The sequence below is a fragment of the Bacteroides sp. AF20-13LB genome (assembly GCF_003603065.1).
Classification (GTDB): domain Bacteria; phylum Bacteroidota; class Bacteroidia; order Bacteroidales; family Bacteroidaceae; genus Bacteroides; species Bacteroides uniformis.
Window position 1 is genome coordinate 346,029 of the sequence record NZ_QTMH01000001.1, and the last position, 115,343, is coordinate 461,371.

The window sequence follows — 115,343 nt, forward strand, 5'->3', positions numbered from 1 at the left end:
GCGGGAGATGAAGAGCCGGAACTACAACATTCTTCCCAACCGCAACCGGCGCATCTCTTACATTCAGTATAAGGAAGCCAAGCGGTTACCCGTATTCAAGATGAACAAGTACAGAGGCGGGTTCCACGAACAGATATACAACCAGCGTAAAAAGCCGTTCGGTTCTTTGGCAGCCCAAACCCTGGGCCGTCTCTATGCCGATACAGCCATGGGAGCCCGTAACGGCATTGAACTGGCCTTCGACACCCTGCTGAAAGGACGGAACGGTATTACCCACCGTCAGAAGGTGATGAATAAATACCTGAATATCGTAGACCTTCCCCCGGTAGACGGTTGTGACATCATATCCACCCTCGACGTAGGCATGCAGGACATCTGCGAAAAAGCCCTGGTAGACAAGTTGAAGGAAATCAATGCCAATGTCGGGGTAGCCGTACTGATGGAAGTGGCTACCGGAGAAGTAAAGGCCATTGTCAACATGATGAAAGCCGGAGACGGCAATTACTACGAAATGAACAGTAATGCCATCAGCGATATGTTGGAACCGGGCTCCACCTTCAAGACAGCCTCCATTATGGTGGCACTGGAAGATGGCAAGATAACCCCGGATACCGAGGTAGACACGGGCAACGGTATTATGAATATGTACGGCAGCAAGATGAGAGACCACAACTGGCACCGGGGAGGTTATGGAAAGATAGATGTGACACGTATTCTGGAAGTTTCTTCCAATGTGGGCGTCTCCTACCTCATCGACAAGCACTACAAGGATAATCCGCAGAAGTTCGTGGACGGTTTGAAGCGCATGAGCATCGACCAGCCGCTTCATCTGCAAATACCCGGTGAAGGGAAGCCCAACATCAAAGGACCCAAAGAGCGTTATTTTGCCAAAACGACTTTGCCGTGGATGAGTATCGGCTACGAGACTCAGGTACCTCCTATGAACATACTGACCTTCTACAATGCCATAGCCAACAACGGGGTCATGGTACGCCCCAAGTTTGTGAAAGCAGCGGTAAAGGACGGTGAGGTAGTGAAAGAATATCCTACGGAAGTAATCAATCCCAAGATATGTTCCGACCATACCCTGACACAGATCCGCGAAATCCTTCGGAAAGTGGTATCGCAAGGTCTGGCAAAACCCGCCGGCAGCAAGCAATTCTCCGTATCGGGCAAGACGGGTACGGCACAGATTTCACAAGGAGCCGCCGGATATAAGTCGGGACGGGTGAATTACCTTGTAAGTTTCTGCGGATATTTCCCCTCGGAAGCACCCAAATACAGTTGCATCGTTTCCATTCAGAAGCCTGGGTTACCAGCTTCAGGCGGTCTGATGGCAGGTAGTGTCTTTGGGAAAATAGCAGAAAGAGTTTATGCCAAAGACCTGCGTTTTGACATACGCAGTGCCATAGACAGTACCACCAATGTGATTCCTCCCGTGAAAGCCGGAGAGATGAACGAAGCACTCCTTGTACTGAATGATTTGAAAGTGCCCGTTCAGAAACAGTTCGCCGGACAAAAGAAAAAGGAACAGTGGGGGCATACACAAGCAGCTCCGTCGGCAGTCATCCTGCAAGACCAGGAACCGGCCTCGGGCACCGTGCCCAGCGTGGTAGGTATGGGAGCGAAAGATGCTGTCTACCTTTTAGAGAGTAAAGGACTGAAAGTAAGGCTAAACGGCGTAGGACGGGTGAGGAACCAGTCCATAGCAAGCGGTAGCCGGATAGTGAAAGGACAAACCATAGCCCTGACACTACGTTAACATGAGAATAAACAAGATTTGGATATACACTATATATAATAAGGTATGAGATTAAGTGATTTGTTGCAAACAATACAGCCGGTCCGGATTACCGGAAGTACAAGCATGGAGATAACGGGGGTGAATATAGATTCCCGCCTGATAGGAACCGGACATCTGTTCATGGCCATGCGTGGTACGCAGACCGACGGGCATGCCTATATTCCGGCTGCCATCGATAAAGGGGCTGTTGCAGTATTGTGTGAAGAATTGCCGGAAGAGCTTAAGGCCGGCATCACCTACATTCAGGTGAAAGACAGTGAAGATGCCGTAGGGAAAGTGGCTACCACTTTCTATGGCGACCCTACATCCAAGATGGAACTCATCGGCGTGACCGGAACCAACGGAAAAACAACCGTTGCCACCTTATTATATAATACTTTCCGCTATTTCGGCTACAAGGTCGGACTGGTTTCCACTGTATGCAATTACATCGACGACCAGCCCGTACCGACCGAACACACCACCCCGGACCCGATAACCCTGAACCGCCTGCTCGGAGAAATGGCAGATTCCGGCTGCAAGTATGCCTTCATGGAAGTCAGTTCCCATTCCATTGCCCAAAAGCGCATCAGCGGTCTGAAATTTGCCGGCGGTATTTTCACTAATCTGACCCGCGACCATCTGGATTATCATAAAACGGTGGAGAACTACCTCAAAGCCAAGAAAAAGTTCTTCGACGAACTGCCAAAAGGAGCTTTCAGCCTGACCAACCTGGATGACAAGAACGGACTTGTGATGACGCAGAATACCCGTTCGAAGGTATACACCTACTCTTTGCGTAGTCTTAGCGACTTCAAAGGCAAAGTCTTGGAGTCTCATTTCGAGGGAATGTTGCTCGACTTCAACAATCACGAACTGGCAGTACGTTTCATCGGAAAGTTCAATGCCTACAACCTGCTGGCGGTATTCGGTACTGCCGTATTGCTTGGCAAGAAAGAAGAGGATGTACTGGTTGCCCTCAGCACGCTGCATCCGGTAACCGGCCGCTTCGATGCCATCCGTTCACCGAAAGGCTACACCGCCATTGTGGACTATGCGCATACTCCAGACGCCCTGGTCAATGTATTGAACGCCATTCACGGAGTGCTGGAAGGAAAAGGGAAAGTGATTACCGTTGTGGGCGCCGGCGGCAACCGCGACAAAGGCAAGCGTCCCATCATGGCCAAAGAATCCGCCCGCTTGAGCGACCGGGTCATCATCACCTCCGATAACCCGCGCTTTGAAGAGCCGCAGGACATCATCAACGACATGCTGGCGGGACTGGATAAAGACGACATGCAGAAAACCATCAGCATCACCGACCGCCGCGAAGCCATCAAGACAGCCTGCATGCTGGCACAGCCGGGAGACGTGATTCTCGTTGCAGGCAAGGGGCATGAGAATTATCAGGAGATTAAAGGCGTGAAACACCATTTTGACGACAAAGAGATATTAAATGAGATAATGTGCTAATATGCCAATGTGCTAATCGCCATGCGTCATGTAGGATATTCATTCCTTTACCAGCAGATATACCAGACTATCAATTAGCATATTGGCACATTAGCACATTAAACAATTAAATAATTAACATCATGTTATACTATTTATTTCAATGGTTAGACAAATATGACTTCCCCGGTGCGGGCATGTTTGGCTATACATCCTTCCGTTCGTTGATGGCAATCATTCTGGCATTGCTCATTTCGAGTATCTGGGGAGATAAGTTCATCAATCTACTGAAACGCAAGCAGATTACTGAAACGCAACGTGATGCCAGCATCGACCCGTTCGGCGTAAACAAGGTGGGAGTACCCAGCATGGGCGGTGTCATCATTATTTTTGCCATACTCATTCCTTGCCTACTACTGGGCAAATTGAGCAATATTTATATGATATTGATGCTGATTACCACAATCTGGCTGGGGTCGCTGGGCTTTGCCGACGACTACATCAAGATATTCAAGAAGGACAAGGAAGGCCTGCACGGTAAGTTCAAAATCATCGGTCAGGTAGGCTTGGGACTTATCGTCGGACTGACTCTCTACCTCAGTCCGCAGGTGGTTATCCGCGAGAACATAGAAATAGAGAAACCGGACGGACAGATAGAAGTGGTGCATGCCGCCAAGGAAATCAAGGCAACACAGACCACCATCCCATTCTTCAAGAGCAACAACTTCGACTATGCCGACCTAGTGGGCTTCATGGGTGAACATGCCCAGACAGCAGGTTGGATACTGTTTGTGATTATCACGATTTTCGTAGTTACCGCCGTCAGCAACGGAGCCAACCTAAATGACGGAATGGACGGAATGGCGGCAGGGAACTCTGCCATTATCGGACTGACCTTGGGAATACTCGCCTACGTATCGAGCCACATTGAATATGCCGGCTACCTGAATATCATGTACATTCCCGGCTCGGAAGAACTGGTAATCTTTATCTGTGCCTTCATCGGTGCACTTATCGGCTTCTTGTGGTACAATGCCTATCCGGCCCAGGTATTCATGGGCGATACGGGCAGTCTGACCATTGGAGGAATCATCGCAGTATACGCCATCATTATTCACAAGGAACTGCTGATACCCATCCTTTGCGGTATCTTCCTGGTGGAGAACCTTTCGGTCATCCTGCAACGCCTCTACTACAAGGCAGGCAAGCGGAAAGGCGTGAAACAACGTCTCTTCAAAAGAACACCGATACACGACCACTTCCGCACTTCCATGAGCCTGATAGAGCCGGGATGCAGCGTAGTATTCACCAAACCGGACAAGCTGTTCCACGAATCCAAAATCACCATCCGCTTCTGGATTGTGACGATTGTATTGGCAGCGATAACGATTATAACATTAAAGATTAGATAATAATTATTCAATATGCTAATGTGCCAATGTGCTAATTGCCATGCGGCACGACAGCGCAGCTCATTAGCACATTGGCACATTAATCATATTAGTACATTATGAGAATTGTAGTATTAGGAGCTGGCGAAAGCGGCGCAGGCGCTGCCGTACTGGCCAAAGTGAAAGGATTCGACACGTTCGTCTCCGACATGTCCGCCATCAAAGACAAATACAAGGAACTGCTGGATAAATACGGCATTGCCTGGGAAGAGGGACACCACACAGAAGAGTTGATTCTGAATGCTGACGAAGTGGTGAAAAGTCCCGGTATCCCCAACGACGCTCCGCTCATTATGAAATTAAAGGAAAAAGGTACGCCCATCATCTCTGAGATAGAGTTTGCGGGACGGTACACTGACGCAAAGATGGTCTGTATCACCGGCTCGAACGGAAAGACTACAACCACCTCGCTCATTTATCACATCTTCAAGAGTGCAGGCCTGAACGTCGGCCTCGCCGGCAACATCGGCAACAGCCTGGCCTTGCAGGTAGCCACGGAGCAGCATGATTACTACGTCATTGAGCTGAGTTCCTTCCAGCTGGACAATATGTATAACTTCCGTGCCAACATTGCCGTACTGATGAACATCACACCAGACCACTTGGACCGTTACGACCACTGTATGCAGAAATATGTGGACGCCAAATTCCGCATCACCCAAAACCAGACACCGGAAGACGCTTTTATCTTCTGGAACGACGACCCCATCATCAAGCGCGAGCTGGACAAGCATGGCCTGCGCGCCCATCTCTACCCGTTCGCTGCCGTGAAGGAAGACGGGGCCATCGCATACGTGGAAGACGGTGAAGTGGAAATCAACGAACCGATAGCCTTCAATATGGAGCAAGAGGAGCTGGCGCTGCACGGCACACACAACCTATACAATTCGTTAGCCGCCGGCATCTCGGCCAATTTGGCCGGCATCCGGAAAGAATATATCCGCAAAGCCTTGTCCGACTTCAAGGGAGTGGAACACCGGTTGGAGAAAGTAGCCACCGTACGCGGCGTGAGCTTCATCAACGATTCCAAGGCTACGAACGTAAACTCCTGCTGGTATGCCCTGCAAAGCATGACCGGCAAAACCGTACTTATCCTCGGCGGTAAAGACAAAGGAAACGATTACACGGAAATCGAAGACCTCGTACGCGAAAAGTGCTCTGCCCTGGTCTATTTGGGATTGCACAACGAAAAGCTGCACGCCTTCTTCGACCGTCTGGGACTGCCCGTAGCCGACGTGCAGACCGGCATGCAGGATGCCGTAGAAGCAGCCTTCAAGCTGGCAAAGAAAGGTGAAACCGTGTTGCTCAGTCCTTGCTGTGCCTCCTTCGACCTCTTCAAGAGCTATGAGGACCGCGGCAATCAGTTCAAAGCATGTGTCAGAGCACTATAAGATACGGATGCCGCAACAGTCCTATTACGCATCCCGTAACAAGAACGGCAACTTTTAATTCTTTAATTATTAATTTTTAATTTGCGAAGCATTGGATTTATTAAAGAGCATATTCAAAGGCGATAAAGTGATTTGGATTATTTTCCTTTTCCTTTGCCTCATCTCCATCACAGAGGTATTCAGTGCTGCCAGTACGCTGACCTACAAGAGTGGCGACCACTGGGGACCGATTACGCAGCACAGCATCCTCCTGATGGTAGGCGCCGTCATTGTAGTACTGGTACACAACATCCCCTATAAATGGTTTCAGGTGTTCCCGGTATTCCTGCTTCCGATATCCATCGGACTGCTGGCTTTTGTGATGCTGATGGGATTCATTACCGGCGACCGCGTAAACGGCGCAGCCCGCTGGATGACCTTCATGGGCATTCAGTTCCAGCCGTCAGAAATAGCGAAGATGGCCGTTGTCATCGTTACCGCCTTTATCCTCTCGAAAGGGCAGGATGAAGACGGTGCAAGTCCGAAAGCCTTTAAGCGCATCATGATTATTACCTGCATTGTCTGTGGCCTTATCCTGCCAGAAAACTACTCGACGGGAATGCTGCTCTTCGGAACGGTCTACCTGATGATGTTCATCGGGCGGGTATCTGCCAGGAAACTGCTGATACTGGGAGGAGGAATTGTGGCATTCGTAACAGTCTTTGTCGCCTTCCTGCTGGCCACGCCAGACAAGACATTGGAAAATATACCGATGGGGCACCGCTTCACCACTGTAAAATCCCGTATTGCAGACTTTACCAACAAGGAGGAAGTTCCTGCCGCCAAATTCGACATCGACGGCGACGGGCAAGTGGCACATGCCCGTATTGCCGTAGCTACGAGCAACGTTGTAGGCAAGGGTCCGGGAAACTCCGTACAGCGTGACTTTCTGAGCCAGGCATTCTCCGATTTCATCTATGCCATCATCATCGAGGAACTGGGACTGGTAGGCGGAATAGTCGTTGTGTTCCTTTATGTCTGCCTATTGGTGCGAGTGGGCCGTATCGCCAAAAAATGCGACCGCACTTTCCCCGCTTTCCTCATTACCGGAATAGCCTTGCTGCTCGTCACGCAGGCGCTGTTCAACATGATGGTTGCCGTAGGTCTGGCACCCGTCACGGGACAACCGCTTCCACTCATCAGCAAGGGTGGTACATCCACTTTCATCAACTGTGCCTACATCGGCATGATACTGAGTGTCAGCCGCTATACAGCCAAGCTGGAGGAACAGCGGATGCATGATGCGCAAGTGCCGATGCTGATAGATGCCGGAAATGCCGAGCACCCGGAACAACCGGCCGATAGCGAAGCACAGACAGCCGCCGAGCCGACAGCAAAGGTACTGAACAGTGATGCGGAGTTTGAATAACAGCCTCTCCCCCAACTCCTCCCCCGTAGGGAGGGGAGAAAAGAATAATAGAGTAATGGAGAGCATGCCAATAATACAAAAATAAAAAAGAACAAGAATATGAGTAAAGAGGCGAACAACTATACAACCCAAAGTAACTCTACCCCTCTCCCTACGGGGAAGGGGGTGAGGCTTATCATCAGCGGCGGCGGTACCGGAGGACATATCTTTCCGGCCATCTCCATCGCTAACGCCATAAAAGAGTTGTGTCCCGACGCGGAGATTCTCTTCGTAGGTGCCGAAGGAAGAATGGAAATGCAGCGTGTTCCAGATGCCGGTTACCGGATTATAGGCTTACCCGTTGCCGGATTCGACCGTAAACATCTGTGGAAGAACTTCTCCGTACTGCTGAAACTGATACGAAGCCAGTGGAAAGCACGGAGCATCATCAAGGAGTTCCGCCCGCAAGTAGCCGTCGGTGTAGGTGGCTATGCCAGTGGTCCTACGCTGAAAATGGCGGGCATGATGGGTATTCCCACGCTGATACAAGAACAGAATTCCTACGCCGGTGTCACCAACAAGCTGCTGGCACAGAAGGCATGCAAGATTTGCGTGGCCTACGAAGGTATGGAAAAATTCTTCCCGGCAGAAAAGATAATCATGACAGGTAATCCGGTGCGCCAGAACTTGCTCGGACATTCCATCCTGCACGCAGACGCCGTAAAGTACTTCGGATTGAACCCGGAAAAGAAGACTATCCTCATTCTGGGCGGCAGCCTGGGAGCCCGCACCATCAACCAGACACTGACCGCCGGCCTGGATATCATTCGTACCCACCCCGACGTACAGTTTATCTGGCAGACTGGCAAGATATACATTGACCAAGTCAGAGAAGCCATTACAGCCACTACGGGAGAAGCCGTACGTAACCCGCATATCAGTGCCATTCCGAATCTGTATGTGACGGACTTCATTAAGGATATAGCAAACGCCTATGCCGCTGCCGATCTGGTGATTTCACGTGCCGGAGCCGGTTCCATCTCCGAGTTCTGCCTGCTGCACAAGCCGGTCATCCTGGTTCCCTCACCCAATGTGGCCGAAGACCATCAGACCAAGAATGCGCTGGCGCTGGTGGATAAGGATGCAGCTATCTATGTGAAGGATGTGGAAGCGAAAGAGAAGCTGCTGCCGGTGGCGTTGGAGACAATCGCTAACCCCGAGAAGCTGCAAGACTTGAGCAAGAATATCGCCAAGCTAGCGTTGCCGGACTCGGCGACAATTATTGCGAAGGAGGTATTGAAGAGCCTCTCCCCTTGTCCCTCCCCCGTAGGGAGGGGGGAATAGATAGTACTGCTATCGTTCTTTTTATAATATCATACTTTTGGAAGAAGAGTTTGAAGAAAAAATTTGAATATGAATAAAAATATAAGCAATAGTAACTCATCTCCCCTCCCTACGGGGGAGGGGCAGGGGGTGAGGCTTGAAGCCATTCGCTCCGTTTATTTCGTCGGTGCCGGCGGCATCGGCATGAGCGCTCTGATACGCTATTTCCTCTCTAAAGGAAAGACAGTAGCGGGCTACGACCGTACGTCGAGCGAACTGACAGAACGTCTGATTACGGAAGGAGCACAGATACACTACGAAGAGGATATCAACCTTATTCCGGAGGAGTGCAAAGACAAGGCAAGCACGCTCGTGGTCTATACCCCCGCCGTGCCGCAAGAGCATGCAGAACTGACCTATTTCCGTGAAAACGGTTTCGACATACATAAGCGCTCCCAAGTATTAGGCATTATAACCCGCAGCAGCAAAGGCCTGTGCGTGGCAGGTACGCATGGCAAGACTACCACCAGCACCATGGCTGCCCACCTGCTGCACCAGTCACACGTGGGCTGCATCGCCTTCCTCGGAGGTATTTCGAAGAACTACGGTACGAATCTGCTGCTTTCCGCCACCAGCCCTTATACCGTTATCGAAGCGGATGAGTTCGACCGCTCCTTCCACTGGCTATCGCCCTGGATGAGTGTCATTACTGCCACCGACCCCGACCACCTGGATATATACGGCACCAAAGAAGCCTATCTCGAAAGCTTCCGCCACTACACCACGCTTATCCAGCCGGGCGGCGCCTTGATTCTACACAAAGGACTGGAAATGCAAGCCGACGTACAACCGGGCGTCGCCACCTATACCTACTCGCGCAACGAAGGCGACTTCCATGCCGAGAATATCCGCATCGGAAACGGTGAAATCTTCATCGACTTCGTGGCGCCTGACACCCGCATCAACGATATTCAGTTGGGTGTTCCCGTCAGCATCAACATCGAGAATGGTGTTGCCGCCATGGCACTCGCCCATCTCAGCGGTGCCACCGACGAAGAAATCAAGCAAGGCATGGCAAGCTTCCGCGGAGTGGACCGCCGTTTCGACTTCAAGCTGAAGAATGACCGGATTGTATTTCTCAGCGACTATGCCCACCACCCGGCGGAAATAGCCCAAAGCGTGAAGTCCGTCCGCGAGTTGTACCAAGACAAGAAGATAACCGTCATCTTCCAGCCCCACTTGTACACCCGCACCCGCGACTTCTATCGTGACTTTGCAGACAGCCTTTCCCTATCCGACGAGGTGATTCTGACAGAGATATACCCTGCCCGCGAGCAACCGATTCCCGGCGTGACGAGTCAGCTGATTTATGACAACCTCCGCCCCGGCATCGAGAAATGCATCTGTAGGAAAGAAGACGTCCTCAGCCTCCTCACCCAAAAGCACACCGAAGTATTGGTAGTGCTGGGAGCCGGAGACCTGGACAACTATGCGCCTCAAATCACCCAACTATTATCAGAAAAATATCATGGTTAAAAGGATTCTACTTTCTATCGTTCTGTTGCTTGTCATTGCCTACCTGGTAGTGGCTGTCACAGCTTTCAACCGCAAGCCCACCTCGCAGGTGTGCCAAGACGTGGAGCTGGTGATAAAAGACACGGTATATGCCGGCTTCATCACGAAGAAGGAAGTAGCTACCCTGCTGGAAAAGAAAGGCATCAGCCCCATTGGGAAAGACCTGGAACGCGTGCGTACCAAGACCTTGGAGCGCGAACTTGCCAAGCATCCCCTCATCGACCAGGTGGAGTGCTACAAAACCCCGAGCGGCAAGCTCTGCATCGAAGTGACCCAGCGCACCCCCATCCTGCGCGTGATGAGCGCCAACGGCGAAAACTACTATCTGGACAACAAAGGTACCGTGATGCCCCCCGATGCAAAGTGCGTTGCACACCTCGCCGTTGTAACCGGAAATGTAGAAAAGTCGTTTGCCATGAGGGATTTATATAAGTTTGGTGTATTTTTGCAAAAGAATTCTTTTTGGAATGCACAGATAGAGCAAATTCATGTATTGCCCGGCAAGAACATCGAGTTAGTGCCCCGTGTCGGCGACCATCTTATCTATTTAGGCAAGATTGCCGGATTCGAGAAGAAGCTGAAACGTGTAAAGGCATTCTACGAAAGAGGATTGAACCAGGTGGGTTGGAACAAATACTCCCGTATCAGCGTTGAATTTGATAATCAAATCATCTGCACAAAGAGAGAGTAGAGAAAGGGATTTACTAATAGTCCTTCTTTATCAAAGCGCAGCAAATAGTAAATTGTAAATAGTAAAATAGTAAATAAATAGATATGGCAACAACAGATTTCATCGCCGCTATCGAGTTGAGTTCTTCCAAGATTTCCGGTATCGCAGGAAAGAAGAGCAGTGACGGAAGTATCCAGGTGTTGGCTTATGCACGCGAAGATGCATCCCCGTTTATACACAAAGGGGCCATCTACAACATTGACAAGGCCGCACAAGCGCTGACTTCCATCATCAACAAGCTGGAAGGCCAGCTGAACAACTCCATCGCCAAAGTATATGTAGGCATCGGCGGACAATCATTGCGCACGGTGAGGAATGCGGTAAGCCGTACGCTGGAGGAAGAGAGCATCATTTCGCAAGAACTGGTAGACGAGATTTGCGACGAGAACCGTGATGTACCCTTGGTAGACATGAGTGTGCTGGATGTAGCCCCGCAAGAATACAAGATAGACAACACGCTGCATGTGGAGCCCGTAGGAGTTGCCGGAAGATACATCACCGGGCAGTTCCTCAACATCGTGGCGCGTGCCTCGCTGAAGAAGAACCTCGAACACAGCTTCGAGCAAGCCAAAGTGGAAATTGCCGACGACCTGCTCGTGGCTCCCACTGCGTTGGCCAAAGCCGTGCTGACCGAAAACGAGATGCGTTCAGGCTGTGCACTGGTGGACTTCGGTGCCGACACCACCACCGTGCTGGTCTATAAGAACAATATCCTGCGCTACCTCAGCGTACTGCCGCTGGGTGGAAACAACATTACCCACGACATCACTTCCCTGCAAATGGAAGAGGAAGATGCCGAGAAGCTGAAACTGCAATACGGTGATGCCCTCTACGAGGAGGAAGAAGACGCCGAGACCCCTGCCGTATGCACGTCGGAAGACGGCCGTACCTTCGAACTGGCCCTGCTGAACAATATTATCGGAGCACGTGCAGAAGAAATTCTTGCCAACGTATGGAACCAGTTGCAACTTTCCGGCTACGAGGACAAACTTTTCTCCGGTGTTGTATTCACCGGTGGAGGAGCCAATCTGAAGAATCTTGAGAAAGCCTTCCATAGAGTGAGCAAGATTGAAAAGGTAAAGACCGCCAAGTTCGTACAGACCACCGTCCACACACGCAGCGACGAGCCCAAGAAGGACGGCATGCACAACACACTGCTGGGCCTGCTGGCTGCCGGTAACGAGAATTGCTGCCTGCAAGAGGTGAAGCCGGTGCAGCAGCCTGCCTCCAATGTTCCTCCCAAACCGGTCGACATATTCGTTGACGACGAAGCGCTGAAAGAGCAGGAAGCCGCCGCACGCGCCGCCAAGGCACAGCGCGAGAAGGAAGAGAAAGAACGCAAGGAGCGTGAGCGAAAAGAAAGGGAGCTGCGCGAAAAGGAAGAAAAGAAGAAGAAAAAGAAAGAAGGCCCCAGCTGGTTCGAAAAGACTTTCAACAAGCTTTCCAACGAAATCTTCTCGGACGACGATATGAAGTAATAATGTGATAATGTGCCAGAAAATTAAGTTATTATGGAAGATATAGTACAATTCGATTTCCCGACCGATTCACCGAAAATCATTAAAGTAATCGGTGTAGGTGGAGGTGGCGGCAATGCCGTGAACCATATGTACCGGGAAGGTATACACGACGTGACGTTCGTACTGTGCAACACAGACAACCAAGCGTTGAAGGACTCTCCCGTGCCCGTGAAGTTACAGCTTGGAAAAGAAGGCCTGGGAGCCGGAAACCGCCCTGCCCGTGCCCGCAAGGCAGCAGAAGAGAGCATCGAAGACATCAAGAATATGCTGAACGACGGCACCAAGATGGTATTCATCACTGCCGGAATGGGCGGTGGTACCGGTACGGGTGCCGCACCCATCATTGCACAAACCGCCAAGGAAATGGACATCCTGACCATCGGCATCGTCACCATCCCTTTCCGCTGGGAGGGCGACAAGAAGATAGACCAGGCACTGGATGGCGTAGAGGAAATCAGCAAGCACGTAGATGCCCTGCTGGTCATCAACAATGAAAAGCTGAGCGAGATATACAGCGAGCTATCCGTAGACGACGCGTTTGACAAGGCCGACGACACCCTTTCGGTAGCCGCCAAGAGTATTGCCGAAATCATCACCCTGCATGGAAAGGTGAACCTCGACTTCAACGACGTGAAAACAGTGCTGAAGGACGGCGGCGTAGCCATCATGAGTACCGGCTACGGCGAAGGTGACAACCGTGTCAGCGAAGCCATCAAGAACGCGCAGCACTCGCCGTTGCTGAACAACAACGACATCTTCAACTCCAAGAAAGTACTCCTCAACATCTCTTACAGTGCACAATACAAGCTGATGATGAGCGAAATGGACGAGGTGAAGGAGTTCATGAACCGTTTCAGCCGCGACTTCGAAACCAAATTCGGTATGGCCATTGACGACAAGCTGGAACAGAAAGTGAAAATCACCCTGCTTGCCACCGGTTTCGGTATCCAGGACATCCACATGAAGGAAATGGACGACCGCATCACCCAGCGCACCGCCGAAGAACAGCAACGCCTTGCCGAGCTGGAGGAGGAAGAGGAACAGAGACGCAACCGCCGCGAAGTGTACTATGGCAAGGATGCCAATGCCCGTTCCCAGCGCAGCCGCCGTCGCCATATCTATCTCTTCAATCCCGAAGACATGGACAACGCCGACATCATCAGCATGGTAGAGAATTCTCCGACCTATCTGCGTGACAAAAGCACGCTGAACAGCATCAAGATGAAGGCAGAGCAGGAAGGGCAGCTCGCCACCGAAGCCGCGCAAGAGGCAGAAGGCGGTGCAGGGGGAGTCATCACCTTCTGATTTTTCCGTTCCCGATATGTAAAACCATCCTCCTCCCCTTCGGGGGAACAGGAGTAAACCTATAACAATATGGATTTATTTGAAAAAGTCAGCGAAGACATTAAAACAGCCATGAAAGCCAAAGACAAAGTGGCTCTCGAAACATTGAGAAACGTAAAGAAAGTATTCCTTGAAGCCAAAACCGCTCCCGGAGCCAACGATACCCTGAGCGATGCAGATGCTTTGAAGATTATCCAAAAACTGACCAAGCAAGGCAAAGACGCCGCTGAAATCTATGTACAGCAAGGTCGCCAGGACTTGGCAGACGATGAGCTGGCACAAGTAAAGGTGCTTGAAACCTATCTGCCCAAGCAGATGAGCGCCGAAGAACTGGAGGCAGCCTTGAAGGAAATCATAGCCGAAGTCGGCGCCACCAGCGGCAAGGACATGGGCAAGGTAATGGGTGTAGCCAGCAAGAAACTTGCCGGACTTGCCGAAGGCCGCGCCATCTCAGCCAAAGTAAAAGAGTTGCTGGGATAAAGAAATACACTTCCCCTATCATATAAGCCGTGCTTCAACAGAGGGACTCAGCGTCCAAAGTCTGTTGAACACGGCTTTTTACATACCAATCCATATCCTCCCCCACAAGAGATTATACGCTATCTATCAACGCATTATATTTACCGACCGTTTACCATAAGATGTAAAAGCCGTTACCTAATGATGTAACGACGGTTACCCTATATTGAAACGGTCGTTACCCTATATTGTAACGACCGTTACAGCTTATCGTAACGACCCTTACAGCAGTAAGTAAAACTCCCTACTCCTATAATAAAGGCAGCGCACACTTATTGGGCCGTTACATCGACGATAATCAATCAAAAAGCTCCTTCAATACCTCAAGTGATTTCAATACCGGGAAATCCGGCAGATGCAGACGATAATATTCATTCACAATGTTCAGGCAGCGGGTACGCTCCAACCGGTTCATGGTGAAAAGATGCATCGTTTCATAATTCATGCGCATCAGCTGTGTCAGGCGGGCCGCCTCCTCGGGAGCGATGTAATTGGAATGGAGCTGCGGACGCAAGGGAGTGAAACAAGCATTCTGCAAATCGAAGTAATCTCCGGCATGATAATCCTCCAGGTTGGGATACAAACCGAGAAAACGGGAAAGGCGCATCAGGAAGACCAGATGGAAATTGGCAAACCCCTCCCTGCATTCATCCAGCCAGATGACGGAATGATACAGATAAGCAAACAGCGGACGGTTCTCTGCCTCCTCCCGGACGGCGCGATAAAGGAATTCCGAAAGAAACAAAGCGATGGCAGATTTGTAGGGATCGTAGGGAAGCGTGGCGAAAGGATAAAGAGACTTCGCCTCCTTCACCTTATATATAGTGGCATTAGGACGGAAATCGGCTTCAAGTTCCACCAATGCCAGCGGCTGGAAGAGTACCGGCTTCACCGCCGCCTTGCGCGAACGGGGTATGGACACCATGAAGGAAGCCCTGCCAGCCACCTCCGTATAGATGTCTGCAATGAGAGATGTATCCTTATATTTCAAGGTATGCAGCACAATTCCCAGTGTTTTCTGTAACATTCCCGATTTCTTTATCTGGTTTCAATCTGATAACAAAGCTACAAAAAAAGCCCGAAAGAAGAGAAACAAAAGGAGAAGAATAAAAAAATAAGGTAAGGAGTGTAAAAAAATAAAAGCACATACCACACTGATTTTCAGCAGATAAAATTCCACCCTAAGACAAAAAGCAACAAAAAGTTATATTTTTTTCTTGCGAATGTTTTGGTAATTCAAAAATAGTTTCTACCTTTGCATCCGCAAACGAGAAATAAAGGCTCTTTGCAAGAGCGGAAACGCTCACCAAAGGATGGCCCGTTCGTCTATCGGTTAGGACGCAAGATTTTCATTCTTGAAAGGGGGGTTCGATTCCCCCACGGGCTACAAAATAAAAAAATAAACGAATTAAAAAAGATTAGTCGAGATGGCAAATCATAAATCATCACTGAAGAGAATCAGACAAGAAGAAACAAGAAGACTTCACAACAGATATTATGGCAAGACCATGAGAAACGCTGTTCGTAAGCTTCGTGCTACTACAGACAAAGCTGCAGCAACAGCGATGTATCCGGGTATCACAAAACTGTTGGATAAATTGGCTAAGACTAATGTAATCCACAAGAACAAGGCTAACAACCTGAAGTCAAAATTGGCTATCTATATCAACAAGCTGGTTTAAGTTGACTGTTACACAAAAGATATTACAAGGCTGGACTTTTTAGTCCGGCCTTTCTCATTTATACCTCTCTATTTACCTGCTTCCACACAAGTTTCTTTTCTGTGCTAAAAAGCTGTAAACTACCCGAATTTATCCGTTTGTTTAGCACCATATCCCGAGGATTTTCACTATATTTGCTCTGTTATTACAATAAGGAAAAAAGATTATGACTGAAGAACAGATTCACTCCAATAACGGGAGCTATTCTGCCGAAAACATCCAGGTACTGGAAGGTTTGGAAGCAGTGAGAAAGCGTCCCGCGATGTATATTGGCGACATTAGCAGCAAAGGACTTCACCACCTGGTGTACGAGGTTGTGGACAACTCCATCGACGAGGCACTTGCCGGCTATTGCGACCACATCGAAGTCACCATTAACGAGGACAACTCCATCACCGTACAAGACAACGGACGTGGTATCCCGGTAGACTATCACGAAAAGGAAAAGAAATCCGCACTGGAAGTTGTAATGACCGTACTGCATGCCGGAGGTAAGTTCGACAAAGGTTCCTATAAGGTATCGGGAGGTCTGCATGGTGTAGGTGTATCTTGCGTAAACGCCTTGTCTACACACATGACTACCCAGGTTTTCCGTAACGGAAAAATCTATCAGCAGGAATATTCCTGCGGACATCCGCTCTACTCCGTCAAAGAAGTGGGCACAACAGACATTACCGGTACACGCCAACAGTTCTGGCCGGACGGTACCATCTTTACGGAGACAGTCTACAACTATGATATTCTTGCCACCCGCATGCGCGAGCTGGCGTATCTGAACGCAGGCATCAAGATTTCACTGACCGACCTTCGCGTAAAGGACGAAGAAGGAAATGCCAAGAAGGAAATCTTCTACTCGGAAGAAGGCCTGAAGGAATTTGTGCGCTACGTGGACTCCTCACGCGAGCACTTCATGAACGATGTAATCTACATCAATACCGAGAAGCAAGGCACACCGGTGGAAGTAGCCATCATGTACAACACTTCTTATAACGAAAATGTGCACTCTTACGTAAACAACATCAATACCATTGAAGGGGGTACCCACTTGGCAGGTTTCCGCCGTGCACTGACCCGTACGTTGAAAAAATACGCCGAAGACAACAAGATGCTGGAGAAAGCCAAGGTAGAGATTGCAGGAGACGACTTCCGCGAAGGATTAACTGCCGTTATCTCCATCAAGGTGGCAGAGCCTCAGTTCGAAGGACAGACCAAGACAAAGCTGGGTAACAACGAAGTGATGGGCGCCGTAGACCAGGCTGTGGGCGAGGCCCTCACCTACTACTTGGAGGAACACCCGAAGGAAGCCAAGCTGATTGTAGACAAGGTGATTCTTGCCGCCCAGGCACGTATCGCCGCACGTAAGGCACGCGAATCCGTACAACGCAAATCGCCGATGTCCGGCGGTGGCATGCCCGGTAAGTTGGCCGACTGCTCCAGCAAGGACCCGGAAGAATGCGAATTGTTCCTCGTCGAGGGTGACTCGGCAGGCGGTTCAGCAAAGCAAGGCCGTAACCGTGCGTTCCAAGCTATCCTGCCGCTTCGCGGTAAGATTCTGAATGTGGAAAAGGCCATGTGGCACAAGGCATTCGAGAGCGACGAAGTAAACAATATCATCCAGGCGCTGGGCATCCGTTTCGGCGTGGACGGTGAAGACAGCAAAGAAGCGAACATTGACAAGTTGCGTTACAAGAAGATTATCATCATGACCGATGCCGACGTCGATGGTTCTCACATCGACACGCTGATTATGACGCTTTTCTTCCGTTACTTCCCACAAGTCATCCAGCAGGGTTGCTTGTACATCGCCACTCCTCCCCTTTACCTTTGCACCAAAGGCAAGGCGAAAGAGTATTGCTGGACAGACCAGCAGCGCCAGAAGTTCATCGACACTTACGGCGGCGGTTCGGAAAACGCAGTACACACCCAACGCTACAAAGGTTTGGGTGAAATGAACCCGGAACAGTTGTGGGAAACCACCATGAATCCGGAAAACCGCATGCTGAAGCAGGTGCATCTTGAAAATGCAGCCGAAGCCGACTATATCTTCTCCATGCTGATGGGCGAAGACGTGGGCCCTCGCCGCGATTTCATCGAAAAGAATGCAACGTATGCAAATATTGACGCTTAATTAATTTAATAACCAACCTCACATCTTACAACGAGGAAGCCCCGGACGGGCAGGATAATCCTGCTGACCGGGGCTTTTCCTTTATTCCTCTTCTCTTCCAAAGAAGAGACCCGTCTCCATACAGAAGAACTATAGGATTCCTTGTTTCTTCATCTCTTCCACTACCAATTCCAACTCTGCATACCAGTCCTCACCAAACTTACGGATAAGCGGCTCTTTCAGGAACTTGTACACGGGCAGATTTTCCTTTTGTCCCAACAACATAGCGGCTTTGCAGACATCCCAATGATGATAGTTCACTGCCTTATAGAGTCCGTAGTTCCCCACCCTTATCGGATAGAGATGGCAGGATATAGGTTTGTAGAAGTTGGTCCTACCCTCACGGTAAGCCTTTTCGATGGCACAATAGCAACAGCCTTTATCATCATAGCAGGTAAAGACGCAATCCTTGTTGTTCACAATAGAAGTCACCAGGTCACCTTCACAATCGGTATAGACCACACCTTGCTCCTCTATCACGGTACGGGCTTCGGGAGAAAGCTCGTCCCAAATCAGCGGAAGCACCTCTTCCAGTTTCTCCACCTCGTCCAGCTCTACGGGAGCACCGGCATCGCCCTCAATGCAGCAAATCCCCTGGCAGGCATCCAAGTCACACAAGAACTTCTCGCGCAAAACATCGAAAGAAACCACAACATCACCAATCTGTATCATAATCGTTCTATTGAAAAAAGACGCGGATTATCCGGATTGCACAGACTCAACTTTAAGAGCATCCGTGGAATCCGTATAATCCGCGTCTAAATATTGTTACGGCTTTGACGCCTTACTTAATCAAATCCTTACCAGTCATTTCAGCCGGCTGCTCCATACCCAAGATATGCAGGATAGAAGGAGCTACGTCAGCCAATACACCGTTCTCAACCTTGGCGTCCTTGTTTGCAGTAACGTAAACGAAAGGAACGGGGTTCAGAGAGTGGGCAGTATTCGGAGTACCATCCTCATTCAGAGCATGGTCGGCATTACCGTGGTCGGCGATGATGATTACTTCATAATCGTTTGCCTTGGCAGCCTCAACGGTGTCTTTCACACATTCGTCGATGGCTTTCACTGCCTTCTCGATAGCTTCGTAGATACCGGTATGTCCCACCATATCACCATTGGCGTAGTTCACCACGATGAAATCGAACTTCTGGGTCTTGATAGCTTCAACCAACTTGTCCTTCACCTCGTACGCACTCATTTCAGGCTTCAAGTCGTAAGTGGCAACCTTCGGAGAAGGAACCAGGATGCGCTCTTCAGCATCGTAGGGAGTCTCGCGGCCACCGTTGAAGAAGAAAGTCACGTGTGCATACTTCTCTGTTTCGGCAATGTGCAGCTGGGTCTTGCCATTGGCAGCAAGATATTCGCCCAATGTGTTCTGTACATTCTCCTTATCAAAAAGGATATGTACACCCTTGAAGCTGGCGTCATACGGAGTCATGCAGTAGAACTGCAGGCCCGGAATGGTTTGCATGCCTTGTTCGGGCATATCTTGCTGGGTGAGGACAACGGTCAATTCCTTGGCACGGTCGTTACGGTAGTTGAAGAAGATTACAACATCACCTTCCTTGATGGTACCGTCGAAGCCACCGTTCACAATCGGCTTGATGAATTCATCCGTAACGCCTTCGTCGTAGGACTCCTGCATAGCCTGGACCATATCCGTAGCGACCTTCCCTTCACCGTTTACCAACAAATCGTAGGCAACCTTCACACGTTCCCAACGTTTGTCACGGTCCATGGCATAGAAACGTCCCACGATGGAAGCAATCTTGCCGGCAGACTTCTCGCAATGGGCAGTCAGCTGCTCAATGAAGCCTTTACCGCTCTTCGGGTCGGTATCACGACCGTCCATAAAGCAGTGGATGAAGGTATTCTCGATGCCGTATTCCTTGGAAATATCGCAGAGTTTGAACAAATGGTCAAAAGAGCTGTGCACGCCACCGTTGCTGGTCAGTCCCATAAAGTGGATATTCTTGCCGTTTTCCTTTGCATATGAGAAAGCAGAAACAATTTCCTTGTTCTTCAGGATGCTGCCATCGGCACAAGCACGGTTAATCTTCACCAAGTCCTGGTAAACGATGCGTCCGGCACCGATATTGAGGTGACCTACTTCAGAATTACCCATCTGTCCGTCGGGCAAACCAACGTTTTCACCGCTTGCCTGAAGCTCGGAATGCGGATAAGTTGCCAACAGACTGTCCCAATACGGAGTAGGTGTATTGAAAATCACATCATCTTTGCCTTGATCGCCGATGCCCCAGCCATCAAGAATCATTAAAAGGGCTTTCTTACTCATAATATTAATCGAATTTAATTGTATAATCTTTTTGTATGATACAAACGTTCTTTATAGTAGGAACCTATTTTTTGCGTTGCAAAGGTACAAAAAACAGCCGTTAAAGCGTACTGTTTCAAATGATTTATGTACTTTTGCCACGCTTAAAAAATAAAAAAACAAGAAATATGGACGATTCAAACCCACGAACGTGCAATAGTATTCACCAATAAAACGAACGGAGACGTTGACTGCAATGCCTCTGTTCCAACTAGAAAGGAGGCAAACAATGAGAAAGTATCTCTACAGTGAAAACGGCTTCACTGAAAAGGCCGAATGGCAACCCAACTGCTGGGTCAACGTAGAATGCCCGGACAACGATGATTTCAAATTCCTAACCGAAGAGCTGAAAGTTCCCGAATCATTCCTGGAAGACATAGCCGACGTGGACGAGCGCCCGCGTACGGAAACAGAAGACAACTGGCTGCTGACCATCCTCCGCATCCCGATGCAGAGCAACCAACGCGGCGTGCCGTTCATCACCGTGCCCATCGGCATTATCACCAATGACGGAATCATCGTTTCTGTCTGCTATCACCACACGGAGCTGATACCGGACTTCATCCAGCACACACGCCGGAAGAACATAGTCGTCAACAATAAACTGGATTTGATTCTGCGAATCATCTACTCTTCCGCCGTCTGGTTCCTGAAGTATCTGAAACAGATAAACAACGATGTGGCCACCGCCGAAAAAGAGCTGGAGAAAAGCATCCGCAACGAAGACCTCCTGCAACTGATGAAGCTGCAGAAGACGCTGGTCTACTTCAACACTTCCATCCGTGGCAATGAAGTGATGATAGGACGGCTGAAAAACATCTTTCAGGACACCAATTATCTGGATTTGGAATTATTGGAAGACGTGGTCATCGAGTTGAAGCAGGCATACAATACCGTGAACATCTACAGTGATATTCTGACGGGAACCATGGATGCCTTCGCCTCCATCATCTCCAACAATGTGAATGCCATCATGAAACGTATGACAAGCCTCAGCATTACACTGATGATTCCCACGTTGATAGCCAGTTTCTACGGCATGAATGTGGACATCCACCTGGAGAGTTTTCCGCACGCGTTTATTTTCATCATACTTTTGTCGGCAATATTATCAGCAGTGACATTCGTATGGTTCAGAAGGATTAAGTGGTTCTAAACAGCATCATTGTCCGAAGTTCAGCGACAACTGCCCATCCCCCAAGAGATTAAACGTCAAGCGATGATAGGGTGTAGTACCCCGCTCAGCAATGGCGGCACGATGTTTCTTGGTGGGATACCCCTTGTTACGATTCCAGTCATAATACGGATATTCCTCGTGAAGGCGGTTCATGTAGTCATCACGATAGGTCTTTGCCAAAATGGAGGCGGCAGCGATGGAAAGGTACTTCCCGTCTCCTTTCACTACGGTAGTATGCGGCAAGTCCCGATATTTTTTAAAGCGGTTGCCGTCTATCAGCAGATGTTGCGGACGGACATTCAGTTGGTCAACAGCACGGTGCATGGCAAGAAAGGAGGCATTGAGAATATTGATTTTGTCAATTTCTTCGGGAGAGACGACGCCCACCGCCCATGCCAGAGCCTCTTTTTCAATCACTTCACGCAAGGTATAGCGTTGTTTTTCCGTCAGCTGCTTGGAGTCGTTCAAAAGTTCATTCTTAAAGTCCGTTGGCAGAATAACAGCAGCGGCATAGACCGCACCGGCCAGACAGCCGCGACCGGCCTCATCGCATCCTGCCTCTATCAAATCTTTATTCAAATAAGGTAATAACATATATATCGCTATCTTTGAGGCACAAAGATAAATCTTTTTGGAGGGAAACCGGACTTCTAAGAAGAATTAATTAAATTTGCAGAAACAAGACGATGCCATGAAGAAAAACCTATGTCTACTACTCGTATGTCTTCTGTCAGCAGCTGCCCCACTGCAAGCTCAAGACATGCAGCAAGCACAGAAATTGATTGACCAAGCACAGAAATACCTGTACAACAACCCCAAACAAGCTTCCTACTATGCAGCTCAGGCTTCTGCCTTGTTTCCCGAAGATGAGCCCAGTGAGGTCCGCGCACAAGCTATGATTCTCTACTGTCAAGCCGAACAATTGTTGGGGAACTTCGACCTAAGTATCAAGAATCTTTATGACACCCAAAAATATATCCATCCCACCAACAAAAAACAAATGGCACAACTCTGCTCCTTGATGGGGCGTGTATACAGCAAACTAGGCGATTACAACAAAGCCATTGAACTGAACGACAAAGCAACCTCCATCTTCAAATCCATCGGCGATTCCACCTCTGTGGCCGGATGCTATAACGAACGTGGAGTAATGCACCACTTCATGAGTGAATTTACCGTTGCCGAGCGTTTCTTCCAGCGTGCGCTGGCCATCAACCGTGCCCAACGAAACCTGAAAGAGATTGCAACCAACCTGAACAACCTCTGTCTGTACCGGGGAAATACGGAAGAGAAACTTTCTTTCATCCAGGAAGCCATCACCATCAACAAGAATCTGGATGCCCAATGGTCTCTTGGCGAAAACTACAACAACATGGGGAAACAGTATTACTATGACAAGCAATACTCCAAAGCCTTGGAAGCCTTGCATAAAGCCTACGAGTATGCCCACAACATCGGAGCCCGCGAACTGATTTGCGACAATTACGAATATTCGTCCATGGTATATGCAGCTATAGGTGACTATGCCCAAGCCTATAAATACCTGGAGAAAATGCAGCACCTGAGCAAAGAGCTACAAAGCAGTAACAAGCTGCGTAACATTGAGCTGGAAATCTCCTATAAAAGATATCAAGACCAGAAGCATGCCACTGAAATGCAGGAACAAATCTATGAAATAGAACTGCTGAAACGCAATCTATGGCTCTTGGGCAGCATACTTATTCTCGGTTTGGCTGTCAGTATCTTCTTATATAAATGGTATAAACGCAGAAAAGACCTGCAACTGATTGAAACCCGCTATCAGCTGGAACTCTCCGAACGCGAAGTATCCGAACTGAAACTACAACAGCAAGAAATGGAACTGAAAAACGTGCAGAGTGCTTTGGATGACAGCCGCCAGGAGGTTACCAGCTTTGCCGTGTTCCTAAGAAGCCGCAATGAGCTACTCGACAAGATACGTGGAATGATTAAAGAGGGTTATAAAATGGATAACCAAACACTCATTCCCCACCTGAAGAAAGTGAATGCCTTCATCAGCCAATATCAAAGCGGAGATAAGACAAACAGTAGCTTATTGCTGAATATAGAAGAAAAGAACAAGGAATTCCTGGACCGGCTCGCACTAAAGCATCCTAATCTGACGCAAGGTGAAAAATACCTAGCAACTCTATTACGCGTCAATCTGTCAACCAAAGAAATCTCCATGATAACCGGTACCATTCCCAAAACAATCAATATGAACCGGTATCGTTTACGCAAATCTTTGAACTTATCCACAGAAGAAGACTTGGTTGAATACCTTCAGAGTTTCTAAAAACGAAGCCAAAGAGAAAAGCTCTCTTGTAGATAGATTATATTAGAATATAATACTATTATTCAACGATTTAGCAATCGGATTGTAGATTAAATAACAGTACTTTCAACCCCCTTTGTAGATATTTTATAGATAAAGGTCATAGCTAACCTTTTAATTATATCACTTCCTTTGCCCTTGTGAAAAACAAAGTATTAACCTTAAAAAACTTTATCACACATGGGTAAAATTAAACAGTATTTCTCAATGCAAAGAGTATTACTACTTGCCTTACTCTTTGTATGTCTAGCGCCGCTAAGTGCATTAGCGCAAACCATCCAGCTAACCGGTACCGTAACCGATACCAAAGGAGAATCTCTTATCGGTGCCAGTGTCCTGGAAAAAGGAACCAGTAATGGTTGCATCACCGACGTTGACGGCAACTTTACGTTGACAGTCTCTCCCAAAACAACTATGGTAATCTCTTATGTGGGTTATGTAACCCAGGAAATTCCCCTCAACGGGCAGAAGAACATCAAAATAGCATTGAAAGATGATTCTGAAATGCTGGATGAAGTCGTAGTCGTAGGTTACGGTACGATGAAGAAGAGTGATATGACCGGTGCCATTTCTTCGGTGAAAGCGGAAGATTTGATGAAGCGTGCCACTACCAGCGCAACCGAAGCACTGCAAGGTAAAATTGCCGGTGTAAGCGTTTTGAAATCGGGAGGTAATGCAGGTGCAAGCATTTCTGTAAAAATCCGTGGTATCAAGACTATGGGTGACAATGAGCCGCTTTACATCATCGACGGGTATCCTGGTGACATCAACACCATCAATCCGCAGGATATCGAATCCATGGAAATCCTGAAAGATGGTGCCGCCGCTGCCATTTACGGTTCTGTGGCCGCCAATGGTGTAGTCATCGTTTCTACCAAGAACGGAAAGGAAGGAGAGCTGAAAGTTTCCTTTAATACGTATATGACGGTCAACTCGGTAGCCAAGAAGTTCGACATGCTCAATGCAGACGGCTACTTGAAAGTGCACAACATGATGTACGAGAATGCAGGAACAAACAAGCCCGCTTATCTTACGTACAAGAATGGACAGAACCCTACCGGTGCCGATACAAACTGGCAGGATGAAATGCTCCGTACCGGTATCGCACAGAACTATTATGTAAACCTCATCGGAGGTTCTGAAGTTGCCAAATATTCACTTTCTTATGGGCATGCCGACGAGAAGGGTATCTTTAAGGGTAACTCTTACATCCAGGATAATGCCCGCCTGAAACTGAATGCGCACAAATATATCTTTGATTTCGATGCGAGCTTGAACTTCAAGGTCACACAAAGCAAACAGCCCCAGTATTCCTTGAAAGAAATGTACTCCATTTCGCCACTGGTGCCCGTTTACGACGAAAACCAGACATACGGATACGGTCTGACCGACATGTCGGTAGACGGTACCAAGATGGAATTCCCAACCAACCGTAATGTCATGGCAGACGACCATTACAAAGACAGAAAATATACGGGCTACGACATTACCGGCAATATCGGTCTGACCATGAAGCTCGCCCCGTGGCTTACATTCAAAACAAGCTATACGTACGACGGTTACTACTACAACGACCGTTATCATCGTGCCAAATACGAAGCCAATGCACAAGAGCCGAGCCTCTATCCTTATAACTACGAGTACAACTCATACTATCGTAAGCAAACATTCGAGAATGTATTGACCTTCATGAAAGACTTCGGCAAGCACTCCGTTACTGCCATGGTAGGTAACTCCATCATTTCCGCCCATCAGGATAAAAGTTCTGTCAACGTGGAAGGCAAGAAAACCGAATATGATGTAGTAGGCGGCAGTCTGAGTTCCAGCGAGGTTCCCGGCGGATTCTTCGACCCGACATCTCCCACAATCGATGCAGGTATCGGCGGTACATTTGCCGGCACAGGTACTTTCTACGATTACAACCGCGCTTCTTTCTTCGGACGCTTCAACTATTCATACGCCAGCCGTTACTTGCTGCAAGTGACTGTACGTTCCGACGGCTCTTCCAAGTTCGGTAAAAACAACCGTTGGGGTACCTTCCCTTCCGTAGCAGTGGGATGGAGAATCAGCGAGGAAGATTTCTTCCCCAAAAATACCCCTATCAGCAACTTGAAGTTCCGCGCCAGCTGGGGACGCCTGGGTAGCGAGAGTGCACTGGGCTACTATTATGCGCCAACAATGAGTAACAGCAACACCCAATGGATGAGCTACATACAAGGTGGTAATCCTTGGGCCGGCATGTCCAACCTCTATCTGGTAAACGACGATTTGCGTTGGGAAACTACCGATACCAAAAACATCGGTTTCGACTTCGGTCTTTTCAACAATAAGTTGAGCGGTAGCCTTAACTACTATTACAACACAACGGAAGACTTACTGATTGAAAAAGTCATGCCGCCTTCTGCAGGTATCTACAATCCTACTGTCAACGTAGGAAAGATGGTAAACAAAGGTTTCGAGCTTGAATTGAACTATGGAGACAACATCAACGGTTTCGACTATAATATCGGTTTCAACCTTTCTACCATCCACAACGAAATGTTGAAGGCAGACCCGAACCAGGTACTTTATGGTTCTGCCTGGAAGGGTGACGGCCACTTCGTAACCCAAACACTGAAAGGTTATCCGGTAGCCAGCTTCTGGCTGTATCAGACTGACGGCATATTCCAGACTGATGCAGAAGCTGCTGCTTACGTAAACAGTGCAGGCGAACGTCTCCAGCCGAGTGCCAAAGCCGGTGATATCCGCTTCAAGGATGTAGACGGCAATGGAAGCATCGACTCCGGCGACAAGGTATATTCCGGTTCCGGTATTCCCAAGGTGGAAGCCAACTTGTCATTCAGCGGTTCCTATAAGAACTTTGACCTTTCCTTCCAGTTTGGCAGTGCATGGGGGCACAAACTCTACAACGTAAACCGTCTGTATTATGAAGGAATGGACGCCGGTAGAAACTACTTCACAAGCACCATGAATGCATGGACACCGCAAAACGCAGGAACAAGTATGCCAAGAGCTGTACTGGGTGACCCGAATGAAAATACCCGTGAATCCGATCGCTTCCTCGAAAACGGTAACTTCGTCCGCCTTCGCCAGTTGCAGTTAGGATACAGCTTGTCCAGAGCTTTAGCTAAGAAAATGTATCTTGAAAAATGCCGCCTCTATGTCAGTGGAGAGAATCTCTTTACCATCACTAAATATTCCGGTATCGACCCTGAATTCTCTTCAAGCATTCTGGACACCGGTGTAGACTCCTTTGTATACCCGTTCACCCGCTCATTTGTAGTAGGTCTGCAAGTTACATTCTAATCACCATTAAAAACAAGAAGACAATGAAAAAAATTATATATATAGCCTCTTTCTTATGCGCCGCCTTACTGGCAGGATGCGATGATTTCCTGACGACAGAGTCTCCCGACTTTTCTACAGACAAATACTGGAGAGATAAAGCCGATGTAGAGGCAGGTCTATCAGCGGTATATGGCCAGCTGGATAACCGCACCGGCTCTTACACGGTTGCAGAAGTCAAGTTTGTTGTGGAAACCTTCCGTAGCGATGAGATGGTAAAAGGCCAGGACGTCAACAACTATCCGGAATGGGCTGCATTGTACGGATTCACCTACAACAATGAGAACTCCAGCATCAAAGAATACTGGATGAACAATTACAATGGCATCAACTACGCCAACAACGTATTATACGGTATTGACAAAGTACAGACCAGCGGTGAGAAGATGAGTGCCGATGACGAGAACCATCTTACGGGCGAAGCTCTGTTCCTGCGTGCCTACTATCATTTCAAACTGATTATGAGCTGGGAGAAAATCATTATCCGCAATGAATATCTGACCGGAGAATCCCAGACTCACAAAGCATTGTCTACCAGAACGGAAGCATGGGACTTTATCTGTACTGAACTGGACAAAGCAGGCAGCATGCTGCCACAAGACCGCCCTTCTTCCGAAGCGGGACGTGTAACCAAAGGAGCAGCCTACTCTTACCTGGGATGGGCTTACTTGACCCGTGCTTATGAAGAAAGTGACAAAAAGGCCGAATACCTGGGGCTGGCAGAAGCCGCTTTCAACAAAGTGACCGGCTACGAACTGGAGTCCGACTACGGAAGCATGTTCGACGGAACCAACAAAAATTGCAAAGAGTCCATTCTGGAACTTCAGTTTACCAACAGTACGGCCGACGGTACTTTCCACAAGCACGTACTCCACTTCTGGGTGGCTCCGGGCAGCATGTCCGGTTGGGACGAAATCCGTGTCAGCGACATGATGTACAACGAATTTCTGAAAGAAGGACGCATTGCCGAAGGTAACATGTACGATGCCCGTGCCTATGGTTCCATGATGTTTGATGATCCGTATTACTACGAAGGCGGGCACATCCTGGGGTACAATTACGATGACATCTATGATGAGAATTCCGCCACCCGATATAATTACCGTAAATACATGCCTTCAACTTGGAGCGACTACGCACAAAACTACGTAGGTACCAACATGCCACTGATGCGTTATGCCAATGTATTGCTGATGAAGGCTGAAGTCTACAATGAACAAGGTCATCCAGAAAAAGCCATTCCATTGATTAACGAAGTACGTAGCGTGCACGGCAAGCTGCCTGCCATGACCGGAAGTGACCAAGCTGCTGTTAAAGCGCAAATTGAGCATGAACGTCTGGTGGAATTCACACTGGAAAACTCACGCTTCTACGACCTCCGTCGTTGGGGCAAACTGGACGAAGCCATGAAGGCTGACGGCAGAACCGGATTCAGTGCATCTACCCACTCCTTCCTGCCCATTCCTCTGATGGAGATTCAGACCAACAATGAAATAAACGAATAATCCTTTTCTCCAAATAGTATATCGAGGCGGCATTCGCCCCGGCAATGCCGCCTCGTTTACTTTGAAAGCTTTATCTTTGCACCTGCAAAAATAGACCATACTATCTTTGCCACTAAAAAACGACATAGATATGTTTACAATCATCGGACTAATGCTCACGGGAATGCTGTTGGGCTATCTCTTACGGAAACGGGACTTAAAGAAAATCCACCAAATCATCACCCTGCTCATCTGGCTGCTGCTGTTTATCCTCGGCATCGAGGTCGGAAGCAACGAGCAAATCATCAAGGGGCTCCATACCATAGGTCTTGAAGCTGTGATACTCACCCTGGGAGGGACCTTGGGAAGTGTTATCGCTGCTTGGGCACTCTGGAGAGCCTTGTATAAAAGGAAAGGAGGCAGGGCATGAAAGGAAGTCTTATCATTGTGGGCTTTTTTGTATTGGGTACGATTTGTGGTGTGTGCCATCTGCTGCCTTTTGATATTGCAGAAACCAATATCAGCTATTACGCGCTTTGCGCGCTGATGTTCAGTGTAGGGTTGAGCGTAGGCAACGACCCGCAGACCCTGAAGAACTTCCGTTCACTCAATCCGCGACTGGTATTCCTGCCCATCATGACGATACTGGGAACACTGGCAGGTTCGGCAGCCGTCAGTCTGATTCTGACACACCGTTCTATAACGGACTGTCTGGCCGTAGGCTCGGGATTCGGCTATTACTCGCTCTCCAGTATCTTCATTACCGAATACAAGGGAGCCGAGCTGGGCACCATCGCCCTGCTTGCCAATATCAGCCGGGAGATTCTGACACTGCTGGCCGCCCCGTTGCTGGTACGATGGTTCGGAAACCTTGCCCCCATCTCTGCCGGAGGAGCCACGACGATGGACACCACACTGCCGATCATCACACGGACAGCCGGACAGCAGTTTGTCGTAGTTTCCATCTTCCACGGGTTTGTGGTCGATTTCAGCGTTCCGTTCCTGGTGACATTGTTCTGCTCGATATAGGGCTTTTACCCTCTTTTGACAGACACCGGTCTCTGACAAGAGCCATTTTTATATCACTAAATCCTATTAATAATGAAAACCAAACTTTATACCTTTCTCCTTTCTTCGCTGCTTTGCACCGGTGCCCTGGCCGACAACGAGCCGTGGCAGAACCCGCAAGTCAACGAAATGAACAGAGAACCGATGCACGCCCACTTCACCCCGTTTACGAATGAAGCCAACGCATTGAAACAACGTGCCTTGCCCGCCGACGTACGGTTCGACGTTAATCCTGCAACGGAACGCCGTATCACTCTGGACGGCACCTGGAAATTTCTTTTTTCAAAGAACAATGACCTCTGCCCCAAAGACTTTCACAAGCCCGGATTCAGTACCCGCAAGTGGAGTAAAATTGAAGTTCCGGGAAGCTGGGAACTGCAAGGCTTCGATGCACCTATCTATACAGATACCCGTTATCCGTTCCCCCCCAATCCGCCCTACGTGCCTACCGACTACAATCCCGTAGGTGCTTATATCCGCGAGTTCACCGTCCCGGCAGGTTGGGAAGGCATGGACGTTTTCCTCGATTTCGAAGGAGTGGAGTCTGCCTACTATGTATGGGTAAACGGCGAATTGGCGGGTTATGCCGAGGACAGCCGCCTGCCGTCGCACTTCAACATCACCAAGCTGCTGAAGAAGGGCAACAACAGACTGGCTGTAAAAGTATTCCGTTATAGCGACGGTTCCTACTTGGAAGGCCAGGACTACTGGAAATACAGCGGCATCGAACGGAGTGTTTATCTCTACGCCCGCCCCCAGAGCCGCGTCAAGGACTTCCGGATGACAGCGGAACTGATAAACAACTACAAGGATGGCGAACTAAAGCTGGATGTATTCCTCCATCGGCCTAAAGCCGGAGAAACGGTGGAAGTGAAGGTAATGGACAGGGATAAGGTTATCTATGACCGGAAGAAGTCCATAGCCTCTGCCACGGACACCTTGTTTACCCAGCAGCAAGTCTTCCCGAATGCACGCACCTGGAATGCCGAAACACCGAACACCTACACGCTGGTAGTCAGCACCTTTGACGCACAAGGGAAACCTCTGGAATCCTTTACACACCTTTTCGGCTTCCGTACCGTGGAAATGATGAACGGCATGCAGATGATTAACGGCCAGGCCGTCCTCTTCAAGGGGGTGAACCGTCACGAGCACGACCCGCACAAGGGACGTACCATCACCGTGGGGTCCATGATACACGACATCCAGCTGATGAAGCAGTTCAACCTGAACGGTGTACGCAACTGCCACTACCCGAACAACTATGCGTGGTACGAGCTTTGCACGGAATTCGGACTCTATATGGTAGACGAAGCCAACATCGAGAGCCATGGCATGATGTTCCACAAAGATGAGACCCTTGCCAACTATCCCGACTGGGAGGTGTCTTTCATGCAGCGGATGAGCCGTATGATTGCACGCGACCGCAACTACTCCGCCATCGTGACTTGGTCTATGGGCAACGAGTCGGGCTACGGCAAGCACTTCGAAACTCTGTATGACTATACCAAAAAGATAGACCCCACCCGTCCCGCACAATACGAAGGGGGTGGCTACAACTCCAAGAGCGACATCTATTGCCCCATGTACGCACGCATCTGGAGGTTGCGCCAACACGTGAACCAGCGTGATGCCCGCCCCATGATTCTCTGCGAATATGCCCATGCCATGGGTAACAGTGTAGGTAACTTCCAGGACTACTGGGACTTGATTTACAAGTACGACCAACTGCAAGGCGGTTTCATTTGGGACTGGGTGGACCAGACGTTTGCCATCAAGGACGAGAACCAGCGCGACATCTGGGCTTTTGGCGGCGACATGGGATTTGTAGGCGTCGTCAACGACTCCAACTTCTGTGCCAACGGCCTGGTTGCTGCCGACCGTACCCCGCACCCGCACATCTACGAAGTGAAGAAGGTATTGCAATACATCCACTTCGAACCGCTTGCCTTCACCCCGAACAAGATAAAGGTCACCAACTGGCACGATTTCATCGGATTGGAAGGATATACCCTCCGCTGGGCAGTGGAATGCGACGGCAAGACCGTTCAGAACGGTGAGATGGATTTCCCCAAGATTGCTCCCAGAAACTCTGCCAACATAGAATTGCCACTGAAAGCGCTGCCTGCCGACGGCAAGGAGTATTTCCTCACACTGCGTGCATTCACCAAGCACGAAGCGCCATTAGTACCGAAAGGACACGAGGTTGCCATCGAACAATGGGAATTGCCTTCTGCACCGTCAGCCAAAACCGTTCAGCCGGTGGAAGGAACGCTGACCGTAGACCGCAACAACGAAACACTGACCGTGAAAGGCAACAACTTCCAGGTAGCTTTCTCTACCCGAAACGGTGAAATGACAGAGTTGAACTACACCGGAAAGAATCTGATTAAAGAAGGGCTACAACCCAACTTCTGGCGCCCGTTGACCGATAATGATATTCCAAATGGGCACCTGATACGCTGCGGCACCTGGAGAAACGCCGGACGCGATGCCAAACTGCAGAACATCGAAGTTGCAGAAGCCGGACAAACGGCTACTGTCACTGCGACCTACCGCATGGAAGAACAAGATGCTGATTTGCAGACTCTCTACAAAATCACTCCCGACGGCAAGGTTCAGGTAACCATGCACTTCACCCCCGGCAAGAAGCCATTGAGCGAGATGCCTCGTCTGGGCATGCGCATGATACTCCCTGCCGAATATGAAATGATGACCTGGCTGGGCCGTGGTCCGCAAGAGACGTATGCCGACCGCAAGACGGGAGCCTTGATAGGCCTATACAACGCAACAGTCTGGGAACAGTACCATCCGTATGTACGAGCCCAAGAGACGGCCAATCATTGTGACGTACGCTGGGTGGCCCTACGTAATGCAACCGGCGAAGGCCTGCTGGTAGTGGGCGAAGAACCGTTGAGCGTAAGTGCTTGGAACTTCCCGATGGAAGACATTGAATACCGTCCCTCACAGATGGAGCGCCGCCACGGTGGAAGCATCCAGAAGAAAGATATGGTATGGCTCAACATCGACCACAAGCAGATGGGCGTAGGCGGTGACAATACCTGGGGAGCACAAGTTCATCCCGAGTACACCATCACTCCGCACGAATGGAAATACAGCTTCACGCTCGCCCCTCTCGCACCGGAGGATGATGCAGCGGAACAAGCGCACAAATAACCGTTAAATACCTCATTCATATGAAATACAAATTTATACGCATACTCTGCTTCACATTGTTGGCCGCAGGCATCGCAGCCTGCACCCCCGGCATGAAAAGCACTACGGAGAAACGGTATGCCTTCGCCGACATACTGGACATCTCCTACACTCCCGACACCCTGCACCGCTGCTATGGTTGGTTCACCGACGCCGGCTCGTGGATGGGCTTCACGCTGCCCGAACGGCAACAATGGGTCAACGGCTTCTGCGGCCCCTTCAGCCTCGATATGTTCCGCCGCCAATGGATGGCACAGTCAGCCGCCGTCGTAAGCTTTGCCAAAGATACACAAGAGATTTTTGTTCCGGATTCCACTTGCTATTACCCCGGCGAGCTCTATATGTCGGCACATTCCACCCACGGGAGCATCACGCAACGGCTCAACTTCACAAGTGCCTCGACCGCCTTGCTGCGCATCGAAGCCGACACGGCTGAAGACCTGCTGCTCTCCGGTAGCCAATGGGGCAAAGACATCACCGTCAGCGTAGAACAGAACTCCGTCATCGCCCGTCATCCCAGTGGCGAAACCGTAACCGTGACCTTCACTCCTAATGTAGAGCTGGCCAAGACCGACAATAACTATACAGCCCTCGTCCGCTCTCCGCGCTACCCTGTCAACGTAGCCATCTCTTTCTTCACTTCCGAAAAAGAGATGACTGCCAACCTGCAAAACCTGCCGAGCCTGCTCAACAATCCCGCCCCCGCCCTGCAAGCCAATGCCGAACGTTGGGAAGGTTACCTCACCAAGATACTGCGCAAGGACATGAAGCCCGAATATGACCGTATCGCCGTGAAAGCCGTCACCACGCTCATCTCCAATTGGCGGACACACCGCGGTGGATTGCTTCACGAAGGTATCATCCCGAGCCATGCCGTAGGCTATTTCGTCGGCTTTTGGGCATGGGATAGCTGGCGCTTCAGTGCCGGAACCGCCAAATTCGACCCCGAACTGGCCAAGAACAACATCCGAGCCATGTTCGACTACCAGCAACCGGACGGCATGATTATCGACTGTATCTACACCGACCCCTCCGAGAACAATGCCCGTGACAGCAAGCCTCCCTTGGTATGCTGGGCTGTCGATGAAATATTTACCCATACGGGTGACACCGCCTTCGTTGCCGAGATGTATCCGCAACTGCTCTCCTATTATAGATGGTGGTACGAGAAGCGCGACCACAACCGCAATGGCATGTGCGAGTACGGTGCTACCGACGGAACACTGGAAGCTGCCGCCTGGGAAAGCGGCATGGACAACGCCATCCGTTTTGACGGCGCCGTGATGCTGAAAAACGAAGGCTACGAGGATGCCTGGAGTATGGATCAGGAGAGTGTGGACTTGAACGCTTATCTGGCACTGGAATGCAAACTGCTGAAGAAATTCTCCAGCCTGCTGAAGATACCTTTCGACGCACCGGACTACAGTAGCCAGGTAGCCGACTATTTCTTTGACAAGAACATCAACTTCTTCTGCGATCGCCGCCTGAAGGACGGTTCATTCATCGAAGAGCCGGGCTGCGAAGCCTACACTCCGTTGTGGACCCGGATTGCCACACAAGCGCAAGTGGACAGCATGCTGCCCATGCTTCAAGATACGGCAAAGTTCTCCACGTATATCCCCTTCCCGACCATTGCCGCCGACAATCCCAAATACAATCCGCGCGGCTACTGGCGTGGCCCCATCTGGCTGGACCAAACCTACTTTGCCATCCGCGGACTGCGCAACTACGGCTACAACCGGCTGGCAGATGAATATACGCTGCAAGTCTTCGACCGCCTGAGTGGGCTGAAAGAGGGTGCTCCCATCCACGAGAACTACGGAACCCATACCGGCGAACGCCTGAAAGCTCCCCATTTCAGCTGGAGCTCCTCACATCTGTTGATGATGTACGACGATTACGGTAAGTAAACCGGGATTCCATATATGTCATAACTCACCACAGATTACACAGATTCACGCAGATTTTTTTAGTTTATTGATATCTGACATATTTATCTGTGTGAATCTGTGTAATCTGTGGTGAGTTATGACACTTTCATGAAGAACAAAAGCGATATGATTATTATCGGTAAACCTGCACCGGAAGCTCTCCACGCAAAGCTCCCAGCGCATTCATTACCAATGCTTCCAATTCGTCTTCTCCGGGATAGACGTGGACGGGAGCAAGGAAAGACACGCGCTCCTGCAACCGCGAAGTGATGTACTCGGAATGTGCCATACCTCCCGTAAGCAGAATGGCGTCCACCTTGCCATAAAGCACAACAGCAGCACCGCCTATCTCCTTGGCAATGCGGTAAATCATGGCATCAAGCACCAAAGCGGCATGGGTGTCTCCCTCAGCGATGCGCCTCTCTATGGCGGGAATGTCGGTAGTACCCAAATGGGCGGCAAGTCCCGCCTTGCCGGAAATACGTTTCTTCAGTTCTTCGGTAGTGTAACGCCCCGAGTGACAAAGGTCTATCAGTTGCCCGGCGGGCAGGGTACCTGCACGTTCGGGCGAAAAAGGACCGAAACCGTCGAGGGCATTGGGCACGTCCACCGCACGGCCGTGGCGGTGGACTCCTACGGAAACGCCTCCACCCAAGTGACAGACAATCAGATTGAGGTCTTCGTAATGCACGGGAGCTTCGGGCTGCAGGGCACTACGCTCGGCAGCATAGCGCCGGGCGATGGCTCGCTGGTTCAAGGCGTGCCAGATGGTGATGCTGGGCATCAGAGGCGAACCGGTGATGCGTGCCACATCGTCCAGCTCGTCCACCACGCCGGGATCGGCTATGAAAGAGGGGCAGCCGGGCAGCATGGCGGCAAGTTCGTGGGCTATCAGACAACCTAAGTTGCAGGCGTGGGTACGCATGGCGTGGAGCATATCGTCCAACATGGCATCGTTCACGGCATACACACCGCCAGGAATGGGTTTCAACAATCCCCCACGGCCGACGATGGCATCGAACTTAAAGGGAATGTCATTGGCCTCCAGCGCTTCCAGCACCAAGTGCTTGCGGAATTCGAACTGGTCGATGATGCGGGGAAATTGGGAAAGCTCCTCCACCGAATGCCGGATGTTGAGTACCAGACGGGGAGTTTCATCCTCATAGACAGCAATTTTTGTCGAGGTGGAACCGGGATTTACTGCCAGTATTTTCATTGATTACGATTTACAAATTACGAACTACAAATTACTAATTACAATCAAGGTTCTTTCACCCCGCTGGTCAGGCAAGCCATGGCAATGCTGTAATATTTGGACAAACCGGAATCGCTACGCGACGGTAATACCACCGGACATGAGGGTCCTTGCAGCAACCCGGCCATATCGGCATGAGAAAACAGAGATACAGCCTTATAAAAAGCATTACCCGATTCGATGTTTGGGAATATCAACACATCCGCCTCCCCGTCAATCGGTGATACAATGCCTTTGATGTTGCCGCTCGTCTTCTCACAAGAAGTCTTCACGTCCAGCGGGCCGTCGATGATGACATTGCCGAACTCTCCGGCTTCCGCCAGTTCTACAATATTCACATAGTCCAATGAATGGGGGAATTTGGCGCTAACCTTCTCCGTGCAATGAATCAGCGCGATGCGTGGCTGCTCTATCCCGAAATGGCGGCAAGTATGGATGGCATACCAAATCATTTCAATGCGCTGTTGCAGTGTCGGGCGGGGAATGACCGCAGCATCGGAGAAAAAGAGCAGTTTATCGTAAGTAGGTATCTGCATCACGGCCAGATGGGTCAGAATCTTTCCTTTAGGCAACAAACCATGTTCCTTGTCCAGAATGGCACGTAGCAAATTGTCGGTATTGATGATGCCTTTCATCAGGATGTCCGCTCCACCCTCGCGTACGATACGCACCGCCTCACGTGCAGCCTCATCGGAATCTTCTATATGCAAGGTACTGACATATTGAGGATATTTCTTCAAGGTGGGATATTTTTCCAATATGGCAGAATCGCCAATCATCAGAAATTCCGCAATCCCCTCCTCCAAGGCACGGGATATGGCATATTCTGTATTAGGGTCATTGGCACAGACTACCGCAATACGTTTCCTCTTATTCAAGGTTTTCAGGTGGGCTGTTAACTGGGCAAAGTTCCGTATCGGTTCCATAACGTTAGATTTTTAGCAAATATCTAAAAAAATGTCGAGAAATACGGCATTTGCCCCATTGAAATTTTATATGTTTAATATCATTTTGATATGTTCACCACAGATTACACAGATTGACACGGATTTGAACAGAATTTGAGTTACTCTGTTGATTATATATCATATATGACCTCCCTCTCTTCTGTTAAAAATCCGTGTTAATCTGTGATATCTGTGGTGAATTGTGTACTTTTGCCCAAAATAGATTGATAATATAATATGGGTAGTCTTATTTTCCCTCCGTATCTGCAGGAAGGTGATCGTGTCATTGTTCTCTCCCCTTCCAGCAAGATTGACAAATCTTTCCTGAAAGGCGCCTACAAACGTTTGAAGTCCTGGGGGCTGGAAGTCGTATTCGCAAAGCACGCGGGGAGTTCCAACGGAACGTATGCAGGAAATATCCGGCAACGCCTCGAGGACCTGCAGGAAGCCATGGACGATGAAGAAGCCAAAGTCATATTCTGTAGTCGGGGCGGTTACGGAGCCGTGCATCTGATAGGCAAACTGGATTTTACCAAGTTCAGGCAGCATCCCAAATGGCTCATCGGATTCAGTGACATCACCGCCCTCCATAATCTGTTCCAGCAGAATGGCTTCGCGTCGTTGCACGCCCCCATGGCGCGCCATCTCACAGTAGAACCGGAAGACGACTTCTGCACACAAGCACTGAAGGATATACTATTCGGGCAGGCATTGGGAGGAACCGAAGCATTCAGTTATGTCTGCCCGGGGCACAAACTAAATCATAAGGGAGAGGGAAAAGGCGTGTTGCGCGGCGGCAATTTGTCTGTGTTCTACGGGCTGCGTGGTACTCCTTACGATATTCCCGCCGAAGGCACCATCCTCTTCATCGAAGATGTGGGAGAACGCCCGCATGCGGTGGAACGCATGATGTACAATCTCAAACTGGGAGGTGTCCTCGACAAGCTTTCCGGCCTCATCATCGGACAATTCACCGAATACGAGGAGAACAAGTCCCTGGGAAAAGACCTATATGGCGCATTGGCCGATTTGGTGAAGGAATACGATTACCCGATATGTTTCGATTTTCCCGTCGGACATGTCAGCATGAATGTACCGCTGATAAACGGCGCTGCGGTAACACTGAAAGTTGGAAAGAAAGAAGTGAAACTAAGTTTTAATACAGAAAGAGAATGAAACGGAATTATACATTCATCCCGTTGCTGCTGTTGCTGATTGTAGCGATAGTGGCATGCAGCAACAACAGCAGCAAGTCTGCAGCCGATAATGACAGTGAGGGCGATGCGACCAAAGCGACTGTCCAAGTGCCTCAGTTCAGTGCAGACAGTGCATATCAATACATACAGACCCAAGCGGATTTTGGTCCGCGCGTGCCCAACACCGCCGCCCACAAAGCCTGTGGAGAATTCCTTGCCAAGAAGCTGGAAGAATTCGGCGCCAAAGTATACAACCAGCATGCCGACCTGGTGGCTTACGACAACACCATCCTGAAAGCGCGCAATGTTATCGGCGCCTATAATCCGGAAAGCAAAAGGCGTGTACTGCTCTGTGCCCATTGGGACAGCCGTCCTTATGCCGACCAGGATGCCGATAAGACGAAGCATCACAGCCCCATCCTGGGTGTGAACGATGGAGCCAGCGGTGTGGGCGTATTGCTCGAAGTGGCCCGCCAACTACAGCAGCAGGCTCCAGCCATAGGCATCGACATCATCTTCTTTGACGCCGAAGACTATGGCATCCCCTACTTCTATCAAGGTGCATACAAGAACGACACTTGGTGCCTGGGCTCGCAATATTGGGGACGAGTACCTCATGTAGACGGCTATAATGCCCGCTACGGCATCCTGCTCGACATGGTGGGTGGAAAGAACGCCACCTTCTACAAGGAACAGTTCTCTCAAAGAACCGCCGGTAAGTACGTGAACAAGATATGGAACACAGCCCACCGCCTGGGCTTCGGCAACTTCTTCCCCAAAGAAAAAGGCACCGAAGTGACAGACGACCATATGTATGTATACAACCTGCGGCAGATTCCCTGCGTAGACATCATCAACTATGACCCGAACTGCGACACCGGCTTCGGTGACTTCTGGCACACGATAGACGACACCATGGACATCATCGACAAGGGCACTCTCAACGCAGTGGGACAGACCTTGCTCGAAGTCATCTACAATGAGAAATAGACAATCAAATAGTAAATCGTAAATAGTAAATTCCATGATAAGTATCAACGAAGTACAAGATGAAGTAATTGCCGAATTCAATGATTTCGACGATTGGATGGACCGGTACCAACTTCTTATTGATTTAGGAAACGAGCAGGAACCGCTCGACGAAAAATACAAGACGGAACAAAACCTGATTGAAGGTTGCCAGAGCCGCGTATGGCTGCAGGCAGACGAAGTGGACGGAAAAATTATTTTCCAGGCCGAAAGCGACGCACTGATTGTGAAAGGAATCATTTCACTGCTTATCAAAGTACTCTCCGGGCACACACCGGATGAGATACTGAACGCCGACCTCTATTTCATTGATAAAATAGGACTGAAGGAACACTTGTCGCCCACCCGTAGCAACGGACTGCTGTCTATGGTAAAGCAGATGCGAATGTATGCGCTGGCCTTCAAAGCGAAAGACATCTAAAGGTTACGACCGACAATATATAAGCTAATAATCAGCAGATTATATTTACCGGATGTTTACCCTATAATGTAAAAGCCGTTACTCCAGAATGTAACGGTTTTTATGTCTTATCCTGATATAGGTAGACACATTTACAAACTAATAAATGTGTCTACCTATATCAGGATAAGACAAACCTCTACTTGCGCCTTCTTCTCCCTATTTATCCCTCCTTAAACTCCAGTATATCCCCCGGCTGGCAATCAAGTTCCTTACAGATTGCTTCCAGTGTAGAGAAACGGATGGCCTTAGCCTTTCCGGTTTTGAGAATAGAGAGATTGGCAGGCGTAATATCAATCTTCTCCGCCAGTTCGCCCAAAGATATCTTTCTTCGGGCCATCATTATGTCAAGGTTTACTATAATCATATAATTGTGTTCTATTTATCAATTATTCTTTTCCCACTCACACCACCAGTCAGTGTACCGTTTCGTCAACCGGTAATAACCATATATGCACAGATACATCCACGGCATTACAATATAGACTTTCCACTTCCCGTCAAAGGCCGGAAACAAGAGGAGAAAATAGACAATACTTGCCAACAATAAAACCGCCACAAGTCCGACAACGAAATACAGACCATATTTCACACTTTTCTTCATATCGCGCTCTTCACTTTTATTTAAATCGTCAACTCTTGTTCCTCACGCATACGAACTCCCATCTTAAAAAGATAGCCCATAAAGATGATGAAAACTCCCAATAACACGAATATCCGATAAGAAGTATCAGTCGGTACTCCTTCGGGAGTAAACCAGGAGAGAGTTACCTGAAAAAGCCCATTCAATGCTATCAGCACCCCAATGGTTTGTATCAAAGATGAATTCTGATAAACAAACACTTCCTCTTTCTTCACATTGCGGAGAATGAGAAAAATACACAAGCCACATATTGTCATCACCAGCATTGTTACTGATTCGGGTAATATGTGCCAGATAAAATTAGCAGTATCATCCTTTCCCAACTCATAGCACAATGTCAGATTACGAACAATGCCGCCACCAATACATAGTCCACAGAAATAAAACAGCACATTCATAATAAGCGCTATCCGTCTCTTTGGTTCCTTTGGTTCCTTTTGTTTCATAAGTGTCATAATCCCTCCTCTCACTTTTAAATAGTCAAGTCCTGTTCTTCCTTTATCTTCACCCCGGCGGCAAATATCTCGGTGAAAAGAATTATAATAACCAGGGATGTGAAATCCGTATCATGCGATGCAACCACTTCATAGCCCAGCAGAGCCACTTGCTTCACTGCTTCAAGATGATTCAGCCAATCGTGCAAAGTCATCAAGCCGTACAATGCAGCAAACGAATAAGTAAAGAAACGCAACCGGGCTACATTATCCGAAGTAAACACTTCCCGCTTTGAGATGGATACCAGCAAACGTATCAGACAATAGATTCCTACAAAGAAAGGAATGATGGCAAACATGGCAAAGAAGTTCACTATGGAACTCCAGACAGTGGGGACAATCACAGTGCCTATTCTCTTTACCTGATAAGGTACTGACTTATCGGCAAAACGATTCGTCAAGGAATCGACTGCTGTCGTTTCCAAAGGTCTTACATCCACATATACCTTATCAAATAAACCGGAATACTCCGGCTGTGGAGTTCCCGAATGCACATTTACACTATTGTAACCCTCAAGAAAACTATTCTTCATATCCACCCAGCCCGCTATCATCGCATAGGTAAACTCTGCAACAATGACCAATATAGCCAGGATACCCAATATACTTATCTTTTTCATAATCCTCCCCCCACATTAAACCGTTAAATCCTGCTCTTCCTTTATCTTCACGCCGATGGCGAATATCTCGGTGAACAATGCCAACAGCATATAATTGAACCAAGCATACTTGAAAGAATAAGGCAACACCTCGTATCCCTCCAGCCGCACTTGAGAAGCCAAGTCATGATAGATGCCCCATTGCTGCAACTCGAATAAAAGACTCACCGAAATCAGCGCATAGACAAAGATGCGCATCCGACGCACATTCTTGTGCACAAACACCTCGCCTTTCGTGGCAGTAAGCACCAGCCGCGCCACACTATAGAACCCGTAAAGCGCAAACAGTCCCGCAGGAAACAGCAAGAACGATACCCACCGCCACTTCGTACTACGGAAACCTTGCACCGATACCTCACTTGTATTGCAATACATGGGCGTATCCTGTGCCGCACTAATCAAAGTATCAGCAGGCAGCGTATCATCTGCCCGCACCAAAAGTGACACAGAGGGTAAGGCATGAAAATCCTTCTGGTCGCCCGCCTCATTCCAGCCGTCCATAAATCCACTAAACATATCCGTTACAACACTACCAATAAACACTACCAAAGCCAGGAAGGCACATACTCTGATTTTATTCATATCTCTGTCCGTTCTTCTTATTATTAAATCGTCAAATCCTGCTCTTCCTTCATTTTCAATCCAATGGCAAACACTTCACCTACAATCAGCGAACAAAGCCCAAGTACCAGCGTGGTAGTGCTCACCAATTCTGAGAGGCTCAGCTCGTAACCATGCAGCGAGAATACGGTATCGATACCTATAAAATCAAGATATGATGACGCAAAGGTACAGCAGAAGCTGACAACCAGTGCCATTCCCAATCGACGCAGCCGACGTACATTCCGCCAGTTGAAGATGTCGGACTTGTTGATAGAGATTATCAAGCGGATAAACAATACTACCGCCCAAAGGGAAAAGCCCAAATGCAGATATATCAGCAAATACTTTGCCACCACTTTCCCGACAGAATCATGAGAATCTACGCTGACCATCAACGAAGAGTAGGCTGCAGGCACATAACTCCTGCTTTTCTCATTGTAGACGGAATCCCTGAAGAAATCAAACGACTCCATGGAAGAAGGTATCAGGTTGACAACCTTTAGGTTCATCAGTTCCTTGTAGGCAGCAATGTCACTCCCTTTCTTTCCCAGCTCCAGTCCGGTCTGCGCCCCCATCTTGGCTCCCAGAAAGATATAGTACCCCTGCTCCAATACCGAGTAACTCAGTACAAGCATTACCACCAGGCAGAGAATGTTCAATCTTCTTTTCATAATTCAGTTGTTGTATTAGTATCAGATATATTATATTTATTCAGTTGTTTCAAGGAGAGTAGAAGCAACAATATGAAAACCACTGCCCAAACCAGTACATACGGGTTACTCAGCAGATGTGTCACATCCTCCATTTCAGGATGTTTCAGGCTCAGATAGACAGACAAGCCGTTATTCATGATATGTATCAGAATACATGCCATAAGACTCCGTGTCTTATAATAAAGCCAGGCAAGCAAGAAACCGATGAGGCAAGCACCTATTATCTGAACCGGATTCAGATGAAAGATACCAAATATCAACCCGGAAAACAAGATAGCCTTTGCCGGGCTATATCTGCGAAGCAGCTCCTTGGTAATGGCACCACGGAAAAGCAGTTCTTCCAGTACGGGTCCCAAAACAGAAATACAGAGAATACCCAGCCAACCGGATTGCAGTATATCAAATGTCTGGTCCAACAAATTGGGCAAAAAAGTAAGTTCGGACATCAGAAGACCTATTATACATATGGAAGTCATTCCGGCAAGCAGGCTCCATGCCAGATAAGGGACTGACACCGGAGAATACAGATGCTTGTCTCCCGTCAGGTAGTTCTTGCGCCACAAGTACAGTCCCATGAAAACAAAGCCCAGCAGCATGGTAGGCGCCACAGCAATCTGACCAGCCTTGTCCATGTCGAAAGTTCCATAAGCGAAATACGTATACAGCAGACAGAAAGGTCCTGCAAACAGTGCTCCTACAATCTGCATCAAAAAGTAAATCAATACTAGTTTTATTGCCGTTTTCATTGTTCTATTCGTCTAAAAGTTCGCAAAGATAGGAATTTTCTCTGTCAATCCGTCAAGCTGTGGCAACAAGTCCCATCAGCAGCACCATCACTGTAGAAAGTGACAATACCAATAGTGTAATACTCATGAATGCTCTTCTCATAACCTAAACCCCTCCCTCATTTCTATATTGTTCTTCATTTATTTTACTGCCAGGAGCAATACGTCTTCCTCCGCAGTGGCATGTTCCACCAACAGATTCCAGTCGTTGTCCTTCTTACTCCATTTGTAACTCAAGTAGTTGATGTCATCTCCCGCCTGCAGATAAACAGCTTTTTCCTTCACATCGGAGTAGGCATTCGTCTTGTTGTCCCACAAGGCATATTCCACATCCGTACCGGCTTCCGTATAATTGTAGTTCAAGCAATAGAAGCGTTCAAACGCCTGCTCAATCTCGTTCCATCTCAACGCCTCCTTCTGTATCGTACGCCCTTGGGCATCATAGGTGAAATTGTATTTCAAATGGTTCTGCAGAAACTTACCGTTCTCTACTTTATATACAATTTGGGACTCCACCTGATTTCCGTTCATCACTTCATTATAGGCAAAGTTTTCCTGGATATTACCACCAAAAGCATTTATCACTACTGTCACTACAAAAATTGTTGTCATTACTAAAGTTTTCATACCGTTATTGTTTTATTAGTTCTTTATTTTGTTTTTCGATAATCATTTATCGTTTTTCGATATGCAAATAAAAGGCCTTTTTTTGATATGACAAAGAAAAACAGAAAATATTTATCGAAAAACAATAAAAAAAACGCGTTTTACGATAAATATACAGAAAACAAACACTTCAAACGGGAAAATACATAGAACTGCAAGGGGATAAATGACCTCGCCTTATGTTTATAAAGAAAGAATGGATTTAATCTCCACCTCGTCACGGTGAAGCTGGGCAATAAGTTCTTCTATACTGTCGAATTTCAGTTCAGGACGGGTGCGGCGCACAAAGGAAAGACGCATCGGCTGCTGATAAATATCAGCATCAAACCGGAATATATGGACCTCAATACTGCGATCGGGTCCGTTCTCCAACGTAGGCCGGTAGCCAATGCTTAGCATACCGCCGTACTCCTTGCCTTCAACACAGACACGGACGGCATACACACCATCGCAGGGAATCAGCTTGTCAGGATCGGAAACACGGAGATTAGCCGTAGGGAAACCTATCTTACGCCCCACCTGATAGCCACCGACAACCGTACCGTCCAAAAAGAAATCATATCCCAGATACTCGGCAGCTTCCGAAACGTTTCCCTCCAGCAACAGACCGCGAATAGCCGAGGAGCTGACAGTAACCTCCGTTACCGATGTCTCCTTACTATAAGAATACGCGCGCGCAAGAAGCACCTCCATACCCAATTCGCGACCATAGTGCACATAGTCTTCAAAACCCTCGCTGCGGTTATGCCCGAAACGATGGTCGTACCCCACTACCAAAGCTTGTATCTGATAGCGATCCTTCAGTATGGACATGAATTCCCGTGCCGAAAGCCGGGCTATTTCAGGAGTAAAATCAAGCATCATGCAATAATCCACCCCAGTCTTGGCAAGCAGGGAAACTTTCTCATCACAAGTGGTCAATAACTTCGGATGATAATCGGCCTGCATCACTTTACGCGGATGTACCGGAAAAGTCACGACCGACGAAGCAAGCCCACGCCCGGCAGCTACCGCACACACTTGCTCTATCAGGTAGCGGTGTCCCCGATGTACTCCGTCAAAGAAACCGATAGTGGCTACACTTGGACGGGAACCAATGTCCGATGTTTCACAAAACAACTGCATGTCTCCAATCCTCGTGGGCCTTTGGCGTATAGGTAGAAATACCCAACGCCTCCGCTGTCCGGCAATTGGCCTCAGAATCGTCAATGAAAAGAGTCTCGTTGGGAAGAATACCGGTCTCATCCAGTACTTTCTGAAATATATCGGCATCCGGTTTTGCCATCTTCATCTCATAAGAGAGATAGATATGCTCAAAAAAGTCCTCCGCACGGAAAGCCTTGTAGCGAAACGCGTGCAGACACGACCATTGCCAATGGATTTCATTGGTGTTGCTCAGCAGATAGACCACATATTTTTTGCGCAGTTCCAACAGTAAATCCAATTTAAAAGTAGGAATACTCACTAGGAAACTGTTCCAGGCGTCATCTATCTGGGCATCAGTCACCGGTTTCCCTATCTTTCCACGAATCACTTCCCGGAACTCCGCACTGGTAATCAACCCTTTTTCATATTTCTGGAAGAAATCCTGCTGGTGATAGAGGTCCAACATGACTTCCACGTCCGGCAATCCCAGCTTTCTGAAATTCTCTAAACAGCGCTGGCGGTCCAAATCAATCAGAACTCCGCCAAAATCAATAATAAGGTTCTTGATTCCTCTTCTTTTCATCACTATTTCTGTGTTAAACGTCGGATAAGGCGAACCAGTTCACCTATCCACAAAACAAACGAAGTAGAAACGACAATCGTCATCCAAGTCATAAAATCGAGCGGCACTGTGCGGAATACAGCTCCACCAAACTGTACAATCAGTATCTGTCCGCCCAAAATGGCAAGTATAATCAGCTCCATGCCATAAGATTTGGAAATGCCCTTGAACGCCGAGTCCGAAGTGCCGAACACACGCGCATTGAACAAGTTCCAGAACTGAAGCATAACAAAGAATGTGAAGAACACAGTCAGCCGATAGGTAGTCATCCCTCCCTCCTCACTGTTAAACCAGAAGAGCATTCCCATAAGTAACACCAGGAAGGCAGTCCCCATTCCCAGAATGTAATACCTCATGGACTTGGTTATAATGAAATCCGTACTCTTACGCGGCTTTTCCTTCATCACGCTCTCACTGGGTGGAATGGACGCCAGGGCCAGGGCCGCAAACGTATCCATAATCAGGTTCACCCACAACATCTGCGTGACGGTCAAAGGAAGCGTCGTACCCACCAGTGAGCCCAGAAGAACGATAAACAAAGCCACAAAATTGATAGTCAGCTGAAAAACAATGAAACGCTGTATATTTTTATATAAAGAACGTCCCCACATCACGGCCGTGCCTATACTGTTGAAGGAGTCATCCAGCAGCGTGATGTCGCTGGCCTCCTTGGCAACGGAGGTTCCAGTACCCATCGAAAGTCCCACTTGCGCATGGTTCAACGCAGGAGCATCATTCGTGCCGTCACCCGTCACAGCCACTACCGCACCTTTCTGCTGCAACAGTTGCACCAGACGCTGTTTGTCTGTGGGGCGTGCACGCGACATTATCTTCAAGTCCATCACACGGTCCAATGCCTCCTCATCCGTCAATTCGGCAAATGCAGCTCCCGTAATGCGGTTCTTTTCCGTATCCTCCGGTTTCCACAGACCAATCTGACGTGCTATCTCGGTAGCTGTACCCGGTGTATCTCCCGTCACAATCTTCACTCCGATACCTGCCGACTGGCATTTGGCAACGGCCGCAGGCACATCCGGACGGATAGGGTCACTGATGGCAACCACACCGAGGAACGACAAGTCATTTTCAGCAACCAATGACACACAATCAGACGCTTCCGCATCATCCACAATCTTGAATGCAAAGCCAAGTGTACGCATAGCCATATTCTGGTAGTTGAGCAACTGAGCCTCCACTGTAGAACGGTATTCCACCGCATCCACACGCTTGCCGTCCAACATGACATCCTTGCATTTACCCAAAACAATCTCGGGAGCTCCCTTCACATACAGCACCTTCTTCCCAATCAGGGGGGATTGCACCAGGGTAGCCATGAATTTCCTTTCCGTAGAGAAAGTCAGCTGGTCGATAACCGTAGCTTTCTCACGCAGCGCCAGATAGTCGCATCCTTGGCTGTTCAGCCAAAGCAGCAGTGCCACCTCCGTGGGGTTACCCACCCCTTTCGGCTTCTCGCCAGTCACCTCTTCTTCCAGAAAAGCAGTGGAGTTAGCACTGATACCTTCCATTACCAGCTTGCTGAGGTCATCATTCCCCAGCTGCCCGTTATTCTTCAAACCATAGAAATTGGGTTCATGCACCTGCATCAGATTTTGGGTCAATGTACCGGTCTTGTCGGTACAAATCACTGTAATGGCTCCCATCGTCTCGCATGCATGCATCTTGCGCACCAGGTTGTTGGTGGAGAGCATGCGGCGCATATTCAACGCCAGACTGAGTGTCACGCTCATCGGCAAGCCTTCGGGCACAGCCACCACAATCAGGGTAACCGCCATCATAAAGTATTGCAAAGTAGCCTGCAAGGCCGGCAGCCAATCACGGAAGGTATGAAATGAAGAAAAGTCATAGACCAGTACCACATCCTTTACAAAAAAAATGAGAAAAGCCAGACCCGCTACGGAAAAGCCAATCTTTCCAATCAGATTGGCCAATTTGGTCAGCTGGATATTCAGCGGAGTAGGTTCCGTATTCTGTTCGGTACTTTGACGTGCCACTTTACCGATTTCCGTAGCATCGCCCACAGCCTCCACACGCATGGTGCCATGTCCGTCCACCACCGTTGTACCGCGTAAAATGCGGTTGGAAGCATACGTAGCCTCTTCGTCAAAGTCGGCTTCTACGGTAGTTTTCGTCACTACCGGCTCACCGGTCAGATTCGATTCGTTCACTTGCAGGGAAATGGCTTCCAGCAATTCACCGTCCGCCGGAACCTCTTCACCGGTTTCCAGCACCACGATATCACCCACCACTACATCTTTACGGGGAATCTCCTGCACATGTCCGTTACGAATTACTTTCACCAAAGTTTCTTCGTTCACTGCGTTCAGCAGGTCAAACTTCTTACCGGCATCATACTCAAAGAAGAAACCGATACCGGTAGCCAGCAAAATGGCTACTATAATGCCGATAGTCTCGGCATATTCATTCTCTACAATGGAAATAATCAAAGAAAACAGAGCGGCAACCAGCAATACCCTTACTACGGGGTCCTCAAACTTCTCCAGATACAATTTCCATAAGGAAGGCCGTTTAGGAGGCGTCAATAAATTTACTCCATGTTCCTCGCGGCTCTTCCGCACTTGTTCGTCGGTCAGCCCGACATGATAATAATCATCCTTTATTGCAGCCATGCAAGTCTTTAGGTTTAATTTTGGAACGCAAAAATACAATAATAATCCGGGAAAACAATACCTATATAATGATTAGTGATTAATTGACTGTCATCGATTCTCTTTTTCCCTTACCAGTTTCGGTCCGGTTGCAAGCTCCCACGGCAATGTGAACCAGAAAGTCGAACCTGCCCCCTCTTCCGATTCCACGCCTATTTCGCCTCCCTCAATTTGCGGACAATAGTCTGGCAAATGGAGAGCCCCAGTCCGGTACCTTCCTTTCCCTGCTTCAGCTTGACGAAACGTTCAAAAACATGTGGCAACTTCTCCTAAGGAATACCGGTTCCCGTGTCTTTTACGTAGAAATAACTTTGCACAATTTCCAGTAACAGTATCTCCTCCTCGCCCGTCGATGCAGAGGCCAGCAATTCCGAGAATCCGACAATTACGTTCAACGGAGTACGGACTTCATGGCTCATATTCGCCAGAAACACCGATTTGGAACAGTCGGCATTTTCTATGGCATCCCGCATAATCGCCCAGAACAGCTTGTCGGCCATTTTCATAAAATGTTGTTTTAATAAGAAACAGAAATAGACTATTTTGTTCAACAATAGAACAAAAAGGGCTTTTAAACGTTATTATAGGAGAATAAACCTAAAAAAAGAAATTTATGGAAAAGTACATTTGCACTGTATGCGATTATGTCTATGACCCTGAATTGGGCGACCCTGAAAATGGAATAGAACCGGGAACATCTTTCGAAGACCTTCCCGAAGATTGGGTTTGCCCCTTGTGTGGAGTAGGCAAAGAAGAATTTGAGAAAGCGTCCTAAGACGCTTTCTTTTCTTTTATATCGCTGCTGGCTTCCACTACATTCACCACATAATCGCCCAGCTTTTCACATTCCGCAATGATGTCCATATAGTAAACACCCATCTGGTAATCATATTCCTTGTTGTTCACATCCAAGATATTCTGGTTCTTCAGCTGATTGCGGTAATTATTGATTTCGTTCTCCAAATTAAAGGACTTGTTCACATCCGCGCCTGCATGCTCCGGATGTTCCACCACGACAATCATCTGCTCCAAGGCATCATCCGTCAGCTTCATCATGAAATGGATATGCTCGTACTGCTTCTCGGTGAAATCCTGGTTGGTCTGGCGCTTGCGGTTGATGGTACGTGCCAGATTATAGCAACTGTCGCCGATGCTCTCTATCTCCGTCACTTCACGCAGCATGGCACGTATCTGCAACTTACTTTCCGAACTCAGGCGCCCTTCGGACACTTGATTCAGATAATTGGCAATCTCCAGCTCCATGCTGTCACTGATATTCTCGTACTTCTCCACACGGCTGAACACTTTGTTGAAATCATCATCCTTCTCCGTATGCAGCAAGTCCTGCACCATTCCGAACATACGGCGGGTACGTTCGGCAAAAAGATGTATTTCCTTGCTTGCCTGCAGGATGGACAGCTCTGCCGTAGAAAGCATACCGCCCGAGATAAAACGCAAGCGATATTCCTCGTCCTGCTCCTTCATTGGAATAATGGCACAGACCGTACGTTCGATAAACTTCACGAACCATATCAATATCAGCACGTTGCAGATATTGAAGCAAGTATGGAATGCCGAAAGCTTGAAGGATACGGCCACAGCCGGATCTTTAGTACCCATCACGTTCTCTACGAACCATGACACAGCCTCGGTAAAGGGGGTGAAAAGACACAACACCCATATCACACCAAACACATTGAATACCAAATGAGCCAAAGCAGCCCTCCTCGCCTGCGTATTACCGGTCAGCGCCGCAAGGTTTGCCGTGATGGTTGTACCGATATTCTCTCCCAAAACCAGTGCTGCCCCCAATTCGAAACTAATCCAGCCGTTGGCGCACATAATAAGCGTAATGGCCATAGTTGCCGCAGATGCCTGCACAATCATGGTCAACACCGTACCGATACCCACAAAAAGGAGTATGGAGATAAAGCCCATGTCGGTATAGTCCTGCACAAATGACAGCATATCAGGATTTTGGCTCAAGTCAGGAGCATTGTTTTTCAAATAGGAAAGCCCCATGAACAAGAATGAGAAACCGAAAATAAATTCACCGACAGACTTGCGGTTACTTTTTTGAGAGAAGAGGAGAGGAATGCCGAAAGCAAGAAGAGGAAGAGCAAAGGCGGCAATGTCCACCTTGAAACCTAAAGCTGAAATAATCCATGCCGTAACAGTCGTACCGATATTAGCACCCATTATGACACCTATGGACTGTGAAAGCGTTAACAACCCCGCATTGACAAAACTTACAACCATCACCGTGGTTGCAGAGGAAGATTGTACAAGTGCTGTAATCAGCACGCCCGTCAACACACCGGTCACTCTGTTGGTTGTCATTGCGGTCAATATCTTCCGCAGTCTGTCACCGGCAAATTTTTGAAGCCCCTCACTCATAATCTTCATTCCGTAAAGAAACAGTGCCAATGAGCCGAGTAGCTTTAAAAAATCATAAAAAGAATATTCCATCTTTAATTATTTAAGGTGTTTCATTCCTTCACGTGTTATAATGTCCTATATTTAACGTGTCAACCCACTAAAAACGAGACATCATGAAACACATGTTACAAATTTGTTGCAAAAATAATAATATTTCTAAAGAATTCCCTATAGGGAGCTCACTTTTGGATATTTATTACGGTTTTAATCTAAATTTCCCCTATCAGGTAGTCAGTGCAAAGGTCAACAACCGTTCCGAAGGGCTGAATTTCCGTGTATACAACAATAAGGATGTAGAATTTCTCGACATACGCGACTCCTCAGGTATGCGCACCTATGTCCGTTCCCTCTGCTTCATTCTTTACAAAGCTGTCAGCGAGCTGTTTCCGGAAGGAAAACTGTTCGTAGAGCATCCGGTATCCAAAGGTTACTTCTGCAACCTGCGCATCGGCCGCCCCATAGAGCTGGAAGATGTGGCAGCCATCAAGAAGCGGATGCAGGAAATCATTGCCGAGAACATCCCCTACCACCGTGTAGAATGCCACACCACCGAGGCTGTACGCATCTTCAACGAACGGGGCATGAACGACAAAGTGAAGCTGCTGGAAACTTCCGGCTCGCTATATACCTATTACTACACACTGGGCGACACCGTAGACTACTACTACGGCAACCTGTTGCCCAGTACCGGATACATCTGGCTGTTCGATATCGTGAAGTATTACGACGGCCTGCTGCTACGCATCCCCAACCGGGCAAACCCCGATGTCCTGGAAGAAGTGGTGAAACAAGAGAAAATGCTTGACGTATTCAAGGAACACCTGCGCTGGAACTACATTATGGGACTGGGCAACGTAGGGGACTTCAACATGGCTTGCGAGGAAGGCCATGCCACCGACCTCATCAACGTGGCCGAAGCCCTGCAGGAAAAAAAGATAGCCCAGATTGCCGATGACATCTACCACCGCGGCGAAAACGGAAACCGGGTGAAGCTCGTGCTCATCTCCGGCCCCTCGTCTTCCGGAAAAACCACTTTCAGCAAACGCCTCAGCGTGCAGCTGATGACCAACGGCCTGCGTCCTTACCCCATCTCGCTGGACAACTACTTCGTAGACCGTGAAGACACCCCGCGCGATGAGAACGGCAATTACGATTACGAATCGCTCTATGCCCTCGACCTTGAGCTCTTCAACACCCAATTACAAGCATTGCTCCGTGGCGAAGAAGTGGAGCTGCCCCGCTTCAACTTCAACCTCGGGAAGAAAGAGTACAAGGGAGACAAGCTGCGCATCGACGAGCATACCATCCTCATCCTGGAAGGAATCCATGCCCTGAACCCTGAACTGACACCACAGATTCCCGCCGCCAGCAAATACAAGATTTATGTATCCGCCCTGACCACCATCTCGCTGGACGACCACAACTGGATTCCCACCACGGACAACCGCCTGCTGCGCCGCATCATCCGCGACTTCAACTACCGCGGCTACTCGGCACAAGAGACCATTTCACGCTGGCCCAGTGTACGTGCCGGCGAGGACAAATGGATATTCCCCTACCAGGAAAATGCCGACGTTATGTTCAACTCTGCCCTCTTGTTCGAATTCGCCGTGCTCCGCTGCCACGCAGAGCCCATCCTTACCAGTGTTCCACGGAACTGTCCGGAATACGCAGAAGCCTACCGGTTGCTGAAATTCATCAAATATTTCACCCCCGTGCAGGACAAAGAAATTCCACCGACATCCTTATTGAGAGAATTTTTAGGAGGCAGTAGCTTCAAATACTAAGTTTTTATTCTAACTTTGTGAGCAAATAAAACAAACGTACACATGAAAAAAATTATTTCGATACTTCTCTTAGCGACTTTCTGCATCTTTACTCAACTCCATGCGCAAAACCGTGCAGACGAATTGATGAAACAAGCACAAGAAAATCTTACGAAAAAAGAATATATCAAAGCCCGCTATCTATTCCTGCAAGCCTACAATGCCTTTGCCACGCAAGACAAGTATGCCCAGGCAGTGGAATGCGGCGTCAATGCCAGCGCCCTCTACCATCGGGAGAATTACTATAAAGAAGCTTTTGAACTGCTGCGCGGTGCCGAGCAAGTGGTGGCAACCGGCGAACAGAAAACGGGCAAGGCCATGCCCAACCTACGTTTCCGCATCAACAAGGAACGCCTGCAGATGTACATCAACCTGAAAAATCCCGCACGTGCCAAGGAACAGCTGACCAAACTGGAAGAGACCGCCAAAGCCTCTCACAACGACTCTCTGAGCAATGACCTGCTTTATACGCAGGCCAACTATTACTACACCTTCGGCATGAACACACAAGGTGATGCGGCTACCAACCGCCTGATAGGGCAATATAAGGAACAGAAGAACTACGCCAAAGTAGACGAATGCTACAAGACTCTTATCAGTATCGCCCGCAAAGCAAACAATGCCGGACTGGTGGCACGCACCTACGACAAGTACATCCTATGGACCGACTCCGTAAAGGCGCTTACCGCCCAAGAGGAACTGAACGCCCTGAAGAAGAAATACGATGAAAGCCTGGCCACTATCCAGGAGAAAGATGATTCCCTAAGCGCCAAGCAGTACATCATCATCGGGCTTTGCATACTCGCCGCCATCCTTGCCGCCGCACTGGTATTCGGCGCCATCGTATTGCTGCGTTTCATCATCCTCACCCGTAAACAGAAGAAGGCCATCAGCATTGCTAATGAGCACAATGAGCTGAAAACCAAATTTATCCAGAACATTTCCGCCCAAATGGAACCGACACTGGACACGCTCGACGCCTCACTGCCGGGCGTAAAAGCCCTGCATGCATTCTCCAACCATATCCAGGAACTGTCCGAATTGGAAACCACCTTGTCCGAACCCTACGAAGTGCAGGAGAAGAATATCTCCACTTTCTGTGAAGGCATCATGGACAAAATCAAAGGAATGACACAAGAAGATGTCACCCTGACCGTGAATGCCCCCAAATTGAATGTGAAAATCAACCCTGAGCAACTGGAACGCGTCTTGCTGCATTTGTTGGAAAACGCCGCCGAGTACACCCCTGCTGGAGGAAAAATATGGCTGGACTTCAAGAAACGCGGTGCGCACACCCACCAGTTCATCATCAGCGACACCGGTTGCGGCATTCCCGAAGAGCAGCGCGAAAACATCTTCAAGCCCTTCACCGAAGTGAAAGACCTGACACAAGGCGACGGTCTGGGACTTCCCATCTGCTCACTGATTGCCACCAAGATGAACGGCAGCTTGACACTAGACAGCAGCTACAACAAGGGAGCACGGTTCGTACTGGAACTGCACGCATAAACCATACATAATACAATCTGTATGACCCCTAAATTTGAGAGCCGCTTGCCACCGGCATTATCGGGACAAACGGCTCTCTGTGTATATTAAGGATGTGGTTGTCAACGCAACGCTTCCACCTCTTCCGGTGTCAGTGGAATTTTCTTGCCCAAGCGACGTGCTCCCGTTTCGGTAATCAGATAATCCTCCTCATTACGGATGCCGCCGAAATTGCGGTATTCTTCCACCTTATCGTAGTTGATGAAGTCCATGAACTTCTTCTCTCCTTTCCATAAGTCAATCAGCTCGGGGATGAAGTAGATGCCCGGCTCAACCGTATGCACAAAGCCCGGTTCCAGAGGGATGGCAAGACGCTGGCTCTTGCGGCCGAACTGCGTACTCTTGGGCTGACCGTCATAGCCTACCCAGAGCTCACCCAGGTTCTCCATATCGTGCACATCCAACCCCATCATATGGCCCAGTCCATGGGGATAAAACAAGGCATGCGCCCCTTCGCGCACGGCATCTTCGGCATTGCCCTTCATCAACCCCAGCTCTTTCAGCCCCTCCACCATCACTTGGGCGGAAAGCTCGTACACCTTCATATAGGGAATGCCCGGGCGAAGCGCTTTAACAGACTCCAGATGCATGGCGTTCTGGATTTCGTAAACGGCACGCTGGCGTGGAGTAAAAGTCTTGTCCGCCGGCACGGTAGACGACATGTCACCACAGTAACCCGAAGGCAGCTCGGCGCCGGCATCAATCAAGAAGAGGTCTCCCGGTTGCACCCGGTTGCCGTGATAGTGGTTATGCAGGGTCTGGCCGTTGACAGTAGCAATCGTGGCAAAAGACAGCTCGCAGTTGTTCATCTCGGCGATACGGTTCATTTCGGCCACAACCTCGTATTCGTACATGCCCGGACGAAGCACCTTCATTGCGGTGATGTGCATGTCAGCAGTCACGTCGCATGCCTTTTCTATTTCCGCTATTTCTTCTGCCGACTTGTAGTTGCGCTGTGCCACCACCGCACGGATAAACGGTACAGACCCTTCCTGACGTGCCGGAGGAACACCCAGCCAGTCCATCAGTTTCAACTTATGCTCGGCACGATAAGGGGGCAAATAATGGATGGTCTGTCCCTTCTGTACAGCCTTGTGCAGATAACCGACGATGTCGGCAAAAGGACGGGTTTCGGAAATTCCCACAGCAGAAGCCTTTTCGTGAAGGGTGGGCTGGGTACCCATCCAGACAATATGGTCGATGGTCAGCTCATCGCCAAAAATGATTTCTTTATCTTCATCTATGTCGATGAGAGCTGACAGCCCGGCAAACGACAAGCCAAAATAGTAGAGAAAAGTGGAATCCTGGCGGTAACGGAAAGTATTGTCCTCATAGTTCAAACCTTGTTCATCGTTACCCAAAAACAGTAACACTCCGGAGCCTATCGTTTTTTTCAGCTGGGCCCTGCGCTGCACATACGTTTCTTTAGCAAACATAACATTCCTTGTTTTAGTAGTTATAGGACAAAGATAGGAATAATCTTTGAAAGAAGATAATACAAAAAGGAGATTAATCTATATAGTTCATAATCAGAAGACTATTTTGCCAACGTTTTTCAAGCCTTTGGCAAAGTTTTGCCACCGCGTTGGCAAAGTCTTGCCATAGGCATGGCAAAAGTTTGCCAAGCTATTGGCAAAAGTTTGTTTTCTCTTTTCTTGTTAAATATCATCAGAGAGGTTTCGTGTTATCGAACTATTCACTATTTTTGCGGTAAATATCTGAAAGAAGATGCACAATGAGTGCATTGAATAATTTATAAAAATATGGCACAAGGCTCCCGACAAGTACAGACCCAAGCGCAACAGCAGATACAAACGCTGTCGCCGCAACAAATTCTGGTGGTAAAGCTGCTGGAACTTCCCGCCGTGGAACTAGAGGACCGCGTACGTGCCGAACTTCTGGAAAATCCGGCACTGGAAGAGGGCAAGGAGGATACTCCCGGCGATGAATACCCCGACACACCCGATGCGGAAACCGGCTCAGAAGATGGTGGAGACACTAGCTATGATTCTTTAAGCGATTATCTGAACGAAGACGATATCCCCGACTACAAGCTGCAGGAGAACAACCGCAGCAAAGGGGAGCAGGCAGAAGAAATTCCTTTCTCCGACGCCACCTCTTTCTATGAAACCTTGCGCCAGCAGCTCGGCGAGCAGGACTTGACTCCGCACCAGCGCGAACTGGCCGAATATCTCATCGGCTCGCTGGACGACGATGGCCTGCTGCGCAAATCGCTGGACAGTATCAGCGACGAACTCGCCATCTACGCCGGTATCGACGCTTCTCCCGAAGAGCTGGAAGAAGTATTGAAGATTATACAAGACTTCGACCCCGCCGGTCTGGGCGCCCGCACCCTACAAGAGTGCCTGCTCATCCAGATTCGACGTAAGGAAGCGCAACGGCCCATGCCCTCGCCTCCACAATACTATATAGAAGAAGATATTCTTACCCAGTGCTACGAAGAGTTCACCCGCAAGCATTGGGACAAGATTATGCAGAAATTAGGTATCAGCGAAGATACCCTGCAACAAGCCGTTAAGGAAATCTGCAAGCTGAATCCCCGTCCCGGTGCCTCGCTCGGCGAAGCCATCGGCAAGAACATGCAGCAGATTGTGCCCGACTTCCTGGTAGACACTTATGACGACGGTACCATCAACGTGACACTGAACAACCGCAACGTGCCGGAACTGCGCATGAGCCGCGACTTCACCGAGATGGTGGAAGAACACACCAAGAACCGGGCCAACCAGTCTAAGGAATCCCGCGAAGCCATGATGTTCCTCAAACAAAAAATGGATGCCGCACAAGGTTTCATCGATGCCGTGAAGCAACGCCAGAATACGCTGATGACCACCATGCAGGCCATCATAGACCTGCAACGTCCTTTCTTCCTCGAAGGAGACGAGTCATTGCTCCGCCCCATGATTCTGAAAGATGTTGCCGAACGCACCGGGTTGGACATCTCGACCATCTCCCGTGTGAGCAACAGCAAGTATGTACAGACCAACTACGGCATCTACCCGCTGAAGTTCTTCTTCAACGACGGCTACACAACCGAAGACGGCGAAGAGATGTCTGTACGCGAAATACGCAAGATACTCAAAGAGTGCATTGACAACGAGGACAAGAAAAAGCCTCTGACCGATGACGAACTGACCGAGCTGCTGAAGGAGAAAGGCTATCCCATAGCCCGCCGCACGGTGGCAAAGTATCGCCAACAGATGAATATCCCTGTGGCAAGGCTGAGAAGATGAGAGAAAAGGATGAGCGATTAGGGATTAAGGTTTAAAGATTAGTGCATTCAAATAGTAAATTGTAAATAGTCAAATCGTAAATAAAATTAGGTTGTGGAAGAGCATATTATAGCAGATAAAACTTTAATCAGAACAGCGAAAGTGATTTCGGCGGTATTCACACCGTTCTCCATCCCTTTCCTGGCATTTCTGGTTCTGTTTATATTCTCGTACCTGCGCATCATGCCGTTGCAGTACAAGTTGATAGTATTGGGCGTGGTGTATTGCTTCACCATCCTGATGCCTACACTGACTATCTTCATCTTCCGCAAAATCAACGGTTTCAGTCCGGAAGAACTGGTGGAACGAAAAAAGAGATACATTCCCTTTATTCTGACCATCACTTCCTATGTATTCTGCCTGCTCATGATGCACCGGCTCAATATCCCGTGGTATATGACCGGTATCATACTCTCCGCCCTGGTAGTGATGATAATCTGCGTCATTGTCAACTTAAAATGGAAACTGAGCGAACACATGGCAGGCGCCGGAGCCGTAATTGGCGGACTGGTAGCTTTCAGCGCCTTGTTCAGCTACAATCCCGTATGGTGGCTATGCCTCTTTATACTGGTGGCTGGCGTGCTGGGCACCGCACGCATCATCCTGCGACACCACACACTGGGCGAAGTTATGGGAGGCTTTGCCGTAGGGCTTATCTGCTCGTTGCTGGTACTCCACCCGCTGAGCAACATACTGTTCCGAATCTTCCTCTTTTAAGAGCCTTGTTTAATTTTTAATTTTCAACTTTTAATTTACATAGTATCAACCCTTAAAAACTAATGATCATGAATTTCCCGACTAATGTAAAGTACACCAAAGAACACGAATGGATTCGCCTGGAAGGTGATGTAGCCTATGTAGGTATTACCGATTATGCACAAGAGCAACTGGGCGACATTGTGTTTGTCGACATCCCGACCGAAGGTGAGACATTGGCTGCCGACGAAGTGTTCGGCACCATCGAAGTAGTAAAAACCATATCAGACCTCTTCCTGCCCGTAACCGGTGAGATTCTGGAGCAAAACGAAGCCCTTGCCGACCAGCCGGAACTGGTAAACCAGGACCCATACGGCGAAGGCTGGCTCATCAAAATCAAACCCGCCGCTGATGCCGACTTCGACAGCCTGCTGGATGCCGAAGCCTACAAAGCGCTGATAAACGAATGAAATGAAATGAAAAGATTAGGGATTAGGGGTTAGCGATTAACACCGGATGGAATGATAGCGCAGTCCCTAACCCCTAATCGTTAATCCCTAACCCTTATAAAATTAACCCTTTAATAATTTAATGATTCATGTCTCCAATCGTTAGCATCATCATGGGCAGCACTTCCGACCTCCCCGTTATGGAGAAGGCCGCGCAATTGCTCAATGACCTGCATGTACCGTTCGAAATGAACGCTCTCTCTGCTCACCGCACACCGGAAGCAGTGGAGGAATTTGCCAAGAATGCCCGCCAACGCGGCATTAAAGTGATTATTGCCGCTGCCGGTATGGCTGCCGCCCTGCCCGGCGTCATTGCTGCCAACACCACACTGCCGGTAATCGGGGTTCCCGTAAAAGGGTCCGCACTCGATGGCGTAGACGCCCTTTACTCCATCATCCAGATGCCTCCGGGCATACCGGTAGCCACCGTTGCCATTAATGGTGCCATGAACGCTGCCATCCTTGCCGTACAGATGCTGGCACTGAGCGATTCCTCATTGGCTGAAACATTCGCCGCCTATAAAGAAGGGCTGAAAAAGAAAATAGTCAAGGCAAATGAGGACTTGAAGGAGGTGAAGTACGAATACAAAACCAATTGATTTACGATTGGACGATTTACGATGTACGATTGAAATTACTTCTTGGTATCTTCAATCGTACATCGTAAATCGTCCAATCGTAAATCTTTTAATCCTTTAACTGTAAATATCATCGTGGATCTATTTAACTATTCCCGACGGGAAACATCAGAAGTAAACATCGGAGCCACCCCTATGGGCGGCTCCAATCCTATCCGCATACAAAGTATGACGAACACCGCTACGCAGGACACAGAAGCCAGTGTGGCGCAAGCCAAACGTATTGTCGACACCGGAGGAGAGTATGTACGCCTCACGGCCCAAGGCATCAAAGAGGCTGAAAACCTGATGAATATCAACATAGGCCTACGCCAGGACGGATATATGGTGCCGCTTGTGGCCGACATTCACTTCAACCCGAAGGTAGCGGACGTAGCAGCGCAGTATGTAGAAAAAGTCCGCATCAATCCGGGAAACTATGTGGATGCAGCACGTACTTTCAAACATTTGGAGTATACCGATGAAGAGTATGCCCAGGAGTTGCAGAAGATACACGACCGCTTTGTACCCTTCCTTAATATCTGCAAGGAGAACCATACTGCCATCCGCATCGGCGTGAACCACGGTTCATTATCCGACCGCATCATGTCGCGCTATGGCGATACACCGGAAGGTATGGTGGAATCTTGTATGGAGTTTCTGCGCATCTGCGTACAAGAGAATTTCACGGATGTGGTCATTTCCATCAAGGCATCCAATACAGTGGTCATGGTAAAGACAGTACGCTTGCTGGCAGCCGTCATGGAGCAGGAAGGTATGCGATTCCCGCTGCATCTCGGTGTAACGGAAGCCGGAGACGGAGAAGACGGACGCATCAAATCGGCCTTGGGCATCGGCGCCCTGCTGGCAGACGGCTTGGGTGACACCATCCGGGTTTCCCTGAGCGAAGCTCCGGAGGCGGAAATCCCCGTAGCCCGCAAATTGGTGGACTATATCGTGCAGCGCCACGACCATCCTTATATCCCCGGAGCAGATGTGCCGGAATTCAATTATCTCTCTCCCACCCGCCGCGAGACTGCCGCCGTACACAATATCGGCGGAGACAATCTGCCCGTGGTCATTGCCGCACGCTTAGACGGGGACATGGACTTCAATCCGCAATTCATGCCGGACTATATCTATACGGGACGTTCCATCCCGGAACAACTTCCGGAAGGCATGCAATGCATCATCGATGCCGATGTCTGGATGGAGCACAGTAACGGCAGAACGGAACCGGACAATGCCTGGCCTGCCTTTAAAGGAGACCAGCTTCCTTTCCTAAGCAGCTGCGGCGCTTCCTTGAAATTCCTCTTCATCACGTATATGGGGCTGAATGACGAAGCCATCGCCTGCCTGAAGTATCATCCGGAAGTCGTATTGATTTCGCAAAGCAATCATCCCAACCGGTTGGGAGAGCAACGCGCCCTGGCACACCAGATGATGAAGGAAGGCCTGAAGAACCCGGTAGTCTTCTTTGAACACTACGCAGAGAGCGAATTGGAAAATCTGCAAATCAAAGCGGCGGCAGACATGGGAGCACTCATCTTCGACGGTCTGTGTGACGGTATCCTTCTCTTCAACCAAGGAGAAACCATAAGCGGAAAAGTAGTGGATGCCACTGCTTTCGGTATCCTGCAAGCCGGACGTGTACGTACCAGCAAGACCGAATACATCTCTTGTCCCGGCTGCGGACGCACCCTCTACGACCTGGAAAGTACCATTGCCCGTATCAAGGCAGCCACCGGCCATCTGAAAGGACTCAAGATAGGAATCATGGGATGCATTGTCAACGGCCCCGGAGAAATGGCAGACGCCGACTACGGCTATGTGGGCGCCGGACGAGGCAAAATCAGCCTCTACAAGAAGAAGGAGTGTATCGAAAAGAACATTCCCGAAGAAGAGGCGGTAGAAAAGCTGATAGAACTGATAAAAAGTAACGGAGATTACGCTGAAAGGACTTAAGTCTCAGCGCAGATATTCGTCAAAGTCCACCTCTCTGAACTTAAAGTTATGATGTTCGGAGGGGTGGTAGGCTTTATTCCAAGTCGAATAGGTCTTCACATCTATCTCCCTTGTCTTCCGGTTAAAAGTTACAATGCGTAAGTAGCCCTCACCTCCCAATCTACTGCCTTCCACACCACGCTGATAGTTTGCCAGCATCTGATACACTTTATTCCCCTCTTTCCCTATAGAGACCAGCGTGCCAACTCCGCTTTTCAAGACATGCCCACAAAAGACAGCTATCACATTGCGATGTCTGAGAAGCAATTTCTTCCAGATTCCAGCGCCATCGTTCACTGTGCGCCCGAGCTCTTTGCCGATGCCATATCCTTGAGGACGCCACCAGTCTTTCCCGTCATGCAACGTACTGTCACAATACAAATAGGCGTGTGTATTCAATATGACAAGCTTATCCGGATGAATACCCACTATGGAATCGGCCCATTGCAGAGCCTCATCAGAAGGTCCGAATTCCAGATTCAAGACCAGCCAATCGGTATCACCCGACCTGAAATTTATGTAATAGTTATCCAATGTCTTTCCATCCGCACTGCCTCCCCAATAGTTCTTCTGCATATAATCGGAAAGAGGAAAATACTTGTTGGCCATTGCAGTGTTATGCACGTCCGAAAACTTGCCGGGCTTACTGCCAATATCATGATTTCCCCACACGACAGAATAAGGTATTCCCGCTTGGCTGATACGATGAAAAGCTTTCTGCATATACGCCCATTCCACCGGAGAATTATCTTGTGTCAAATCTCCCACTTGGAACACGGCATCTATTTTCTTACGGTTGGCAACCAACCAGTCCACTTGCGAATCAAAGACCTCCGGACATTGTTCCAGATAAGTCTGCGTATCCGGTAAGACCACAAAAGTACTTACCCTACCAGAAGTGGTGCAAGAAGTAAAAAAAGCGCCCCCTAAAAAGAGCGCTCCGATAACAGACAATATCCTCATCATTTTTTCTTCTGATTAAACAGCCAACCCATAAACTCAGAATCATTGAACGCCGGTGTCCAGCTGCCATGATTGACTCCGGGGAATTCGATATACTCAACATCGGCACCAGCAGCCTTCAAGGCCTTGTAAGCCTGACGCGAACCTTCTACCGGAACAATGTTATCGGCATCTCCGTGATAAATACGGAACTTCACGTCTTTGGCGGCAGAAAGCCTTGCCGGATTCACAATACCGCAGATGGGAACGGCTGCGGCAAAAACTTCGGGATAACGTATCGCCAAATCAAACGTCCCCATACCGCCCATGGAAAGTCCCATCACATAAATCCGGTCTTTATCCACCTGGGGCATAACCAAATAGGTATCCAGCAACTCCTTCAATGTGCGGAATATACGCGTAGGCTCCTGTACCTCGGGCATTTCTCCAGGTACAAACGACTTGGGACGACCCACATAAGCCCAATAATCTTCCTTAGGACACTGGGGAGCCAATACAAAAGCCGGATATTCCTCTCTGTTCACCGGATTGAGCCACATCTGCCCACCATGCACCAATTGCTTCTGATTATCATCTCCTCGTTCGCCCGCACCATGCAGAAAAAGCACCAACGGATATTTCTTCCCTGCCTTTTCTGCTTCGGGACGCAGCAAACGGTACTTCAACGAATCTCCCTGCGAAGAGACATACACTTTCTTTTCATACTCTCCATACAACTCCTGCGCATACATACACACAGACATCAACAGCATCAAGGCTGTACAAACTGTATTCTTCATATCCTACAAAATTAATGTTCAATTAAAAAGTCTACTATCTCACTCTTCTTATATCCCACCCGGAAAGCCTGCACTGCCACCCGGTCTCCCTTATGGACAACAAACGGCTCAACATATAGATTCCAATGTTTCTCTCCATTCCGTCCCCGACCATTCAACTGATAGGCATAAGAGACTCCAGGAGTGGAACACTCCAGCTTAACCTGCCCCCCCTTTTGTACAATCTGCGGAGCTGACACGAGCGGCTGTACACCGTCCGGCCACATAGTTTGTACTATTTCCGGTTCTGTCAGCGGACGACATTGCCAATATTTCCTTTCCCACTGCCGATACACCTTCCGCAAACGGTCAATGTATTTCCGGTAAGCCGGATCATTAATCAGATTGCACATCTCATGAGGGTCTTTCTCCAAATCATAGAACTCTTCACGCGGACGGGGCCAAACAAACCAGCTTTCCTGATTCTCATCGAGCGCGCCTTCTTCATGGAGTTGAAGCATACGGCGCATCATCGGCATGTTCAGACGAAATCCTACCGGCTGATAGCCGGGCTGATTGGGAGTATAATTACAGATATAACGATAACGGCGGTCACGTACGCCCCCCTGCTGGTCATAACACTTATCCATACGGTCACGTGCGGCAAAAACATAGCGCCGCGATGGCGAAGCATATTTCCCAGCAAATGCCTTGCCATCCATATAGGCAGGAGGCTTGATACCCGCCAATGAAAGAATCGTGGGTGGAATGTCAATGACACTGCGAAGTCCATCATCAATACTGCCGGCCAACCGTCCGTCCGGATAACGGATAATGAGAGGAATATGGGTACCAACCTCTGTTATTTCACGTTTCTGCCGAGGAAGCGGTCCACCATTATCCGAATAAAAGATAAGAATGGTATTATCCCACTCGCCTGCCGCCCTCAATTCATCAATCATCTGGCGGACAAAACAATCCATGCGGTAAATATTGCTGTACATGACAGCAATATCGCGGCGCACAATGCTGTCCTCAGGATAATAGGGTGGCAACACCACATCGTCGGGAGAGACGTAAAGCGTATCCTTCGCACTTTCCCACACCTTTTGCTCATGCGAGGCAAGGGTATTGAATATAGCGAAAAAAGGCATCCCTTTAGGACGGTTGCGCCAATGCGCCTGCCTGCCACATTCGTCCCAAGCGGTCAAAGGCGGTAGAAACTGATAGTCGGTTTTCGGGTTGTTCGTACAATAATAGCCAGCGGCACGCAACAGCTCGGTATAGCACTTTATTCCCTCGGGTAACACAATATCGTAACCGGTTACCGCCGGTGGACGTGCAATCTGCCCCCCTTGCGTACGCATATAGTTGGCATTGATATGCGTGGGATACATTCCCGTAATAAGTGCCGCACGCGAAGGAGCACTAACACCCACTGTCCCATAAATGCTGGTATAGCGTATACCCTCTGCCGCAAGGGCGTCAATAGTCGGAGTCACTGCCACACTGTCACCGAAACAGTGCAGCCAAGGACCGATGTCTTCACATACCACACAAACAATGTTTGGGCTAACAGCATCTCCATCCTCTGTGGTAGAGACAGGGATCCCACCGGCCTTGACCTCCTGCGATACAGTACAAGCAGCCCAAACGGCACTACCATATAAAAAAGAGTGTATTATCTGTTTCATTACTGTTCATTTTATACAATCAGTGCGCCTCTCGAAGAAAGACACGTTGCGAAATACCATTTTCATTAAACGATTCGATGGCAAAATAATATTTTTGCCCCACCGTGAGGGCACGTAAGTCTAATGAATTATCGCCATATACCATCCACGAACTATACAATTTATCAGGAGCAACACCCCACAATACATTATAGCCTTGCGCACCCTTCACCGATTTCCAAGAAATGCGGGCATTACGTTCGTCCGCTTCACGCACTACCGTAAAACCTTTTACCGTAGCCGGTTTTTTCCCACGTCCCAAACCGAACACGCGAATATCCCCCATTGCCAGATTCTTGCCCGGCACGTAATGGTGGCGATAACGAATATAGCGTGCTTCTATCGGTTGATCCAGTTCTATGTAATTATGAGGGGCATCACGGAAACTGTTGCGATAGTCCACCAATACCCGCCAACGGGCACCATCCACCGAAGCTTCTACAAGATAGCGTTGCCGGAGGTTTGGCATACGTCCCCAAAATCCAGTTTCCTCATAGTCAAAGAAATTCAGTTGCAAGGCATACACGTCACTCACTTCTTCAAGGTCTATCTCCACCCATTGCTTATCGTCATTTTTTTCGGCCACCCAGAAGGTTTTCAAGTTCTCGTCCGTCACATTTTCCACCGGATAACTTTCTAATTGCGAAGAAGCCTTCACGGGTTTGCCATAAGAAAGCAACATCCAGCCCCGGAAACCACCGCTTGTCGTCTGTCGCGAAACCTGGTCGGGAGAATAATGAGGATAATCGCCAAAGTAAGTGTCGGAGTACATCGCACCGTCTTCGTCAAAAAATGTAGGAAACATACAAAGCCTACGCTCAAACTTATAATTAATGGACAGATGAATCGTACCGAAATGCCAGTAAATTCCTCCGGGACCACAAACCGTACTTCCATGCCCGGCACCGGTAGCAAATCCTCCCGGCTTGTAACAAAACGGATTATGAGCCGCATACTCGAAAGGCCCCAAAGGAGATTTTCCTACATAAACACCGTCACCATACACATTGAACTGAGTGCCCGGAGCGGCATATTGCAAATAATATTTCCCATTGTGTTTCGTCATCCACGCACCCTCGATGAATGGTTTGATGTCACTGGTATGATTTTCGCCAAAACGTTCCCACCCATGAATGTCAGGACGGAGAAAGAGCAGTGAATCCGGCTTTTTCGCTATCGGCAGGAATTTATTCTTCATATCAAGTTCCTTACCACGGATAGGCCAACGGTTGGAAGACCCCCAATACATATAAGCACGTTCATCATCATCAATGAAAAGGGCAGGATCCTGAAGGTCGTGGAGCACCGATGGCACTGCCTTCCAGTCCCCCCGTTTGGGATTATCGGTATACAGTATGCTCATGGCTCCGGATGGATTCCCACAAACATAGAGTACGGAATCTTTATAATTATGGGCAGCAGGAGCATTGCAACCTTCGAAATACCATTTTTCGGGAGTAATAAAGTCCCAATTCAGCAAGTCCTTGGAATGCCAGTAACCCCAGGAACGGGTAACGAACATATAATACTCCCCCCGAAACTCCACTACAGCAGGGTCGGCACCCGAACGATAGGACTTGCCCAAATGGGAATTGTGAAAAGGATAAGTATAGTCCAGATTAAGAGGGTTACAGTAGGTAGTAGTACGATATTGTGCATGTAATGAACCGACGAACAACAACATCAACCAAGCGATGCAATACGACTTTTTATCCATAGCTGACAATAAACAAAATACACATAAAACGACAAATAAGGGTGTGTCAAAACGGTTGATGGCACACCCTCATTTTACAACACATTATTTCACTTCTTTAACGACAGAAATTTGAGATACACCGTTTTCATTGAAAGCTTCGATAGCAAAATAATATTTCTGGTCGGTAGAAAGACATTTCATCAGATGCCTACACTCGTCACCATACACCATCCAAGAACTGTAAAGCTTGTCCGGCGCAATACCCCAAAGGATGTTGTATCCTTGTGCACCTTTCACCGGTTTCCAAGTCAGCGTGATGTCACGGCGATCTTCGTGACGGCGAGGGTCAAATGTCTTCACTTGAGCAGGCGCCTTACCTTCGCCCAGACCGAAAATACGGATGGCAGAAATGGAAAGGTGCGGTGTGGGAACATGGATGTTTTTGTAACGTACATAACGTACCCGGGCAGGGATTTCCAGTTCCACATAATCGTGCGGAGTGTCTTTGAAACTGTTGCTACGGTTGACAAGACGTATCCAGTTGACGCCATCTACGGAACCTTCGATGGTATAACGGTGGCGTAGGCCGGGATAACGGCCATACATGTCACTCTTATAATCGTTGTAATTCACCTGAATAGCGTTTACAGTGGCAGGTGCCTGAAGGTCTATCTCCACCCACTGTGTTTCATCGTTGGAAGAAGCCAGCCAATAAGTCTTGCAATTCTCGTCCGTCAATCCGGCAGCAGTATGACCTTCTACAGCCGAAGAACATCTGGCAGGCTTGTTGTAAGAAAGAAGCATCCAGCCGCGGAACTCACCCTTCTTTCCAGGCACAGTAGGCGCATAACGGGGATAATCACCAAAACGGGTGTCGCAATACATGATGCCGTCTTCGTCAAAATAAGTAGGGAACATGCAGAGACGGCGTTCCCAGTGCATATTAATGGGCAGAGCCATAGAACCGAAATGCCAATATTGCCTACCTGGTCCGAGCACCGTACTTCCATGACCGGCACCGTTGATATAACCGCCAGGCTTATAGGAAATGGGGTTATGTTTCTGATAGGTATAAGGTCCCATCGGATGGTCGGCCACATATACACCATCGGCATATACATTGAACTGAGTGCCCGGAGCGGCATATTGCATGTAATACCTCCCGTTGTGCTTTGTCAACCACGGTCCTTCGATATAGCCGCCCAGCACGGTATCGGCATGATTTTCTCCAAAACGTTCCCAACCATGTTTCTCTGGGTCGAGATTGAAAAGTTCCAGCTTCTCGCCTTCTTGTATGAAACGATGGTTCTTGTTGAGCTTCATGCCGCGAATGGGCCACTTGTTGGAAGAGCCCCAGAACATGTAAGCACTGCCGTCATCATCAAGAAAAAGGTCAGGGTCTTGCAAGTTGGTGATGATTGCAGGAGTGGCTTTCCAGTTACCCGACTTGGGGTTGTCGGTATAAAGCACACTCATCACACCCGAAGGATCGCCACAGACATAAAGTACTGAATCCTTGTAGTTATGTGCCGCCGGAGCGTTACAACCTTGTGGATACCAGTTTTCCCCCGGATTGATAAAATTCCAGTTTTGCAAATCCGTAGAATGCCAGTAGCCGTGCGTACGGGTAACGAACATATAATATTCTCCACGAAACTCTACTACGGCAGGGTCGGCACCCGAGCGGTAGGAGATATCTTTCGAAGAATTGTATATCATATAGGTATAGTCTACATTCAGCGGATTACAATAAGTATCCATGCGCATGTCCTGCGCCAAAAGGGGAGACGCCAAGCATAATAATGCCAGCAGCAGATTAGTAATCAGTCTTCTCATTATCTTTTATCTTTATTATCAGGTTATTAATGTTCAATATGTCTTCCGGTAGCTTTTCAGCGGCATAACTCCTGCGGCACATCGTATTCTTTTTGCAAGCGTGCCAGTTCAGCCTTCAGTTCGGTGGTAATCTTCTCCATTCCCTTCTTCTCATAAAGATTGTGCATCTCTTCAGGGTCTGTCTTGAGATCATAAAGTTCCCAATTGTCATCCACGTAGAAGTGCATCAGCTTGTAGCGTTCCATCTTCACACCGTAATGGGCACGCACGCTGTGGAAGCCGGGAAACTCATAATAGTGATAGTACAAGGACTTACGCCAGTCGCGCGGTGTCTTGCCTTTTTCCACCAGTTCCTTGAACGAAACGCCCTGCATGTCCTGCGGAATGGAGATGCCGCACATATCAAGGAAAGTAGGAGCAAAGTCGATGTTCTGGGTCAGACCTGTAACTTGCGTACCCGGTTTGATATGTCCCGGCCAGCGCATCACCATCGGCATACCAAAAGACTCTTCGTACATGAAACGCTTGTCAAACCAGCCATGTTCGCCCAAGTAGAAGCCTTGATCGGTGGTATAGACTACAATCGTATTCTTGTCCAACCCCGTACGTTTGAGATAGTCCAGTATCTCGCCCACACTCTCGTCCACACTTGCTACACAAGCCATGTAGTCTTGCAGGTAACGTTGGTATTTCCATTCAGCCACTTCCTTAAATGAACGTGGCTTGGAATAGAACTCATTATTTCGATCGCGGTAAGCATCAAGGAAACGGCGGCGTTCTTCCGGTGTCATTGTTCCCATGAAAGCGTGCGGCCAAGGGTCAAAGAGCAGGCTGTCGCTATCGATACCCGCAACCATCTTCAAATCGTGACCTTCGTACATGTCACGGTATATATTCATCTTCTGCATCTGTGCTGCGTAACGTCCCTCATAGGCATCGTAATAATTATCGGGAAGCGGGAACTTGGCGTGTTCATACAAACGATAATGCCGTTCGGCAGGTACCCAATTGCGGTGAATGGCTTTGTGGTGCATCATCAAGAAGAACGGCTTGTTCTTGTCACGACCGTTGTCCATCCATTCCTCACAATATTGAGTAATGAGGTCGGTCACATATCCTTTATGAATAGTAGTGTCCCCCTCGGTAATGAACTGTGGGTTACAGTATTCGCCTTGGTCATTGAGAATCATCCAATGGTCAAATCCCGTCGGCTTGGAAATAAGATGCCATTTACCGATGACGGCAGTCTCATAGCCGCCTTGTTGCAACAGTTTAGGCAACGTCTGCTGAGAGCCGTCGAAACCTAGTGCCCAATTCTTCATGAAGCCGTTCTTATGGCTATGCTTGCCAGTAAGTATCGCGGCGCGACTGGGGCCTGAAATAGAATTACAGCAATAATTATTCCAGAACACAGCTCCTTCCTGCCCGATACGGTCAATATTAGGAGTAGGTGCCACTTTACCTATAGGATGACCATAGATACTCATAGCCTGCTGTGCATGGTCATCACTCATGATAAAAATAATGTTAGGACGTTCACCGTCTTGCCTGCCTTGTTCCTGAGCCTGAACAGCAGGAACCAATGGAAGCATGGCAAGTCCTAAAGATAGTTTATGATTCATCATCTTCAATGATTTATAAGATTTTTCAATTTATCATATCAACGTAAAAACAGATTCATTCCGCTCATCTGCCGACGATGTTCCTACCCAGAGCCGGAATTCCCCCGGTTCCACCTGCATCTTCATATCAGCACCACAAAAGGCAAGGTCTTCTTCAGTCAGCACAAATGTCAGCGACTTCTTCTCGCCAGCCTTGAGATACAGCTTTTGAAAACCCTTCAATTCTTTCACCGGACGAGTCACACTTCCCACAAGGTCGCGAATATAAAGCTGTACCACCTCTTCACCACCGACTTTACCGATATTGGCTACATCCACTGTAACGGTAAGTGTTTCCCCCTTTTTCAGCTCCTCCTTGTCCAACTTCAAGTTATCCACCTCAAAGCTAGTATAACTTAAGCCATATCCAAAAGGATAAAGCGGAGAATTGGGACAGTCAATATAAGAAGACTTGTAATCCATCTTCGGATTGTCCGGAGGAAGCGGTCGTCCGGTGTTCTTGTGGTTATAGTAAAGCGGGAGCTGCCCCACCGAACGTGGAAAACTCATTGTCAGCTTTCCGGCAGGATTATAGTCGCCTGCGATGACATCGGCAATGGCATGACCACCCATCGTGCCCGGATACCAGGCTTCGAGAATAGCATCCATATTCTCGTCCTCCCAAGTAAGTTCCAGCGGACGACCGTTCATCAATACCAATCCGATGGGCTTACCCGTTTTCTTAAGTTCCTTCAGCAAGTCGCGCTGCGAAGCAGGCAGGGTGATGTCCGTGCGGCAAGCAGCCTCGGCACTCCAGTTCTGGTCTTCACCGGCAGCAACCAGAATGACATCTGCCTGACGAGCCACGGACACAGCTTGTGCAAATCCTGCAGTTCCAGGCTTACGAAGATCGCAGCCTTCGGCATAAAGAAAACGTACGTTCGAGTTTCCGTACTTTTTTTCCAACCCTTCAAAAAGAGTGACACTCCGTTGACGGTCTCCCCGTCCACCCCAACCACCGTTCACACTGTTACGTTCTTTCACCATAGGGCCTATCAAAGCTACAGTCTTACGTTCGGAGGGTTGTATCGGGAAAAAGTCATTCTCATTCTTCAACAATACTACCGACTTACGAGCAGCATCGCGCGCTGCTTCCAAGAACTCGGGTTTCATGATAGTAGCCTTCTCACGCTCCTCATTCAGATAGCGGTAAGGATCGTCCATAATGCCTAAAAGGAATTTCATCTCCAGAATGCGGCGTACGGCATTATCAATGGTTTCTTCGTTCACCTTGCCCTCTTTCACGGCTTGCAGCAGATGTGCATGAAACACACCTCCGGTCATATCCATCTCGATGCCCGCATTGGCAGCCAACTCGGCGGCATGAGCCTCGTCGCGTGCCACGCCGTGGGGAACAAGCTCATTGATAGCCGTATAATCCGTCACTACAAAACCGTTGAACCTCCACTCATCGCGAAGCACATCCTGATAAAGGAACTTACTGGAAGTGCAAGGCACACCGGAAATCTCATTGAAGGCAGTCATGAAAGTAGCCACACCCGCATCTTTGGCAGCCTTGAAAGGTGGGAAATAAATATCGCGCAAAGAGCGCTCGGACACATCAGTCGTATTATAATCACGACCAGCTTCAGCAGCACCATATGCACAGAAGTGTTTGGCGCAAGCCAGCATCTTGTCCAGCCGCATCAAGTCTTCGGGCTTCTCACCCTGGAAACCGCGTACACGTGCGGCAGAGAGCAATGAACCCAGATAAGGATCCTCACCAGAGCCTTCCATTACCCGTCCCCAACGTGCATCACGTGAAATGTCCACCATGGGGGCAAAAGTCCAGTTAACACCCACTGCCGAAGCTTCGGCAGCGGCAATGGACGCACTTCTTTCTGCCAGTTCAGCGTCCCAGGCACACGACTCGGCCAAAGGAATAGGGAATATCGTTTTAAAACCGTGTATCACATCGAAAGCAAAAAGCACTGGAATCTTCAACCGGGATTCCGCTAGTGCCGTCTCTTGTGTCTTGCGGATGGCGGCAGAAGAAGTGGCATGGAAAAGACTGCCTATGTATCCTTTCTTCAATAGAGGTTCAATGTCCGTATTTACTTGCGGACCGGTCACAATATCGCTCTTGGCAGAATATTGGGTCATCTGACCTATTTTCTCTTCAAGTGTCATCAAGGCAAGTACAGAATCGACACGCTCTTCTATCCGTTTGTCACCGCTGTAACTCTGCCAATCACCGGCTCCTGAAGTACATGCCGTACCCACAGAAAGTATTAGGGCAGCTCCAATCAATAATTTCTTTTTCATAGTAAATGCTTTTATAGTTTTAAGATAGCCATTACGGGAGCATGATCGGAGAGATAGCTGTTGTCCGGCTTATCATCAATGGTTCGGTAACGCTCCACCTCTACAGCACCTTTTATAAAAATAAAATCTATCAACCTACGTTTCTCTACCGGGATGCGCCCGAAGTCATGGAAACTCCATGTCGGTCCGTAAGCGACTTTCGCCGTAACGCAAGCATTCTTCATTCCACCTTCCGTCAATACAGTGACCGGCTCGGAATCTACCGTTCCATTAAAGTCTCCGGTAACAATTACCGGAAGGTCACCCACTATTTGTTTTATCTTCTCAAGTATCAGCACGGCACTTTCGCGACGTGCCACTTTACCTACATGATCGAAATGAGTATTGAAAGCAGCTATTTCCCTACCACTCACCTTGTCTTTCAGTACCGCCCAAGTCACAATACGCTCGCAAGCCGCATCCCAGCCTTTCTTTCCGATGGAATCAGGAGTTTCACTCAGCCCAAAATTTCCACTCTTCAATAGTTCGAAACGGTCTGTCTTATAGAAAAGAGAGCAATACTCACCTTTCTCTTCTCCATCTGCACGACCTACACCGAGAGCGGTATATTGCGGAAGACGCTCCTTCAAGTCATCGAGTTGGTTCTTCACCACCTCTTGCATGCCTATAATGTCCGGAGCATAATAAGCAATCATTTGTGCCGCATGGTCCTTGCGGTATTTCCAATTGTTCATACTGTCCGCCACATGATCCAGACGGATGTTGAACGACATCACCTCTACTTTGGCTTCCGGTTGCCTGCCGCACGAGGCGACAAGCAATGCGAAAACAACCAATACACTATTGATAAACACGTTTTTCATGGTTACAAACCTTTTTAATCTATGTAAAACCTAATCAAAATCAAAGAATCCTATCAAACAACCTAATCGACCTTGTTCAAATAAGGAGAAGTAAAGCCTAATCTCCTCAAACCCTTCTGGACATCGGGATGACTCATGAAAAGTTTCCAAATCAAACCGGTACGATAGTTCTCTATCATCACAATAATCGGCCCTTGGTCAATGGCAAGATACGAAGGTGCAAACCAATTCTCCGTCAAATTGAACGCATCCTTGAAACCATATTCACCCCAAAGACGGTCACCCAACTCTTCATAGAAATAACGCATGGCTTCCAAAGAATATTCAGGTGCATATGGAATAGAGGAAAGAGCAGCGGTAGGCGTAATCACACCACGGTCATTACCGGGACTATGGGCAGAATAACCTTTGTCACCGTCACTGGCAGTCAATCCCCAACATTTTTCGCCGTAACCCTTGTAACCCTTCGGATTGTCAATGCAGTAGGCACGGTTAATCAAGGTATGAGCCTTCATCTGTTCCTCGTAATCGGCATAACGATCTTTCAAGCCACGTGGGTCAAGCCCCATGTAAGAATAATGAGTGAAGAAGAGAGGACCTCCCTTTCCGTGGTTGTTTCCAAGAGGAAGCTTGATGCCGTAATACTCCCGACCGTTCAGAAAAGTATTCGCATTGGCCCAGCCTTTATGATAAACGCTCTCGGCAATCGGATAAGTAGGGGAAGACGCGCCCAAAATGTAAACAATGTGACACTCGTTATGACCTTTAATCTGATGATTCATCGCCCATCCGTTGTTTGGCGACCAATGCCAATACATCACATCTTGTCCCTGAGTAAAAAAGTTCCATTCTGCTTGACGCCACAGATTATTGATTATCCCGCGGATACGGTTTTCCGTTGGATTATCCTTTGTAAAATACTGATGGGCAGCCAACAAGCCTTCGAACATGAAAGCGGATTCTACAATATCCGCTCCATCGTCCTTACGACTGAAAGGAATGGTCTTGCCGGTTTTACCGTTCATCCAATGTGCCCACATGCCGTGATAGCTGTCGGTATTCTTGTCGCTCAGAAAGCGGACTATCTTCAACATACGTTCAGCGCCCTGTTCGCGAGTGACAAAACCACGCTCTATACCGACAATGATAGCCATCACTCCGAAACCCGAGCCACCGATGGTAGCTGTCTCGGCACCTCCGTTGCTCCGTTCATGCGCCAATCCTGATTCGGGATGGGCAAAATCCCAAAAGTAACGGAAAGTTTGCTTCTGGACAAGGGTCATGAGTTCATCATCGGAGAGTTGCTTTTCTGTCACACCAGATGGTGGATTTATGGCATTTACCGAGCACGAACAAACCCCAAAAAACAAGAAAAAAAGAAATATATTTTTCATAATACCTATTTTAAACATTTTAATCACATAAGAAGTAGGAGTAGCCTAAGGCTACTCCTCACACACCTTATTTATTTTGCTTCAATATTCCTTGAGAAATATCAATCTGCTTCTGTGGAATGTAGAATGTGGAATGCTGGCTCATATTGAAGTTTGTCTTTCCATGGGCCTTCAGCATCTTTTCTGCATATCCGGGAACAACTTTATCAGCCCGAATCAAATCAAAGAAACGGTGTCCTTCCATTGCTAATTCAATGCGACGCTCATTCCATATGATTTCACGCAACTTTGCCTTATCCCTCTCTGTTATTTTAGGTAATACAGTGGAATCATCACCGGACTTACGAGCACGGTCTCTGACCAATTCCAATTTAGCCAGGGCGTCATCTACTAATGGGTCGCTTTCACCATTTGCCAACTCATTGCAGGCCTCAGCATACATTAACAGTACATCCGCATAACGCAGAAAATACAAGTGGCAATTTTGTTTAGCAAAATTATTGGCATTCCAATAAGTTGTAGGCCACATTGTCTTTTTATTGGCACGCGGTTGTACTCCCGGTTCGTCCTTGAAGTTTATAACCCCAACTCCTTCCATATTTTCGCCATCGTAAATGATAGTAGCCTCCCGTCTCGGATCACCTGATTCATAAGCCTTATCCAAAGATTCTGACGGAGAACAGAATCCCCAACCTTTGAAACCTCTGACACCTTGCCACTTCACATATTCGGAAGCCTTATCTCTCGTCTTGTCTGATCCCCACAAATACTGGTCGGCCAGCATCACTTCATCAGAATAATAAGAATCCGGGCTAAACAAATCACGGTAATTGTGATGCAGGTTATATTCTCCCCTACTTATTACCTGCCCTGCATATTGTTTTACACTTGCATAATCTTGACGGAACAAATAAACTTTAGCCAACAAGCCTTCTGCAGTTCCTTTCGTAACTCTTCCTCTCTCAGCAATCCCCCATTCATCACGGGTTGGCAAATTCATTGCCGCATAGGACAAGTCATCAATAATCTGCTGATAAATAGCTTCTTCAGAAGCGCATGGCTGATCATATTCATCGGGATTCTGAACTTTAGTAACCAAAGGTACGCCACCGTAAGTTCTCACCAAGTTAAAGTAAAAGAAACCACGGAAAAAACGTGCCTGTGCAATGCTTCTAATCTTTAACTGCTCATCTTTCAACACATCCAAGTTATCCAATGCTACGTTACAGAATCCGATTCCTTTATAATTTCCGGTCCACCAGCCGTTCAATTCAGAAGTATAAACATCATAAGTAAAATCATTCAATGAATTCACGCGAGCATAACTACCATCTGCCGGTGAACTTCCTGTATCAGAATTGTCACTCGGCACCTCCATAATGCCAAACCAAGAAAAGCCGATCAAGTCCCAACTTTTCATTTGAGAATATATAGCATTAATTCCCATCAAAGCACCTTCTTCTTCCCCGAAGAAAATATCTTGCGTCAATTTCCCTTGCGGCTTTGTATCCAAAAAATCAGAACAAGAGGTAAAAACCAATGCTGAAGCTAATAAAAGTGAATATATCTTTTTCATAATCATTTCCTATTTTTATTTTCCATTAGAATGTAAGATTCAAGCCAAAACGGCAGGTAGCGGTAATCGGATAAATATCACGGTCAAGCCCCCCTAAGATTTCAGGAGTAAATCCGTTATAATTCGTAAAATAAAGCAGGTTATTACCTGAGAAGTACAATCTCAAATTCTGGATATGCACTTTTTGCATCAAGTTTTTTGGGAATGTATATCCAAATTCCACAGTCTGTAACTTCACATAGTTGCCACTCTCAACATAACGGTCGGAAACAAAATAATTGTTACCCTCAAATGTCATGCGCGGAATGGAAGTATTCCTATTGTTTTCAGTCCATCTATCCAAGAACGAACGATCCCAGTTATCAACACCAGCATTTCTTTCAGCTTGTTTGGCATTATAAATCTTATTACCAAAATTACCCTGCAAATCAATTGACAAATCAAAGCCTTTCCAAGCGGCAGTTATGCCCAAACCACCGATAAACTTCGGAGTAGGAGAGCCTAAATCCGTACGGTCTTCAGCAGTTATATATCCATTGCCATCCGTATCTGCATAAATCAGATCACCCGGAGCTACATTTGCCTGATACTTCTTCTTCGCATCACCGGAAGCAGCCGCAGCCATCGCATTATACTGCTCAATCTCCTCATTACTTTGGAAAATACCAATAGTCTTGTAACCATAAAAATACTTGATTGGCATTCCTTCTTCTGTCATATGAACACTTTTTCCGGAACCTATATCCCCACTGGTGATACGTTTACCTCCCAAATTAGTCACCTCATTCTTAATTGTAGTTCCAGTCAAGCGGATGCCATAACGAAAATCCTTAAACGAGTCTTCCCATTTCACCGTAAAATCAAGTCCAGAGTTACGTACTGAGCCCACGTTTGTTTCTACAGAGGCAAGTCCTACAGAAGCAGGAACATCCACATTTACCAACATTTCTTTTGTATCTCTTCTGTAATAGTCAAACTCTAAAGAAAAGCGATTATTGAACAAGCCTAAATCAAAACCAAGATCCAACTGCTCTGAACGTTCCCAATGGATTTGTGTATTATAAAGAGAAGTTACAGTACCACCAGAATAATAATCACCACCAAATACAGCATCATAAGTAGGGGCTACATTAGCCAATGCATAATATTTGTCATTACCAATCTTATCATTACCAATTTGCCCCCAGCTACCTCTAATCTTCAAGTTACTCAACCATTCAACATTATCTTTAATAAAAGCTTCTTCAGAAATCCTCCATCCGGCAGCTACTGACGGAAAATATCCCCAACGGTTATCCGGTCCAAACTTCGAAGAGCCATCGGCACGTATAGAAGCCGTCAACAAATATCTGTCCATTAAAGCATAGTTGGCACGGAACAAGTAAGACATCATGGCTTCATGTTTTCCATTATTCTCAAGTCCACGTGTATCGCTTGAAGACTGATCCAAATACCAATAGTCTTCCACTTCTGAGAAGAAATTACGTCCTGACCCGCCTAACTTTTCATTAGTGTATTTTTGAGCAGTAATACCACCCAAAAGATTCAGACGATTTTTATCATTGATTTGCCAATCATAAGTCAAGATATTCTCCCACAGCCAAGTAAAATCTCTAGTCCATGTTTTAGACAAGCTGTTCTCATCTACCTTTTGATACTCCGAGATATAATACTTAGGAGTAAAATTACGACTTCTACCATTAATATAATCAATGCCCAAGCTGGTCTTAAAATTCAACCCTTTAATAACTTCCCAATTCAAGAATGCACTACCCACAATTCTATCTTTCCAATTATCACTATTCATATAATGGAGGGTAGCAAGCGGATTAGCAGTAGATGCCACCTGAGGATCGGAGAAATTACCATTCTCATCATAAGGAGTAATGATAGGACTCAGTTTATAAGCAGATTTTACAACTCCCTTATTTTCATTTTTTGTATGACTGAAAGAAGCCGATAAGTTATGCCCGATAGTCAAATGTTTGTTTATTTTATATGAATTATTGGCACGCAAAGTAAAACGGTCATAAGAATTTTCCCTTATGATACCATCCTGTTGGAAATATCCGGCACTCAAATTATAACGTACCTTTTCTGTTCCGCCACTAACAGCAACTTGATAATCACGGACAGACGCTACTCGGAAAATCTCATCGAACCAATCGGTCCCTTTTCCGAAAGAAGCCGGGTCATCATAAACAAGACCGCCATCTGGATTAATATTCAAGTTAGCTTCATTTTGCAGCATAGCATATTCAGAAGCCGTACACATCTCAAATTTACCGCTATTTTGGAACTGAAATCCTTCACTGGCAGTAATGTTCACCTGTGCTTTACCTTCAGCACCTTGCTTGGTGGTAACAATGATTACACCGTTAGCACCGCGAGAACCATACATGGCAGTAGCAGAAGCATCCTTCAATACCTCCATGGACTCAATATCATGGTTACTCAGGAATGATATATCGTCCATAAACATTCCATCAACCACATAGAGCGGATTGCTATTATTAGTAGTACCGATACCACGAATGCGCACTTCAGGAGAGCTACCCGGAGCACCGCTTGCAGAGATAAATACACCGGACACACGACCTTGCAACGCGTTAGCCACATTAGGTGTAGAAATCTTTTTCAAATCATCGCTCTTGATAGAACCAACAGCACCGGTCAAGTCTGATTTACGCTGTACACCATAGCCTACAACTACAACTTCATCGATCAACATATTGTCTTCTTGCATTACTACATTAATAGTAGTACGACCATTCACTGCTATTTCTTGGTCTTTCATACCAATATAGCTATAAAGCAAGACAGCGTTACTGGGAACATTGGTAATCTTATAATCACCATCAAGTCCAGTAACGACTCCTTGCTGAGGAGCCCCCTTTACCGAAACTGTAGCACCAATAACAGTCATTCCCGTCTTGTCGGAAACGACACCCGAAACCGTAATTTTGTTCTGCGCCATCGAAACAACGGCAAACAGCAACATCACACATGTAATTAATAAATTTTTCTTCATTTTGTATTGATTTAAAATTCTTTTGCAAAAGTATAGGAGCAATTGATGTATGTCAAAAAACAAACTATCACAAGATTACCACAACCTGCTCAAGCACTACAACGTAACTACTACAGCATTGTATAAAATACTAATTTCCAATAATATACACTAGGAAGTTATTTAAAAAATTATTCAGACTGCAGGCCTATCCAAATAGAAATATGCTGTTGAAGTTACATGATCTTGGCGGTAGAAATTAACAAATCCTGGCGGAAAGTCTTTATCCGTGATATGTAGGTCTGAATTTTCATCTAATAAACGATAGAATTTCAGTTTACCGCTTCTATCTATAGTAACCGGTACAAGAGGAACCTTCGCCTTGTACAGTTCGAGTACCTTTTGATATGGAGCACCTCCAATCTGCTGCAATGTAACTCTTATATCATGATGAAAATAAATCGGGTCCTGCACGTGGAAACGATACATACTCCACCAACAACTGTCCGCATTTGCAATCGGACAACCTTGATAACGGTGGGAATACTCGCCCTGCCCCCAAGCCGTACCAATATAGTCTTCAACTCCCGTACCACTCAATGTGGGAAATTCCTTATCTCCGTCAATGTAGAACTTGATTTCACCTTCTCCCCACCAAGTAGTTTCATACGCCTTATTGGCAAAGATACCCAAGCTTACCCCCAAAAAGCGCCCCCTGCCCGATAGTTGGGGAAGAACAGTATAATCCACTCCCAACTTGGTGGATTTGTCTTCACGCCAGACAGCATGAAAATAGCTCATCTCCGAATCCCATTCCGGCAATTTAGTAAAGTTAATATCATAAAACAAGTGTGTCAGGTCCTCATCCGAGGTATTCACAAACACCACTTTGGCACCGGTGCGGTAAGGCATCGGAATAGAACAGTTAAAAGAACGCTTCTCCGGATTAGAAAAGAAACAGTTCTCAAAACGAGATGTACGTGACAGCGGATTCCCAAAAAAATCTCCCAATGGGACATCCACTGCCGGAACAACAGAATTATCCCAATAAAACTTGATACGCAACGCACGAAGCATCTTAGGGTTACGTTTGCTGACTGTCAGCCAAATACGGTTAATGATCCCGGGTCCTTGCTGAGACAACAAAACACAGCTGTCTCCCGCCATGATTCTGCCGAAAGCACTTCCTTTTGCACCTTTATTGACTTGAGCTGCCGTTCCCTTGGCACCGGTAGGATTTTCAAAACTTGTCCACCGCGTTTCATGACCTTCAGGCACTTTCCATATTTGGGCATGCCCCAAAAGAGTAAATGCTAATAAAACAGATATAACTAATAATGTCTTCATTTCATATCCTCCAGCAATTTATTCATTTCCCCAAAGGTCCGCTTTGTTCCCCTTGTTCTTTCTCCATTCATGACGCCATTTGTGCATCATCACATTGTTTACCATCGGCTTCAGCTTACGGCCCTCCTTGTCGGGAATGGCCGGGACAGCCGTCGCCTTGTCCTGATACCAGTATGCAACGGTAGCCAGGTCGAGCGTCAGGCAATTGTTGTGTCCATGCTCGATGGTGGCTTTCAGCCCTTTCTCGAAGAAGACGGGATCCTGAATAAAGAACCGATAGACATGTGTACGCCCCAAGAATCCGACATCATTATTCACACGTGGATAGCCGAAGTAGATATGCTGGTAGGGCTCTTTCGGGCACCAGGCGGTGTTGAACAAGTCTTCCGTACCGGTGCCTATCAAGGAAGCCTGTTTTTCACCGTCGATGAACCACATGTCATCGCCTTCACCATACCACATGGGGGTAGGGCACTGTACATAATAGTTCAATCCCACAAAATGGCCCTTTCCCTTGATATCGGCAAACACATAATTGTCGGCTCCGTCCTTATTCTCCGTCTGCTTACCCACGGAACCCCACTCGGTCTCCCCTTCGGGAAGCGCTTCGGTAATCTCACGGTTAAACCACGCATGGAAACGTCCCATGTCCTTGGGCAGTTCCTTCATCTCCACATAGTCTATGTAGTAGTAGAAGGCGCCGATGTTGACATCCGTCTGATTCTCTATCTCAATGCGCGCACCTTTGGCAAAAGGCATGGCGAAATAGCTGCACAAACCCGTACCACCGTTGGGACCGGAAGAAAGGGCAAAAGAAGCATAGTTATACTGTTCGTTCCATCCCTGGCCGAAAAAGGGACCGATGGGGGACACGACAGAAGGCTCGTCGCTGCCGTCCCAGTACATCCGAAGGATGATGTCGTTACGGGAAAGCTGGCGCGGTCCCGGAGACATCGTTATCCAGATATGGTTGATTACGCCTGCCCCCTTGATGTCGGCCAAGACAGCCGTTTCGCCCGGCTTGATGGCCTTCAGGTGGTCACGGTTGTTGCCCGTACGGTCATAACTGCTGACACGGCGGTTGCGCAAGCCTTCCTTCATCTTGGCAAGGTCATACATTTCACTAGACATATTGGTCTGCGCAAAAGCGCTGCCTACTCCCATCAAAAGGGAGAATAAACCTACAAAAAACTTTTTCATCATGGTATTCTTCATTTTTCAAATTATGTTTTTCATCAATCTATCGGTTGTCACTTTCTTGTGGCATCCGACTTCCTTATCTTCTCCTCCAGTATCCGCGCCAGCCTGCGTGCCACTTTGGGATGCTGTTCATACACATTTGTGGTCTGGTATGGGTCTTCCTCCAAATTATAAAGCTGCACAGAGGGTGCATCCGGCTTTATCCGGGCATTTTCTATATCGCTGTTCACCCGATGGGTGAGCTGGAAAGCGGATGCCCCGCCCAAGTCATGGTCACCGACATTCTTTCCGGTAAATCCGCCGCTGTTTTGCGCCGGAATATAGACCCACTTCCCTTTGCGAATGGAAAGATGGCTCTTTTGGGAAGGACAGATAATAATATGGTCCCGAATCATTTTCCCGGGATTTCCGATAAGGGCAGGAAGCATATTGAAACTGTCCGGCCCGTCCTGCTCCTGCAATTCATATCCTGTGAGGGCAGCCAAAGTGGCAAGCATGTCAACATTGGACATCAACTGGTTGGATACGCTGCCCGCAGGAATCCTACCCGGCCAGCGGGCAATCATAGGAATGCGATGCCCGCCTTCCCAAGCTCCGAACTTGAAACCAAGAAGCTTGCCGTTGATATGGTGTCCTGCCTTCCAAGCTCTCTGCCCTCCATGATTCAGCATTCCTCCGTTGTCACTGGTGAAGATGAGCAGAGTATTTCCCGCCAGCCCTTCCTCATCGAGGGTACGCATAATCTCGCCTACCACCCAGTCCAATTCATGGATTGAATCACCGTAAGGTCCTGCCTCACTGGTACCTACAAAGCGTTCGGCCGGTGTAAAAGGATGATGGATGTTGGTGGTAGCATAATACAAGAAGAAAGGTGAATCCTTATGTTCCTTTATCCACTGCACGGCCCGGTCTTTCAAAGTAGTGGCTACAGCCCTGTCTTTGTACAAACGGTGCGCAGCCGTGGCTCCACCAATAGAGTTGATACCGAATTTTTCATCGAACTCCTCCGTTTCTGCCCTCTTGCCTCTTACAAACGGGTCGTTGGGATCATAACCCACCACATGATGGTTCTCCACATAAACAAAAGGTGGATGACTGTTGAGAATAGGCACACCGAAGTAATAATCGAATCCCAATTCAAGTGGTCCGGGAGCCAGTTCCTTGTTCCAGTCCATCTTTTCGTCCGTACGAAATCCAAGATGCCACTTCCCCACGATGGCAGTGGAATAGCCGGAACGTTTCATCACATCCGCAATTGTGGTGCGTGCCGTATCAATTTGCAGAGTCTGATTCAGGAAGATTGCCCCCCAAATATCCTCACGGCAAGGATATTGACCAGTCATCAGTCCATAACGTGAAGGCGTGGAAACAGCCGAGGATGAATGAGCATCCGTAAAGCTACGGCCTTGCGATGCCAGACGGTCTATATTGGGAGTCTTGACCTTGGTGGCACCGTAACAACCAATGTCGCCATAGCCCAAATCATCAACGTTGATAATGATTACATTAGGCTTGACCTCAGTGGAAGCCGGAGATTGCTGCGCGACGGCAGGCAAAGCGCTGAATCCCATCCCTACTGTGAAGGAGAGAGACCCGGTAAGTAATTTGTGTTTCATATTTCACTCAATTTATCGGTTAATACAACATTATTAAGAATAGAACATCAATGAATCCTGAATATCTTTATCCCATTCAAGAACGTCATCCCTTTCACCGCCTCAAAGTTCACCGTAAGGTTTCCACCGGTTACGGCAACATGCAGTTTCTTGGATATGCAACGGTTCCCGCCTACTTCTATCGCCGGAGAGAAATGATTCAGCCAAGGTCGGTTGTTGACAGAAACATTGAAGACACTGCCGCGGAAATCGGCATTGTCTAGGGTAGCGACAGCTCCCAAATCGTAAGTCACCCGCTCGGAACGTGCGTTCAGGTCAGCAAAAAGAAGTTCCACTTCATAGTCGCCGTCGGGCAAGTCGAAGCGATAGGCCTTGATGTCCTTGCGTTTGGTCTGGAGCAAAGGAACATTACGGGTGTCTTTCACCTCGGCAGTGGTTCCGATACGTCCCGGAGAACGGCGGAAAATCTCTCCACCTATGTAGCCCCAACTTCCAGGAGTATAAGCTTGGTCGGGAAGCCAGCAAAGATCACTCTTGTCATCCGTAAAGAAACAGTTGCTGCCCACGTTCACTGCAAGTTCCAGCTGTCCGGAGCCGACTGCCGCGATATGGCGAGGCTGCATCTTCACAAAAATGTCCGAAACCTGCTCCACCTTCTTCCCATGGCAGATACCTGAAGCCACAAGCGTGTTTCGCCCCGCAACGAGAGGCACTTGCCACACTGCATGGCAATTCTCGATGCCTTGCACGGAGAGCTTCGTGCCGTTGACAGACAACTCCACCTTATCCAGATTGGAATACACTTTCACCGGATGTTCCACCGCTTCACCGTCCGAAACCACAGTCCGATGCTTCCAGTCATCCACAGCAATGTGCAGCACCGGAATATCCTTGCGCAGGAATGCCTGGAAATAATAGAACACATCTTTAGGACGGCGGTCATTGTACATCAGTCCTTTATTATTGATATGCGGCGTAGCCTCCTGGCGACTGGCAGAACTGAAATCAATGAAGTTCCACTCCGTGGCGCCCACTATGAACGGTCGCTTCATGATAGCGGGCAGATAGTATTCGAGGTACAACTGCTGCCATTGCATGGAGAAATCGAATATCTGCGGATCGAGCGACTGCAAGCGCGGGTCGGAACCGGCACCGAACTCACTGATTATTAACGGACGGTGCGGGTATTTACGATACTCTTCGTCCACAAAGCGGTCGAAAGACTTGAAGTCGTTCTCATACCAGCCCTGATAAAGGTTCCAACCGGAAATGTCGGTGATATTGCTGAGACCGATTTTATTGTAAATCTGATTGCCGTGGTAGGCCATCGTACTCAGACGGTAGGGGTCTTCCCTCTTCAGAGTTTCCTCCAGATGCCGGGCAAGCGCCAAGGTATTCTCGTAGAAACCGTTGAGCCGTTGTTTCTTCACCCGATACTGCAGCTGGATAACAGCCTCGTTCATATACCCCCACATAATGACGGACGGATGGTTGTAATGCTGGCGAATCATTTCGCGCAAGGCGCTTGTGGCATTCGCGCGGAACTCGTCACCCAAAGCTATCAAATCTACTACCGGAATCTCCTCCCATACCAGCATGCCGAGTTCGTCGCAAGCACGCAACACGGCATCGTCCTGTGGGTAATGTGCCAGACGGACAAAGTTCACACCCATGTCTTTCAGCAACTGCATATCCCTGCGGTGCATCTCATCCGAAAGCGCTATGCCCATCGGCATCTGGTCCTGATGACGGCAAGCTCCCATAAGTTTCAGGGGTTCCCCATTCAACTTGAAGCCTTCCTGCGCATCCACGCTGAACCAGCGGACCCCCAAAGGGACACGTGTCTCATCTTTCAACACCTTGCCACGCACATCTTTCAAAGAAACTTTCACGCTGTACAGATAAGGGGAATCGGGCGACCACAACTGTGGCTTTTCCAACTGTAACCGTTCCTCGAAGGCGAACGCCCCGTCGGCATCTATCCGGACGCTGCGCAAAGATTGGGCTACGGTCTTCCCATCTGTATCCAGCACCTCGACGTCCAACTTCAACACCGCACGCCGCACATCACGGTTCACCAAAGTCCCACGCACACTGATTTCTGCCCTATCCTCACTCACGGAAGGCAAATCGACATAAATGCCCGTAGAGGCATAGTCGGTAAGGCTGATGTGCTGCTTTGCAGCACTGATGAGCCACACATTGCGGTAGATGCCGCCAAAGATGGTGAAGTCGCCGGACAAAGGAGGTATCCGGTCGTTCTGATTATTGACGTGCACCATCAGCAGATTCGGGGCATCGGTCCTTACTTTATCCGTAATGTCTACGGTAAAGGCAGAGTAACCTCCTTTGTGGGTAGTGAGCAGCTCGCCGTTGAGGTACACATCTGCCAGAGAATTGACACCATCAAATTTCAGGTAAAGCTGTTTATCCCGCATCTGCGCGGCATCCGTACGGAACTCTTTCTTATACCAGGAAGAAGCCCTGCGGTAGTTACGGGTAGAATAGGCATCCGCATTCCAGGTATGCGGCAGATGTACCTGCTGCCAACCTTCTTCATGGCGTTGCACTTCCTGCAACCGATTGTCATCACATGCGGCATAATACCAGCCGTCATTAAAACTCTGAACCACCCGCCCAGCATTGACAACCGGGTACATGGTGGACAGACACAATATTAATAAAAATATTTTCTTCATGTTTTTCAATAGATCATATTATCTTACACAAGTCAAGCAAATACTGCAAGAATACTGCATATAGTTTGCAGTGGCACTGCATCACTTTTGCAATGACGCTGCAACACCTTTGCAGTAGCGCTGCAAAACGTTTGCAGTGAAAATGCAGACAATATGCAGCAACAATGCCATCTCAACGCAGTGGCTCGAATGCTGCATATTGCCGCCTTGGGAATCAGTTAGAGTAACTTGAACGCTGCTTTTTTTACGTCCCGGCAACTTCTGCCAATCATCACCTCAAAGTCACCCGGCTCGCATACAAAATCAAGATTGTAGTTGTAGAACTTCAGCAATTCGGGGGTAATCTTGAAAGATACTTTTTTAGATTCGCCGGCTTTCAGGAAAATCTTTTCAAAGCCTTTCAACTCTTTCACCGGACGGGTTACACTTCCCACAAGGTCACGAATATAAAGTTGAACCACTTCTGCACCGTCTCTCTTGCCGGTATTGGTCACAGTCACGGTAGCAGTCAGTTCGCCCTTATCCGTCATGCTAGTCTTGTCCAAAGCCACGTCGCTATAAAAGAATGTGGTATAGCTCAAACCGAAACCGAAGGGATAAAGCGGTTCATTGTCTATGTCTATATAGTTGCTGCGGAATTTCTGGAACCATGCACCGTCGGCAAGAGGGCGGCCCGTGTTCTTGTGGTTGTAGAACAAAGGAATCTGTCCCACGCTCTTCGGGAAAGTCGTAGTCAGCTTTCCGCTCGGGTTCACATCACCAAACAGTACATCGCCGATGGCAAAACCTGCCTCACTGCCCGCAAACCATACATTCAGAATGGCCGGCACGTTTGCCTGCTCCCAGTTCAGTACCAGCGGACGACCGGTAAACAGCACCAGTACCACAGGTTTTCCCGTTTTCAATAATTCCTGTAACAGTATGCGTTGGGTGTCCGTCATTTCAAGATTCGTGCGGCAACTGCTCTCTCCACTCATTTCCGAAGACTCACCGAGCGCAGCCACAATAACATCCGATTTGGCAGCCACGGCAAGAGCCTCGTCCAGCAACTCCTTGTCCGAACGATTGTCACGGTGTAAAGAACGTCCGAACATAGTGGCACGTTTCTCATATTCGGCATCACTCATCAAATTACAGCCTTTCGCAGTCAGTATTTCGGCTTTACCGCCTGCTACCGCCTTCAAACCTTCAGCCAAAGAAGTAGCATTCTTCAATACGGCAGCCACACTCCAAGTACCCGGCATATTACTGCGGCTGTCTGCCAACGGACCTACCACAGCAATAGTGCCCTTCTTGGCCAGCGGAAGCACATTACCCTCGTTCTTCAGCAACACCAAGCTCTCCGAAGCAATCTTACGCGCAACGGCACGATGCTCTTTGGTAAAGATTTGCTTCTTGGCACGCTTCACATCACAGTATTTATAAGGATTATCGAACAAGCCCAACTTGTACTTAGCTTCCAAAATACGGCGACAAGCCGCATTAATAGCTTCTTCTGTCACTTTTCCTTCTGTCAATGACTTCTTGAGCGTACCTACAAATGCATCGCTCACCATATCCATATCGACACCAGCATTCAGCGCCAACGCGGCAACAGTCTGCGTATCGCCCATGCCATGGTCGGTCATTTCTGTAATTCCGGTATAATCTGTCACTACAAAACCGTCAAACCCCCACTGCTTACGCAATACATCCGTCATCAACCACTTGTTTCCAGTAGCGGGAATGCCATCGACCTCATTGAAAGAGGCCATCGCACTTCCCACACCGGCATCAACCGCCGCTTGATAGGGCAACATGTATTCATTGAACATGCGCTGATGACTCATATCTACTGTATTATAGTCACGTCCTGCCTCACCGGCACCATACAAGGCAAAATGCTTTACACAAGCCATAATCTCATCATTACGGTTCATATCCTTTCCCTGATAACCACGTACCATGGCCTGCGCAATGGCTGCTCCCAGAAACGGGTCTTCACCGTTGCCCTCGGACACACGCCCCCAACGGGCATCACGGCAAATATCCACCATCGGACTGAATGTCCAGCAAATACCGTCAGCACTGGACTCAATGGCTGCAATACGTGCCGATTCTTCAACCGCCTTCATATCCCATGTACACGACAATCCCAAAGGAATGGGAAACACCGTTTCATATCCATGAATAACATCCATACCAAATAAGAGAGGAATACCCAAACGACTTTCTTCAACCGCCTGCTTCTGTACATCGCGGATACGTTCCACGCCTTTCAGATTGAAAAGCCCGCCCACTTCACCGGCACGAATACGTTTGGCCACATTACTACTTTTAGCCTGACCGGTCGTAATCTCACCGGTAACCGGCAGATTCAACTGACCTATTTTCTCTTCCAGGGTCATCTTCTTCATTAAATCGTCGATGAAACGATCCATATCAACCGGAGATTTCTGTGCATACGCACTAACGGCAGTAAACACCAACAAGACTAAAAATAATTGTAACTTGAAAAGTAAATGCTTCATGTTTTTCATGCTTTTAATTGATAGAAATATTATTTTACTGCAAATAAAAGAAAAGCATGCGACAATCTCCACATCCCGTACTACAACAAAAGTACAACCATCACTAAAAAACAAAAGAGGAAGTACAATATTAGTACTTCCCCCATTAATATTTCACTGTAAAGCAGCTATTTAAAGTTTATAAGAAAATCAGTCAGACTTTCTTCCGGAAGCAGATTGAATTTCTTGCGCAACCGGTATCTTGCAGCATCAACCCCACGCGTGGAAATGTTGAGCAACTTCGCTATCTCCTTTGTCGGCATATTCAAGCGAAGCAATGCGCAAAAGCGCAAATCTCCTGAAGTCAAATCTGTATATTGAAGTTTCAGATTACGGAAGAAGTTTTCGTGTATACGGTCAAAATTAGCCTGAAACATAGTCCAATTCTCTTCATCGGACACTATATTGCTATTAACTAAAGTGAGCAGCTTATCCAAGTTTTTACGGCTATACTGTCCTAACAACTTTTGCCGCTGTATCTCTTCTTTCAAAGAAATCAGAAATTCCTGATGAGCAATATTTGTCATTACCACACCGGACAACTCCTTGCTTTTAAAACGCAAATCGGCCTCAAGCTGCTCCTTTTCCAACTCAACAATCTTCTTCTCCTGCCGCTCAAGCTCTGCCTGATGGGCTACGCGCTGCCGTTCAATCACACGGTCTTTCTTTTTCTTCACGAAACGGTAGACCAGATATTGCAATAAAGCCAACAGACACAATCCTGCCAAGATATAACTTCCCACAGCCCAATAAGACAAATACCACGGACGCAAAATCTCAAAAGGAAGCTCTACCGATGCCAAAACTCTATCGGTATCATATATCTCTGCCTGAAAAACATAACTTCCATAGGAGAGCCGAGAATACTTCTTCTGCAAATAGCGTCCACCCGGCACCCATTGGTCAGAATATCCTTCCAACCGATACCTTACCTTATAAGTATAATTACTATAAACCGGATAACACAATGTAAAATTCACCGTATTAAACTCAGGCTCCACCTTGGCTCCCGGCTGCACGACCAATGTTTTCCGCTTACCACTGAATTCATCAATGACCCGCATTCCCGAAATCCATAAAGAGCGTCTGACCCGAGATTTATATAACGAGGAACTGTCCGTCTCAATACGGGCAATGGCATTGTTCAGGCAAAGATAGGAACAGCCATTCCTCACGTCATAAGCCACGCTTCCCCGTTCTTCCACCGTCAGACCGTCAAACAAAGAATATGGAATCCGGAGTTCGATATTGAAAGTATTTATCGCACACTTCACTAAATACACTATCCTATCACCCACAAACCAATAGTAATCTCCGTTCGCACGACTCACTGTCTTGATTCCCTTCAATTCCATCAATTGTTCATTCATTGTTTCATAGGGAACAATCGAATCAGTCATATCTTCGTAAGTATAGAAATATTCCCCATTAGAAAAAACTACCCGACCATTGATTTTGAACAAAGTAAAACTCCCACCTTTCACTTCTCCCAGGCCCTCATACTTCCGTACATCCTTTACCTGCTTCATATCCGGATCAATCCGAAAACGATACAAACCATTCCTTAAGTGTTTCGCCCAGATATTCCCTTGATGGTCCACCTCTATGTGACGGACCATATGACTGAATCCACGCAGAGACCGGATAAAACCATATGCTCCCGAAGTATCTTCCGTATATAGATTTAAAAGCGCATAAGTTCCTTCCAATAAAAAAGATTCTTCCTTCGATTCAATCTTTTCCATACACATCCCTCCCTTTACATCAGATACCAACTTTGACTTCAACCCCGATATAAGGAAAGTTCCTTTGTTATGCCCGCAAAAAATCTGTTTTCCCCATTCATCGACGAACCACGCTTGTTCTTCCAAACCCGGAACTAATTCAGTCTTTCCATCCTTAAGCCAATAAAGTCCCTGATTAGAAGCAATATAAGCTTCATTTTCCCTTACCAGAACATCATATACCATGCCTATTTTACGAAATGGAGGTTCATAATAATAGATTAAAGAATTGTTGTGTATATAGGCAATACCTTCATCCAAAGCTGTCCATATATTGTTGTCATCATCACAATATAATCTCAAAACAGTATTGTTCTGTAGTTTATTATCCGTATTGACCTTCCAAATCAGCTTTCCTTTTTTATCCAACGCATATATACCATCGGATATTGTGCCAACAACGTAGCAACTGTCTTTGGTCATCACCGCACGATTAATGGTATGCTTCCTGAATATATCATCACATTCGGTTTCCCATTTTTCTACCCTCCCATCTCGATAGAGGAGAAAACCTCCCTGATTACGGGTAAGCATTAAAACGGCATCATCATAAGGAAGCCCAGCCAAGACATCGCTATTTCCAAATACCTTTCTGGGAATAAGTTCTTCCATTTTCCTGTCGGAAAAGACACAAAGTCCACCATTTATTCTTTGAGAATAAAAAGTATTTCCAACCTGAAATAAGTTCAGCGGAAGGCTCTTCACCCGAATACCTTCCACAGAATTTCCATTATAAAAAAAGAGAGAACCAAACGATTGAAATACAATTTCCCCTTGAACGCAAACAATGTTCCAGATTTCGTCGTTATGAAAAGTAAAGTCCTTCACCTCATCTTTTAGCGAGTGATATTCAAGGGTATTATAAGGAGTATGAACAAAATAACCGAATTCTTCGTAAGAGCCTACATAAATTCTTCCATCTTCACTGATATATATAGCACGCACAATTCCTTTTGTCGGTAATTCATACAACCGCCAAGCACTTCCATCAAATTCCAGCAGTCCATTATTATTGCCAAAATACATCACCCCTCTTTCATCTTGTGCAATAGACCAATTCTGAATACCGGCATTATAATCCGACACCGAATAGCTCCTCACTATAGGAGAAAAAGGTATGGGTGAAGCTTGCAGCAAACTACTGAAAACCAAAGACAAGAGAAACGTTATTGCAATTCTCATGAGTACTGTTTATAGGTATTTACCAGCAAAGATAAAGCTTTTTGCGTTTTCGTAAAAACAAAATCGCGGATTATCCTCTTTTTCTGGAAGATAATCCGCGATAATATCCAAATCCAATTTATTAATTTTCAGCAGTTTTCTGTTTTCCCAAAGGAATAGAAACACCCAAGTAAGCATTGACATTCTTCGTATTCTTACCAAAGAACATATAGTCTGTTCCCGCAAAGAAAGGACCCAGTTTCAGTGCCAGACCGAAGGTTTTACCGGCTCCTTGAAGTACGGAATAGCTGGCAGCTACATTGAAAGCATTCGTCGGACGGATGCAGGCAGAGAAAGTCAGCTCATTCAAAGTTTTCGGTTTGGCAAAACGACCGGTATACAAGGCACCCACTACCAGCCAATCATTCAGTAAGGCATATTCAGCGCCAAGAACCATTGTAGAAGTCAATCCACAGGTACGGCTCTTCTCAGAAGCCTCCTCCGTCTTGAGCTGCAACATGTCATAGTTAAGAATCTCGCCGCTGTTCACAATATCCATGAACTCCTGTTGCGAGGCCGGGTCAAGAAGATCATAAGTCTGCTCTGCATTGGCTCGCGCTATACTGGTATTCGATTTAGACCATTTGATAAAGCCCAAATCAAGAACTGAAGCAGAAAGTGTCAATTTATCCAGTAACTTGTAAGATACTCCCAAATCAATAGCCCCACCATATCCGGCAAAACCAAAACTGCCAAAATCAATTTCATCGATATAATCACCATTCTCATTCTCGGGAAGTTCTAACAGCTTTGACGAGTTCTCCAAAGTTGCATCCACTTGAATGGAAGCTTTACTCGTCACTCCTGAAGAGCCGACAGAAGGAGTTTCCACATGAATCTGGTTGATGTTCAGCTTTAAGTTACCGATACCCAGCAGCATCTTCACCTTACCACCTACAGCCAGTCGGTCTGTGATATTCCTTGCAAAGCCAAGGCCGACTTCCGCATAGGAATTTATCTCAAGCTTCTGTCCATTAATGGTTTCGTTAATACCCCAATAGTCAGAAATATTGTCGCCGAACTCCCGGCTGCTCATGTTATTCATAAACTGGAACATGGTTTTCGGTATGGCGGCACCGATATCATTACGCAACCCCACATTGACTGACCAGAAGTTCTTTCCTTTATACCACCCGGCAGACAGAATGTCGGTACTCAAATTCACATTCAAGTTATTGGTAGCATCCAGTCGGTTCATAAAGTCATTGCTCATGAAATAGTCGCTATCATCACTGTTCTCAATAATGTCCATAATATCCCTATACCCCAGGGAACTGGAGTTGACGGTAGCATTCAACGAACCTATCACGGGAATATTCAGATAACCGCGTCCCGGCATCAAGGCCGGATTGAGCTGCATACGCTGGTTACTTCCTTCCATAAAGTAGGAAGTGCGCAGGAACTGGGCTTGTCCGGAAAGAGAGAAGCAAAGCAACAATACCACAGACAGCCATACTTTCAGAGAATTCAATTGTTTCATAACCTTGTCAATATTTTCATTATCACCTGCAAAAATATAAAACAAGTTAATACCCTACAAACAACTTAACCGGATAGTCGTGTATAAAAGGCTTATACAGAGACTATCCGGTATAAATTAAGGAGCAAATAAAAGAATCCTCTTAAGAGTGTCCTTATACTATTTCATCATAAACATGTTCATTTGCTCTCGTAGCGGTACTCAGAAAAACCGGGGCTGTCTCCTTTCTTTGTTGCAGAGACATTGACGTCACTGCCGGAGCACTCAACATTTCCTTATATTTTTCCGGAGCAGTCAGTATCTTTACAGCCTCTTTCAAATCATCATCATCTTTCAACTGCTGGATAATGCTTCCACGCTGGAAATAATAACGTTTGATGATTTCTACCGCAATCATGCTCTTGATGTCCTTGGAGAAATGGTCAAGGTCACGGTCCAGATTATGCGACAATTTTTTCTCCAGCGCTTCAAACTCTTTCGAAGCATCAGTCAGATAGCCCTCAAATTCGGCCATCTCCTTCAGGTTCTTCAGCATCTTCTCTGTCTGCTGGTCGTATTTGAAGTCCGCCTTTTTCACCATCGCCTTGAAGTCCGCATAATCGGCATCTGTAATTTCAAACTTCTCTGCTGAAGGAATGGTAGGATGTTTCAAGCAATAGTCCGTAGCATAATTGAAAATAAGATTGTCATTGACAAGATAGAACAGAATGTTGGGCAGCTTCTCCTGCTTCACCGCAATGTCCGGAGTCACGCCTCCGCCATCCCGCACTTCACGTCCGGCAGCCGTATGGAACACGGTAGTAAGGCTGTCCGGAATACGTCCCACACTGCCGTCCTCATTCCGGTGCTTGTAGTCGATAGCCTGCACACAACGGCCGCTGGGAATATAATATTTGGAAGTCGTCAGCTTCATGGTACCACCGTACGGCAACGGACGGGTGGTCTGCACCAATCCCTTACCGAAAGTACGGTTACCGATAATGACCGCACGGTCAAGGTCCTGCAAAGAGCCCGCAAGGATTTCTGACGAAGAAGCCGTTCCGCCATTGACCAGAACAGCCAAAGGAATTTCCAGATCCAACGGTTCACGCAATGTCTTGTAGGTATTGCTGGCTTGCTTAATCTTACCCTTTGTCGTCACAAGTGTTTTTCCGCGAGGCAGAAAGAAGTTGGCTATCTCTATAGACTCATCCAGCAAGCCACCCCCATTGTTCCGCAAGTCAATCACCAACGAAGTCATCCCCCGCTTCTTCAAGTCCAGAAAAGCCTGCTTGAACTCCTTGGAAGGATTCCCCGAGAAGGTGCTGAGATTGATATAACCTATATTATTATCCAGCACTGTATAATAAGGTATGAACGGCAATTGGATGGAACGGCGCACAATGTCGAAATCCAACGGTTTCTCTGTACCGGGACGTTGCACTTTCAGCTTGAAGCTGGTACCCACTTGTCCGCGAAGCATCTCGCTGACTTCTTGGTTGTTCTTTCCGGCAAGGTCCTTTCCGTCAATCTCCATCAAAATATCTCCGGCTTTCAGGCCTACATCGGCAGCAGGCATATTCTCATATGGCTCAGATATCATGGAACGTTTTAGTTTCGGATTCCAAGTAATCACAGAACCTATACCACCATAGGAATTCTTCAGCATCTGCTCCAATTCGCTTTGGTCATCTTCCGGATAATACTCCGTGTAGGGATCCAGCGAGTAGAGCATGGCATCAATGCCTTCACGGATAGTCTTGTTCGGATCAATCGTATCCACGTAGAACATATCCAACTCTTTCACAATGGAATTGAATATATCCAGATTCTTTGCTATTTGGAAACTACGGCTATCACCACTCTTAAACCCCCAAAAACAAAAGGCTCCTGCTACAATCAGCAAGGTAATCATCCAGCGTATCTTTAAAATTCTTTTCATAATATGTCTATGTGATAATATGCTAATTAATTAATAAAATTTCTTCCTTGATTTTTTCCCATTGTGCAGCCTGAAGCTCCGTACCCACCACTTGTATCACATCTTTGGAGAGAAGGGAGCCTATCTTGCCACATTTCTCCAGCGAGTAGCCACACGTCAGTCCATACAAGAAACCTGCCGCAAAATAGTCGCCAGCTCCTGTAGTGTCCACCACTTTCTCTACCGGAGCCGCTTGTACCTGCACCATCTCTGTACCTTTACGAATCAGAGAACCATGGGCACCCACCTTTACAATGGCTATGCTACACATTTTGGCAATGATGTCCAATGCTTCCTCCGGTTCCTTACCCGTAAAAGCCTTTGCCTCTTCCTCATTGGCAAAAACAATATCCACATATTTGTTGACCAACAGAGAGAAAAATTCAAGGTCTCCTTCTACTATATTGTAGCTCGCCATGTCCAAACATACTTGTAAGCCGGCCTCTTTAGCCAGCTCAATGGCACGGAGAATCATATCATGGTCTTGCACCAGATACCCCTCTATAAATAGGTAAGCATATCCTTTGAACATATCCAGCGAAAGATCTTCCGCCTTCAATGTAGAAGCCGCCCCCAAATAAGTGCCGAAAGTGCGCTCTCCATCAGGAGAAATGAAAGTAGAGGCTACACCGGACGGAAGGGTAGTGGAAAGCAATAAATCCGCCTCTGTCCCATGCTCCAGCAGACTATCCCGGAAAAAGTTACCATAAAAGTCATTGCTTACTTTTCCGATGAATCCCGTACCCGCACCAAGGCATGCCATTGCCCGAATTGCGTTTCCGGCAGAACCTCCGTTAGCCAGATGCGTCTCCATCCGGCTGAAATACTCACTAATTTTCAAGAACTTATCTTCATCAATCAGCGTCATGCTTCCTTTCGGAAGCTGCATCTCCGTCAAAATATTATCATCTTCAATGATTGCCAGCGCATCGACCAAAGCATTGCCCAACCCAATTATTTTATCCATCTTCGATATTTTTTTTGCAAAGATATTGCATATTTCAAAATATCCTATTACTTTTGCAGCGCATTTGAGAAAAAACAACATTCTTCCTTAGCTCAGTCGGTTAGAGCATCTGACTGTTAATCAGAGGGTCCTTGGTTCAAGTCCAAGAGGAAGAGCGAAAAAACTTGAATGCATATTCTTCCTTAGCTCAGTCGGTTAGAGCATCTGACTGTTAATCAGAGGGTCCTTGGTTCAAGTCCAAGAGGAAGAGCGAAAAAACTTGAATGCATATTCTTCCTTAGCTCAGTCGGTTAGAGCATCTGACTGTTAATCAGAGGGTCCTTGGTTCAAGTCCAAGAGGAAGAGCGAAAAAACTTGAATGCATATTCTTCCTTAGCTCAGTCGGTTAGAGCATCTGACTGTTAATCAGAGGGTCCTTGGTTCAAGTCCAAGAGGAAGAGCGAAAAGGTTCGTCAATTAGGCGAACCTTTTTTGTTTTCTCCATCAGCCGCACTTAACGAACAAACGGAAATCTTTCATCTTTCATGAAATTAACATATATTTGTGGAATATTTATAGGGAATTTATCCCGACCTTCTGTCTTTATTTGCAGAGCCATGAAATTTAATTCAAAAATACGACTATAATGAGAACAGCCCTACTCTTTTTAATCATCGGATTGACTGTATGTACATTTTGCAAAGCACAAGACATACCCGTTCTGCCCCAAGAAAAGTTCCGGCACCATGAATTTTCCGTCAGCTATGGTTTCCTGCCCATTACCGATGCCAACAGCATGGCCGAGGAGTGCTTCGCTCCGGTACTGAGTTTCGGAGTTTATACACGCGAAAAGACAAACTACTACGGTGCCCTGAGCATCAGCTACATTTATAGATTCAACCGCAAAATCAGCCTGGGAGTAACCGGAGGAATAACCGGCAACAAAGGGACAGCCAGCAGCCTTTACGAAGCTTTGGATGAAAACACCAAAGACAACCGAAGGTATCTGTATGTTCTTCCCACCTTCCGGTGGCACTGGTTTACCCGCCCCAAATTCTCTCTGTATACCTCAGCAGGGCTCGGTGCCTATTTCCTCCGGAACAGTTTTGGAGGAGAAGTCTTTCACAAGACAAAATTCGCTTATCAATTCAGTTTTCTAGGCATCGAATACGGAAGCCGGTTTGCCTTCTTCACAGAATTCGGAGTAGGATATACCGGAACAATCGTAGCAGGCGGTCGTTATCGTTTCTGACTTATGAGGCCGCTACCGCCAGTGTCAATACACTGATGCGCACACCCTCCACTCCCTTGAGCGCATCGGCACAAGCCGTAGTCGTGGCACCGGTAGTCAATACGTCATCTATAATCAGTACATGCTTCCTTGCAAAAGCGTCAGCACAACGCAGGCAGAAGATACCGTCCACATTCTCCCACCGTTCATAAGAGGATTTACGGGTCTGCGTTTCCGTATGCCTCATACGGGCAACTGAAGCAGTATCCACGGGAATACCGGTGACAGCGGAAACACCGCGGGCTATACATTCGCTCTGATTGTACCCACGCATTTTCTGCTTACGCGGATGCAGAGGAACGGGGACTATGATATCCACATCACTGAAGAAACCGGTAGCCGACAACTCCTCCGCCATAAACCGCCCCATCACTTCGCCAAGGTCTTTCCTCCCTCCATATTTCAACTGATGGAGAATGCGGCGGAAATCACTCCCTTTATGGTAAAAGAAACAAGATGTGGCATGTTCCAGAGGTATCTTCCCCCAAAACATACGTTCCACCGGATTGTCCTTACGAAGATGATAGTTTGTCCGGGGCATATCCATATTGCACTTCATGCAGATACCCTCTTCACCCTCTTGCAAGATAGCACCACACACGGCACACTGACGCGGGAAAAAGAGATGGACAAAAGAAAAGAACCAGGTTTTAACTATGTTTTTCATCGTATAGTATTAAAAAAACGGCAACAGAGCAATACACTCCATCGCCTTGTTTGCTATAATGGCGAGACCTCACCTGCCAGCTTCAAGAACAACGGATGCAGCGGTCCGTTAGTGGCAATGATATGATGTCCGTCCAAAAAGGCGTCACTACCGCCAAAGTCAGTGATTCTTCCACCAGCCTCCAGCACCATCAGCGCAGCCGCAGAAAAGTCCCATTTGCCGATAAACGCCTCAAGCCAGGCATCAAAACGTCCGGCAGCCACATAGCAGATGGCAAGCGCAGCAGAACCGGTCATGCGGATGCCCGCCACACGCCCGTAAAGTTCATGAACCAAATGCTCACCGGTACGTGCATACCGGTCGGAATTATAAGGGAGTTCCGTCACTACAAAGGCGTCCTCCACCTGCTGGACAGACGAGACCTCCATCCGTTCTCCATTCACATAAGCGCCACCTCCCTGCCAGGCATAAAAACATTCATCCCGGCAAGGGTCATAAACAACTCCCAGCAACAGAGAATCCTTGTCGCGCAAAGCGATGCTGACACAATAGGGGGCATTATCATGAATATAATTCGTTGTCCCATCCAACGGGTCCACTACCCAACAGTAGGGTTCATCGTGATAGACAGCAGAACCTTCCTCGGCTATAAATCCAGCCTCGGGAAGAAGTTCCCGAAGCGCAGCCACCACCCGCTTCTCCGACTCCTTGTCTACATAAGAGACATAATCATGGGCTTGTTTCTTCTGTACCGCTTCCCGGCTGAAGTTTTTCCGCTCTTCTTTCAAGAAATATCCGGCTTCACGGGCTATGCAGCAGACAGACTCTGTCAATATCTTCAAATCCTCCATTTCTCTACATATTAGTTCCCCGCAGCCTCTTCTGCCTGCCGGTAAATAAGCCGACCGCGCTGGCTGACCGTCCATCTTCCATCTTCCAAACGCACATTCTTTGTATCATCATCTTCCACATTCCAAACATATCCCCCCGCAGGAAGGCCACGGCGCTCCAGAATCTCATTCGGCATTTCTTCTTCCGAAAAGAACAGTTCCACTTGGGTAGAATCGGGACTGAGCACCAGAAACAACATCTTCTCCGCATCATCCACAGCGTTCATACGGACTCCTTTTTCCCACAGATGGATACAGTCTTTCTGAACCTCACTCCAGGTATATCCGGCAGATGCAATGCAACCATGCTTATCCTTATCACCACCAACGACATGTACCGTATCGGCTTGTTCAGCAACTTCCGCAGTCTTTCCACTCTTGCTACCACAAGCCACAAACAGTGCTCCGGCACATAGCAAGCACATAGATGTTCCTCTTACATTCATCTTTTCTCTTTTTAATTGCTTTTTGTTTGACAAAGTTAAGAACAAATCGGCAATTTAAAAAGTTTCTTTTTCATTATCATCAGTGCTCCGGCAGTATATACTAAGATTAATCAAGGCTTGAGATATACCACTGTCTTTCCACTACCATATTTACGGATGATCCCTTCTTCAAGAAATAGATTCAAATCCGCCACAGCCTGATGCTTCGCCCTTCCTGTCTGTTGTTCATAATCCGCACGGGTGATACAACCATACTTATCCAAATGTTGCAGTAGTTTTTGCTTTCGTTCCTCCTGAGTCAATTTAGAGTGGGAGACGTAAGGAGACGCTTTCCGTTCCAGCCCCATCGTCTGAAAGCGTTTGCGGAATTTACTACCGATACGCAAATTCACATTCCGGAAATGCACGGACGGAGAGCGGATATCCTTTTTATCTGTCACAGTCTTGTCACACTTCAAGGACAAGGAGAAGAATCCCAGTTCGCCCACCTCCACAATCCATCCATCTGCCAGCCAGCTGTACAGTTCGTCCGTTATAGCCTGTAAAGTGCCGTCAAGGATGGCTGGACTGAAACCTGTAGCTTTGTGAACCAGTTCACGGAATTTGTCAGCAGGGATGGTCCCTTTGGGAAGGATACGTGCATGAAGCAAAGAGGCTTCACCATTTTCGTCCGGAGGACTCTGGTATAAATCATAATAAGCGCTCATAAGACATTAATGTATTGATTAGACAATTATAATCTTTGAATCAACTTTAATAAGTTATCCTTTCAGTAATTTTTCTTCGTTGCACCAGAGTCGTCTCTTCGTTAGACTATTGTTTAACGAAACGGCAACCATGATACAACGTAAAGACAAGCCTGCTTTAACGAATTAAAATCAGCCTTCAAAGGTAATGATAAAAGTAAAGTGAAAAATAAAAAAGGCATATTTCTATATTAAAGAAGAATATTTGTCACACTTAATCCCATTTTAAAACCGCATAACCACAGATACATCGCCAATAGTACATTTACATTCTAAACACTTTTGCAAAGTCCGTCACATTCCTATAAATTTGTAAAATACATGACAGTGATAGTGCATACGCAAATAATAATAACATAACTCTTTAATAGATGAAAAAGCCATCATTTCTTTTAATATTCTTGCTAAGTTCCATAACAGCATTGGCACAATCAGTAAAGTATGAAACATTCATTTACAGCAGTGACGACTTAGCAGATGAAATTCAAAGTTTATGTGAAGAAAGAAACTCTACCCGCAGTTATGTGGGAGATTTATTCAATGCCAGCAAAGAATCGGCTAAAGGTATTGCATCTGGTTACGTGACGTCCTTCATTGATTTGGGAGTAAATGCCATAGGCTCCTTGTTGACACGAAACTCGCGCCTAAAAGAGGAATGGGAGGAAACCGTCCGCAGTGAAAATGTATATACCACCCAAATCAGCACTGTATCGGAAATGAACGACTTCTATAAAGAAACTTCGTTCGATGGAGCGTTAGACCCCAAAGGCATGAGATTCGACGGAATAGGATGTTTGCGGAAAGAGGGTAATGATACTGTTTTTTATATCTCATGCCACATTGACCGAAGTAAAATCAGCCGTATCATAAACCACTCCAAATTTGAACTGGCACTCGACACACTGATTATCTGTCCAACCCGTTCCAATTTGCCTAACTCCGTCTTAGACATTCCTTTTTCATTTGAAGAAAGGAAAAACTTCTGTCTCTCTATGACCATGAAGCTTACCTCATCTTGGATGAACGAGATTGTACAATTACAAAAGGACCAGGAATTAGGGGAGTTTTCATTGGAAATACCTGTCGATTCGAGCCAACTTGACAAGAATGGATTCTTTCGTTATGTACGGGAAGAGAACGAAACTCCCAAATACAAAATCAGAGGCGAAAGCTTCATTGTCCCTCGTTCTTATATGGGCTTCCGCGATGAAAACGATGAATACCGCATCAGCTTCGGTACCGGAGAATACAAGCTATCCATAGAATTGAAAGAGACTTGTGACATAACAGAACAATATCGCAAGAACTGGAAAAGAGACCGGAAACAAAGAAAAGCAATGGAACCTTCGGAAGACATATTGACGCGCAGCTGGCAGGTAGTATCCAGCCAACAATGGAATGAGCTGACCAAGCAATGGGTTATTACAACACTGAAAGCACCGGCAGACATCATTACCCAGGATGTAATAGATAAGTTGGGGTTTGAAGCAGAAACGAGATACTAAAACTTTCGTTATCTCGTCATGCGAAAATGCCATCAAGACAAAATACAATAATCAATCGGCGTATGAGACGAATTTTCTTTACCCTAAGTTTATTTATATGCATATATAGTCATTCACAAAATAAACAGGCACTGCTCAAATCAGATTCTCTCTTTGCCAAAGGGGTGGAGCTTTATAACCAAAAGGATTATAAAGCTGCCATTCCCCTATTTACTGAAAGCGATAAAATAGACAAAGCAGAACTTGATTCGACGAGTAACCGCAGGGAGTATTCGGCAATGTGGCTGGGGAGTTGTTACTATAAGCTGGGAGAAATACAAACAGCCCAAAAACATTACCAATATTACACTATTATTCCTGTAGACAGACGCTTGACCGTTCTATCGGATTCCCTTTCAGCCATCGGAGAGAAGTTCTTGTCAGAAGGCAATTTAGAAGCAGGAATTTCTGCAATAAAAGAGTGTGGAAAAAGTGAAAAAGAATGCATAGGAGAAAACCATCCATTCTATGGCAATACCTTAACTAATTTATTACCGTTATTTTGCATAACGGAAAATATTAAAGAAGCCACTACCTGCATTAAAGAAATCGTCCCCATCTATTTAAAAAATCCTGAATGGGGGAAGAAAATTGCCAACAACATCATACCCTTCGTCTTAGCTGTAAGAAACAAAATAAATTTCGATGATATCAAAGACATCATTGAAATTAACGATGCCGCAGCATTATTTGCCGAACCCTCAATGAATGCTCCTTTTAGTAGCGCAAATGACAGTATTTACGGGCTCATTATCCAGGCAGGCATAAATTTGCTTACCAATACCAACGACATTAACGGTGCTATAGAATTCGGTGAAGAAGCGTTGAAGAAAATTTCGGGACTTAACCGTAAGGGAAATGCAAACGAATATATCATAGCAACTTCTTTGGCAACATTATATGCGGGTAATATACTTATTCCGCAACCTTATGAAGTCAGAAAAAAAGGGTTAGCGCTATATCAAAGAGCATTAGACATCGCTTTAGAGAACTATGGGGAATACTCTGTGGAAACAGCGACGATTTATTTAAAACTCGGAAACTATTATATGAGAATGGAAGAAGAGCGTAGTTTTGACAAAGCCAAACACTGGTTACATAAAGCCTTCAACTCCAGACTCATTGATTCACTCTCCACAAATAAATATCAAACCAAGCAACTGATAGAGATATTTGCCAGCTCTTATCCTTTATTCAGTATCTTAAATGACGAAGAATACTTCCTGCAAACTGCAAAAAAAATCACTCAAACAAACAGCTTCAGCTTTTGTGAGAATCATCTGTTAATGGAGAGTATGGCAGAGGCTTATAAAGCATACAACATTGGAAAATACGACAAAGCTATTTCTATTTATCAGCAGCTTATAAATTGTTGTCCAGAGAAACAGAGCAAACAATGTTTATCATACATAAAGAGCAAAGCCTTTACTGAATATTTAAATCAAGAATATGATAAAGCAATAGCCGATTATCTTAGCATAAAAGATATTATGGCAGATAAAACAGTTGAGCCATCTATCTCTGCATATGCCCAAATGTTAGATTTACTATCTAACTGCTATCAAAGAATCAATGATTCTATACAATCCCGGAAATATGAGGACTTATCTTTAAAATTGAGAGAAGAAGCTATCCAAACCAATGACGGTGGAAATCCATACTACTTTTTTCAAGACAAACTAAGTGATATAGACAATATCATAAACATCTATGACACTAGGCGAGATTTTCGAAAATCAATAGATTTCCTGAAAATTAAGATAGATTCTATAATGAACCATACAGAAATACCCGATAAGAACATGGTATCGGACAACTATAGGCGAATAGGTGACAGATACGTATACTTATATGATTCGGAAAATGCACATCGGTACTTAAATAAAGCGATGACAATGATAACCGATACATTAGATGGGTATACATATGGAGGATTATTACATTCTTTTAGTCAGCTGTATAAAAAAGTATCCATAGAACCAGAGCTATCTCTACAACATAGTTTACATTCTGTTCAAGTTATGTCCGATTTTCTAATACGTAGTAAAGACAAACTCATGGCAAATCAAATTCAAGTGGAATTTGATATGATATGCAATACATGGGATAAATGCTATGAGTTATTTGACTATTTAGGGAATAGTTCAGACGCTCTTGCATGTTTGGATAAAAAAATGGACTTCATTGTTTCCATCAAAGGGAAAAAGCATCCTATGTATATACGGACAAAGTCGTATAAAATCAACAAAATGTTTCTACAATATGCATTCTCTGAAGAACGTGACATACAGAAATGCAGAGCACTCAATGATTCGTTATTGGCTATATTGGAACATAATAAAAACGATGTATACTATGATTATTCTGATATTGCAATGCATTATAGCATTATGAAAGACACCACAAATGCTATTCTATATCACAAGAAACACCTTGAAGAACTAAAAAGAGAACTATCCCCAAATCATACCAATAATGAGCGCTATATTGAAACCCTAACTGATATTGCCGAGCTGGAAGGTGAAGAGAACTACATAAAACAATTAAAAAATAATGTAGCCAAGAGTTCACAAATAGGGGAGTTAAGAAATTTACACTTCTGGTCATTATGCCGTCTGGCAGAACTATATCGCGACAAAGGAGAGTTGGCCACGGAGCAACAATATTGGGAAAAAGCTATCTCAGCAGATATCCATAACGAATATATCGGAAACGTATTTAAGTCCCTATTCGACAATTATATGAAACAGAATAAAGAAGACAGGCTACTTGCTTATTTCCGTCAAGGAACAAACGCTATAACAAACCGACTCAAAGAAAATTTTCGTAATGCCACAGAAGCAGATAGAGAACGTATTTGGGAGGATTATAAGCAAATTCCATATACATTAGGAGAATACCTATTATACAGATACCATCAAGGTATTTCGCCCGGAGAAGTCTACAATAACCTCCTCTTCCGAAAAAACATTCTATTGAATTCTTCAATCAGTGCCATTAACCTTATAAAACATGAAGGAGACAGCCTCTTGATAAAAAAATACGAAAGAATGTTATCTATTGAACAGGAGTTGGACAGAGGAGATTCATATATTCAAGAAGGGAACCGAAAAATTTCAAAAGAACAAGCTAAAAAAATTGCTGACAGATTCAACACTGAGATTATGCAAAGAGCTGCTATATTAGGAGATTTCACAAAAAGCCTGGAGTGCTCATGGCAAGATATTCAGAAAGAATTAAAGCCGCAAGATTTAGCCGTTGAGTTTACTTGTTTTCCTATAGGAAAAGACAGTATCATGTATGCTGCTATCACTCTAAAAAGCAAAGGGATGCCACAATTTATTCCACTGTGTGAACAAAAAAGCATAGAAGAAATAACTGATATTTATTCAACCTCCACTCTCTACAACTTATTATGGAAACCCATACTGACTTATTCAGGAAATCTCCCTAATATATATTTCACGCCTGACGGCATACTACATAACATTGGCATAGAGTACACCATGGCAGACAGCATCCCTCTACAAGAAAAATATAATTTGTACCGCCTCTCGTCTACCAGATTATTGGCACAAAATAAAAATAGAAATAACACAAAAAAAGCGATATTATACGGTGGTCTCCAATATGATGCAGATTCTGTGTCACTTATAAAAGAACATTTGAAATATGCAACAAGAAGTTATTCTCCAAATTTGGACACAATTGTAATTGATTCCCTTACTTTAAGAGGAGGTGTCTCCTACTTACCAGCTACTCTGACAGAGATAAAAAACATTCATGCTTCAATGCAACAAATCAATATCCAATCGGAACTTTATTCTGAACTGCAAGGTACTGAAGAATCATTCAAGTCATTATCAGGAAAACAAATAGACATATTACATATAGCAACGCATGGATTCTACGTGAACCAAAAGAGGTCTTCAGAATCCCCTCATACCTCAATAAACAAAGGAATGTCTAAAGAGAGTTCCTCTTTAAAACGAAGTGGATTATTGATGTCCGGAGCCAATATTGCTCTTAAAAAAGGTGCAAATTTAAAAGACGTTGAAGATGGAATACTTACAGCCCAAGAGATCTCCACTTTAGATTTACGAGGATTAGAACTAGCCGTTCTTTCAGCTTGCCAAACCGGCATAGGAGATATAGCAGGTGACGGTGTATTTGGCTTGCAGCGGGGTTTCAAGAAAGCCGGAGCCAACACTTTATTAATGAGTCTTTGGAAAGTAGACGATAACGCCACGCACTTACTGATGACTGAATTCTACAAAAATCTGTTAGCAGGAGAAAGTAAGTTCGAATCCTTACGCAAAGCACAGAAATATGTACGTGACTACGAAGAGGAAATTGAAATTACTCCAAACAAACGCTGGGAATCGCAAATCAGACAAAAAATGAATAAAAGCAAAGAGCCTGCTCCTCAAAAAATAAAGAAAATAAAGAGATATGCCTCCCCCTATTACTGGGCTGCATTCATTTTATTGGACGCAATTGATTAACTCTTAATTTATGAAAAACATGAAAAATTATTTAATGTGCATATTCCTTGCCGTATTTACTATCAGTATTTACGGGCAAAACCACAAGAATGCTGCGGACTATAGGACAGATGCAATAAATGGAAACGCGATTGCACAATTCTATCTCGGACAGAGCTACTTTAGGGGATGGGGTATAAAACCTGATACCATACAAGCCGTTTATTGGTGGCGAAAGTCGGCTGAGCAAGGAGATCCTACTGCACAAAACAATATGGGTGTAGCCTATAGTAATGGCTGGGGAAATTTAACCCAAAATAAAGAAACAGCCATCTATTGGTATAAAAAAGCGGCTGAAAAAGATTTGGCTCTATCACAAAAGAACCTTGGACGCATATATGAAGACAAAGAAAACTATGAAGAGGCTTTTATCTGGTATAAAAAAGCCGCCGAACACAATAATAGCCCGGAATCTTATTATGCACAAAGCCGCTTAGCCTATTTACTGAAAAACGGGTTAGGAGTCACAAAGAATTACCCCGCCGGAATGGCATGGACAAAACGAGCAGCTAAAAACGGTAATGCAAGCGGACAGATTTCGCTTGCAATCTCTTATGAATACGGCATAGACAACATCTTGAGAAAAGATGGGAATTCAGCGTTATATTGGTACAAAAAGGCTGCTCTCAACAAAGACATTGGAGAACTCCAGAAGTCTATAGCAGAAGCTGCCATAGAAAGATTGGAAGAAGCGGGATTCAACGGACAGAATACTCTCCTCAAAATGATACCGGACTATAAACCATTCTACACTGCACCTTCGGAAAGTGAACAGAAAAGCATGCATGAATCTGTTCGCAATAGCACGGTAGAGTGGGGAAAAACAATAGGAGGGGAGGTTTCTCTAGGACAAACCCAAAATGATGAAATAAATGGATTCAGGGTAGAATTCAAAGAAGATAATATTAAAATTGGCTTTACTAAAAACTCAGAATTCACTTTATTCATCTATATTCAAGAAGATGACATAATAGTTAAAAATGGCTCTGAAAATGGTGTAGAATACAACCGAAACACCGGAAAACCGTATATGCTGCTCCGCCCCTACAGTTATGAAATAGAAGCCAAAGAATATCCCGGACAAATATTTGAACGGACAAACTACACAAACGGGAATAAATATTGGGGAGAAACCTATAATGGACAACGCCACGGATACGGCATTCATATCTGGGAAAATGGGGATATGTGGTTCGGCCCTTGGAAGGATGGTGAAAGAAATGGATACGGCGCTTACTTTGATATTACGGCACACACCATTCAGTCAGGAAAATGGATTGGAAATGAATTGATAGCCGGTACTTCTTATATCTGTAAAGAAAAAGCAGAACCGGTTCTTCCAGCCAGAACCAGAACCGTTTCAAAACCATTTTCCTATAGCGGTACTGTTCGCTATATAAATTTACCGACCAGCTCATACATGTCATACATCACAGAAGCCATCAACAAATGGGGGAAATGCCGTACCGGAGCAATCACTATGTATGGAGCAGGAGTAGGAGTGTATGGGAATAGTGGATATGCCTACACCGGCAGTACTCCCAGCAAGCTTAAGAAACGTATAGAAGAAGCCAACAGCAGCAATGCTGAAATAACAGACATCAACATCACTGAAAATGGCAACTATGTAATTATCTTAGGCGGTTCAGGGTATTGGACTCTTGGTTATCCGGATGCATTCCTCAAAAAACTGGAACAATATCGTACAGGAGATTTAAGAGACGACAATATTCTTTCGGCCTGCTTCAATGATAGAGGAGAATGGGTAGTTATCACGGACAAGCATTACAGCTATTCAAATGAAACCATCAAAAATTTCATACTGAAAGCCGAAGAACTATACGAAGAGGTTTACTATGCCTATATTACCAATTACGGGATGATAGCTTGCTGCAAAAACGGAGTATATTACAAAAACATTCCATCCAATTTGGCAGAGGCATTGAAGAAACTCACATTCAAACCCAAAGTCATCAAGTTTACAGACAATGGATTGTACTTGATTACAGATGGAGAATCACAAAATTATTATTTTATGTAATCACTCATTTTTTTTAAATATAGGCAATAGGTTATAGCATAAGACTTTCCATGTCGTCAAATGGCTAAATACAACGTTAAAAAAAGTCGTTCAGTCCCGTTAAAGCACCATGCCGTTTTTAAGTGTTGTAACTTCGCACCGTGGTCACAAAGAAACAGGTCTCGCTAACTGACGAGTGAACGAAACCGCAAGTAACAACCATTAAAAACAAAAAACATTATGGCATTTCGTTATGTAGTAAAAAAGAGAATGGTAGGCATTGGTACCAAAACCGAGAAGTATGTAGCTGCTTCTTATTCCGTAGCAAATATTGACTTTGATAGATTATGCGACCAGGTGACCAGTCAAGGGATGGTGCCAAGAGGTATCGTAAAAGCCGTATTGGACGGTATGATTGACGCGCTCTGCACCTATGCCAGCATCGGTGCAACCGTACGGCTGGGAGACTTCGGAAGCCTCCGACCGGGATTGAACGGCAAAAGCCAGGAGGATGCAAAGTCTGTAACGGCTGATGTCGTTTACCGCCAGAAACTGATTTTCGTGCCGGGACAACGTTTGAAGAACATGATGAAACAATCGGGCATCACACGATTGGTAACCGGCTCTGAAATCGTGCCGGACAATGAAGAAAATCCCGGAGGAAACGAAAGCGGAGGCGGCGGCAATGATGGTGACCAAGGTGAAAATCCATTAGGATAAACTGATAGAGTTTTATCAAGGAAACAAACAATTCCACAGAGGAGGCTTCATGACAAGTCTCCTCTGTTTATTTATATGACCTGTTTCGCTATCCATGCACAAGCCTCAGCATCAGCCAACGCATGATGATGATGTTCCAACTGATAGCCACAGCAAACAGCCACTGTATGCAACTGATAGTTAGGCAATCCCTTTATAGCACGACGTGATGCCTGCAAAGTACAATAAAACTCATAATCCGGATAATCCATGCAGTAAGTACGGAAAACAGCTTTCAGGCAGCTTTCATCAAAGGCCTTGTTGTGCGCTACCAATGGCAAGCCTTCAATGCGTGGAGCTATTTCCTGCCACACAACGGGAAAAGCAGGAGCATCCTGGGTATCCGCCAACGTCAGACCATGCACGCGGGTATTCCAATAAGTATAATACTCCGGCTCGGGACGGATGAGGCTATAATAATGGTCCACAATTTCTCCATCGCGTACGATAACCACTCCTACACTACAAACGCTGGTACGCTGTTCGTTGGCCGTTTCAAAATCAATGGCAGCAAAATCTTTCATCCGATATGGTTTTATAGTCGCCAAAGATACGAAAAATTCACTCTGTTCCTTTCATTCTACACCTGGTTTCCATTATCTTTGTCCCCCGGACAAAGGCTAAAATATCATGGAACATCCACTTTCGCAATTCAAATATTGTCCGAAATGCGGTTCAGCCCATTTCGAAGTTCATAACGAGAAGTCAAAGCAGTGCGCCGACTGCGGTTTCGTCTACTACTTCAACCCCTCTTCCGCCACCGTCGCCTTGATACTGAACGAGCGCGACGAGCTGCTGGTGTGCCGCCGCGCCAAAGAGCCTGCCAAAGGGACGCTGGACCTCCCCGGAGGCTTCATCGACATGACCGAGACCGGCGAGGAAGGCGTTGCCCGCGAAGTAAGAGAAGAAACCGGCATGAAGGTGGCAAAGGCCGAATATCTCTTCTCCCTGCCCAATATTTACATCTATTCCGGCTTCCCCGTACACACGCTGGATATGTTTTTCCGTTGTACGGTGGAGGACACCTTGCACTTCAAGGCGATGGACGACGCGGCAGACCTCTTCTTCCTCCCCTTGAAAGATATCCGTACGGAAGAGTTCGGGCTCGGCTCCATCCGCAAAGGAGTGGGTATCTTCCTGGAAGACATGCGGAAGAACAAAAGCGAATGATTATTCGTTCCTATTATGGTATATATCCTAAAAAAGCCAAACAAGTGTAACATTTCCGGGTTAAAACCCGTATTTTTGTAAAATACCTATTCTAACAAAAGAAGATGAAACATAAAATCTCCCGAATATTGTGCACAGCACTCTGTTGCGCACCTTTACTCGCCTCAGCACAAACAAGCGAGAAGAGTACTTCTCCCAAGCGACTCTACCAAGAAGGACAAACGCTGTTCCAGCAAAAGGCCTATGCTGCCGCCATCTCCCCGTTGCAAGCCTATGTACGCCAGATGAATGCAGACGGCAAGCCTCTGCCCGATACCGGCGAGCGGCAAGAAGCGGAATACATGCTGGTATGCGCCGCATACGAGCTCAGAGACCCCAAAAGCATAGACCTGCTCCGTGCCTTCCTGGACGAATATCCCGATACTCCCCATGCCAACCGCATCTACGCCCTGATTGCCTCCGCCTACTTCTTCGAAGGCAATTATGACGATGCCCTCGCCATGTTCAACTCCGTCCGCCTCGACCTGCTGGGTTCCGAGGAGCGAGACGACATGACCTACCGCCTTGCCACCTGCTACCTGAAAACGGGCAACGTAAAGGAAGCAGCCATCTGGTTCGAGACGCTACGTAGCACCAGCCGCAAGTATACAGCGGACTGTGCTTACTACATCTCTTATATCCGATATACCCAAGGACGGTATGACGAAGCGCTCAGCGGTTTCCTGCCTTTGCAGGACAATGCCAAATACAAGGACTTGGTTCCCTATTACATCGCCGAAATCTATCTGTTGAAGAAGCAGTACGACAAGGCGGAAATCGTGGCGCAGAATGCACTGTCAGCCCATCCCGACGGTCTGAGCTACACCCACACGGCGGAGCTGAACCGTATCCTCGGTACAGCCGAATACCATTTCGGGAAGTATCACGAAGCCGTAAAGTCCTTCGGACAATATATAGAACACAATGCCGAATCTGCCGCTCATAGAAGGGATGCCCTTTACATGCTGGGAATGTCCTATTATCAATGCGGCGTGTATTCGCAAGTCCCCTCCGTCCTCGGCAGAGTGACTGCCGAAAACGATGCCCTTTCGCAGAACGCATACCTGCACATGGGACTGGCTTATCTGCAACTGGCAGACAAGACCAAAGCGCGTATGGCCTTCGAGCAGGCTGCCGCCTCCAACGCCGATATGAAAGTCAAGGAACAAGCCGCCTATAACTACGCCTTATGCATTCACGAGACCTCCTATTCCGCTTTCGGCGAATCGGTGACCGTCTTCGAGAAATTCCTGAACGAGTTCCCGAACTCTCCTTATGCCGAAAAGGTCAGCAACTACCTGGTGGAAGTATACATGAATACACGCAGCTATGATGCCGCACTCAAGTCCATCGACCGTATCTCCCATCCCAGCAAAGCCATTCTGGAAGCCAAACAAAAGATTCTGTTCCAACTCGGGACCCAGTCTTTTGCCAACACGCAGTTCGAACAAGCCATCGGTTACTTCAACCAAAGCGTCACGTTGGGGCAATACAACCTCCAGACCAAGGCAGACGCCCTCTACTGGCTCGGCGAGTCTTATTACCGCCTGAACCGGATGAGAGAAGCTGCCCGCAATTTCAACGAATATCTGTCACTCACCCGGCAGAGGGATACGGAAATGTTTGCCCTTGCCTACTATAACCTGGGCTACATCGCTTTCCACCAGAAAGACTATTCGACGGCAGAGAACCGTTTCCGCAACTTTGTCCAACTGGAGAAAGGCGAAAACCCGACCGCATTGGCAGATGCCTACAACCGCATCGGTGACTGTAACCTGCACGTCCGCCGTTTCGAGGAAGCCAAGCAATACTACGCCAAAGCCGAGAACCTGAACACTCCCGCCGGAGACTATGCCGTCTATCAATTAGCACTGGTATATGGCATGCAGAAAAACTATACGGAAAAGGTGAGCATGCTGGACCGACTTGCAGCCAAATATCCCAACTCGCCCTACGCCATCAATGCCCTCTACGAGAAGGGACGCTCCTACGTACAGAGCAACAACAGCCGCCAGGCTATCGCCACCTTCCGCGAGCTGCTTGCCAAATACCCCGAAAGCCCCGTCAGCCGTAAAGCCGCCGCCGAAATCGGTCTGCTTTACTACCAGAACGATGACTATGACCGTGCCATAGAAGCCTACAAGCATGTGGTCACCCAATATCCCGGAAGCGAGGAAGCCCGCCTTGCCATGCGCGACTTGAAGTCCATCTACGTAGATGCCAACCGCGTGGACGAGTTTGCCGCCCTTGCCGCCCAGATGCCGGGAGAAATCCGCTTCGAACCCAGTGAGCAAGACTCGCTGACTTACATCGCTGCCGAAAAAGTATATATGAAAGGCGAAGCCACACCTGCCAAAGAGAGCTTCACCCGTTATCTGCAAAGTTATCCGGGAGGCGCTTTCAGCCTGAATGCACACTACTACCTCTGCGTCATAGGCAAAGAGCAGAAAGATGAAGAGGCGGTATTGGAACATGCCGGAAAACTGCTGGAATACCCCGATAACCCATATTCTGAAGAGGCTTTGCTGATGCATGGAGAAATTCTGTTCAACCGCCAGCAATATGACCTGGCATTGGCCGACTACAAGAAATTGCAGGCCAAAGCCACCACGGCAGAGCGCCGCCAGCTTGGCGCTATCGGTGTACTGCGCTGTGGAGCACTGATGCATGATGATGCGGAAGTCATCAACGCCGCCACAGCCTTGCTTGCCGAAGCCAAGCTGTCTCCGGAGCTCCGGAACGAGGCGTTGTACTACCGTGCCAAGGCATACCTCAACCAGAAAGCCGACAAGAAGGCAATGGATGACCTTCAGCTGCTGGCCAAAGACACCCGTACCCTTTATGGAGCCGAAGCCAAATATCTGGTGGCATTACAATGGTACAATGCCGGTAATTATGCCTCTGCAGAAAAGGAAATCCTTAATTTCATCGACCAAAGCACACCGTATGCCTACTGGCTGGCACGCAGTTTCATCCTTCTGTCTGATGTATATGTAGCCATGGACAAGAAGCTCGATGCACGCCAATACCTATTGAGCCTGCAGCAGAACTACCAGGCCGACGACGATATAGCAAGCATGATTAACGAAAGACTGGAGAAATTGAAGTAAGAAATATAGCACATTATGAAAAAGATACAATATATCCTCGCAGGAACTATGCTTGTCTCCCTCTCTTTGGGAGCACAAGCCCAGACACAACCCCAAGACACCACCATGAACCGTACGGTAGTCGTGGAACAAGAATATAATCCGGACATCATGGATGCCTCCAAAGTGAACGTGCTTCCCAGGGTGGAACCTCCTACCGTCAGCAAAAAGGCGGTGGAATATGACGCCACCCTGATGCCGGCAACCCAAATCCCCGCAGGTATCATGCAAGCCTATACCGGAAAAGAGACGCAGGCGAAAGCGCTGCCCGGATATGTACGCTTGGGATACGGTAACTACGGTAACCTCGATGTACGCGCCAACTACCTCTTCTCTTTATCCCCCAAAGACCGCCTCAACCTGACATTCACAATGGATGGCATGGATGGCAAACTGGACTTGCCGGATAATGGCGGGAAGTGGAATTCATTCTACTACCGTACCCATGCTGCCATGGATTATGTACATGCCTTCAGCAAAGTCGATTTGAATATTGCCGGAAAGTTCAACCAAAGCAATTTCAACTTCCTGCCCGACTTCGTCAGCAACAAGCAGAAATTCGTTTCGGGTGATGTACATTTCGGGGTAAGTTCCACGAGCGACGATATGCCTCTCCAATTCCGTGCCGAAACCAATTTGTTGGTCTACCAGCGCCAACACGACCTCATGGTGAGCAATATCAAAGAAAATATCGTGCGTACCAAAGCCGATGTCACCGGTTCCATCTCCGATGAGCAGACCATCGGCATGGCTTTTGCCATGGACAATACATTCTACAGCGACGGACGTTTCGAGAATCACACCGACGTAGACTTCAATCCATACTATCTCTTTCAGAATGACGACTGGAAAATACGTCTCGGCGCACACGTCGACCTGGCTTTCGGCTTCGGCAAGAAGTTCCGCGCCGCTCCCGACGTAGAAATACAATACATCTTCTCGGACAGCTACATCCTCTACGCACAAGGTAAGGGAGGACGGCTACAGAACGATTTCCGCCGTCTGGAAACCATTACGCCTTATGGCATTACAAACCAGCAGCTTGACAATACCTACGAACAGCTCAACGCAGCCATCGGCTTCAAGGCAAGTCCGGTCAGCGGATTGTGGTTCAACCTATACGGCGGGTATCAAGATTTGAAAAACGACCTGATTGACACTCCGACTGTCAAGTCCGACGGGATAAGCAATGTTTTCCTCACAGAAGACACCAAGAACCTCTATGCCGGAGCCGACCTGAGCTACAACTACAAGGATGTTTTCTATCTCGCCGCCAATGCCGTCTATCGCCATTGGACAACGGACTCAGACGGTTCTGATGTCGTAGTAAGTTTCAAACCGGCCGTAGAAGGCAATCTCAATCTCAAGGTACGCCCCATCTCCCCACTGCTTGTCGGCATCGGCTA

At 47.2% G+C, this 115,343-nt stretch carries 84 protein-coding genes, 5 tRNA genes and 1 pseudogene (2 of these 90 cut by a window edge); 45 read left to right on the forward strand and 45 right to left on the reverse strand.

Going from position 1 to position 115,343, the window contains the following annotated elements; translation table 11 throughout:
- The 11 genes from DWX62_RS01295 to DWX62_RS01345 form a co-directional block, all read left to right on the forward strand.
- Positions 1–1,762 carry the 3' portion of a penicillin-binding protein gene (locus DWX62_RS01295; RefSeq protein WP_005830388.1) on the forward strand. 377 nt of this gene lie to the left of the window's left edge, so 1,762 of the gene's 2,139 nt are visible here — the last part of the coding sequence; its start codon lies beyond the left edge, outside the window; its stop codon occupies positions 1,760–1,762.
- Positions 1,763–1,807: 45 nt separating this feature from the next.
- Positions 1,808–3,256, forward strand: coding sequence for a UDP-N-acetylmuramoyl-L-alanyl-D-glutamate--2,6-diaminopimelate ligase (locus DWX62_RS01300; RefSeq protein ID WP_016272445.1), 1,449 nt, complete (start codon positions 1,808–1,810; stop codon positions 3,254–3,256).
- Between the two features lie 122 nt (positions 3,257–3,378).
- Positions 3,379–4,647: a phospho-N-acetylmuramoyl-pentapeptide-transferase gene (mraY, locus tag DWX62_RS01305; protein WP_005830392.1), complete on the forward strand. Its 1,269-nt coding sequence runs from the start codon at positions 3,379–3,381 to the stop codon at positions 4,645–4,647.
- 95 nt (positions 4,648–4,742) lie between these two features.
- Positions 4,743–6,077 carry a UDP-N-acetylmuramoyl-L-alanine--D-glutamate ligase gene (gene murD, locus DWX62_RS01310; protein WP_117680928.1) on the forward strand — a complete coding sequence of 445 codons (1,335 nt, stop codon included), beginning with the start codon at positions 4,743–4,745 and terminating at the stop codon, positions 6,075–6,077.
- Positions 6,078–6,168: 91 nt separating this feature from the next.
- Entirely contained in the window at positions 6,169–7,485 is a 1,317-nt protein-coding gene (locus DWX62_RS01315; protein ID WP_005830397.1) for an FtsW/RodA/SpoVE family cell cycle protein, read from the forward strand.
- A 99-nt stretch (positions 7,486–7,584) separates the two neighbouring features.
- The gene (gene murG, locus DWX62_RS01320; protein ID WP_120172531.1) at positions 7,585–8,808 is read left to right on the forward strand and encodes an undecaprenyldiphospho-muramoylpentapeptide beta-N-acetylglucosaminyltransferase; all 1,224 of its coding nucleotides are present in this window, start codon (positions 7,585–7,587) and stop codon (positions 8,806–8,808) included.
- Between the two features lie 69 nt (positions 8,809–8,877).
- On the forward strand, positions 8,878–10,323 hold the full coding sequence (gene murC, locus DWX62_RS01325) for a UDP-N-acetylmuramate--L-alanine ligase (protein ID WP_230372730.1): 1,446 nt from the start codon (positions 8,878–8,880) through the stop codon (positions 10,321–10,323).
- The gene (locus tag DWX62_RS01330) at positions 10,316–11,053 is read left to right on the forward strand and encodes a hypothetical protein (protein ID WP_005830403.1); all 738 of its coding nucleotides are present in this window, start codon (positions 10,316–10,318) and stop codon (positions 11,051–11,053) included. The genes murC and DWX62_RS01330 overlap by 8 nt, the downstream gene beginning before the upstream one ends.
- An 83-nt stretch (positions 11,054–11,136) precedes the next feature.
- Complete coding sequence (ftsA, locus tag DWX62_RS01335; RefSeq protein WP_008662688.1) at positions 11,137–12,570, forward strand: cell division protein FtsA; 1,434 nt, start codon at positions 11,137–11,139, stop codon at positions 12,568–12,570.
- 33 nt (positions 12,571–12,603) lie between these two features.
- Positions 12,604–13,917, forward strand: a complete 1,314-nt coding sequence (gene ftsZ / locus DWX62_RS01340) for a cell division protein FtsZ (RefSeq protein ID WP_005830408.1) — start codon at positions 12,604–12,606, stop codon at positions 13,915–13,917.
- Between the two features lie 69 nt (positions 13,918–13,986).
- Entirely contained in the window at positions 13,987–14,436 is a 450-nt protein-coding gene (locus DWX62_RS01345; protein WP_005830410.1) for a GatB/YqeY domain-containing protein, read from the forward strand.
- Between the two features lie 337 nt (positions 14,437–14,773).
- Here the strand turns inward: DWX62_RS01345 and recO are convergent, their stop codons facing one another.
- Complete coding sequence (recO, locus tag DWX62_RS01350) at positions 14,774–15,502, reverse strand: DNA repair protein RecO (RefSeq protein ID WP_005830412.1); 729 nt, start codon at positions 15,500–15,502, stop codon at positions 14,774–14,776.
- A gap of 288 nt (positions 15,503–15,790) precedes the next feature.
- On the opposite strand from recO, the gene DWX62_RS01355 reads away from it, so the two are divergent.
- From DWX62_RS01355 to gyrB, 3 genes are all read left to right on the forward strand, one after another.
- Positions 15,791–15,862: transfer RNA gene (locus DWX62_RS01355), tRNA-Glu, on the forward strand.
- Positions 15,863–15,902: 40 nt separating this feature from the next.
- A complete protein-coding gene (gene rpsT / locus DWX62_RS01360; protein ID WP_016272441.1) occupies positions 15,903–16,157 on the forward strand; it encodes a 30S ribosomal protein S20 in 255 nt (84 codons plus the stop codon).
- 205 nt (positions 16,158–16,362) lie between these two features.
- On the forward strand, positions 16,363–18,324 hold the full coding sequence (gyrB, locus tag DWX62_RS01365) for a DNA topoisomerase (ATP-hydrolyzing) subunit B (protein ID WP_008662686.1): 1,962 nt from the start codon (positions 16,363–16,365) through the stop codon (positions 18,322–18,324).
- A gap of 129 nt (positions 18,325–18,453) precedes the next feature.
- Here gyrB and DWX62_RS01370 read toward each other — a convergent pair whose 3' ends face one another.
- Both DWX62_RS01370 and gpmI read right to left on the reverse strand, forming a co-directional pair.
- Positions 18,454–19,035, reverse strand: a complete 582-nt coding sequence (locus DWX62_RS01370) for a DUF3109 family protein (RefSeq protein ID WP_117866076.1) — start codon at positions 19,033–19,035, stop codon at positions 18,454–18,456.
- A 112-nt stretch (positions 19,036–19,147) separates the two neighbouring features.
- Positions 19,148–20,662, reverse strand: a complete 1,515-nt coding sequence (gene gpmI / locus DWX62_RS01375) for a 2,3-bisphosphoglycerate-independent phosphoglycerate mutase (RefSeq protein ID WP_005834542.1) — start codon at positions 20,660–20,662, stop codon at positions 19,148–19,150.
- A gap of 268 nt (positions 20,663–20,930) precedes the next feature.
- On the opposite strand from gpmI, the gene DWX62_RS01380 reads away from it, so the two are divergent.
- Positions 20,931–21,857: a magnesium transporter CorA family protein gene (locus DWX62_RS01380; protein ID WP_005834540.1), complete on the forward strand. Its 927-nt coding sequence runs from the start codon at positions 20,931–20,933 to the stop codon at positions 21,855–21,857.
- A 6-nt stretch (positions 21,858–21,863) separates the two neighbouring features.
- On the opposite strand, the gene DWX62_RS01385 is transcribed toward DWX62_RS01380, so the two are convergent.
- Positions 21,864–22,472, reverse strand: coding sequence for a ribonuclease HII (locus DWX62_RS01385; RefSeq protein WP_008662678.1), 609 nt, complete (start codon positions 22,470–22,472; stop codon positions 21,864–21,866).
- 97 nt (positions 22,473–22,569) lie between these two features.
- Here DWX62_RS01385 and DWX62_RS01390 point away from each other — a divergent pair, with 97 nt between their 5' ends.
- The 7 genes from DWX62_RS01390 to DWX62_RS01420 all read left to right on the forward strand — a co-directional run bounded on the left by DWX62_RS01390 (position 22,570) and on the right by DWX62_RS01420 (position 35,254).
- On the forward strand, positions 22,570–24,192 hold the full coding sequence (locus DWX62_RS01390) for a tetratricopeptide repeat protein (protein WP_057097772.1): 1,623 nt from the start codon (positions 22,570–22,572) through the stop codon (positions 24,190–24,192).
- A 219-nt stretch (positions 24,193–24,411) separates the two neighbouring features.
- Complete coding sequence (locus tag DWX62_RS01395) at positions 24,412–27,537, forward strand: TonB-dependent receptor (protein ID WP_120172532.1); 3,126 nt, start codon at positions 24,412–24,414, stop codon at positions 27,535–27,537.
- 23 nt (positions 27,538–27,560) lie between these two features.
- Positions 27,561–29,081 (forward strand): RagB/SusD family nutrient uptake outer membrane protein, encoded by a 1,521-nt coding sequence (locus tag DWX62_RS01400; RefSeq protein ID WP_057097764.1) that lies wholly within the window; start codon positions 27,561–27,563, stop codon positions 29,079–29,081.
- 130 nt (positions 29,082–29,211) lie between these two features.
- The gene (locus DWX62_RS01405) at positions 29,212–29,490 is read left to right on the forward strand and encodes a LysO family transporter (protein WP_057097774.1); all 279 of its coding nucleotides are present in this window, start codon (positions 29,212–29,214) and stop codon (positions 29,488–29,490) included.
- Entirely contained in the window at positions 29,487–30,089 is a 603-nt protein-coding gene (locus tag DWX62_RS01410; protein ID WP_005830487.1) for a lysine exporter LysO family protein, read from the forward strand. The genes DWX62_RS01405 and DWX62_RS01410 overlap by 4 nt, the downstream gene beginning before the upstream one ends.
- Before the next feature lie 72 nt (positions 30,090–30,161).
- Positions 30,162–33,305: a glycoside hydrolase family 2 TIM barrel-domain containing protein gene (locus DWX62_RS01415; RefSeq protein ID WP_120172533.1), complete on the forward strand. Its 3,144-nt coding sequence runs from the start codon at positions 30,162–30,164 to the stop codon at positions 33,303–33,305.
- A 20-nt stretch (positions 33,306–33,325) separates the two neighbouring features.
- Complete coding sequence (locus tag DWX62_RS01420) at positions 33,326–35,254, forward strand: trehalase family glycosidase (RefSeq protein WP_008662663.1); 1,929 nt, start codon at positions 33,326–33,328, stop codon at positions 35,252–35,254.
- A 154-nt stretch (positions 35,255–35,408) separates the two neighbouring features.
- Here the strand turns inward: DWX62_RS01420 and buk are convergent, their stop codons facing one another.
- Together buk and DWX62_RS01430 are read right to left on the reverse strand one after the other, a co-directional pair.
- Positions 35,409–36,491 (reverse strand): butyrate kinase, encoded by a 1,083-nt coding sequence (gene buk, locus DWX62_RS01425; protein ID WP_005830498.1) that lies wholly within the window; start codon positions 36,489–36,491, stop codon positions 35,409–35,411.
- A 44-nt stretch (positions 36,492–36,535) separates the two neighbouring features.
- Entirely contained in the window at positions 36,536–37,456 is a 921-nt protein-coding gene (locus tag DWX62_RS01430; RefSeq protein ID WP_005834523.1) for a phosphate acyltransferase, read from the reverse strand.
- Between the two features lie 258 nt (positions 37,457–37,714).
- On the opposite strand from DWX62_RS01430, the gene DWX62_RS01435 reads away from it, so the two are divergent.
- Genes DWX62_RS01435 through DWX62_RS01445 form a run of 3 tightly spaced genes read left to right on the forward strand, consistent with a single transcriptional unit; the run spans position 37,715 to position 40,123 of the window.
- Complete coding sequence (locus DWX62_RS01435; protein WP_005830507.1) at positions 37,715–38,653, forward strand: LD-carboxypeptidase; 939 nt, start codon at positions 37,715–37,717, stop codon at positions 38,651–38,653.
- Positions 38,650–39,663, forward strand: coding sequence for a M28 family peptidase (locus DWX62_RS01440; RefSeq protein WP_005830510.1), 1,014 nt, complete (start codon positions 38,650–38,652; stop codon positions 39,661–39,663). Before DWX62_RS01435 ends, DWX62_RS01440 begins: the two co-directional genes overlap by 4 nt.
- A 37-nt stretch (positions 39,664–39,700) precedes the next feature.
- Complete coding sequence (locus DWX62_RS01445) at positions 39,701–40,123, forward strand: SufE family protein (RefSeq protein ID WP_034525971.1); 423 nt, start codon at positions 39,701–39,703, stop codon at positions 40,121–40,123.
- 202 nt (positions 40,124–40,325) lie between these two features.
- Here the strand turns inward: DWX62_RS01445 and DWX62_RS01450 are convergent, their stop codons facing one another.
- From DWX62_RS01450 to DWX62_RS22430, 12 genes and pseudogenes are all read right to left on the reverse strand, one after another.
- Positions 40,326–40,529 (reverse strand): helix-turn-helix transcriptional regulator, encoded by a 204-nt coding sequence (locus tag DWX62_RS01450; protein WP_005830522.1) that lies wholly within the window; start codon positions 40,527–40,529, stop codon positions 40,326–40,328.
- 18 nt (positions 40,530–40,547) lie between these two features.
- Positions 40,548–40,766 carry a hypothetical protein gene (locus DWX62_RS01455; RefSeq protein WP_005830523.1) on the reverse strand — a complete coding sequence of 73 codons (219 nt, stop codon included), beginning with the start codon at positions 40,764–40,766 and terminating at the stop codon, positions 40,548–40,550.
- A gap of 20 nt (positions 40,767–40,786) precedes the next feature.
- Complete coding sequence (locus tag DWX62_RS01460; RefSeq protein WP_034532751.1) at positions 40,787–41,251, reverse strand: DUF2975 domain-containing protein; 465 nt, start codon at positions 41,249–41,251, stop codon at positions 40,787–40,789.
- 26 nt (positions 41,252–41,277) lie between these two features.
- On the reverse strand, positions 41,278–41,919 hold the full coding sequence (locus DWX62_RS01465) for a DUF2975 domain-containing protein (protein ID WP_005830526.1): 642 nt from the start codon (positions 41,917–41,919) through the stop codon (positions 41,278–41,280).
- A gap of 15 nt (positions 41,920–41,934) precedes the next feature.
- Positions 41,935–42,540, reverse strand: a complete 606-nt coding sequence (locus DWX62_RS01470) for a DUF2975 domain-containing protein (protein WP_005830530.1) — start codon at positions 42,538–42,540, stop codon at positions 41,935–41,937.
- Between the two features lie 23 nt (positions 42,541–42,563).
- Positions 42,564–43,232 carry a DUF2975 domain-containing protein gene (locus DWX62_RS01475; protein ID WP_005830532.1) on the reverse strand — a complete coding sequence of 223 codons (669 nt, stop codon included), beginning with the start codon at positions 43,230–43,232 and terminating at the stop codon, positions 42,564–42,566.
- Positions 43,229–44,020 carry a type II CAAX endopeptidase family protein gene (locus tag DWX62_RS01480; protein ID WP_005830534.1) on the reverse strand — a complete coding sequence of 264 codons (792 nt, stop codon included), beginning with the start codon at positions 44,018–44,020 and terminating at the stop codon, positions 43,229–43,231. Before DWX62_RS01480 ends, DWX62_RS01475 begins: the two co-directional genes overlap by 4 nt.
- A gap of 180 nt (positions 44,021–44,200) precedes the next feature.
- Positions 44,201–44,686 (reverse strand): DUF3836 domain-containing protein, encoded by a 486-nt coding sequence (locus DWX62_RS01485; RefSeq protein WP_005834518.1) that lies wholly within the window; start codon positions 44,684–44,686, stop codon positions 44,201–44,203.
- Positions 44,687–44,908: 222 nt separating this feature from the next.
- Positions 44,909–45,850 (reverse strand): bifunctional riboflavin kinase/FAD synthetase, encoded by a 942-nt coding sequence (locus DWX62_RS01490; protein WP_005830540.1) that lies wholly within the window; start codon positions 45,848–45,850, stop codon positions 44,909–44,911.
- Entirely contained in the window at positions 45,834–46,454 is a 621-nt protein-coding gene (locus DWX62_RS01495; protein WP_005830542.1) for an HAD family phosphatase, read from the reverse strand. Before DWX62_RS01495 ends, DWX62_RS01490 begins: the two co-directional genes overlap by 17 nt.
- A gap of 2 nt (positions 46,455–46,456) precedes the next feature.
- A complete protein-coding gene (locus DWX62_RS01500) occupies positions 46,457–49,141 on the reverse strand; it encodes a calcium-translocating P-type ATPase, PMCA-type (protein WP_120172534.1) in 2,685 nt (894 codons plus the stop codon).
- Between the two features lie 90 nt (positions 49,142–49,231).
- A pseudogene (locus tag DWX62_RS22430) lies at positions 49,232–49,620 on the reverse strand (HAMP domain-containing sensor histidine kinase); the annotation flags it as partial.
- A 173-nt stretch (positions 49,621–49,793) separates the two neighbouring features.
- Between DWX62_RS22430 and rd the strand changes: the two are divergent.
- Positions 49,794–49,955, forward strand: a complete 162-nt coding sequence (gene rd / locus DWX62_RS01510) for a rubredoxin (protein WP_005830549.1) — start codon at positions 49,794–49,796, stop codon at positions 49,953–49,955.
- On the opposite strand, the gene DWX62_RS01515 is transcribed toward rd, so the two are convergent.
- Positions 49,952–51,649 carry a Na/Pi cotransporter family protein gene (locus tag DWX62_RS01515; RefSeq protein ID WP_005834507.1) on the reverse strand — a complete coding sequence of 566 codons (1,698 nt, stop codon included), beginning with the start codon at positions 51,647–51,649 and terminating at the stop codon, positions 49,952–49,954. The two genes, rd and DWX62_RS01515, sit on opposite strands and share 4 nt — an antisense overlap.
- Positions 51,650–51,732: 83 nt before the next feature.
- On the opposite strand from DWX62_RS01515, the gene DWX62_RS01520 reads away from it, so the two are divergent.
- Both DWX62_RS01520 and DWX62_RS01525 read left to right on the forward strand, forming a co-directional pair.
- Positions 51,733–53,406 carry a nucleoside kinase gene (locus DWX62_RS01520; protein ID WP_005830553.1) on the forward strand — a complete coding sequence of 558 codons (1,674 nt, stop codon included), beginning with the start codon at positions 51,733–51,735 and terminating at the stop codon, positions 53,404–53,406.
- Positions 53,407–53,448: 42 nt separating this feature from the next.
- Positions 53,449–54,954, forward strand: coding sequence for a sensor histidine kinase (locus DWX62_RS01525; RefSeq protein WP_005830555.1), 1,506 nt, complete (start codon positions 53,449–53,451; stop codon positions 54,952–54,954).
- Positions 54,955–55,055: 101 nt separating this feature from the next.
- On the opposite strand, the gene DWX62_RS01530 is transcribed toward DWX62_RS01525, so the two are convergent.
- Positions 55,056–56,429 (reverse strand): aminopeptidase P family protein, encoded by a 1,374-nt coding sequence (locus tag DWX62_RS01530; RefSeq protein ID WP_005830557.1) that lies wholly within the window; start codon positions 56,427–56,429, stop codon positions 55,056–55,058.
- A 327-nt stretch (positions 56,430–56,756) separates the two neighbouring features.
- Here DWX62_RS01530 and rpoN point away from each other — a divergent pair, with 327 nt between their 5' ends.
- The 5 genes from rpoN (at position 56,757) to DWX62_RS01555 (ending at position 62,073) form a co-directional block, all read left to right on the forward strand.
- Positions 56,757–58,247: an RNA polymerase factor sigma-54 gene (gene rpoN, locus DWX62_RS01535; protein ID WP_005830563.1), complete on the forward strand. Its 1,491-nt coding sequence runs from the start codon at positions 56,757–56,759 to the stop codon at positions 58,245–58,247.
- 93 nt (positions 58,248–58,340) lie between these two features.
- On the forward strand, positions 58,341–59,003 hold the full coding sequence (locus DWX62_RS01540; RefSeq protein WP_120172535.1) for a hypothetical protein: 663 nt from the start codon (positions 58,341–58,343) through the stop codon (positions 59,001–59,003).
- Between the two features lie 68 nt (positions 59,004–59,071).
- Positions 59,072–59,452 (forward strand): glycine cleavage system protein GcvH, encoded by a 381-nt coding sequence (gcvH, locus tag DWX62_RS01545; protein WP_005834498.1) that lies wholly within the window; start codon positions 59,072–59,074, stop codon positions 59,450–59,452.
- A gap of 128 nt (positions 59,453–59,580) precedes the next feature.
- Positions 59,581–60,090 (forward strand): 5-(carboxyamino)imidazole ribonucleotide mutase, encoded by a 510-nt coding sequence (gene purE / locus DWX62_RS01550; RefSeq protein WP_005830568.1) that lies wholly within the window; start codon positions 59,581–59,583, stop codon positions 60,088–60,090.
- Between the two features lie 114 nt (positions 60,091–60,204).
- Positions 60,205–62,073, forward strand: a complete 1,869-nt coding sequence (locus DWX62_RS01555) for a 4-hydroxy-3-methylbut-2-en-1-yl diphosphate synthase (RefSeq protein WP_120172536.1) — start codon at positions 60,205–60,207, stop codon at positions 62,071–62,073.
- Positions 62,074–62,076: 3 nt separating this feature from the next.
- On the opposite strand, the gene DWX62_RS01560 is transcribed toward DWX62_RS01555, so the two are convergent.
- The 20 genes from DWX62_RS01560 to DWX62_RS01655 all read right to left on the reverse strand — a co-directional run bounded on the left by DWX62_RS01560 (position 62,077) and on the right by DWX62_RS01655 (position 96,693).
- Positions 62,077–63,078, reverse strand: coding sequence for a metallophosphoesterase (locus DWX62_RS01560; RefSeq protein ID WP_120172537.1), 1,002 nt, complete (start codon positions 63,076–63,078; stop codon positions 62,077–62,079).
- The gene (locus tag DWX62_RS01565) at positions 63,075–63,854 is read right to left on the reverse strand and encodes a prolyl oligopeptidase family serine peptidase (protein WP_117680949.1); all 780 of its coding nucleotides are present in this window, start codon (positions 63,852–63,854) and stop codon (positions 63,075–63,077) included. Before DWX62_RS01565 ends, DWX62_RS01560 begins: the two co-directional genes overlap by 4 nt.
- A gap of 11 nt (positions 63,855–63,865) precedes the next feature.
- Positions 63,866–65,527: a sulfatase gene (locus DWX62_RS01570; protein ID WP_057256698.1), complete on the reverse strand. Its 1,662-nt coding sequence runs from the start codon at positions 65,525–65,527 to the stop codon at positions 63,866–63,868.
- A gap of 19 nt (positions 65,528–65,546) precedes the next feature.
- Complete coding sequence (locus tag DWX62_RS01575; protein WP_243636238.1) at positions 65,547–67,250, reverse strand: family 43 glycosylhydrolase; 1,704 nt, start codon at positions 67,248–67,250, stop codon at positions 65,547–65,549.
- A gap of 117 nt (positions 67,251–67,367) precedes the next feature.
- Positions 67,368–69,101, reverse strand: coding sequence for a family 43 glycosylhydrolase (locus tag DWX62_RS01580; RefSeq protein ID WP_120172539.1), 1,734 nt, complete (start codon positions 69,099–69,101; stop codon positions 67,368–67,370).
- Between the two features lie 56 nt (positions 69,102–69,157).
- The gene (locus DWX62_RS01585; protein ID WP_120172555.1) at positions 69,158–70,723 is read right to left on the reverse strand and encodes a sulfatase; all 1,566 of its coding nucleotides are present in this window, start codon (positions 70,721–70,723) and stop codon (positions 69,158–69,160) included.
- Between the two features lie 33 nt (positions 70,724–70,756).
- Positions 70,757–73,027, reverse strand: a complete 2,271-nt coding sequence (locus DWX62_RS01590; protein WP_057256701.1) for a glycoside hydrolase family 3 N-terminal domain-containing protein — start codon at positions 73,025–73,027, stop codon at positions 70,757–70,759.
- An 11-nt stretch (positions 73,028–73,038) separates the two neighbouring features.
- Entirely contained in the window at positions 73,039–73,890 is an 852-nt protein-coding gene (locus tag DWX62_RS01595) for an endonuclease/exonuclease/phosphatase family protein (protein ID WP_117990939.1), read from the reverse strand.
- Positions 73,891–73,952: 62 nt separating this feature from the next.
- Positions 73,953–75,284 carry a glucoamylase family protein gene (locus DWX62_RS01600; RefSeq protein ID WP_057256703.1) on the reverse strand — a complete coding sequence of 444 codons (1,332 nt, stop codon included), beginning with the start codon at positions 75,282–75,284 and terminating at the stop codon, positions 73,953–73,955.
- 67 nt (positions 75,285–75,351) lie between these two features.
- Positions 75,352–76,860 (reverse strand): RagB/SusD family nutrient uptake outer membrane protein, encoded by a 1,509-nt coding sequence (locus tag DWX62_RS01605; RefSeq protein WP_229068106.1) that lies wholly within the window; start codon positions 76,858–76,860, stop codon positions 75,352–75,354.
- 25 nt (positions 76,861–76,885) lie between these two features.
- Positions 76,886–79,891: a TonB-dependent receptor gene (locus DWX62_RS01610; RefSeq protein ID WP_120172541.1), complete on the reverse strand. Its 3,006-nt coding sequence runs from the start codon at positions 79,889–79,891 to the stop codon at positions 76,886–76,888.
- A 174-nt stretch (positions 79,892–80,065) separates the two neighbouring features.
- Entirely contained in the window at positions 80,066–81,217 is a 1,152-nt protein-coding gene (locus tag DWX62_RS01615) for a glycoside hydrolase family 172 protein (RefSeq protein ID WP_064774935.1), read from the reverse strand.
- 18 nt (positions 81,218–81,235) lie between these two features.
- On the reverse strand, positions 81,236–82,417 hold the full coding sequence (locus tag DWX62_RS01620; RefSeq protein ID WP_057281523.1) for a glycoside hydrolase family 172 protein: 1,182 nt from the start codon (positions 82,415–82,417) through the stop codon (positions 81,236–81,238).
- A 50-nt stretch (positions 82,418–82,467) separates the two neighbouring features.
- Positions 82,468–84,033: an arylsulfatase gene (locus tag DWX62_RS01625; protein ID WP_081030682.1), complete on the reverse strand. Its 1,566-nt coding sequence runs from the start codon at positions 84,031–84,033 to the stop codon at positions 82,468–82,470.
- A gap of 47 nt (positions 84,034–84,080) precedes the next feature.
- Positions 84,081–86,732: a glycoside hydrolase family 2 TIM barrel-domain containing protein gene (locus DWX62_RS01630; protein ID WP_057281417.1), complete on the reverse strand. Its 2,652-nt coding sequence runs from the start codon at positions 86,730–86,732 to the stop codon at positions 84,081–84,083.
- Positions 86,733–86,950: 218 nt separating this feature from the next.
- Positions 86,951–89,242, reverse strand: coding sequence for a beta-glucosidase BglX (gene bglX / locus DWX62_RS01635; RefSeq protein ID WP_057281418.1), 2,292 nt, complete (start codon positions 89,240–89,242; stop codon positions 86,951–86,953).
- Between the two features lie 167 nt (positions 89,243–89,409).
- A complete protein-coding gene (locus DWX62_RS01640) occupies positions 89,410–92,247 on the reverse strand; it encodes a hypothetical protein (protein ID WP_120172542.1) in 2,838 nt (945 codons plus the stop codon).
- 121 nt (positions 92,248–92,368) lie between these two features.
- Positions 92,369–93,766 carry a DUF5723 family protein gene (locus tag DWX62_RS01645; protein ID WP_181980674.1) on the reverse strand — a complete coding sequence of 466 codons (1,398 nt, stop codon included), beginning with the start codon at positions 93,764–93,766 and terminating at the stop codon, positions 92,369–92,371.
- Positions 93,767–93,920: 154 nt separating this feature from the next.
- Positions 93,921–95,687 carry a S41 family peptidase gene (locus tag DWX62_RS01650; protein WP_117713759.1) on the reverse strand — a complete coding sequence of 589 codons (1,767 nt, stop codon included), beginning with the start codon at positions 95,685–95,687 and terminating at the stop codon, positions 93,921–93,923.
- A 22-nt stretch (positions 95,688–95,709) separates the two neighbouring features.
- Positions 95,710–96,693, reverse strand: coding sequence for an adenosine kinase (locus DWX62_RS01655; protein WP_117713758.1), 984 nt, complete (start codon positions 96,691–96,693; stop codon positions 95,710–95,712).
- Positions 96,694–96,774: 81 nt separating this feature from the next.
- Between DWX62_RS01655 and DWX62_RS01660 the strand changes: the two genes are divergently transcribed.
- From DWX62_RS01660 to DWX62_RS01680, 5 genes are all read left to right on the forward strand, one after another.
- Positions 96,775–96,848 (forward strand) — tRNA-Asn (locus tag DWX62_RS01660).
- Positions 96,849–96,869: 21 nt separating this feature from the next.
- Positions 96,870–96,943 (forward strand) — tRNA-Asn (locus DWX62_RS01665).
- Positions 96,944–96,964: 21 nt separating this feature from the next.
- A tRNA-Asn gene (locus tag DWX62_RS01670) sits at positions 96,965–97,038 on the forward strand.
- 21 nt (positions 97,039–97,059) lie between these two features.
- Positions 97,060–97,133: transfer RNA gene (locus tag DWX62_RS01675), tRNA-Asn, on the forward strand.
- Between the two features lie 185 nt (positions 97,134–97,318).
- A complete protein-coding gene (locus DWX62_RS01680) occupies positions 97,319–97,924 on the forward strand; it encodes an outer membrane beta-barrel protein (RefSeq protein ID WP_117713757.1) in 606 nt (201 codons plus the stop codon).
- Position 97,925: 1 nt separating this feature from the next.
- Here the strand turns inward: DWX62_RS01680 and DWX62_RS01685 are convergent, their stop codons facing one another.
- From DWX62_RS01685 to DWX62_RS01700, 4 genes are all read right to left on the reverse strand, one after another.
- The gene (locus DWX62_RS01685; RefSeq protein ID WP_117713756.1) at positions 97,926–98,630 is read right to left on the reverse strand and encodes a double zinc ribbon domain-containing protein; all 705 of its coding nucleotides are present in this window, start codon (positions 98,628–98,630) and stop codon (positions 97,926–97,928) included.
- A gap of 53 nt (positions 98,631–98,683) precedes the next feature.
- The gene (locus tag DWX62_RS01690; RefSeq protein ID WP_117713755.1) at positions 98,684–99,481 is read right to left on the reverse strand and encodes an inositol monophosphatase family protein; all 798 of its coding nucleotides are present in this window, start codon (positions 99,479–99,481) and stop codon (positions 98,684–98,686) included.
- A gap of 11 nt (positions 99,482–99,492) precedes the next feature.
- Positions 99,493–99,966, reverse strand: coding sequence for a hypothetical protein (locus tag DWX62_RS01695; RefSeq protein ID WP_117713754.1), 474 nt, complete (start codon positions 99,964–99,966; stop codon positions 99,493–99,495).
- 110 nt (positions 99,967–100,076) lie between these two features.
- Positions 100,077–100,673 (reverse strand): DsbA family protein, encoded by a 597-nt coding sequence (locus DWX62_RS01700; RefSeq protein WP_057258851.1) that lies wholly within the window; start codon positions 100,671–100,673, stop codon positions 100,077–100,079.
- A 410-nt stretch (positions 100,674–101,083) separates the two neighbouring features.
- Between DWX62_RS01700 and DWX62_RS01705 the strand changes: the two genes are divergently transcribed.
- From DWX62_RS01705 to DWX62_RS01720, 4 genes are all read left to right on the forward strand, one after another.
- Positions 101,084–102,217, forward strand: coding sequence for a hypothetical protein (locus tag DWX62_RS01705; protein ID WP_133302538.1), 1,134 nt, complete (start codon positions 101,084–101,086; stop codon positions 102,215–102,217).
- 62 nt (positions 102,218–102,279) lie between these two features.
- Positions 102,280–106,761: a CHAT domain-containing tetratricopeptide repeat protein gene (locus DWX62_RS22205; RefSeq protein WP_229094623.1), complete on the forward strand. Its 4,482-nt coding sequence runs from the start codon at positions 102,280–102,282 to the stop codon at positions 106,759–106,761.
- Between the two features lie 10 nt (positions 106,762–106,771).
- Positions 106,772–108,841 carry a tetratricopeptide repeat protein gene (locus DWX62_RS01715; protein WP_120172543.1) on the forward strand — a complete coding sequence of 690 codons (2,070 nt, stop codon included), beginning with the start codon at positions 106,772–106,774 and terminating at the stop codon, positions 108,839–108,841.
- Positions 108,842–109,060: 219 nt separating this feature from the next.
- The gene (locus tag DWX62_RS01720) at positions 109,061–109,540 is read left to right on the forward strand and encodes a DsbA family protein (RefSeq protein WP_005830632.1); all 480 of its coding nucleotides are present in this window, start codon (positions 109,061–109,063) and stop codon (positions 109,538–109,540) included.
- A 71-nt stretch (positions 109,541–109,611) separates the two neighbouring features.
- Here the strand turns inward: DWX62_RS01720 and DWX62_RS01725 are convergent, their stop codons facing one another.
- Positions 109,612–110,103: a 3'-5' exonuclease gene (locus DWX62_RS01725; protein ID WP_120172544.1), complete on the reverse strand. Its 492-nt coding sequence runs from the start codon at positions 110,101–110,103 to the stop codon at positions 109,612–109,614.
- A gap of 106 nt (positions 110,104–110,209) precedes the next feature.
- Here DWX62_RS01725 and DWX62_RS01730 point away from each other — a divergent pair, with 106 nt between their 5' ends.
- The 3 genes from DWX62_RS01730 to DWX62_RS01740 form a co-directional block, all read left to right on the forward strand.
- Positions 110,210–110,749, forward strand: coding sequence for an NUDIX domain-containing protein (locus DWX62_RS01730; RefSeq protein ID WP_016272398.1), 540 nt, complete (start codon positions 110,210–110,212; stop codon positions 110,747–110,749).
- A 104-nt stretch (positions 110,750–110,853) separates the two neighbouring features.
- Positions 110,854–113,898: a tetratricopeptide repeat protein gene (locus tag DWX62_RS01735; RefSeq protein WP_009037633.1), complete on the forward strand. Its 3,045-nt coding sequence runs from the start codon at positions 110,854–110,856 to the stop codon at positions 113,896–113,898.
- Between the two features lie 15 nt (positions 113,899–113,913).
- Positions 113,914–115,343, forward strand: the 5' portion of a protein-coding gene (locus DWX62_RS01740) for a TonB-dependent receptor (protein ID WP_009037632.1). It continues 202 nt past the right edge of the window; 1,430 of the gene's 1,632 nt are visible here — the first part of the coding sequence; the start codon lies at positions 113,914–113,916; its stop codon lies off the right edge, out of view.

Bases quoted from the DNA above. Each gene is read 5' to 3' on its own strand.
- DWX62_RS01585 (WP_120172555.1), bottom strand. From the start codon at position 70,723: ATGAATCATAAACTATCTTTAGGACTTGCCATGCTTCCATTGGTTCCT.
- DWX62_RS01300 (WP_016272445.1), top strand. From the start codon at position 1,808: ATGAGATTAAGTGATTTGTTGCAAACAATACAGCCGGTCCGGATTACC.
- DWX62_RS01405 (WP_057097774.1), top strand. From the start codon at position 29,212: ATGTTTACAATCATCGGACTAATGCTCACGGGAATGCTGTTGGGCTAT.
- DWX62_RS01485 (WP_005834518.1), bottom strand. From the start codon at position 44,686: ATGAAAACTTTAGTAATGACAACAATTTTTGTAGTGACAGTAGTGATA.
- buk (WP_005830498.1), bottom strand. From the start codon at position 36,491: ATGAAAATACTGGCAGTAAATCCCGGTTCCACCTCGACAAAAATTGCT.
- DWX62_RS01730 (WP_016272398.1), top strand. From the start codon at position 110,210: ATGGAACATCCACTTTCGCAATTCAAATATTGTCCGAAATGCGGTTCA.
- DWX62_RS01515 (WP_005834507.1), bottom strand. From the start codon at position 51,649: ATGGAATATTCTTTTTATGATTTTTTAAAGCTACTCGGCTCATTGGCA.
- DWX62_RS01705 (WP_133302538.1), top strand. From the start codon at position 101,084: ATGAAAAAGCCATCATTTCTTTTAATATTCTTGCTAAGTTCCATAACA.
- DWX62_RS01610 (WP_120172541.1), bottom strand. From the start codon at position 79,891: ATGAAGAAAAATTTATTAATTACATGTGTGATGTTGCTGTTTGCCGTT.
- DWX62_RS01395 (WP_120172532.1), top strand. From the start codon at position 24,412: ATGGGTAAAATTAAACAGTATTTCTCAATGCAAAGAGTATTACTACTT.
- gcvH (WP_005834498.1), top strand. From the start codon at position 59,072: ATGAATTTCCCGACTAATGTAAAGTACACCAAAGAACACGAATGGATT.
- DWX62_RS01470 (WP_005830530.1), bottom strand. From the start codon at position 42,540: ATGAATAAAATCAGAGTATGTGCCTTCCTGGCTTTGGTAGTGTTTATT.
- recO (WP_005830412.1), bottom strand. From the start codon at position 15,502: ATGTTACAGAAAACACTGGGAATTGTGCTGCATACCTTGAAATATAAG.
- rd (WP_005830549.1), top strand. From the start codon at position 49,794: ATGGAAAAGTACATTTGCACTGTATGCGATTATGTCTATGACCCTGAA.
- DWX62_RS01680 (WP_117713757.1), top strand. From the start codon at position 97,319: ATGAGAACAGCCCTACTCTTTTTAATCATCGGATTGACTGTATGTACA.
- DWX62_RS01630 (WP_057281417.1), bottom strand. From the start codon at position 86,732: ATGAAGAAAATATTTTTATTAATATTGTGTCTGTCCACCATGTACCCG.
- DWX62_RS01690 (WP_117713755.1), bottom strand. From the start codon at position 99,481: ATGGAGGATTTGAAGATATTGACAGAGTCTGTCTGCTGCATAGCCCGT.
- DWX62_RS01685 (WP_117713756.1), bottom strand. From the start codon at position 98,630: ATGAAAAACATAGTTAAAACCTGGTTCTTTTCTTTTGTCCATCTCTTT.
- DWX62_RS01645 (WP_181980674.1), bottom strand. From the start codon at position 93,766: ATGAAACAATTGAATTCTCTGAAAGTATGGCTGTCTGTGGTATTGTTG.
- ftsA (WP_008662688.1), top strand. From the start codon at position 11,137: ATGGCAACAACAGATTTCATCGCCGCTATCGAGTTGAGTTCTTCCAAG.
- gyrB (WP_008662686.1), top strand. From the start codon at position 16,363: ATGACTGAAGAACAGATTCACTCCAATAACGGGAGCTATTCTGCCGAA.
- DWX62_RS01720 (WP_005830632.1), top strand. From the start codon at position 109,061: ATGGCATTTCGTTATGTAGTAAAAAAGAGAATGGTAGGCATTGGTACC.
- DWX62_RS01615 (WP_064774935.1), bottom strand. From the start codon at position 81,217: ATGAAGACATTATTAGTTATATCTGTTTTATTAGCATTTACTCTTTTG.
- rpoN (WP_005830563.1), top strand. From the start codon at position 56,757: ATGGCACAAGGCTCCCGACAAGTACAGACCCAAGCGCAACAGCAGATA.
- DWX62_RS01590 (WP_057256701.1), bottom strand. From the start codon at position 73,027: ATGAAAAAGAAATTATTGATTGGAGCTGCCCTAATACTTTCTGTGGGT.
- gpmI (WP_005834542.1), bottom strand. From the start codon at position 20,662: ATGAGTAAGAAAGCCCTTTTAATGATTCTTGATGGCTGGGGCATCGGC.
- DWX62_RS01565 (WP_117680949.1), bottom strand. From the start codon at position 63,854: ATGAAGAATACAGTTTGTACAGCCTTGATGCTGTTGATGTCTGTGTGT.
- DWX62_RS01580 (WP_120172539.1), bottom strand. From the start codon at position 69,101: ATGAGAAGACTGATTACTAATCTGCTGCTGGCATTATTATGCTTGGCG.
- DWX62_RS01560 (WP_120172537.1), bottom strand. From the start codon at position 63,078: ATGATGAGGATATTGTCTGTTATCGGAGCGCTCTTTTTAGGGGGCGCT.
- DWX62_RS01490 (WP_005830540.1), bottom strand. From the start codon at position 45,850: ATGCAGTTGTTTTGTGAAACATCGGACATTGGTTCCCGTCCAAGTGTA.
- bglX (WP_057281418.1), bottom strand. From the start codon at position 89,242: ATGAAGCATTTACTTTTCAAGTTACAATTATTTTTAGTCTTGTTGGTG.
- DWX62_RS01495 (WP_005830542.1), bottom strand. From the start codon at position 46,454: ATGAAAAGAAGAGGAATCAAGAACCTTATTATTGATTTTGGCGGAGTT.
- DWX62_RS01400 (WP_057097764.1), top strand. From the start codon at position 27,561: ATGAAAAAAATTATATATATAGCCTCTTTCTTATGCGCCGCCTTACTG.
- DWX62_RS01695 (WP_117713754.1), bottom strand. From the start codon at position 99,966: ATGAATGTAAGAGGAACATCTATGTGCTTGCTATGTGCCGGAGCACTG.
- DWX62_RS01525 (WP_005830555.1), top strand. From the start codon at position 53,449: ATGAAAAAAATTATTTCGATACTTCTCTTAGCGACTTTCTGCATCTTT.
- DWX62_RS01575 (WP_243636238.1), bottom strand. From the start codon at position 67,250: ATGTTGTTGTTCGTCGGTTCATTACATGCACAATATCGTACTACTACC.
- DWX62_RS01520 (WP_005830553.1), top strand. From the start codon at position 51,733: ATGAAACACATGTTACAAATTTGTTGCAAAAATAATAATATTTCTAAA.
- DWX62_RS01370 (WP_117866076.1), bottom strand. From the start codon at position 19,035: ATGATACAGATTGGTGATGTTGTGGTTTCTTTCGATGTTTTGCGCGAG.
- DWX62_RS01500 (WP_120172534.1), bottom strand. From the start codon at position 49,141: ATGGCTGCAATAAAGGATGATTATTATCATGTCGGGCTGACCGACGAA.
- DWX62_RS01450 (WP_005830522.1), bottom strand. From the start codon at position 40,529: ATGATTATAGTAAACCTTGACATAATGATGGCCCGAAGAAAGATATCT.
- DWX62_RS01650 (WP_117713759.1), bottom strand. From the start codon at position 95,687: ATGAAAAGAATTTTAAAGATACGCTGGATGATTACCTTGCTGATTGTA.
- DWX62_RS01725 (WP_120172544.1), bottom strand. From the start codon at position 110,103: ATGAAAGATTTTGCTGCCATTGATTTTGAAACGGCCAACGAACAGCGT.
- DWX62_RS01455 (WP_005830523.1), bottom strand. From the start codon at position 40,766: ATGAAGAAAAGTGTGAAATATGGTCTGTATTTCGTTGTCGGACTTGTG.
- DWX62_RS01640 (WP_120172542.1), bottom strand. From the start codon at position 92,247: ATGAGAATTGCAATAACGTTTCTCTTGTCTTTGGTTTTCAGTAGTTTG.
- DWX62_RS01430 (WP_005834523.1), bottom strand. From the start codon at position 37,456: ATGGAACCGATACGGAACTTTGCCCAGTTAACAGCCCACCTGAAAACC.
- ftsZ (WP_005830408.1), top strand. From the start codon at position 12,604: ATGGAAGATATAGTACAATTCGATTTCCCGACCGATTCACCGAAAATC.
- DWX62_RS01440 (WP_005830510.1), top strand. From the start codon at position 38,650: ATGAAACGGAATTATACATTCATCCCGTTGCTGCTGTTGCTGATTGTA.
- DWX62_RS01345 (WP_005830410.1), top strand. From the start codon at position 13,987: ATGGATTTATTTGAAAAAGTCAGCGAAGACATTAAAACAGCCATGAAA.
- DWX62_RS01480 (WP_005830534.1), bottom strand. From the start codon at position 44,020: ATGAAAACGGCAATAAAACTAGTATTGATTTACTTTTTGATGCAGATT.
- DWX62_RS01570 (WP_057256698.1), bottom strand. From the start codon at position 65,527: ATGAAACAGATAATACACTCTTTTTTATATGGTAGTGCCGTTTGGGCT.
- DWX62_RS01330 (WP_005830403.1), top strand. From the start codon at position 10,316: ATGGTTAAAAGGATTCTACTTTCTATCGTTCTGTTGCTTGTCATTGCC.
- DWX62_RS01390 (WP_057097772.1), top strand. From the start codon at position 22,570: ATGAAGAAAAACCTATGTCTACTACTCGTATGTCTTCTGTCAGCAGCT.
- DWX62_RS01625 (WP_081030682.1), bottom strand. From the start codon at position 84,033: ATGAAACACAAATTACTTACCGGGTCTCTCTCCTTCACAGTAGGGATG.
- DWX62_RS01655 (WP_117713758.1), bottom strand. From the start codon at position 96,693: ATGGATAAAATAATTGGGTTGGGCAATGCTTTGGTCGATGCGCTGGCA.
- DWX62_RS01700 (WP_057258851.1), bottom strand. From the start codon at position 100,673: ATGAGCGCTTATTATGATTTATACCAGAGTCCTCCGGACGAAAATGGT.
- DWX62_RS01380 (WP_005834540.1), top strand. From the start codon at position 20,931: ATGAGAAAGTATCTCTACAGTGAAAACGGCTTCACTGAAAAGGCCGAA.
- DWX62_RS22205 (WP_229094623.1), top strand. From the start codon at position 102,280: ATGAGACGAATTTTCTTTACCCTAAGTTTATTTATATGCATATATAGT.
- DWX62_RS01435 (WP_005830507.1), top strand. From the start codon at position 37,715: ATGGGTAGTCTTATTTTCCCTCCGTATCTGCAGGAAGGTGATCGTGTC.
- DWX62_RS01595 (WP_117990939.1), bottom strand. From the start codon at position 73,890: ATGAAAAACGTGTTTATCAATAGTGTATTGGTTGTTTTCGCATTGCTT.
- DWX62_RS01605 (WP_229068106.1), bottom strand. From the start codon at position 76,860: ATGAAAAAGATATATTCACTTTTATTAGCTTCAGCATTGGTTTTTACC.
- DWX62_RS01410 (WP_005830487.1), top strand. From the start codon at position 29,487: ATGAAAGGAAGTCTTATCATTGTGGGCTTTTTTGTATTGGGTACGATT.
- murC (WP_230372730.1), top strand. From the start codon at position 8,878: ATGAATAAAAATATAAGCAATAGTAACTCATCTCCCCTCCCTACGGGG.
- DWX62_RS01415 (WP_120172533.1), top strand. From the start codon at position 30,162: ATGAAAACCAAACTTTATACCTTTCTCCTTTCTTCGCTGCTTTGCACC.
- DWX62_RS01460 (WP_034532751.1), bottom strand. From the start codon at position 41,251: ATGAAACAAAAGGAACCAAAGGAACCAAAGAGACGGATAGCGCTTATT.
- DWX62_RS01420 (WP_008662663.1), top strand. From the start codon at position 33,326: ATGAAATACAAATTTATACGCATACTCTGCTTCACATTGTTGGCCGCA.
- DWX62_RS01600 (WP_057256703.1), bottom strand. From the start codon at position 75,284: ATGAAAAATATATTTCTTTTTTTCTTGTTTTTTGGGGTTTGTTCGTGC.
- DWX62_RS01530 (WP_005830557.1), bottom strand. From the start codon at position 56,429: ATGTTTGCTAAAGAAACGTATGTGCAGCGCAGGGCCCAGCTGAAAAAA.
- DWX62_RS01475 (WP_005830532.1), bottom strand. From the start codon at position 43,232: ATGAAAAGAAGATTGAACATTCTCTGCCTGGTGGTAATGCTTGTACTG.
- DWX62_RS01735 (WP_009037633.1), top strand. From the start codon at position 110,854: ATGAAACATAAAATCTCCCGAATATTGTGCACAGCACTCTGTTGCGCA.
- purE (WP_005830568.1), top strand. From the start codon at position 59,581: ATGTCTCCAATCGTTAGCATCATCATGGGCAGCACTTCCGACCTCCCC.
- rpsT (WP_016272441.1), top strand. From the start codon at position 15,903: ATGGCAAATCATAAATCATCACTGAAGAGAATCAGACAAGAAGAAACA.
- DWX62_RS01385 (WP_008662678.1), bottom strand. From the start codon at position 22,472: ATGTTATTACCTTATTTGAATAAAGATTTGATAGAGGCAGGATGCGAT.
- DWX62_RS01715 (WP_120172543.1), top strand. From the start codon at position 106,772: ATGAAAAACATGAAAAATTATTTAATGTGCATATTCCTTGCCGTATTT.
- DWX62_RS01465 (WP_005830526.1), bottom strand. From the start codon at position 41,919: ATGAAAAAGATAAGTATATTGGGTATCCTGGCTATATTGGTCATTGTT.
- murG (WP_120172531.1), top strand. From the start codon at position 7,585: ATGAGTAAAGAGGCGAACAACTATACAACCCAAAGTAACTCTACCCCT.
- DWX62_RS01620 (WP_057281523.1), bottom strand. From the start codon at position 82,417: ATGAAAAAGTTTTTTGTAGGTTTATTCTCCCTTTTGATGGGAGTAGGC.
- mraY (WP_005830392.1), top strand. From the start codon at position 3,379: ATGTTATACTATTTATTTCAATGGTTAGACAAATATGACTTCCCCGGT.